This is a genomic window from Pseudomonas sp. JV241A (genome assembly GCF_900275665.1).
GTDB lineage: Bacteria > Pseudomonadota > Gammaproteobacteria > Pseudomonadales > Pseudomonadaceae > Aquipseudomonas > Aquipseudomonas wadenswilerensis.
This window is the reverse complement of record NZ_OPYO01000029.1, coordinates 1-108,463: the sequence shown is the minus strand read 5'-3', so window position 1 is coordinate 108,463 and position 108,463 is coordinate 1. Positions and strand designations below refer to the sequence as shown.

Genomic DNA, 108,463 nt, shown 5'->3' with positions numbered 1-108,463 from the left:
GGGGACAGGCTCCAGCGCTGCCAAGGATATAGGCGTCGCTTGAGTCTGAGTTCGAACTCAGCAAAGGACTATAACAATGGCTCTCAGTAAAGAAGTGCCGGAGTCTGACATCGACGATGATGTTCTCCTGATGGAGACCGGCATTGTTTTGGAAACGGATGATGAGATGTTAGGCGAACCTGCTGTATCTACGGTTCGGACCAGGGCCAAACAAGGCTCTACGCTCAAACAGCACAAGTACATCGACTACACTCGGGCACTTGATGCGACCCAGCTTTACCTCAATGAAATCGGCTTCTCGCCATTGCTCTCACCGGAAGAAGAAGTGCACTTTGCGCGCCTGTCGCAACGTGGCGATCCGGCCGGGCGCAAACGCATGATCGAAAGCAACCTGCGCCTGGTGGTTAAAATCGCCCGGCGTTACGTCAACCGCGGGCTTTCGCTGCTCGACCTGATCGAGGAGGGCAACCTCGGCCTGATTCGTGCGGTCGAGAAGTTCGACCCGGAACGCGGCTTCCGTTTCTCTACCTACGCCACCTGGTGGATCCGGCAGACCATCGAACGGGCGATCATGAACCAGACCCGGACCATCCGTCTGCCCATTCACGTGGTCAAGGAACTCAACGTCTACCTGCGCGCCGCCCGTGAACTGACCCAGAAGCTCGATCACGAACCGTCCCCGGAAGAGATCGCCAGCCTGCTGGAAAAACCGGTCGGCGAGGTCAAGCGCATGCTTGGGCTCAACGAGCGGGTATCGTCGGTGGACGTGTCCCTGGGGCCTGATTCGGATAAAACCCTGCTCGATACCCTGACCGATGACCGTCCTACTGATCCGTGCGAGCTGCTTCAGGATGACGATCTGTCCCAGAGCATCGACCAGTGGCTCAGCGAGCTGACCGACAAGCAGCGCGAGGTGGTGATCCGCCGTTTCGGCCTGCGCGGTCATGAAAGCAGTACGCTTGAAGATGTTGGCCTGGAAATCGGCCTGACCCGGGAACGGGTGCGGCAGATCCAGGTAGAGGGCCTCAAGCGCTTGCGCGAGATCCTCGAGAAGAACGGCCTGTCCAGCGAGTCGCTGTTTCAATAATACTGCGATATCGGTGTGAAGAGCGCCCCGACAAGTCGGGGCGTTTTTGCATCTGCAGAACACAGATTACCCGTGAACGGCTTCCCGATGGCGTTGTTGAAACATCCGGGTTTGGGCGCAATCCGACGGCGATGTTGGTACTGTTCTAGTTCATGTAAGCCATCGCTTACCCGTGATGTAAGTCATAGCTGTACGCTGTAGTAAATCGTTGTCGTTTTCAGTGTGCGCGTTTGTTTAAACTACTGATATATAACGAATATTTTGTTTATGACAATATGGTTACCGCAGCTTTTTGAGAGCTTTGTGCTGTTGTGGTAAATCTTGGAAGCGCTAATATTTGTCCTGTGTCTACGGACTGACACAGGCTCTCAAGGATGAAAGCCAAGGACATCGCAGGATGCGATTCATCAGGATGATGAAAGGGAACAGAGGGACTACGGAAAAAATGTGGGCGGGTCAAACCGCCCCTTTTTTTTGCCCGCAATAAACATGAAAAAAGGCCCTTGAAGGGCCTTTTTTGTTGATCCGCGCGCTTAGCGCTCCAGATCGGCGATCTTGCCGGTCTTGCCATCCCATTCGGCGGCATCTGGCAGCGAGTCTTTCTTTTCAGTGATGTTCGGCCAGATTTCCGCCAGCTCGGCATTGAGCTCGATGAAGTTTTCCATGCCGGCAGGCACTTCGTCTTCCGAGAAAATGGCGACGGCGGGGCATTCAGGCTCGCACAGTGCACAGTCGATGCACTCGTCCGGGTGAATGACCAGGAAGTTCGGGCCTTCGTAGAAGCAGTCCACCGGACAGACTTCTACGCAGTCGGTGTACTTGCACTTGATGCAGTTGTCGGTGACGACGAAGGTCATTTCTAATTCTCTCCTCAGGCGACGGCAGCGGTGCCCTTCCAGACAGGGCCGCTCGGTTTGGTTGTTCGGCTGCAGGCCAGGCTAGTAACCTGCAGCGCCGCCAAACCGCGCGGGATTCTATCAGCTTGTGCGGGCGCGCGTTATAACAGAGTCTTCAGTGTATAGAGCATTTCGATAGCTTGACGCGGCGTCATGTTGTCCAGGTCCAGCTTTCCGAGCTTCTCGATGGCCGGATGCGGCAGGCTGGCAAACAGGTCACTCTGGTGCGGTACAGCTGGCGCACCTTGCTGCAAGGCAGGTGTTTCGTGGGGCAGGCTGGCAGTTTCCAGCCGGCCGAGGTGTTCACGGGCACGCTGGATCACCGGCGACGGCACGCCAGCCAGTTGCGCCACGGCCAGGCCGTAGCTCTGGCTGGCAGGGCCGGGCAGCACGTGGTGCAGGAACACGATACGCTCGTTGTGCTCGGTGGCGTTCAGGTGCACGTTGGCCACCAGCGGCTCGCTCTCCGGCAGTACCGTCAGCTCGAAGTAGTGAGTGGCAAACAGGGTGTAGGCACGCAACTGGGCCAGGCGCTCGGCGGCGGCCCAGGCCAGCGACAGGCCGTCGAAGGTACTGGTACCGCGGCCGACTTCGTCCATCAGCACCAGGCTGCGCTCGGTGGCGTTGTGCAGGATGTTGGCGGTTTCGCTCATCTCGACCATGAAGGTCGAACGGCCGCCCGCCAGGTCATCGCTGGAGCCGATACGGGTGAAGATGCGGTCGACCAGTGATAGCTCGCAGGCAGCGGCCGGGACGAAGCTGCCGATATGCGCCATCAGCACGATCAGTGCAGTCTGGCGCATGTAGGTGGATTTACCGCCCATGTTCGGGCCGGTGATCACCAGCATCCGAGTGTTGTCATCCAGCGCCAGGTCGTTGGCCACGAACGGCGTGGTCAGCACCTGCTCGACCACCGGGTGACGGCCCTGGGTGATGCGCATGCACGGTTCGTCGACGAAGCGTGGGCAGTTCAGGTCCAGGTTCAGCGCCCGCTCGGCGAGGTTGCTCAGTACATCCAGCTCGGCCAGGGCCGCAGCGGTGTCCTGCAGCGGCGCCAGGTGACCGATCAGGTTCTCGAGCAAGGCGTCGTAGAGCATCTTCTCGCGGGCAAGTGCGCGGCTCTTGGCCGACAGCGCCTTGTCTTCGAAGGTTTTCAGCTCTGGCGTGATGAAACGCTCGGCGCCCTTGAGGGTCTGGCGACGGATGTAGTCAGCGGGCGCCTGCTCGGCCTGCTTGCTCGGCAGCTCGATGAAGTAGCCGTGCACGCGGTTGTAGCCGACCTTGAGGTTGGCAAGGCCGGTGCGGGCTTTCTCGCGGGCTTCCAGGTCGATCAGGAACTGCCCGGCGTTCTCGCTCATGGCCAGCAGCTCGTCCAGCTCGCTGTCGTAGCCGGTCTTGAGTACGCCGCCGTCACGGATTACCGCGGGCGGATTGTCGATGATGGCTTTTGCCAGCAGGTCGGCCAGTTCCGGGTAGGTTCCGGCGATGGCCGCCAGGCGCGCCAGATGCGGCGCCTCCAGCTCGGCCATGGCGTTTTGCAGTTCAGGCAGGGCGCCGAGGGCATCACGCAGGCGTGCCAGGTCCCGTGGCCGGGCGTTGCGCAAGCCGATACGGGCGAGGATCCGCTCGAGGTCGCCGATTTCCTTGAGCTGCGGTTGCAGTTTCTCGAAACGATAGCCATCGAGCAGGCAGCGAATCGAGCCCTGACGCGCCTGCAGCACCTTCAGGTCGCGCAGCGGGCGGTTCAGCCAGCGGGTCAGCAGGCGGCTGCCCATGGCGGTCTGGCAACGGTCAATGACCGATTGCAGGGTGTTGTCGCGGCCGCCGGCCAGGTTCACGTCCAGCTCGAGGTTGCGGCGGCTGGCGCCGTCGAGCACCACGGTGTCGTCCAGGCGTTCATGCTTGAGGCTGCGCAGGTGCGGCAGGGCGGTACGCTGGGTTTCCTTGGCGTAGCCGAGCAGGCAACCCGCGGCGCCGATGGCCAGGGTCAGCTTCTCGCAGCCAAACCCCTTGAGGTCCTGGGTGGCGAACTGCTGGCAAAGGCTTTTACGTGCCGAATCGCGGTCAAAATCCCACGGTGCACGGCGACGGGTGCCACGGCGTTTTTCTGCCGGCAGGCCCTGGGGCCAGTCGTCGGGAATCAGCAACTCGACCGGGTTGATGCGTTCGAGCTCGGCCAGCAGGTTTTCCCAGCCCTTGATTTCGAGCACGCTGAAGTTGCCGCTGGTGATGTCCAGCACGGCCAGGCCGAACAGGCGCTCGTCACCCAGCACGGCGGCGATCAGGTTGTCGCGACGCTCGTCGAGCAGCGCTTCGTCACTGACCGTACCGGGGGTGATGATGCGTACCACCTGGCGCTCGACCGGGCCCTTGCTGGTGGCCGGGTCGCCGATCTGCTCGCAGATCACCACCGATTCGCCCAGCTTCACCAGCTTGGCCAGGTAGCCCTCGGCCGCATGGAAGGGGATACCGCACATGGGAATCGACTGGCCCGCCGACTGGCCGCGGGCGGTCAGGGTGATGTCCAGGAGTTTGGCGGCCTTCTTCGCGTCTTCGTAGAAGATCTCGTAGAAGTCGCCCATGCGGTAGAACATCAGCTGGTCCGGGTGCTGGTTTTTCAGCTTCCAGTACTGCTGCATCATCGGGGTGTGTGCGGAAAGATCAGACATTCAAGGCCTTGGAGCGGTGTGTCTATTAGACAGTTGCGAATTGTCTAATACTACAGGCTTTTCTTTGGCAGTGCTGGAGGCTGGGCTATGTCAATTTCGCGCAGGCGGAGATGGCGTTGCGTCATCTTGGCGTCGGTGTGGCCACCCAGCTTCTGGGCATCGTTGCCCTGCTTGTCTGTGTCGGTTAGCGATTTGGCCCGAAGGTCGTGAATGATGGCTCCGGGGACTTTTGCCTTCTCGCATGCCGCCTTGAATGCCTGCTTCATTGTCTCGTAGGACACCGGCTTGCCGCCGGACCTGGCGCAGAACAGGGTCAGGCCGCGCACGCGGCGCGGCAGCGGCTTGACGCGTGCGAGCAGGTCTTCCAGGTCGGGGCTCATGCCGACGATCAGCTTTGCCCCGTTCTTCTGGGGTTCAAAGGCGATGCCAGTGGCGGAAATGTCAGCCAGCCGTATTGCCAGAACGTCGCTGATTCGCTGCCCGGTCAGGTAGCACATCTCGAATATGCACCGCATACAGTCGGATGAGCTGGCGTAAATCGCCGAGAACTCAGCGTCGGTGATGTACCGATCGCATTTCTTCTCGGTGTGTCGCCTGATCCCGGTGCACGGGTTCGAGTCGACAACCTGCTGTTCCAGCTTCGGCATTCCGCTCTTGCCGCTCCCGCCCACCAGCCTGGCATTGGCCAGCAGTGCGCCCTGATAGTCGCTATCCAGGCGCTCCCACTTTCTTTTGCGCACCAGATAGAAGGCGCCGTGCTTCATATACATGCACGGTGGCAGGTGCCCGCGTCGCCATGGTGTTTGCCGACGTGTTCGAGCGCGCTGATGAAAGAGCGGGCGATTTGGCAGCAGTTGCTGATCAAAGCCGGGGGAGATGAGTGATGAAGATTTGAAGACGGTTTTTGCTTGCTCAAAATACTGTACGTATGTACAGTATTTTGAGGTGGCAAACTCTCTGGCCAAGATGCCGAACGGAGCGGCCACTTTTGAAATTTTTCGTGTCAACTTACAAGGAAAGTCAGATGACAATTATCTACACCGCTTCAAACTCCCTTCCTTTTGCAGCGCTGCCCACCACCAACGGAGTGGTTCAGTATTTTCGCGCCACGATGACCAACCCGGCCGATGCTACCTATGCTCCTGACGGGCTCGCGGCAGCTCCGATTTATGGCTTGGGTGGTCTGTTGTTGCAGGGTGACGAGATCGTTGCTGGCGGCAACGTCACGTTGGTCTCGCATATCGGGCCTTTACTCAACGGCGGCGCATTGTGCTGGGTATTGATCAGTTGTGACGGCGGCGCACAGCAGGTAGCCAACGCAACACGTAGCCAGCACGCGGTAACGCTGGGTCAGATCTCCATCGCTTCAGGGGCTGCCCCAGGTGATGTGAAATATTCGGCTGCCAATACTGTTCCTGCCGGCTGGCTAAAGGCCGATGGGGCAGCGGTATCGCGTTGTACCTACGCGGCGCTCTTTGCCGCGATCGGCACGACTTACGGGAAAGGCGATGGCGCCTCTACCTTCACGCTGCCTGACTTGCGCGGTGAGTTCATCCGTGGCTTCGATGACGGTAGAGGTGTGGACGCTGGCCGCGTATTCGGTTCCCGGCAGAAAGGCACACTGCAGACCTACGACACTACGGAGTACAACAAAGCCAATGGCGTTTGGAGTGCATGCTCATCACTGAAAACGGGGGCTGCATCGCAGGTCGCGATGGGGGTAGACCCGTACGAGGTCACTGACTATGCGACCGTCACTATTGGCGGGGCCGATGCGATTAACAACTTTGAACTGCCTGGTCTTGGTCAGGATCGCGGTTACTCTGGTGTGACCCGACCGCGCAACATCTCGCTACTTGCGCTGATCAAGTACTGATAATCGGGTTGGCCCACCACCGAAGCAGTGAGCAATTGGCGCGGGGCATCTAACAAAAGATACCCCTCACTCCCGCCCCTCTGAGTCGAACTTGAACGGTGCTTCAGTAATGGGGCCTGTACTGCAGTGATCAAACAGCCGGAGCAGCAGTGGGAAGGACAGTGGCAGGAATTGTCGAAGCAGGTGAGCCACTGATGTAGCAGGCCATCGAGGCACACCGGCAGTATCACGCGGCACAAGATGCTGGCATGCCCGCCGAAGAAGTTGAGCACCTGCGACTACTTGCTGAGTCGCTGTTCCAAGCAGTCACGGAGTAGCACCTGCGATCGCCTGGTGGGCCTGCTCGCTCGCTGCACCGAGCTCGTTTCCGAAAACCGTCGAAAATGGCGAATGCATATTGGACACTTGCAATGCATACGCCGCGTAATTGAAGGGCTAGAGCCGATCTTTACCCATACTGCTGCACCATCGGGGGGGGTGCGGAAAGATCGCTCATTGCAAAAACTTGGCTCGCAGTGTCGTTGTAGACCAAAGGCAAGCGGGCAATGGTGCAGGGTTTTGCCTGGGCTGCCGAAGGCAAACGGGCGGGCGCGACCATTTGTCCGTGCATATCCGTGCATAACAGGGTTTGCATTCTATTGAAGGCCCCGGCATTATGCATTTTATGCAAAAACGCAACGTAGCATCCGTCTTAAGAGCATTGCTCGATCGCCACGGTCTCTCCCCCACGGAGCTGCACCGGCGTACCGGCGTGCCGCAATCCACCCTGTCGCGCATCCTCAGCGAGAAAATCGTCGATCCGTCCGACAAGCACGTGTCGAAGATCGCCGAGTATTTCGGTGTAAGCACCGACCAGCTGCGCGGTCGCGTCGAGCTCGGCGAAAGCCGTGAAGCCGCGCCGGCGCGTAGCCACGCCGAGTTGCACGACATCAGCCTGTGGGATGACGACACCCCCGTCGAGGACGACGAAGTGTCCATTCCGTTTCTTCGCGAGGTCGAGTTGGCAGCAGGATCAGGAAGATTCGTCATCGAAGAAAGCGAGAAGGCCAGCCTGCGTTTCGGCAAGCGCAGCCTGCGTCACAATGGTGTGCAGTTCGATCAGGCCAAGTGCGTGACGGTGCGCGGCAACAGCATGTTGCCGGTATTGCGTGATGGCGCCACGGTCGGCGTCAATGCCGGCAAGAGCGGCATCGGCGATATCGTCGACGGCGATCTGTATGCCATCAACCACAACGGCCAGTTGCGGGTGAAGCAGCTCTATCGCCTGCCTACCGGCATTCGCCTGCGTAGCTTCAACCGCGACGAGCACCCGGATGAAGACTACAGCTTCCAGCAGATGCAGGAAGAGCAGATCAGCATCCTTGGGCATGTGTTCTGGTGGGGCATGTACGCCCGCTGAGTAGGCTGTTTCTTTTGAAAACCCGCTTTGGCGGGTTTTTTTTCGCCTTCAGAAAAGCAATCCAGCCCAAGCAGATCAAGGCTTACATGCGTAGGTGCATTTTCTTATGCATAAATATTTCCACAAATGCATTGACTGCATATGCATCAATGCATAACCTTTGCCTCACGCCGGTCGACACCGGCAGTGACAAAGGCAGCGATGAACAGGCCTGAACTGTTCAGAGGGTTGGCAACTGGCCCGGGTGCGCAGCGTAAAGCACCAGAAGCAGTTATCCGGCGGGCAGGTGGCCGCGGCCGGAGGAACAATTTGAAGCGGAGTTGCCCAGCGCACCAGTCGTGGCGGGCGGTTCGACAACGCATTACTGAAAAGCCTGGGGAGGCCGGGCTTTTTGGAATGCCGAGTGATCGGTTCTACAACAAACGCCGCTGGCAAGCTGCCGAGCGGAACTACCAAGGAGACAGGACAGTGACAAACGAGCAACAGACGTTGCTGGAAATGCCGATCTGGCTGGTGATCGTCCTGGCCTTGCTGGGCGGCCTTTCCGGAGAGATGTGGCGCGCGGACAAGGCCGGCGCTCGGGGGTGGGCGCTTTTTCGGCGCCTGGTATTGCGCTCGGGGGCCTGCATGGTCTGCGGCGTGTCCACGGTGATGCTGCTGTACGCCAGCGGCATGTCGATCTGGAGCGCCAGCGCCTTCGGCTGCCTTACCGCCATGGCCGGCGCCGATGTCGCCATCGGCCTTTATGAACGATGGGCGGCGAAGCGCTTGGGGGTTGAACCTGCAAGTGGTGCAAAGGGGGAGAGTGAACACTGAGTTCAACACCCGGACAAGGTCTGGCGCTACGGCTGGCCAGTCAATACGGCCACTCATTCCAGGCCGTGTTGGCATACCTTCATTGCGGGGGGCTGGGCGAGGGAGATAATCGTGTCAGGAAAAATGGATATTTTCATTGGCGTGGTTGATAAACGAGCAGCCAGAGGTTCTATGTTAGGGTGACGGATGCCCATGGATGTTGGGCATCCTTTTTTGCAGCAAAAGCGAATGGTGCATGTCTGACTCTTGGCTGTCGTTGTTTCGTGGAAAAACAGTCTACGAGCAAATCAGGGTTCTGCTAGGGATGGCAGGTGTTTTTTTGTTGATGGGGCTTACCTTCCTGCTTTTTGTTCAATCATTTGACGAACTCGGGGATGAAGCACCGACTCTGTTCAAAGGGCAGATTGTCAGTGCCCCCACCGAGATGCGCCAAGACAGTTCGACCGTGTACTTTCAGGTTCGACTGACTGAAGCGAACCCGCGCCCCTCGTCCAAACAGATAGTCTATGTCTCGAAAGAACTCTACCAAGCCGTGGATCTGGCGCCTGGGGTGATGGTTGATGTTTTTGCGAGTGGTGGGGTGGACGAACTGAAGATTCGCGAAGTTCTGAATAGTGACGGGCACGTTGTCTTCGATGAGCGCTTTGATCGTCGGATCACTTCAGTCAAGAACCACGACCTGATTCGTTATTTTTCCTACTTTATGATGATGACGCTTATCTGCTGCAGCTTCGCCGGTGTGCTCTGGTTTCGCCAGACACTTTTGTTACGGGCTAGCCGATAACTAACGGGTGCTCATGGGTGCCTTTACAACAGCTTCGATGAACCCGCCTTATGGCGGGTTTATTTTTGCCTGTTTTTAGCCGCGAATAGCCTTTGCGAGCTCCACGACACAGGACTGATCATGAGCGAACTGAACCGCTTGCATGAGGCGATCAGCGCGACTATCAAGGCCGCCTTGCCTCAGTTTGAAACCGTCGACGCCTATGGGGCGGCGGACCAGCACACAGCGCTGCCAGCGTTGTTTCATTCCATTTCCAGCCTTAAACCGGCAAATGATCCAGGCGACGGTCGTTCGTGCGTCATCGCGACCGTTGAAGCGCGCATCGTGATTGACTCCGGTCGCCAACACGCGGCATTGGAAGCTGTCACTTTGGCTACCCAGCTGATCGTACTGTTGCGCAAACAATTCTGGGAGCTGGAGTTTGTTGAAGCGGCGATGAGTGTGCTGGCCGAGCCTGTTCAACCGGTTCCGGGGGCAACCCCTGCCGTTGGCTGGTTGGTGCAATGGCAGCAGATCCTGCACCTAGGAACCGTGCAGTGGCCATGGCCTGATCAACCGGGTCCACTCGCTTTTGCCTTCAGCCCCGACACCGGTCCGGGCTTTGAAGCGGATTACCAATCGCCGGAGGACATGCAATGAGCTACGCCAGTGCCATGCACGACCGCATGCTCGCCGGCCTGGTGATTCCTTGCCGGGTGGTCGCCGTTGACCTTGCCGCCGCCCGGGTGCGGGTGTCCGACGGCGCCGGCTGGACCAGCGCCTGGTTGCGCTGGCACAGCCAGGCCGCCGGCAAGGCCCGCCACTGGCGCGCACCCAGCCTTAACGAGCAAGGGGTGTTGATCAGCCCAAGTGGCGAGCCGGCCCAAGGCACCTTCGTGCCGGGCCTGTACGGTAACGCCGGCGCACCAGCGGACAACCGCGAGCATGTCGAGGTCTGGCGTTTCGACGATGGTGGTTCGCTGGTTTACGACTGGCAGGCCCGCAGTTACAGCATCGAGTTGCCCAGCGGTACCGTCAGCATCAAGGTCGGCGGCAGTTCGGCAGTGGTGACCGACCAGGCCATCGAGGCGAAAGCCGCCAGCATCACCCTGACCGGTGAGGTGCAGATCAACGGTCCGCTGCGGGTAACCGGCGACATCCTCGGTGGCGGCAAGATCATCGACACGGGCGGCAACACCGCCAATCACAAACACTGAAAACCAGCCCGCCCACTGCGGGCTTTTTTACGCCTGGAGAACATCAATGATCGGCATGGATCGCCGGAGCGGCCAGCCGTTATCCGGCATTGCACATTTGCGTCAGTCCATCGAAGACATCCTCACCACACCGCTCGGCAGCCGGCGCATGCGCCCGGAATACGGCAGCAAGCTGCGCCGCTTCGTCGATCTGCCGGTCAACGAAGGCTGGAAAAGCGCGGTGCAGGCAGAGGTGGCACGCGCACTGGGCCGTTGGGAGCCGCGTCTGAAGCTGGAGCGGGTCAGGGTAACGGGGGTGGTTGGCGGGCGGATCACTTTGCAACTGAGCGGACAGTACCTGGGAGCCAACCAGACTTTGGAGGTGACGGCATGAGTAGTGTGGATCTTTCGGCGCTGCCCGCGCCGCAGGTGCTGGAAGACCTCGATTTCGAGGCGCTCTTCCAGGCTGACCTGGCGACCTTCCGGTCGCATATGGGCGACAACTGGGACGCCGCAGTCGAAAGCGATCCGGTGACCAAGCTGCTGGAAGTCGGCGCCTATCGCAAGCTGCTCAACCGCGCGCGGGTCAACGATGCCGCCAAGGCGCTGTTGCTGGCTTATGCGCAGGGTTCCGACCTGGATCAACTGGCGGCCAATGTGCAACTGCAGCGGCTGGTGGTGCAGGCACAAGACCCCGGCACGGTACCGCCAACGCCACAGGTGCTCGAAGAAGACGACGCCCTGCGCGAGCGGGTGCAACTGGTCTATGAAGGGTTAACCACGGCGGGGCCGCGCAACAGCTATATCCTGCATGCCCGCAACGCTTCCGGGCAGGTGGCCGATGCCACGGCCGAAAGCCCGTTGCCGGCCCAGGTGGTGGTGACGGTGCTGGCGCTCGAGGGCGATGGCAGCGCCGCAGCCGAGCTACTGGACACCGTACGGCTCAAGCTCAATGACGATGACGTGCGTCCGGTTGGTGACCGCCTGACGGTGCAAGGCGCGCAGATTCTGCGCTACCGCATCGATGCGGTGGTGCACATGAGCGGCAACGGCCCGGAGATCGAAGCGACGCTTGCCGAGTGCAAACGCCGGCTGCAAGCCTGGATCAATCCGCGCCGGCGCCTGGGTGTCGAAGTGGCCCGTTCGGGCGTGGATGCCCAATTGCACATCAACGGCGTCAGCCGGGTCGACCTGAACAACTGGGCCGACCTCCGCCCGACCCGGGCGCAAGCGGCCTGGTGCGAAGGGATCACTGTGACGCGAGGAAGCTGACATGGACAGTCTGCTCCCGCTCAACGGTACCGATCTCGAACAGGCCATCGAGGCCGCTGGTTTTGAAACTACCGAAATACCCCTGCGTGCGCTGTACAACCCCGACACCTGCCCGGCGCACTTGCTGCACCAACTGGCCTGGGCCTGGTCGGTAGACCGCTGGGATGAAACCTGGCCAGAGGCAATCAAGCGCTCGGTGATCCGCTCGGCGTTCTATGTGCATGCGCACAAAGGGACTATCGGCGCGTTGCGCCGGGTGGTGGAGCCGCTGGGTTACCTGATCGAAGTGAAGGAGTGGTGGCAGACGGCACCGCAAGGCGTGCCGGGCACTTTTGCGCTTCAGGTCGGGGTACTGGAGAACGGAATCTCCGAGGAAATGTATCAGGAGCTGACCCGGCTGATCGATGACGCCAAGCCGGTCAGTCGCCACCTGACGGGGCTTGCGATCACGCTCGCCACTACCGGGCATCTTCGCTTGGCGATGAGCGTGTCCGAAGGTGATGAGATTGACGTTTTTCCTCCTGCGTCCCGCGACATTGAAGTCAAGGGCGGCTTCGGCCCTGTGGGTCGCACACACCACATCGAAACTCTGGACGTTTATTTATGACTGATCAAAACAGCCAGTTCTTTGCCATTCTCACGGCAATAGGTGAGGCCAAGCAGGCCAACGCCGATGCCCTGGGCGTGCCTTGGACCTTTGCGCAAATGGGTGTAGGTGATGCCAACGGCACCGATCCTACCCCGTCCCGAACCCAGACCCGACTGATCAACGAGCGCCGCCGTGCGCCGCTCAATCAGGTCAAGGTCGACCCCGCCAATGCAAGCATCGTGATCGCCGAACAGGTTATCCCTCCCGACGTTGGCGGCTGGTGGATCCGGGAAATAGGGCTTTACGATGCCGACGGTGATCTGGTGGCCGTAGCCAACTGTGCACCGAGCTTCAAACCGCTGCTCACCCAGGGCTCCGGCAAGACGCAAGTCGTGCGCATGAACTTCATCGTTACCAGCGCAGCCAACGTGACCTTGAAGATTGACCCCGCCGTAGTGCTGGCCACCCGTGAGTTTGTAGAGCTGCGGTTGTCCGAGGAAATCGGCAAGCTGGATAGCAAGAACAGCGTACGCGTAGCAACCACAGGTCCAATCGATCTGACTGGGCTACCGGTATTGGATGGTATTGCAATTAGCGCTGGGGACCGGGTGCTTGTCAAAGACCAGGTGCAAGCCAGGGAGAACGGCATCTATGTTGCGGGTGCTGGCGCGTGGGTACGAGCGCAGGACGCGAACGGCGGTGCGTACGTGACCCCTGGCCTGACTGTGATGGTCGAGCAAGGCCTCAAGCTTGCGGACACTCAGTGGGTACTCGCCACTGACGCCCCCATCGTACTGGGCTCCACTGCGTTACAGTTCCAAAATCTCACGGCTGGATACAATGGTGTCACCGCTCGAAATTCCAGCGGGCAAATCACCGCTGCCGATGCGGGCAAGATGTTCTACTTCTATGGCAATTTGGCTGATCAGGTCTTGACCTTGCCACGTGCGTCCGAGTTGCATCAAGGCGCAAAGCTGAACTTGCAGAATATGGGCTCTGTGCCGGTTGAACTGTTTCCAGCTGAAGGGGAGAAAATTTGGGTTGGCGGTAGCAATTCGCTCCCGTCGTTAACGATGCACCCGTGTACTGAACTCGAACTGGTCCGCGTTCATCCTATCGAGTGGTTTGCTCAAGGCACAGGCACGATGTACCGGATGAGAAGTTTGCCGACCGTGCCCACCGGAGCAAATGACGGGCGATTGGCGAGTACTGGTTTTGTACAGCAGGAGTTGTCTGCGGAGCGCGGCAGTGCGGTACCGTTGATGGATGGCGCAGCATCCGTTGGAGTATCGGCGAAAAAAGCCCGAGAGGATCATCGGCATCCTGTTGATACCAGCAGGGCTCCGGTGGACTCGCCTAACTTTACCGGCATGCCCAAGGCGCCTACGGCGGGAGCGACGGCCACTGGAAACCAGATTGCGACGCTGGACTTTGTTCGGCGGCAGTTGGCAGATCTGGTGGGTTCCTCGCCGGCTGCTCTCGATACGCTAAACGAGTTGGCTGCGGCACTGGGTAACGATCCGAATTTCGCTGCGACAATGACCAATAAGTTGTCGCTCAAGGCACCGCTTGAATCCCCGGCCCTGACAGGCACCCCAACGTGCAAGACCGCACCGGTTTTTGCTACTGATACGCATATTGCGAACACCGATTGGGTAACCCGTAGAGGCGTCCAGTACACCAACTTCTTTTCGTTTACTGGCGCTGTCAGTGGAGCCATTGCCCATGTAGGTGGTGTAGTGCACTTCTGGTACTCGGCTTCTGCGGCAACAACCAATGCGTATAGCCTGCCAAACTCAGCGACCAACAACATCCCGCCAGGGGCGACTATCAGGGTGCAGAACTGGGGCATGTACAACATGACGCTCGCCCGGCAGGGCGCCGATCAGATGCAGGAAAATATCGACGGTGCATGGTCTGCTACCACCCGCATCATTCCGCCTGATTCCTATGTGGACTGCTTGTATGTGGATAAAAATTGTTGGCTTCTTACCGGCACGGGGGTTATGGGTAAGACCAGGCCATACGCAAGTAGTTTGACTGGTGTGATCGGCTGGCAACGTCTGCCATCCGGTTTGATAATGCAGTGGACGCGCTACACATTTCCAGCCGCAGCAACAAGTGTTCAGATAGGACTTCCTATTGCGTATCCTTCTGCCCATATTGGAGTATGGGCATCCAATACAGACGATACTGCTCGCTACGCGACAGTGGGTACGCCATTTACATCGGCAGCAATCGCTAGTCTGTCGTCAGTGTATGTTCAGTCCAACTACACGCAAGGAATGTCATCCATTTTTGTTTTGTCTATCGGCTACTAACAGGAGTTGCCCATGCTAGGGGATTTTATGGAGTCTGGAGCTGTGGGGACTCCTCAGGATATGTATTACTCACCTTCGACCAATGGTTTCTATGCTCAATCGATTCATGGTGATTTCATGCCGGATGATGTTCGAACTATTGATTATGGGGCGTATCTGTCGCTGTTCGAAGAACAGGGCCGATCCGGCAAGCGAATCATGCCCGACGATTCAGGTAATCCGGTACTGATGGCTCAGGAACCACCTACTTTGGATCAACGCAAAGCGTCTGCATTGAGCTGGCGAGCGAATCAGTTGACTGAAACTGACGGTTTGGTCGCGCGTCATCGAGACGAGCTCGAGATTGGTGAAACGACCTTGGATATTGTGCAGTACCAGGCGGTTCAGATGTATCGCAAAGCCCTGCGCGACTGGCCACAAACCGAGCATTTTCCCGATAGTGAGCACCGGCCCACGCCACCCACCTGGCTCACCACCCAAACCCAATAAAGCCCCGCACCGCCGGGGCTTTTTCCTATCCGCAACAAACCCTCTGAAGGCCCCGCACCGCGGGGTCTTTGCATTTCTGGAGACTTACCCATGAGTGGATTCTTCCACGGCGTTACCGTTACCAACGTCGACACCGGCGCACGTACCATCGCGCTGCCTTCTTCCTCGATCATCGGCTTGGTCGACACCTTCACCGAAGGCCCGGGCGCAACCGCCAAGGCCAACGACCTGGTGCTGATTACCAGCGAGCGTGAAGCCATCGCCGCGTTCGGCGCCGATGCGGCAATCACCCGCGCCTGCCAGGCCATCTACAGCCGCGCCAAGGCGGTGATCGTCGCTTGCGGCGTGGCCAAGCTTGAAGAAGAGGCCGAGCAGACCTCGGCCATCATCGGCGGCGTGCTGGCCGACGGCAAACGTACCGGCCTGCAGGCGCTGCTGGACGGCAAAAGCCGTTTCAACGCCCAGCCACGCCTGCTGGTGACGCCAAAGCACAGCGCCACCCTGGCGGTCGGTACTGCCCTGGTGGCCCTGGCCGACAAGCTGCGCGGCCTGGCCATTATTGATGGCCCGAACACCACCGACGAGGCGGCCATTGCCTACGCCGAGAACTTCGGCGCCAAGCGTGCCTACCTGGTCGACCCGGGCGTGCAGTACTGGGACACCGGCAAGAGCGCGACCCTCGATGCCCCGGCGTCGGCCTGGGTTGCCGGTCTGTTCGCCTGGACCGACAGCGAGTACGGCTTCTGGGCCTCGCCATCGAACAAGGAGTTCGTCGGCATCACCGGCACCAGCCGCGCGATCGAATACCTGGATGGCGATGCCACCTGCCGGGCCAACCTGCTCAACAACGCCAACATCACCACCGTGATCCGCGATGACGGTTTCCGCCTGTGGGGCAACCGTACCCTGAGCAGCGATCCGAAGTGGGCCTTCGTCACCCGCGTGCGGACCATGGACATCGTCATGGACGCGATCCTCTACGGCCACAAGTGGGCAGTCGACCGCTCGATCACCGCAACCTACGTCAAGGATGTGACCGAAGGTCTGCAGGCGTTCATGCGTGATCTGAAAGCCCAGGGCGCAATCATCAATTTCGAAGTGTTCGCCGACCCCGAGCTGAACACCGCCAGCCAGCTGGAGCAAGGCAAGGTCTACTGGAACATCCGTTTCACCGACGTGCCGCCAGCCGAGAACCCGAACTTCCGTGTCGAGGTCACCAACCAGTGGTTGACCGAAGTCCTCGACCAAGCCGTTTAAGGAGCAATAACCATGGCAATGATTCCCGAAACCCTGGCGAACCTGAACCTGTTCGTCGATGGCGTCAGCTTTCAAGGTGACGTCCCCAGCCTGACCCTGCCAAAGCTCACCCTGAAGATGGAGGAGCACCGTGCCGGCGGCATGGACATGGCGATTGAAATCGACCAGGGCATGGAGAAGCAGGAAGCCGGCTTCGTCACCACCGGCGTGCGCCGCGAGTCGCTGAAGTTTTTCGGCCTGGCCGACGGCTCGGCCTTCAACGGCACCTTCCGCGGTGCCTTCAAAGGCCTCAAAGGCAAGATCACCCCGGTCATCGTCACCCTGCGCGGGGCGCTGAAGGAAGTCGACATGGGCGACTGGAAGCCGGGCGACAAGGCCGAGATCAAGCACAACGTGGCCGTGACCTACTACAAGCTCGAAGTCGATGGCCGCCTGGTCTACGAAATCGATCCGCTGGGCATGAAGCGCGTCATCAACGGCGTCGACCAACTCGCCGCCCAACGTTCGGCCCTGGGCCTGTAAGGAGATCACATGACTCAAGCAAACAAGACGCCGAGCTGGCTGGCCGTGAGCGCCGAGCGGGTTGTCGTGACGTTGACCAGGCCGTCCGAGGCCAATGGTGTTCACGTCGACAGCCTGTCCCTGCGGGCACCGACCGTACGTGACATTCGTTCCGCGCAATCGGTGGCGAACAGTGACGATGAGCAACGTGAGCTGAACCTTTTTGCCTCGCTGGCCGAGGTGGGGGTGAAGGACCTTGAAGGGCTTGCCCTGAAAGACTACAGCCGCTTGCAGGCCGGTTATTTTCGCCTGGTGCAAGACGACGAGGTTTGACCCCAGGGTGCAGAGGGCGGCGGCAAAGCGCCTGGCCAGGGAGCTGAACTTTACTGCCGCTGAAATCATGACCATGTCGTTCAGCGATATGGTCTGGTGGCTCTCGGATTAAGCCTGTGGCGTGGCTATAGGGGAATCAGATGACGAGCAATCCGCCATTGAAACTGGAGCTCGGTGCCACCGCCGCATTCACGGTAGGCATTGCGTTCAAGTCGGTCGAAGACCGAATCAAGAAAAACACCAGGGTTCTGGAGAGCATTTACGCTGGGCTCTTAAGCTTGCGCAACGGCGGGACGCCTGCGTCGCAAGGCAGCTTCGCCTGGTTGGGTGAGCTGCGGCCCTACCTGCAAGCAACGCTGAACCTGCTTGAGCAGCAAGTCGTCGCGCTGGGCCAGTTTCGTCAGCAGCAAGTATCGGTGGCTGTGGACAAGGCCGGGCCGCCGGCAACGGAGGTAGCACCCGAGAGAGACAACCTGAAAGTCATCGAGGACCTTCCGGTACTCGGCGAGGCATTGAAGATCTCTCGGGCGTTGCTGCTACCCACCCAGATCAGCGCACAGTTTCAAAAGATCACCCGCGACATTGCGATCAGCGCCGGGGGAGCCGACGGAGCGGACCCTTCGGCGCAGGAGCAGGCGATCATCGCCAAGGTGGCGGCGATCACCGAGGCAACCGGGATGGAGCGTAACCAGGCAGCCGAGCTGATCAAGCAGTTGTTCGACACGGGGATGGGCCTGGATAAAGCCCTGGACTTTGCCCCCGCGACGGCCAAGTTCTCGGTTGGCCAGGATGTGTCAGCCAAGGAGGCGGCACGCCTGGTCGGCGAGGTTCAGAAGAACCCTCGGGTGCGTGGACCGGATGAACTGGAAAAGGCGCTGGAGCACATTGTGTTTCAGCGCAAGGGTACCGGCGAAGGAGTTACCGACAGCCTGTCTGCGTCGCAGAACCAAGGATTGGACCAGGCCCTGGACAGTAAGGAACCCTCGAAGGCCAGGGGCGTGCTCGACAGGGATCTGGTCGCACGCCGGGGGACTTCCGATCAGCGTTTGACCGAAGCGTCCAACGCAGTTGACGAATCGCTGCGCAGCCTGGGTGATTCCATGCGGCCGTTGACGGATGGATTGGCCGAGACCGTGACTGGCACGGCCAAGGCATTCACTGGCGCTCCGGATGCGATCAAGTGGTTGATAGCGGGTGCCACGGTGCTCGGTACGACGTTCCTCGCACTCAAAGGCGGTGAAGCTGCCAAGGGTGTGTTGAGCAAAGGCCTTGAATGGCTCAAAGGCAAGCCGACGTCGGTGGGCGCAGCGGATGATCCGGGGCAGGGCAGTGATCTGTCGAACGTGAATGTGCTCAATGACCCGCTCAATGTGTTCGTCGTCAATGCCAGTGACATGGGTTGTTGCGTGAGAAAGCCGGGTCAGCGACGCAAGCCGTCCCGAAACGGACGAAAGGCGCCGCAAGGCCGGACGTCACAACGCAGGGCACCGCAACGCCAGCCTCGTTCAACGACTCGGCGGGCACCGTCGCCCAGAGCACCTGCGCCAGGTCCGTCCACACCACCGCCAGCGCCTCCCCCCAGCCCGGTGGGTACAGCTGGCAAGATTGGTGCGGCGATCAAGGGCGTTCGCGGCCCGGCGTTGCTGACGGCGGGTATCAATACTGTCGCCACGTTCATGACTGCCGACACCCCGGAAGAAAAAGCCGAGGGTTACGGTGCCGCCGCAGGCGGTCTGGTCGGGTCCGTCATCGGTGGAGTCGTCGGCTCGTTCGTCCCGGTAATCGGTACATCGATTGGCGCCGTGCTCGGTGGCATGGCCGGCGAGGCAATTGGTGGCTGGCTGGGCAAGCGCATGGTGTCTTCCGATCAAGAGGCAGAGCCTGCAGACAAGCAGGATCAGAGCAGCAAACCGGTGGCGGCACAGCCTGGCGATGTCGCGCGTTCGCTGGCGAGTGCCATGCCTGCAAGCGACGCTCTGCAAGCGCCCATCAAGCCAACGGGGGAGGGCATTGCCCAGCCGCAATCGGTCACCCAGCAATTCACCTTTACCCCCAGCATGCCCATCACGGTCCAGGGCAGTGTTACCGACCCTGCGCTGCTCGCCCAGAACCTGCAGGCCCTGGTCCGCCGTGAGTTCGAGGAGCTGATGCGCATGGCGACCTCTCGGCAGTTGTCCGACGTTCCACATGTGTATGTTTAAGGAGAGTCCATGACCTACATGCAGCAGTTACAGTCGGCGCTGAGCTCCGTGGTGGCGGCAGGGCAGGCGGGGCGGCGGAGCGCCGATGAAATGCTGGCGCCCATGAACGGTGCTGTCAGCGACATCAGCGGCGCAGTCGCCGAGCTTGAGGCCATCCCTTTTGTCGGGCCGATCATCGGGGCAAAGTTGCAACGTACGATGCGCGCCATTCATAGCGCACAAGCGACCGTCAACCGTGTCTCGGCCAAATACGACCAGGGATTGGCCGTGGTGGTGCAGGTGCAGGAGCGGGTTCAGGCGTTCGGCGAGCAGGCTGCAAAGGCCGCGGCGACGATCAACCGAATTGCCGGCAAGATCAGCCCGTCGCTGGGCAATATCCTGCCCACCGGCAGTTTTGCGCCCCAGGTGACACCGGCTGCGGAGGCAGTCAAACCGTTCCCGCACTTGTTGATCCTGCAACCGCTGGATGGCGAGTCGCCGGGTTACTACTTCAACCTCGATACGGCGGCCTTCGAAGAGCTGCGTCGCCAGACCAGCTTTCGCTGGGTCGGCCAGGAGCGCCTGACGCGCAGTGCTGCCCAGCAGGCGGTGGGCCTTGGCGAGGAAAAAATCAATATCAGGGGGGCGATATTCCCGACCTTCAAGGGTGGCCTTGGGCAGTTACAGACGTTGCGCAGCATCGGACGGCTGTTACGTCCCCTGAGCCTGATCACCGGTTACGGCGAGGTGCTGGGCAACTGGTGCCTGCTCGGCATCGATGAAGACCAGAGCAACTTACTGGCGGGTGGCATCCCGCGAAAACAGGGTTTCACATTGGAGTTTGTGAGTTATGGCGACGACCTGCAGAACCTCTGAAGGGGACGTGCTCGACACCCTTTGCCATCACTACTACGGGCATCTCAATGGCAGCGTCGAGACGGTGCTCAATGCCAATCAGGGGCTGGCCGACGAACCCCAGCCATTTCGTGCCGGGGTGCTGGTTCAATTGCCAGAGCTGATCAACGCTGCCAATGCCACGGTGCAGCTATGGGACTGACGCTCCGGACTTGCGTACAACCAGCAGACCCCGCTTCGTGCGGGGTCTGCTTTTCTGGAGCATGAGCCATGCAACCTGTTTTTCGTATCGTCGCCGATGGCAACGACATTACTGCGCTAATCAATGATCGCTTGTTGCTGCTGCGCACCTCGGACAAGCCTGGCATGGAGTCGGACGATTTCGAGTTGCGTATCGATGATCGCGATGGCGCGGTTACCTTGCCTGCACGCGGGGCACTCATCGAGGTTCATCTGGGGTACGCCGGTCAGACGTTGACCCGTCTGGGGCGCTACACGGTGGATGAAGTCGAGTTGTCCGGCCCGCCTGATAGCGTGGTCATTCGTGGCAAGGCCAGCGACATGCGGGGTACCGGCAAGAGCATCCGCAGCGGTAGCTGGGAGGATGTCCCGCTCTTGCAGATCGTGCGCGACATTGCCGCACGCAACGGCTGGCAGCCGGCGTGCCCGGTGTTGACCAGGGTGCTACGGGTCGATCAGCTCAACGAGTCGGACTTCAACTTCATCACCCGCCTGGCCAAGCAGTACGACTGCACCGCCAAGATTGGCGACGGCGTCCTGCTGGTGCTGCCGCGTCAGGGTGGGCAGAGCGCTAGCGGCAAGGCACTTGGCGTGGTTGGCCTGCGCCGTGCGGATGTCACGCGTTGGCAATTTCGCCTGGCCGACAAGGGGACTTACAAGGCGGTGCAGACCCGCCATCAGGACCAGCGCAGTGGTCAGCTCGTGGTGGTCGACCTGGCGAACGACTCGACGCCGCAGGGGATGGCGCCGGTTCACACTGACCGCCACCTTTACCCTGACAAGGCCTCCGCCGAGCAGGTGGCCAAAGCCAGGCTGGCGGCGCTCAACCGCAGTACCGCCAGTGTCCGTCTGGATATACCCGGGCGTACAGATGTGTTTACCGAACGGAGCGTGGAATTGAAGGGCTTCAAGATCGGACTCGATGGTGAGTACCTGGTGGAGTCGGTGGAGCAGGTGTTCACGGCTTCCGGCTGGACGACCACGGTCGAATGCAATGGTGGCAAGCAGGGCAAGGCCCGGGCCAAGGGCGCCAGACCGCGCAAGGGCGGTGATTCCCGTTGAATGGACTTAGCAATACGCGTGAGGAATCTATGGCGCTAACTGAAAAAACGCTGAAGTTGATTTTCCCCGACGCCCGCCAGCAAGCGGGCGTTTTCGTTCCTGTGTTGAATGCTGCCATGGCCCGTTGGGAAATCGACACCCCGCGGCGCAAAGCGGCTTTCCTCGCCCAGATCGGGCATGAGTCCGGCCAGTTGCGCTATGTGAAAGAGCTGGGCAACGATCGCTATCTGGCGCGCTACGACACCGGCACCCTGGCCCTGCGCCTGGGCAATACCCCCGAAGCTGATGGCGACGGCCAGCTGTATTGCGGCCGCGGCCTGATCCAGGTCACCGGGCGCAACAACTATCGGGCCTGCAGCATGGCCCTGTTCAGTGACGAGCGCCTGCTCAAGCAACCGCAACTGCTTGAACAGCCGCAATGGGCGGCTGAGTCGGCGGGCTGGTTCTGGCACTCGCGCGGCCTCAATCAACTGGCAGACCGCAGCGAATTCAACCGTATCACCCGGCATATCAATGGCGGGCTCAACGGCCTGGAGGATCGCCTGAGACTCTGGGCGCGGGCCCGTGAGGTGCTGTGTTGAACCGCCTGCAGCTCGGAGGATTGCTGCTGCTGACGCTGCTGGCCTGTGCGCTGACCTGGCAGGTTCAGGGCTGGCGCATGGGCCGGCAACTGGCGGAGCAAGCCGAACAGCATGGGCGGGAGTGGCAAGCACAGGCCGAATCCGCTGCCGCGCAACTGGTCGCCGAACGCCTGCAACGTCAGGGGCTGGCGCAACGGTTGGAGGTCAGTGAGCAACACCATTATCAGGAGCTACTCGATGCCCAACAGACTCAGGCACGCCTGCGTGATCGCCTGGCTACTGCTGACCTGCGGCTGTCGGTCCTGGTCGAGCGCGACGCCGCCGGTTGCGCCGGCCTGCCTGCCACCGCCGGCACCGGCAGCGTGGATTATGACCCCGTACGCGCCCGACTTGACCCGGCGCATGCTCGACGAATTATCGCCATCACCGAAGACGGTGACCGCGGACTGATCGCCTTGCGCGCTTGCCAGGCGTACGTGCGCGGGCTGGTGCGCTGAGCGCACATTTGTTTAATGACGTTTCAACGAAAAGGACTTTGTAATGGGTGAAAAGAATATTGTTGTCGATCGCGGCATTCCGCCGGGCAACAGCGGCAACGGCAGTGGTGGTGCCGGTAGTGGCGGGATACTCGGCGGATTCTGGGGCGCTGGTGATATCAGCTCCGTGGTCGGTTCCGTGTCGGTATCGATCGACGGCGTCAGCAAAACCGCCGGCCCGGCGTTCAATGGCGCGGTGGTGTTCAACGCCACCATTGTCGAATCGGTGTTGTCCGGGGACGGCTGGCCCAGTATCGACGCCTACTACGATGTTGGCGTCGGGGTCTGGGGCATTCTTCCCTACCAGATCCTGGAAGTGCGCGATGAGATTCGCGGCAGCTTCGTGGTCAAGGAGCGCAACCTGCCGGCAAGCCTCGACGCCGAGCAGAGAGCTGCCGAAGCCGCGGCAGGCAGTGATGCTGCCCTGAGCCCGGCACAAAAGCTCGAACGCTCCGTCAGTGCGGTGAAAGGGATGATGGCCAAGCGCGATGAACTGATCAAATTCAACCGCCTGCGCCTGTCCACCTCGCCCGGCAGCGAGCTGCTCGAGCGCAACATCGACAAGATGGTCGCTGAGTTGAAAACCCTCGACGATGAGCACATCCCGCCTGCCATCGACCAGGTACTGGACGTGCTGAGCGCTGGCTTGAGCCTGCATGTCGACTTGAGTGCCAATGCCATGCTTCAGGAAAAGCTCGACAAGCTGCAGGCGCAAGCGCGCGAGGCCGCGGAGCAGGAGGCGTACAAAAGTGCGTTGGCCTTTGCCAGTGATGTCGGCAAGGAAGTCTCCAGCCGCTTCGGCACACAGATGGGCAAGGCGGCAGAGGAACTGAAGCAAGGCATCGCCGGCAAGACGGTCAAAAGCTACGATCAAGCCATGCAGGCGTTTGAAAAACTCACGCGCAACCCGGGCTTCAAGATGAACCAGAAGGACACCGCCGCCATCGCCCAGGCCCTCAACGCCCTGGATGCGGCAACCTATGCCAACAACTTGCAACGCTTGGGCAAGGCCTTTGGCGTCACCGGTAAAGTGGTCCAGGCAACGACCCTGGCGCAGAAGGCGGCAAGCGGTTTCAGCAGCGGTGAATGGAAACCGTTTTTTCTCGAGCTTGAAAGCATTGCCGTGGGTACGCTGGTGGGGGCTGCCGCCGGTGCAGTGCTGGGGGCGGGCCTGGCGCTGGTGCTGGCACCCGGCTTGGCCGCTGGTGCGGGTATCATTGCCACGGGGGTGATTCTGGCTGCCGTTTCGTCTTATATCGATGCGCAGGCAATGGAGTCATTCAATCAGATGGTGCTCAATGCAGTAGCACCCTGACGAGCAAATGAAAGGGCGGATTGAAGGATGAATGTGCTGAAAGGGAGCGAACAGCAGGGGGCCTACCTGCATATCCCGTACCTGCTGATTGCCGTCAGCCTGCTACCGATCTTGCTGTTGGCCTGGCGGGTACCTGCCGAGGCACATGAGGGCTTCTACTTCGAGCTTGACCGATTTCTCGATGGCTGTTTGTTTGGCCAGGTGGGTGTCTGGTCGTCGCTCTTCCCGCTGACGGCCAAGGCAATCGGCAACTACATTGCCGTGGCGGCTCCGGTTTTCTCCTTGTGGATCACGGTAGGTATCATGAGGCGATCGCGGCTGCAGCCGGCTGCGCCTCCTCAGGTCTCTATCGGCAAATATGCCGTGATCGCCTTGGGTTGTGTGCTGCTGGATGCTTTTCTGATCTACCAGAACTATTTTACGTTCACCGACTTTGCCACTCACTCGAGGAAATTTCGCTTTTTCGGGTTGAGCGTGGCGTTCTTTCCATTTGTCGCGATGCTGTCACTGTTGGCGTTCTATGTGATGGCATTCTTCAGTTACAACCTGCTGTTTCGCTTCCCTCGTGAGGTACTGGCGCGGCGCAAGCATCTGCACTGAACAAGGAGCTTGTCATGGACCCGATCACTGCACTGTCCGCCCGCCTGGGGGAACATCTGCGCCGCTTCAATGCCCAGGTGACTACGGCCGAATCCTGCACCGGTGGTGGCATTGCCGAGGCCATTACCCGCATTCCGGGCAGCTCGGCCTGGTTCGAGGCCGGTTACGTGACTTATTCCAACAGCCAGAAGACCCGCCAGCTGGCGGTGCCCGAGGCGCTGTTCGCTCAAGTAGGGGCGGTCAGCCAGGAAGTGGTCGAGGCCATGGTCCGTGGCGCCCAGGCCGCCAGTGGCGCGCGTTTTGCCGTGGCGGTCAGCGGCGTGGCCGGGCCTGATGGCGGCTCGCCGACGAAACCGGTGGGTACGGTATGGCTGGCCTGGGCCGATGGCAGCGATGTCAGCAGCGAGCGCAGGCACTTCGACGGCGACCGTGACGCGGTTCGCCGACAAACGGTAATCGCCGCGCTAGAGGGCTTGTTACAGCTTGGTGCAGAGTAAATCGCACATCGGGGGTAGGCGGGAAGAAAACCCTGTGGAATAATACTGGCTACTTATACAGGTGTTCTGGCCGTCAGGCCCTATCGATTACGTGAGGACTTCAATGGACGACAACAAGAAGCGCGCCTTGGCTGCGGCCCTGGGGCAAATCGAGCGTCAATTCGGTAAAGGCGCGGTCATGCGCATGGGCGATCACGAGCGCCAGGCGATTCCGGCCATTTCCACCGGCTCCCTGGGCCTGGACATTGCCCTGGGCATTGGCGGTCTGCCAAAAGGTCGTATCGTCGAAATCTACGGCCCTGAGTCGTCCGGTAAAACCACCCTGACCCTGTCGGTGATTGCCCAGGCACAGAAAGCTGGCGCTACCTGTGCCTTCGTCGACGCCGAGCACGCCCTGGACCCGGAATACGCCGGCAAGCTGGGCGTCAACGTCGACGACCTGCTGGTCTCGCAGCCGGACACCGGCGAACAGGCCCTGGAAATCACCGACATGCTGGTGCGCTCCAACGCTGTTGACGTGATCATCGTCGACTCCGTGGCAGCCCTGGTACCCAAGGCCGAGATCGAAGGCGAAATGGGCGACATGCACGTGGGCCTGCAGGCTCGTCTGATGTCCCAGGCGCTGCGTAAAATCACCGGTAACATCAAGAATGCCAACTGCCTGGTGATCTTCATCAACCAGATCCGCATGAAAATCGGCGTGATGTTCGGCAGCCCGGAAACCACCACCGGTGGTAACGCGCTGAAGTTCTATGCTTCGGTCCGTCTCGACATCCGCCGTACCGGCGCGGTGAAGGAAGGCGACGAAGTGGTCGGCAGCGAAACCCGGGTCAAAATCGTCAAGAACAAGGTGGCACCGCCATTCCGTCAGGCTGAGTTCCAGATCCTCTACGGCAAGGGCATCTACCGCAACGGCGAAATCATCGACCTCGGCGTGCTGCACGGCTTCCTGGAAAAAGCCGGTGCCTGGTACAGCTACCAGGGCAGCAAGATCGGTCAGGGCAAGGCCAACTCGGCCAAGTTCCTCCAGGAGAACCCGGAAATCGCCGCGACTCTCGAGAAGCAGATCCGCGACAAGCTGCTGAATGCCGGTGCCGTTGAAGCGGCTGGCAAAGCTGCTGCGGTTACTGCTGAGCCTGAAGACGATGTGGCCGAAGCTGACGCCTACTGATCGCCCCCATGTCCGCCGTACTCGATACCCCCGTCGCCGTAAGGCGGACAGCCATGGACCTGCTCGCACGTCGCGAGCACGGTCGAGTCGAGCTGACGCGCAAGTTGCGTCAGCGCGGCGCTCCCCCCGAATTGATTGATCAGGAGCTCGACCGTCTGACGGAAGAGGGCCTGCTCAGTGAAGCCCGTTACCTGGAAAGCTTCATCAGCTACCGTTCACGCTCGGGCTATGGCCCTGCGCGTATTCGTGAAGAGCTGGGCCAGCGCGGGCTGCACCGTGGTGATATCGACCAGGCCCTGCGTGAATGCGGGGTGGACTGGTCGGCCCGGTTACTGGATGTCTGGCAGCGCAAGTTTGCCGGCCAGTTACCTGTCGATCCGCGCAGCCGCGCACAGCAAACCCGTTTTCTGGTTTACCGTGGCTTCTCCATGGAGTCGGTCGGCCGCCTGTTGAGCGGCCGAGGGCTGGACGACTGACGGCTCAGGTGACTTTCAGCGCTTCACGTGCCCGTTGGGTGGTGTGCATGGGCTCCGGCTTGGCCCAGTTTTCCGACAGGTTGATGAAGTCCACCAGTTCGCGCAGGCGTCCCTGATCGCGCCCGTTAAAGGCAAAGGCCAGGCGTGTCAAATGACTGAAGCGGGCTTCGTCATGCTGCTCGCCTCCGTAGGCGTGCTGATGAAAGTTGCCGCTCAGGCGCAAATCGGCAAACCCTTCCTGCAAATCAAACAATGCCGCTTCACTGAGCGGATGCTGCATGCGGATCACAAACTGGTTCTTCAGCCAGCGGCTGGAGTGGTAGTTACTGTAGAACTGGTTGATTTCTTCCACCGCTTCGTCGGCGGTGTACACCAGGCGCAGCAGTTTCATGTCGCTGGGCAGGATGTAGCGGTTCTCTTCCAGTTGGCGGGTGATGAAATTCAGGGCTTCCTGCCAGAAGGTGCCGCCTGGCGAATCCAGCAGCACCACCGGCACCAGCGGACTTTTGCCGGTCTGGATCAGGGTCAGTACTTCCAGGGCTTCATCCAGGGTACCGAACCCGCCTGGGCACAGGACCAGGGCGTCGGCCTCCTTGACGAAGAACAGCTTGCGAATGAAGAAGAAATGAAACGGCAGCAACTTGTCGGTGCCGTCCACCGTGGCGTTGGCATGTTGCTCGAAGGGTAGGGTGATGTTGAAGCCCAGGCTGTGTTCCACCCCTGCGCCTTCATGGGCGGCGGCCATGATGCCGCCACCGGCGCCGGTAATCACCATCAGGTCGGAGCGTGCCAGGGTTGCGCCAAGTTCTCGGGCCAGGGCATACATCGGGTGTTCAATGGGCGTTCGAGCCGAGCCAAACACCGTGACCTTGCGGCGCCCCTTGTACTGTTCAAGGGTGCGAAAAGCGTGATCAAGCTCGCGCAGGGCTTGCAGGGTGATCTTGGCGTTCCAGCGGTTGCGGTCGTCATGGGCCATGCGCAGGACGGTCAGCATCATGTCGCGGTACAGCGGCAGGTTGGGGCTGTTGGGCGCGACCAGGTTCAGTTGTTCTTCAATTTTGCTCAGGTCGATTCCGTTGTTCCTGAAGTGACTCGATAGCAGTTCGTTCGGTTGGTAAGGCATTCAAACGTCTCCTTCTGCAGCAAAACCTCTGACCGGGTGGCAATGGGCTGCCCGGCCGCGACACTGCATGTGTCGCTGGCTGCCGTGGCTCGAGTGTGGCCCCCGAGCATTGCAGTAGACCTGCAAGGTCTCAGTGCAGTGGTAATGGGTCCATACAACTTATTGTTCTTCATGTCTTCAAGTGCAACGCATAGCAGCAATGGGCAACCCCCTTTGCTTGCCCGAAAAATACAGGGTGGTTGCTATCAATCTAGACCCTGGCGCGTGTTTATGCAGGATGATCCGCTCTGAACCGGGCATGAGCAGGGACCGCTCGTCAGCCAGGATCCAATCATTGCGTGGGTCTGGTTAACTGAAAGTCCAGAGCGACAGTCGCGGTGCAGGGAGGCTGCAGCATGCAACGGCTTAACCTAGAGCTCGACGAGCAGCTGTACCGGATGCTTGAGCGTGCGGCGCAGGCCAATAACCTGAGCCTTGAACAGGAGTGCCTGCGACGGCTGGGGGGAGGGGAGCGGCACTCGCGGTATATCCAGGCGCTGGTGGCCGAACTGCGCGCCGATGAAAAACAGCGGCGCGACAGGGAGCGAGTGGCCTAAAACAGTTACTTCTGGATTTTCAGGCCACAGCTGGCGGCATTGAATGCCTGTTCGCTAACCGGGCGGTTGGTTTTGTACTCGGTGAAGCGGTAGGTCAGCACCGCGCCTTTGGCGAGCAACTGGCGAAAGCCGGAGTTCTTGCACACGCTGTCACCCAACTGGCTGCGCACCCTGTTCGGGTCGGCCTGCATTTTTTGCGCATGGCTGGGGAGCACACTCAGGTGATTGATCAGCTGTTTGCCTTCGACGGTGTAGCCCTGGTCGAGGATGTCTTCGTTGATCGCCCGCGGCGTGCCCACGCTGCTCTGCTTGGCAACTTTTTGCAGCATCTGGCTCAGCTCGTATTCCTGCTTGGACGCAGCATTTGCCGCCAGTGGCAGGGCGAGCAACAGGCTCAAGGACGGGGCGATGAAACGCAGCATGAATCTCTCCTGGTTCAGTAACTGGCAATTGGACCAACAACGGCGCACGGTGTTCCGTCACGGGCGCAACGGCAATGCCAGCGGGTAGCGACAGGTTGAGGATTATAGGGAGTCGGCGCTAGAGCTGCACGGCAAATCCCGTCAACCAGTAGGCAGGCTCTGATAAACTGTGCGGGTTTCCTGTCTTGCCGAGTCCGAGCAGTGCCATCCCTTTCTTGCCCACGTTGTGCCCAGTCATGAGTCATGCCGTATCGCGCCTGCGCGCCGAGCGCCTGGCGCGCAGTGTCAAACCCTTCGTTGCCCGCGGCTCCCGGGCGCCGCGCTGTCCTCAATGCCGGGTGATTTTCAGCTATTGCCTGTGTGCCTGGCGCCCGCAAGTGCCGGCCGATTCAGGCATGTGCCTGCTGATGCATGACACCGAGCCACTCAAACCGACCAATACCGGCTGGCTGATCGCCGACCTGATTGCCGACACCTCGGCATTCGGCTGGCAGCGTACGGCCGTCGACGAGTCCTTGCTGGCCTTGCTCGAGCAGCCGCACTGGCAGCCTTACATTGTCTTCCCCGGCGAGTTTGTCGAGCCTGGGCGGGTGGTCAACGAGGTGGCGCGCGTACCGGGCAAGCGTCCGCTGTTCATCCTGCTGGACGCCACCTGGACCGAAGCCCGCAAGATGTTTCGCAAGAGCCCGTACCTGAACCGTTTTCCGGTACTGAGCCTGCAACCGGAGCAGATTTCGCGCTATCGCCTGCGCCGCTCCAAGCGTGACGATCACTTTTGCACCGCCGAAGTGGCGGCCATGTGCCTGGAACTGGCGGGTGATCAACGCGCTGCCGAGGCGCTGGACGCCTACCTGGACGTGTTCACCACCCATTACCTGAGTGCCAAGCATCAATTGCCGCTGGATGAACAGGACACCGTGCACCAGCGTTTGCATACCTTCCTATAGTACAAGGGGCAGGCGCGGCACTTTGCGGCATAATGCTCGGATTGGTGGCCAGGGGGGCGAGCAGGGGCGGGTATTGAACTTGACCACCCGATCCAGGCTCGGCATCCTTGGCGCCGATTCGGGCACGACGAAGGCTTGAAACGCTGTTTTTCCTGGCCTCGATGTGCCTTTTGGGCTTACGGCGTTGCCGTAGCCTCGAGTTGCCCGCCAGGCGCCTATTCTTCCTTCCTGCGCCTGCACAGAACAGGATCATTAGATCGATGGCCACATACGAAATCCTGATTGCCGACGACCACCCGCTGTTTCGCAGTGCGTTGCGCCAGGCCGTCACCCTGGGCCTGGGCCCGGATGTACGTCTGGTTGAAGTGGCAAGCATCGCCGAACTGGAAACCCGCCTGACTGAAAAGTCCGACTGGGACCTGGTGCTGCTGGACCTGAACATGCCTGGAGCCTACGGGTTCTCTGGGCTGGTCCTGTTGCGCGGGCAGTATCCGCAGATTCCGGTGGTGATGGTCTCGGCGCAGGAAGAAGCCGCAGTCGTGGTCAAGTCGCGTGAATTCGGCGCCAGTGGTTTCATCCCCAAATCGAGCCCGCTGGAAGTGATTCAGGACGCCGTGCAGAAGGTCCTCGATGGCGAGGTCTGGTGGCCGCCGCAGGCCTTCGAGAAAGTCGACGTGTCCGCCGAGGCCAAGGCCGCCAGTGAAGGCCTTGCGAGCCTGACGCCGCAACAGTTCCGGGTGCTGACCATGGTCTGTGAGGGCTTGCTGAACAAGCAGATCGCTTACGAGCTTAACGTGTCGGAAGCGACTATCAAGGCCCATGTCACGGCGATCTTCCGCAAGCTCGGCGTTCGTACCCGTACCCAGGCCGCCTTGCTGCTGCAACAACTGGAATCGGTTTCAGCCAGTTAAGGCCATTGGCCTTCACGCTTTTTTAACCCGATCTACACTAGGCTGCAGCGCTTTCAGTGGAATAAGTGATCTTCTATGTCGTCGCCTTTCAAGGGCCAGACCGGCCTTAAACGTATTTTCAATGCCGCGGGCTATTCGTTTGACGGCCTGCGCGCCGCTTTCACTGGCGAGGCTGCGTTCCGGCAGCTGGTGCTGCTCAACGTCTTGCTGATCCCGGTGGCGTTCTGGCTGGATGTCAGCCGCGCCGAGCGGGCGATCCTGATCGCGGTGTGCTTGCTGGGCCTGATTGTCGAACTGCTGAATTCGGCGGTGGAGGCAGCGATCGATCGTATTTCCCTCGATCGCCACCCGTTGTCGAAAAATGCCAAGGACATGGGCAGTGCTGCCCAGTTCGTCGCCCTGAGCATGGTCGGCCTGGTCTGGGCGGTGATCCTGCTTTAAGCAATGGTCGGCAGGACGATCTCGTCGCTGCGGCTGACGCCTGCGGTAAAGCTTCTGCACAGTTCAAGAAACTCGCGCATGGCGGAAGTCTGGTACTTCTGCTTGTGCCAGATGAAGAAGAACTGCCGGGCCAGGTCCAGTTCGGGGGTTTCCACCGGCACCAGGCTGCCGCGACGAAATGCGTCGCGCAGGGCCAGGCGCGAGATGCAGCCAATGCCCAGGCCCGACTCGACCGCCCGTTTGATCGCCTCGGTGTGTTCCAGCTCCAGGCGGATGTTGAGGTTCGAGCGGTGGTGACGCATGGCCTGATCAAAGGTCAGGCGCGTGCCGGAGCCTTGTTCGCGCAGGATCCAGGCCTCGTGGGTCAACTCTTCCATGCTTGCCTGGCCGCGTTTGGCCAGCGGGTGCTGGGGTGCGCAGAACACCACCAGTTCATCTTCGACCCAGGGCTGGACTTCCAGATCCGGATGGTTGCAGTCGCCTTCGATTAGACCCAGATCAATTTCGTAATGGGCAACCTGTTGCACGATATGCGCAGTGTTCTGTACATGCAGCTTGACCTGGCTTTCCGGGTGAATCTGCATGAAGCTGCCGATCAACAGGGTGGCCAGGTAATTGCCGATGGTCAGGGTCGCGCCCACCGCCAGCGAGCCGAAACCCGACTTGCCGTTGAGCAGGTCCTCGATTTCCTTGGCCTGGTCGAGCAGGGCCACCGCCTGGGGCAGCAGTTGATGGCCCAAGGCGTTGAGGCTCAGGCGTTTACCGGCGCGGTCGAACAGCTGGCAGCTGGACTGGCGCTCAAGTTCAGTGATCGATGTACTGGCGGCCGACTGCGATAACGCCAGTATCCCAGCGGCCCGCGAGACGCTTTGGTACTGGGCCACGGCAACGAACACCTGGAGCTGACGAAGGGTAAATCGCATATCTATATAACCGATAAGACATATCTTGATAATTCATTTAACAGATATTGTCGCTGGCACTAAACTATTGCGCAATCGCGCTCTCGCTTAGCGCCGCGTTTTTCTTCAGGAGCCCGTACATGAGCAACATGAACCACGAACGTGTCCTCAGTGTTCACCACTGGAACGACACCCTGTTCAGCTTCAAGTGCACCCGCGACCCGGGCCTGCGCTTCGAGAACGGTCAGTTCGTGATGATCGGCCTGCAACAGCCAAATGGCCGCCCGCTCATGCGCGCCTACTCGATTGCCAGCCCGAACTGGGAAGAGCATCTGGAGTTCTTCAGCATCAAGGTGCCGGACGGCCCGCTGACCTCCCAGCTGCAGCACCTGAAGGAAGGCGATGAGATCATCATCAGCAAGAAGCCTACCGGTACCTTGGTACTCGACGACCTGAACCCGGGCAAGCACCTGTACCTGCTCAGCACCGGCACTGGCCTGGCGCCGTTCATGAGCGTCATCCAGGACCCGGAAACCTACGAGCGTTTCGAGAAAGTGATCCTGGTCCACGGCGTACGCTACGTCAACGAAGTCGCCTACCGCGAATTCATCACCGAGCACCTGCCGCAGAACGAATTCTTCGGCGAGGCGCTGCGTGACAAGCTGATCTACTACCCGACCGTAACCCGCGAGCCGTTCGAAAACCAGGGCCGCCTGACCGACCTGATGCGCAGTGGCAAGCTGTTCAGCGACATCGGCCTGCCACCGATCAACCCGCAGGACGACCGTGCGATGATCTGCGGTAGCCCGAGCATGCTCGACGAGACCAGCGAAGTGCTCGACAGCTTCGGCCTGAAGATCTCGGCGCGTATGCGCGAGCCGGGTGATTACCTGATCGAGCGTGCATTCGTCGAGAAGTAAGCGGCGCTGAAAACAAAAAAAGCAGGCTTCGGCCTGCTTTTTTTGTGCCCTACTGGTCCATCACCACTTCCAGCAGCCGGATCTGATCCGGCTGCGGGTAGTGCCAGCGCACCTGTACATCCCAGAACTTGACCCCGTACACGCGCTCGGGTGGCGGTACCTGGTAGGCCGGGCGCGGGTCCTGGGCCAGGCATTGTTCAATCAGCTCCACCAGTGGCTCGGCGAGGCGCAGGGCGTGCTCGCGTGCCTGGCACAGGGCAGTATCGCTCCAGCTCACCGCAATCGGCGCAGGCGGCGCATCAGCCATGCGGTTGACCGCTCCGGCCACCGAATCGGCGTAGGGCACGTAGGGTTTGATATCGAGCACCGGCGTGCCATCGAGCAGGTCGATACCAGACAACCACAAGCGACCGGCCTCGACCTTCTCCAGCCTGACCACCGACTGACCAATACCGTTGGGCCGGTGGGTAGCCCGGGTGGCGAACACGCCCATGGACTTGTTGCCGCCCAGCCGTGGCGGGCGCACCTTCAGCCGTGGCTTGTCTTCCAGGGCCTGGTGGAACAGGAACAGCAGCCAGACATGGCTGACCTGCTCCAGCCCGGCCACGGCCTCGCCGTTGTCGTAGGGCGGCAGCAACTCCAATACCCCACGGGCAGCCGGTGCCAGTTGTGGCTGGCGCGGAATGGCGAACTTTTCCTTGAAGCAGGAGCGAACGTGGCCGATTGGAGCAACGCTGTAGTTCATCGGGGAATCAGCCACGAACCCGCAGGGTCAGGCCCTTGAGGAAGTTGCGCAGCAACTGGTCGCCGCATGGGCGGTAGTTGTTATGGCCGACTTTGCGGAACAGGGCGCTGAGCTCCGGTTTCGATACAGGGAAGTCGGCGGCCTTGAGGATCGCATGCAGGTCGTCTTCCTTCAGCTCGAAAGCCACGCGCAGCTTCTTCATGACGATGTTGTTAGTCACCGGCAGTTCGATGGGCAGTGGCGGGCGGCTGTCGTCCTTGCCGCGCTTGAAGATCACCAGGCCGTCGAGAAAGTAAGCGATGACTTCGTCCGGGCAGCGCACGAAGCCTTCTTCGTCTTCCTTCTTGAGGTAGGAGGCGATGTCGGCGAGGGACACCTCGAAGCCGGTCAGCTTGATGATATCGGTGAGCTTGGCGTCGTTGACGTCCAGCAGGTAGCGCAGGCTGCGCAGTACATCGTTGTGAATCATGGGGACAATCCTGTTCAGGGGCGCCGTCTGGGTGACGGCGCCGTGTTGCTTAGAATCTTTCGCTGGTTGCCAGGTAGCGCCACTGGCCCAGTGGCAGCTTGCTCATGGCGACCCCGCCCAGGCGAATCCGGCGCATGCTCACCGGCGTGACCCCAACACTGCTGCAGAGCAGGTTGATGAGCCCGGCTGGCGGGTTTTTCAGGACCATGCGCAGGCGCGTTTCGTTCTGCCAGCTGGCCTTGATCTTCGGCAGTTCGTTGCCTTTCCAGTTGAAGCCACGGTTCAGGCGCTCCAGGCCGTGGGCAATCATTTCGCCGCTGACTTCGACGATGTATTCCTGTTCGAGCTTGGCCAGGTCGGCATCAAGCTTGCGGGTCACGCGCCAGTCCTGGGTGAACACCTGCAGGCCGCTGGCACCTTGCTGCAAGGGGGCGGCGCAGCTCAGGCGGGCGAAGTGGCCCTTGAGCGGGCGACGGCTGTAGCTGTGCTCTTGCGAGAGGCTATCGGCGCTGATACTGGCACAGGCGCTGTCGAGGTCGAGCTCGGCGGGCTGGTTGAGCAGCAGGGTGACCGGCTCCAGGGCTTCGGCCTTGGCGCCCTGGCGCAATTCGACCTTGTGCTCGGTGACCTTGAACTGCGGCTCGTCGATCACGGTGCCGTTCACCGTGACCCAGCCGCCCTCGATGTACAGCTCGGCCTCCCGTCGGGAGCAACCGACCAGTTCGATAAGGCGTTTGGAAAGGCGAATGGGTTCAGACATGACGACAGCCGTAGACACAGGGAAAGGTGCCCATTGTAACTGCCCCGGCGGGGTTGGGGCCGGGAACATTCGTTGATCCGGCCATTAATCTGCAGTTTCGTCATTTTTCAGAGAGGGATTACACAGACCTTCAGCCGGTGCGGGCAGACTGCGTACGAATCAGCCTCATGTGAAGTAGGGGATAGGGCTGGCCCATGCCGTCCGTTTCTGAGCGGCCCACCACCTCGAAGCCCTGGCGCAGGTAGAAGCCCAGGGCCTGGGCGTTCTGCTCGTTGACGTCCAGTTGCTCGGCGTGCAGTTCATCGATGGCCACCCGCAGCAGTCGCGAGCCCAGGCCCTGGCCGCGCATCTCGGGGTCGATGAAGAGCATCTCCACGCGCCCGCCGGCGACCCCGGCAAAGCCATGGACACGCTGCCTGGCATCTTTACAGCAGATCAGCATCACCGCGTCCAGGTACTGGCTGAGCAGCAGCTCGCGCAGCAGGCAGATGTAACTGTCGGGGAGAAAGTCATGGGTGGCACGCACGGACGCTTCCCACACCCGCGCCAGCTCCGGGTAGTCGCGCAGACCAGGGGTCTGCACGGTCATATGCCTGCGCATTGCGGTGGTCTCCTCGGGGCAACTGAAGAAACCATAGTTGCAAAAAAAAGCCCCGCCATTGCTGGCAGGGCTTTTTTTATCGGCGCCGAATCAGATCGGTTCGGCCCACATGTCGTACTCGTCGGCGTCGGTCACCCGGCAGCGTACCGTGTCGCCCGGCTTGAAGCCGTGGTTGCCGTCGATGAACACGTTGCCGTCGATTTCCGGGGCATCGAAGAAGCTGCGGCCAACCGAGCCTTCTTCTTCAACTTCATCGATCAGCACGTCGATTTCCTTGCCAATGCGCAGTTGCAGTCGCGCGGTGCTGATGGCCTGCTGGTGGGCCATGAAGCGGTCCCAGCGCTCCTGCTTGATGTCGTCCGGGACTTCATCCAGGCCCAGGTCGTTGGCCGGGGCGCCTTCAACTGGCGAGTACTGGAAGCAGCCGACGCGATCAAGTTGGGCTTCGGTCAGCCAGTCGAGCAGATACTGGAAGTCTTCTTCGGTTTCACCCGGGAAGCCGACGATGAAAGTCGAACGGATGACCAGCTCAGGGCACTGCTCGCGCCAGTTCTTGATGCGCGCCAGAGTGCGGTCTTCGAAGGCCGGACGCTTCATCGACTTGAGCACTTTGGGGCTTGCGTGCTGGAACGGGATGTCCAGGTACGGCAGGATCTTGCCGGCAGCCATCAGCGGGATCACGTCGTCGACGTTCGGGTACGGGTACACATAGTGCAGGCGCACCCAGGCGCCCAGGCTGCTCAGCGCTTCGCACAGCTCGAGCATGCGCGTCTTGACCGGACGGCCGTTCCAGAAGTCGGTCTTGTACTTGACGTCGACGCCGTAGGCGCTGGTGTCCTGGGAGATCACCAGGATTTCCTTGACCCCGGCCTTGACCAGGCGCTCGGCCTCGCTCAGCACTTCGCCGACCGGGCGGCTGACCAGCTTGCCGCGCATCGAGGGGATGATGCAGAAGCTGCAGCTGTGGTTGCAGCCTTCGGAAATCTTCAGGTAAGCGTAGTGGCGCGGGGTCAGCTTGACGCCCTGTGGTGGCACCAGGTCGATCAGCGGGTTGTGGTCCTGGCGCGGCGGCACGACTTCATGCACGGCATTGACCACTTGCTCGTACTGCTGCGGACCGGTCACCGAGAGCACGCTCGGGTGCACGTCACGGATGCTGCCTTCCTCGACACCCATGCAGCCGGTGACGATGACCTTGCCGTTTTCCTTGATGGCTTCGCCAATCACTTCCAGGGATTCGGCCTTGGCGCTGTCGATGAAGCCGCAGGTGTTGACCACCACCACGTCGGCGTCCTGGTAGGTGGGCACGACTTCATAGCCTTCCATGCGCAGCTGGGTCAGGATGCGCTCGGAATCGACCAGGGCCTTGGGGCAACCCAGGGAAACGAAGCCGACCTTGGGCGTGGTGGGCGTAGGGGTGGTGGACATGACTAACCTCGGTGTTGAAGGGCTTGCCTGGCCGGACAGGCGGGCAAACCTGATGGGCGCTTTGGGCGCCTCTGATCAAAAAGTGCGCAATTCTAGCGAGCGCAAAGTCACTTGACCAGCAGAAATACGACGAACGCTCAGCTATGCTTCGCGGCGATATGCCTGCGTTTGCATCGGGCCCTGACAGTGCCGGCGGCGCGATAGCAGAAATCATAGCGTCTGGCGCGAATCTTACCGGCCTCAAGGGTCTTGGTTGCGGGAGTGGTGGATGGTTCAGGCAAGCAGTCAGACCGATAGCGGGCATTCGTCGGCAAAGCCGCTGAGCCTGTTGGTGGCAGCCGTAGGGGTGGTGTACGGCGATATCGGCACCAGCCCCCTGTATACCCTCAAGGAAGTTTTTTCCGGCGGTTATGGCGTGCCGGTCAACCATGACGGCGTGCTGGGCATCCTGGCGTTGATCCTCTGGTCGCTGATCTGGGTGGTGTCGGTCAAGTACGTGCTGTTCATCCTGCGCGCCGACAACCAGGGTGAAGGTGGCATCATGGCCCTTACCGCCCTGGCCCGGCGGGCCTCGGCGCCCTACCCGAAACTCAAGGTGCTGATGGTCGGCTGTGGGCTGATCGGCGCGGCGCTGTTCTACGGCGACAGCATGATCACTCCGGCGATTTCGGTACTGTCGGCGGTGGAGGGCCTGGAACTGGCCTTCGACGGCATCGATCACTGGGTCATTCCGGTGGCGTTGATCGTGCTGGTGGCGTTGTTCCTGATCCAGAAGCACGGTACGGCGCGCATCGGCATCCTCTTCGGGCCGGTGATGGTCACCTGGTTCGTGGTGCTCGGCGCCTTGGGTGTGCATGGCATCATCCAGAGCCCTGAGGTGCTCAAGGCTTTCAACCCGGTCTGGGCGGTGCGCTTCTTTATCGTCCACCCAGGCATGGGCGTGGCGATTCTCGGCGCCGTGGTGCTGGCACTGACTGGCGCCGAAGCACTGTACGCCGACATGGGCCACTTCGGCCGTAAACCCATTGCCCGCGCCTGGTTCGCCCTGGTGCTGCCGGCGCTGGTGCTCAACTACTTCGGCCAGGGTGCCTTGCTGCTACAGAACCCGGAGGCGGCGCGCAACCCGTTCTACTTGCTGGCGCCGAACTGGGCGCTGATACCGTTGGTCGGTTTGTCCACCCTGGCCACGGTGATCGCCTCCCAGGCGGTGATTTCCGGGGCCTTCTCCCTGACCCGCCAGGCGATCCAGCTTGGCTATGTGCCGCGCATGCAGATCCAGCACACCTCCAGTGACGAGCAGGGGCAAATCTACATCGGGGCAGTGAACTGGTCGCTGATGATCGGGGTGATTCTTCTGGTGCTTGGGTTCGAATCCTCCGGGGCGCTGGCCTCGGCCTACGGCGTGGCGGTGACCGGGACCATGTTGATGACCACCTTGCTGGTGTCCACGGTGATGTTGCTGCTGTGGAAGTGGCCGCCGCTGCTGGCGGTACCGATCCTGTTGGGCTTTCTCTTTGTCGATGGCCTGTTCTTCGCCGCCAACGTGCCGAAAGTGGTGCAGGGCGGGGCCTTTCCGGTGCTGGCGGGGATTGTCCTGTTCGTCCTGATGACCACCTGGAAGCGCGGCAAGCAGATCCTGGTCGAGCGCCTGGACGAAGGCAGCCTGCCGTTGCCGCTGTTCATCGGCAGCATTCGCGTGCAGCCGCCGCATCGGGTCGAGGGAACTGCGGTGTTCCTCACTGCGCGCCCGGATGCGGTGCCACATGCCTTGCTGCACAACATGCTGCACAACCAGGTGCTGCATTCGCAGGTGGTGCTGCTGACCGTGGTCAGTGAGGATACGCCGCGGGTACCGGCGCAGGAACGCTTTGAAGTCGAGGCATATGGCGAGGGTTTCTACCGGGTGCTGTTGCACTTTGGCTTCATGGACGAGCCGGATGTGCCAGCGGCGTTGAAGCTCTGCCATCTTGAGGGGTTGGATTTCAGCCCGATGCGTACCACCTACTTCCTCAGCCGCGAGACGGTGATTGCGTCGCGGCTGGTGGGCATGGCGCGTTGGCGGGGGCTGTTGTTTGCCTTTTTGCTGAAGAATGCCAACGGCAATCTGAGGTTCTTCAATTTGCCGTTGAACCGGGTGATCGAGCTGGGTACACAGGTAGAGATATAGGTAGCTGCAAGCTACAAGCCTCAAGCTGCAAGCAAGAGCCGTGCGCGATTGGCTCTAGCTTGCAGCTTGAGGCTGACAGCTTGCAGCTGCGCGCCGGGGCGCGCTTCAATCCTGCTCGGCGACGCGGGTCTTGCCCTGGCGGTTCTCGATGTCGCCAATCAAGCGCTTGGCCAGCGCCGGGTAGTTCTCGTCGAAGTGATGCCCGCCGGGTAGCTTCAGGCGCTCGCCGACGGCAGTGTGGTCGGTACAGCCGCTCTCGTCTGCCTCTTCCTCGCCATACACACAGACCACCTTGGCGGCTGGCAGCCTGGCCATTTCCGGGCCGGTCGGCGCTTCTTTACCGGCATTGCCCAGCCAGCCCTCGACCTCGATCTCGAAGCTGCCACTGCGGGCAAAGGCCAGCAGGATCACTGCATCGATGCGCTTCTGGTCTTCGGCCGGCAAGCGGTTGTAGATCGCCGGCAGCACGTCGGCGCCGAATGAGTAGCCTGTCAGCACGAAGCGTTTGGTCCCCCATTTCTGCCGGTAGTGCTGCATCAGTTCCGAAAGGTCGATAGCGCTCTGTTCCGGGCTCTTGTGCTGCCAGTAGTAACGCAGGGTGTCGATGCCGACCACCGGGTAGCCGAGCTTGGCCATCTCACCGGCCACGTCGCGGTCCAGGTCACGCCAGCCGCCATCGCCGGAGAGGAACAGGGTCACGGTATCGGTGGTTTGCCCGGCCGGCACCTCGACCACCGGGATGCTCATGGCGTTGCCATCGTCGCCGACCAGCGCCTGGGTCAACTGGGCCTTGAGCACCTGCGGCAGGTGGATGTCGTAGTCGCTGATGCTGGTCTCGGCATTCGGCTGATCACGCACGAAGGCCGCGCTGGCGTCATCCGGGTTGTCGTTCCAGGCCACGCTCCAGTGGCCGTGGGCGGCAGACTTGGGCAGTGGCGTGGCGCAGCCGGGTTGCTCCAGATTGAAGTCCACCGAGATTGCCTGGGCCTTGTCATCGCTTTGGCTGGCCAGCCAGCTCCAGGCCTGGGCCGCGCCTGGGCCGATACCGGCAACCAGCGTCGGAGCGCCCTTGAGTTGTTGCAGGGCCTGCTGCATGGCCTGTTGCTGCTTGCTGCAATCGGCGGGTGGGAGGATCAGCTGGACCAGCTGCGCTTCGCCGCTCTGGCTCAGGTCAAGCAGTTGTTTCTCGCTCAGGGCCTGGTCCTGGGGCACGGCGATGGCGACTCGCGCCTTGGCACGGGTACCTGGGTTGACCCGGATCAGGCTGCTGCCATCAGTCAGGCTCAGGTGCTCCAGGGTCGCCTCGGGTGCCGGGCGGGTCCATAGCCAGAAGCCAAGGGCTGTGGCCAGCAGGGCCAGCAGCAAGGGGATCAGTACATACAGCCAGTAGCGTCGAATCATCAGCGTTTCACCAATCCAGTCAGGCCGCCTGCGATCAGGGCGGCAGTGTCAGCCAGTGCCACCAGTGGATCGAGTCCGGCCGGCACGGCCATGTAGCGGGGTTCCCAGTCCGGCTGGAACTTGTCCTTGAAGCGACGCAGGCCCTGGAAGTTGTAAAGCTGCTCGCCGCGCTGGAACACCATCGAGCCCAGGCGCTGGGTCAGTGGCGCGCCGCGACGTGGTTGCAGGCCGGAAAGCGGCACCATGCCGAGGCTGAAGCGCCCATAGCCGTGCTGCTTATAGTGTTGGATCAGGCCGATCATCATGAATTCCATGGTCAACTTCGGCGCTTCGGGGTGGGCGCGCATCAGGTCGAGGCTGGCCAGTTCCAGGCTGCGGGTCTCCAGCAGGTTGGCAAAGGCCACCGGGCGGCCCTCGAAGCGGATCAGGGCAATCCGGAAGTGCTGCAGGTACTCTGGGCTGAAGCGACCGAGGGAGAAGCCTTTCTCGCGCACGTTCTTGCCGCTGAGCCAGGCATCGGAAATGAGTTTGAGCTCATCCATCGGCGCCTGGCCTGGCTCGTGCACCTCAAGGCTGAGCCCGTCGCGGCCACCGCGGTTCCAGGTGTAGCGCAGGTCTTTCATTTCCTTGCCCTTGGCTTCGAGGTCAAAGCGCTTGAGATCGACCCGGGCTTCTTCGCCCAGTTTGATCGCGGTCAGGCCGATGTCCATATAGAAGGGCAGGTTCTCGGCCCGGACCTGGTAGAACACCGGGCGGGCGTGATGTACGTCGCACAGGTCGCGGAACTGCCAGATCATTTCTGCACGCTCGTGGGCCGGCCCGATGGGGTCGTATAGCGCCACCAGGCTGCGCCCGCGCCGGGCGTACATAAGGAAGGCATCGTCGTTGGGGTGGAACAGCAGCGCCTTGTCGCCGGTCAGTGCCAGGCCGCCGTCGGGTTGGTCGGAGGCCTGCAGGATAGTGCTGGCCCGTTGCAGTTCTTCGGCCGACGGTAAGTGGATCACCGGACGTGCGGTGCGCAGCAACCAGGTCAGGGCGACGATCACCAGCAATACCGCGCTGCCCAGGGCCGAGCGCAAACCGCGCGGGGCATCGGCGTCGAGGGTGAACTGCCACCACAGCTGATGGCTGTAGGGCACGTCCTGGTACGCGAACAGCAGCAGCCACACCGACGCACCCAGGACGCAGGCGCTGGCCGCCAGGTAGACCGGCGAGAACGGTAGCTCGAGCAAGCGGCTGGGTCGGTAGAAAGAGCGCCGGAAGACGGCCAGCAGGCACGCGGTCAAGGTCAGGATGCTGGCCTCTTCCCAGTCAAAGCCTTTGAGCAGCGAGAGCAGGGCGCCGACCAGTAGCAGGATGGTGGTCAGGATCCAGGCGGCCGACAGGCGCCGCCGCAGGCCCTGGGCCAGCAGCAGGCACAGCACGCCAATCAGGCTGGCGCCGAAGTGCGAGGCGTCGATCAGTCGGTGCGGTACGAGAAAGCCCAGGTGTTCCAGGCGTCCGTCGATTTCCGGGGTGGCGCCAGAAAACAGCAGCACCACGCCGGACAAAAATACCAGTACCGCCAGCACCGGTGCCGCCAGCCCGGAAGCAGCCCTGATCGCCTGTTGGGCAAACAACAGGCGCCGGGCTTCGCTGGCGAGCAGCAGAATGCAGGCCAGCAGCAGCGGCAACACCACATAGATCAAGCGATAGAGTAGCAGTGCGGCGGCCAGTGGCGCAGCGCCGAGCTTGTCGGCAAAGGCCGCCAGCAGGATCGCTTCGAACACCCCGACACCGCCGGGCACATGGCTGAGTACCCCGGCTGCCAGCGCCAGCAGGTAGACCAGCAGGAAGGCACCAAACGGCGGTGCTTGCGGCAGCAGCAGGTAAAGCACGGTGGCGGCAGCGGCAACGTCCAGGGCGGTAATGAACAGTTGTAGTAGGGTCAGGCGCGTGCCTGGCAAGCGCAGGGTGCGCCGGCCTGCCTGCACCAGCAGATTGTCCGCCAGTGGTTGTTCGGGCAGCCGTCGGCGATAAAGTCCGTAGACCAGCGCCGCACTCAAGCCAAGCACGGCCAGGGCAATCGTAGCCAGCAGCGCAGGCGAGAGGTGCAAGGCTGAAGCGGCAGCCGGCAGGTTGCTCAAGGTCGCCAGGGCCGCGAGAGGCGGTAGGGCACAACCGAGGGAAAGGCTGGCGAACAGGGTCATCCGGGCGACTTCGGCGGCGCCTATGCCGTGACGGGCGTATAGGCGATAGCGCACGGAACCACCAGACAGTAGCGACAGGCCGATAGCGTTGCCGATGGCAAAGGCGCTGAAGCCGCCCATCACCAGAGTACGCGGCGGTAACTGGACGCCGGCGTAACGGCTGGCTGACCACTCGTAACCAAGCAGGATGACGAAGCCGACGACCGTGGCCATGACCGCACCCATCAGCGAAGTCGGGGGCACGCTGAGCAGTGAGTCATGCAGGGCATAGATGTCCAGCTCGCTGAGCAGATGGCGGCAGGCGATCAACGCCACGGCAAACAGCAACAAGGTCACGCCCAGGCCGATCGGCTGGCGGTATTTGCTCAGCCGTTCGAGCCAGCGCAGGCGATGCTCGGCATTGGGCAGTGCGGCAGTAACAGGAGCTTGTGTTTCGGGCGTCTGGGCGCGCATCAACCACCTCGTGGCTTGCGCGCGGCAGGAAGGTTGTATCCGGTCAAAGTACCAATCCCTTTGGAAGCGTAATGTCCGATATGATCGGGCCGCTGAGTGCCTTGAGGATAGTTAAAGAAGTTTCATATTGCCCCGGGTGGGAAGGGGGCAGGCGAGGAGGGCGAATGGTCGAACGAGCAGATGCAAAAAAGGCCACTTTTTTCAAAGTGGCCTTTTCTGTTGTTTGGTTGCGGGAGCCGGATTTGAACCGACGACCTTCGGGTTATGAGCCCGACGAGCTACCAGACTGCTCCATCCCGCGTCTGTGGGGCGGATTCTACAGCGTTGAGCTTGGCTGTCAACGCTTAATTGTTGATTTACAATAAAAAATTACCTGGCACTTTATTCCGGGCAAAGAAAAAGGCCACTCGTGAGAGTGGCCTTTCCTGAATCTGGTTGCGGGAGCCGGATTTGAACCGACGACCTTCGGGTTATGAGCCCGACGAGCTACCAGGCTGCTCCATCCCGCGCCTGTGGAATGAGATTCTACAGTTTTGCCCGGAGCTGTCAATAGCCTGTTTACAGAAATCCTTTCTCCTTCAATCGCTTAGCGCACCTGAAAAGGGCTGCAGGGCAGCAAGGGCGGGCCTCGCAGGGGATCCGGGGGTGAATGAATTAGTTGTGATGCGTGGGGCGCTATCGGGTGAGATACTGCTTACATCACTTTAAACCTGTTCTTACGCTCCCTATGTCTCAACGCAAGATCATCCATATCGACTGCGATTGTTTCTACGCCGCCATCGAAATGCGCGACGATCCGCGCCTGGTCGGACGGCCACTGGCGGTGGGCGGCTCGGCGGAGCGGCGTGGGGTGATCGCTACCTGCAACTATGAGGCGCGGGCGTTCGGGGTGCGCTCGGCGATGTCCTCGCGTCATGCCCTCAAGCTGTGCCCGGACCTGTTGATCGTCAAACCGCGCATGGATGCCTATAAAGAAGCCTCGCGGGAAATTCACGGGATCTTTCGCGAGTACACCGATCTGATCGAGCCACTGTCGCTGGATGAGGCTTACCTGGATGTGTCGGACAGTTCCTGGTTCGCCGGCAGCGCCACGCGGATTGCTGCAGATATTCGCCGGCGGGTTGCCCAACAGCTGCATATCACCGTGTCGGCCGGTGTCGCGCCGAACAAGTTCCTGGCCAAGATCGCCAGTGACTGGCGCAAGCCCAATGGCCTGTTTGTGGTTACCCCGAATGAAGTCGAAGACTTCGTTGCCGCTTTGCCGGTCAGCAAGCTGCACGGGGTAGGCAAGGTCACCGCCGACAAGATGGGGCGCCTGGGCATTATCAATTGCCTGGAACTGCGCGACTGGAGCCGCCTGGCCCTGGCCCGTGAGTTCGGTAGCTTTGGCGAGCGGCTGTGGGGGCTGGCGCGGGGCATCGATGACCGTCCGGTACAGAATGACAGCCGTCGTCAGTCGGTCAGCGTGGAAAATACCTACGACACCGATCTACCGGACCTGGCCAGTTGCCTGGAAAAACTCCCAGAGCTGATGGAAACCCTGGCCGGGCGCATGGCACGTATCGACGACAGTTATCGCCCGGGCAAGCCGTTCGTCAAAGTGAAGTTCCATGATTTCAGCCAGACCACCCTTGAGCAGTCGGGGGCGGGGCGTGACCTTGGTGGCTATCAGCAATTGCTCAGCCAGGCCTTTGCCCGTGGTGGCAAGCCGGTGAGACTGTTGGGGATCGGCGTGCGCTTGCAGGATTTGCGCGGTGCCCATGAGCAGCTGGAGCTGTTCACTCAGGAGTGAGGAGGGCAGCGCCAGCAGGCTGGCGCTATCCGGGTGTAGCGAAGGTCAGTGCGCGCCGGGGTCGGCAACCAGGCGGCCAGCGTCCTTGGTCAGTGACTTGAGGAACTCCTGTTGCAGCTCCGGATCGTTGCGGGTCAGCTCAATCAGGCTCTGCTCCAGTTCACTGGCTTCTTCTTCCAGGCCCAGCTCCGACAGGCGCTTGACCCGATGCACCCACTGGCTGACTTCATCGTCTTCCAGGTCGTCAAAAATCAGTTCGTGGGCTTCCACCAGTTTGCCGCGCAGGCTGGCGCTGATCAGCAGGCTGGCATCGCCACGCACGTTGTTGTCTTCATCGACTACCTGCAGATGCAGGGTGCCGATGTGGGTCAGGTTCTGCTCGCTGAACGGGCTGTCGAGCAGGTTCAGGTGCAGCACGCCATTTCGGTCGGTGGTCAGCTCATGGTCCATCTTGCCGGCCTTGACCGATACCGGCCGCTCGCTCCAGGGCACACTGGTGTATTCCTGTCGCTTGTCCTTTTGCACTTCGGTGATGCCCGCCAGGTTCTGCTGGGCACGGCCGTTGGACTGGGCGTTCATGAACGGGTTGAGGCCGTCGAAGCCATAGCTCAACCAGTCGTGGGTAACGCTGTCGGGCAAGTTGCCCAGGGCAAAGACGTTGACCACGTTGGCGCCGACACCGGCCACCACCGCCACCGCGCCCAGCGGAATCTCATAGACTTCGCGCCAGGGCTGGTAAGGCGTGTAGCGATCATAACGACGGGTGACTTCAAACTCGGTGACTTCGAAGTTCTTCTGTTCGTGGATGCGCACACGCCGTTGCGGCAGCTCGAGTACCTTGGGGTCCCCGGCATCGATCTGCAGGCTGTGTTCGAGCAGCTTGCGCTCGATGCGTTCCTCATGTTCGCTGCGCTGTGACATCTGGTTGGCGCAACCGCTGAGGAACAGGGCGCCGCACAGTGCGGCGCCCCCCAGGTTGATGGTACTTCGCTTGAACATGATTACTCTTGCGTTGGCTTAGCGACGAATGCGGGCTTGCAGGAACGACAGCACCTCGGCCACTGGCAGCGGCTGTGCGTCACGCTCGGTGCGGTGCTTGTATTCCAGGTTGCCGTCGGCCAGGCCGCGATCGCTGACCACGATGCGGTGTGGAATGCCGATCAGTTCCATGTCGGCGAACTTGATCCCCGGGCTGGTTTTCTTGTCGCGGTCATCCAGCAGCACTTCGAAACCGGCGGCGGTCAGTTCGGCATACAGCTTGTCGGTGGCTTCGCGAACCTGCTCGGTTTCGTAGCGCAGCGGTACCAGGGCGATCTGGAACGGTGCCAGGGTATCGCTCCAGATAATGCCGTTGTCGTCGTAGTTCTGCTCAATGGCCGCGGCAACTACGCGCGATACGCCAATACCGTAGCAACCCATGCTCAGGGTCACCGGCTTGCCGTTCTCTCCCAGGACCTGGCACTTGAGGGCTTCGCTGTACTTGGTGCCGAGCTGGAAGATGTGCCCGACTTCAATACCGCGCTTGATCACCAGGGTGCCCTGGCCATCCGGGCTCGGGTCGCCTGCAACGACGTTACGCAGGTCGGCCACTTGCGGAACCGGCAGGTCGCGCTCCCAGTTGACGCCGAAGTAGTGCTTGTCGTCGATGTTGGCGCCGATGCCGAAATCGCTCATCAGGGCGACCGAACGGTCGATGATGCACGGCAGCGGCAGGTTCAGCGGGCCAAGGGAGCCGGCGCCGGCGCCAATGGCGTTGCGCAGTTCTTCATCGGTGGCCATGACCAGCGGGCTGGCAACCTCTGGCAGGTTGGCGGCCTTGATTTCGTTCAGTTCGTGGTCGCCACGGACGATCAGGGCAATCAGCTTGCCCTCTTCGGCGGCGTGGACGATCAGGGTCTTGACGGTCTTTTCGATCGCCAGGCCATAGTTCTCGACCAGTTGGGTGATGGTCTTGGCGTCCGGGGTGTCGACCAGGCGCAGCTCTTCGGTCGGCGCCAGGCGCGCGGTTTCCCGCGGGATGGCCTCGGCCTTCTCGATGTTGGCGGCGTAGTCGGAGCTGTCGCTGAAGATCACATCGTCTTCACCGGACTCGGCCAGCACGTGGAATTCGTGGGAGTAGCTGCCACCGATCGAGCCGGTGTCGGCCTGCACCGGGCGGAAGTCCAGGCCCAGGCGGGTAAAGATGTTGCTGTAGGCCAGGTGCATGCGATCGTAGGTTTCCTGCAGGGAAGCCGGATCGGCATGGAAGGAGTAGGCGTCCTTCATGATGAACTCGCGACCACGCATCAGGCCGAAGCGCGGACGGATCTCGTCACGGAACTTGGTCTGGATCTGGTACATGTTCAGCGGCAGCTGTTTATAGCTGTTGAGCTCGTTACGGGCCAGGTCGGTGATGACCTCTTCGTGGGTCGGGCCCACGCAGAACTCGCGACCGTGACGGTCCTTGAGGCGCAGCAGCTCGGGGCCGTACTGTTCCCAGCGGCCGGACTCCTGCCACAGCTCGGCAGGCTGGATGGCCGGCATCAGCACTTCAAGGGCGCCAGCGGCGTTCATTTCCTCGCGGACCACGGCTTCGACCTTGCGCATTACCCGCAGGCCCATCGGCAGCCAGGTATACAGGCCGGATGCGAGCTTGCGGATCATGCCGGCACGCAGCATCAGCTGGTGGCTGATGACGACCGCGTCGGAAGGGGTTTCTTTCTGGGTAGCGAGCAAATATTGACTGGTGCGCATGGTAGGCCGTTGTCGGTTGCTTAAGACTTTAAATGACCCCGCATTGTACGGGGGCGATTCGGTGGCGTACAGGATGCCGGAGCACGAAGGCGTTGTCAGCCCGAATTCAGACAAGAAAAAGCCCGGCAGTGCCGGGCTCTTTCGTACTGGGAATACTGAAAGCCCGAGGCTTACAGGATGCTCAGCGGGTACTCGACGATCAGACGCAGTTCGTCGATGGAGTCCGAACCGTAGTAAACGCCATCGCTGGAGCGATAAGTCGCTTGACGAATGCGGAAGCTCAGGTCTTTGGCCGGGCCTTCCTGCAGGACGTACTTGGCCTCGATGTCGCGTTCCCATTCCTTGCCGTTGTCGGTGGAGGCAACATTGGCGCCGGTACCTTTGACATAACGGGTCATGAAGCTCAGGCCTGGTACGCCGAAGGTGGCCATGTTCAGGTCGTAGCGAGCTTGCCAGGACTTCTCGTCTTCAGCGTTGAAGTCGGAACGGGCGATGGAGTTGGCCAGGAAGATGGTGCCGCCACCGTCAACGCCGTAGCCGTAGTCGCCGTCACCGCTGACTTTCTGATAGGCCAGGGTGAAGGTGTGCGCGCCAATGTTGTAGGCGCCCGACAGGCTGTACGCACGGTTATCAAGTTTGTCGCCATCGTAGGCGGCATAGTTGGTCGTGCCGTCGCTCTTGGTGTCATAGATGTTGAAGTCGAACACCAGGCCCTGATCGTCGCTGATCGGCAGCGCCCAGTTGACGTTGGCGTAATATTTGCGCCAGTAGTCTTCGACCTTGGAGTAGTAGAGGCTGGTGCTCAGGGAGTCGGTAAAGGCATAAGTGCCGCCGACCACGTCGGCCTGGGTCAGGTGCAGGCTGTCGCGGTTGGTCTGTTCTTGCCCGGTGAGGCTGGTGAAGTGGCCAGCGTGCAGGGTCAGGCCCTTGATTTCGTTGCTGGTGATCAGGGTGCCTTGGGCCATCTCAGGCAGCAGGCGGCTGTCGTCAGTGGCGAAGACTGGCAATGCGGTGAATTGGTCACCAACTTTCAGGACTGTGTCGGAAATGCGGAACTTGACCGCGCCACCGCCCTTGGAATAGTCGTCTTGCGAACGACCGTCGGAGCCGGTTGGGAACAAGCCGGTGCCGGAGGTGCCTTTACCGCCGTCCAGCTTGAGGCCCAGCAGGCCGATGGCGTCAACGCCTACGCCTACGGTGCCTTGGGTAAAACCGGACTCGAAGGTGCCGATGAAACCCTGACCCCATTCGCGGGCATAGCTTTTGGTCTTGCCCAGCGGATTGTTTTCACGGTTACGGAAGTCGCGGCTGAAATAGAGGTTGCGAAGTTTGACGTTCAGCTTGCTGTCTTCAACAAAACCCTTGGACTCATCCTGAGAAGAGGCCACTGCCAATTGCGAGGTGCCGGCTGCAACAGCCAGGGCGATTATGCTCCACTTCATCACGCGCATCGTGATTTGCTCCTTTGGTTTTTAGGAAGAGTACTGCCGTCGCTGTTTGGTTTTTTTATACAGCGCGGCTCTTTCTTTTTGTGTCGGCGAAAATGTATATCACGCTGACCATCGTTGGCGATATGGGCGTTGAGAACCTTTCGGTAACTTTACGGTCATGTCGCTAACAGTTATGTCCTTGTCGCAAATCACGCCCCGGGTTTTCGCGGGCCGTACAACTCCAGCGCTGTTTCAAGTGGATTAAGGATAGGTAAAAATAATCTAGCCCCTGCCCCCGAAACTCCCTGGTTACCCCATGCGGCTGTTGTTATTTGTCGCCGCTCACCGCATCAATGCAGGTGGCGTGCCGACTGTGGCGGATGACAATGCAACAAGCGTGCACAAAATCGAACAGGGTTCACGAAATTTTCACTTTTCTGCGCTCAAGGGCGGTTTGGTGCCGATAAACCGGGGGTCAAAGAACCTTTGGTTAGCCGTCAGCGATCCCGCTGGAATAAGTATAAAAGTTGGCCGTAAAGTCAAAGCGTTACCGCTGAAGGCTAAAGCTGAGTAGTTTGTGGATGTTCGGTGGGCACAGACCGGACGGACGGCTTCATTTTGGTGCGAAAAGTAGCGTTTCACCGTTCGGGCGGCGTAACACCTGCTCGCCCAAGGACCTTTCGCGGCGAGGCGCGGGGGCAAAGTGGTGCATCTCTTCATTTTATAGGGTAGCAACCAATGCCCTTGAGGCTGAGGAGGAGTATCCTGCTGGCTGTGGCTCACGGTGGTTGCGTGGGCGAGGTTCTGTGCGGTTGTAGGAGATTTCGCTGTGTTTGTTCTGGATCAACGCCTTCAACAAGACACCTTGTGCCTGGGTGACTTTCCTCTTTGTCGTCTGTTGTTGAGCAAGGATGCCAACTATCCCTGGTTTATCCTGGTCCCGCGCCGTGCGGATATCAGCGAATTGTTTCAACTTGATGACAGTGATCAGCAGCAGCTCTGGAAAGAAACTACAGCCTTGGCTCAACTGCTCAAGGACAGCTTTGCTGCGGATAAAATGAATGTGGCGACCCTGGGCAATGTAGTTAGCCAGCTACATATGCACGTCATTGTTCGTCGTCGCACTGATCCGGCCTGGCCGGCGCCAGTATGGGGCAATAAACCTGCGATTGAATATTCGCCGCAACAGTTGGCGGATGTCCGTTTGCGTCTTGCCGAGATATTGGTTGACGACTTTCAGTTCATGGAGGCTTGAATCATGACCCTTGAAGCGCGAGTGACCGAGTTGGAAAGCCGGTTGGCCTTTCAGGACGATACCTTGCTGGCCTTGAACGATGTGCTGGTCGAGCAGCAGCGCGTTGTTGAGCGTCTGCAGTTGCAGATGGCCGCGCTACTAAAGCGCTACGAAGAGATGGTCGGTCAGTACGAAGCCAGCGAAGAAGAAGCACCGCCGCCGCATTACTGATTTCGGGGCGTAAAAAAACCGCGATGGGCAGTGATGCCGTCGCGGTTTTTTGTTTCAGCCGATCAGCGCCGTGGGGCGGCGATCACATCCTCGGCCTGCAGGCCCTTGTCGCGGTTCATTACCGAGAACTCGACGCGCTGGCCTTCGACCAGAACCCGGTGGCCTTCGCCACGAATGGCGCGAAAGTGGACGAAGATATCATCGCCCGAATCGCGGGAGATAAAGCCGAAACCCTTGGAGGTGTTGAACCACTTCACCGTACCGGTATCACGATTGGACATGTCGTACTGGGTGTTCTGGCTACGGTTTGCAGCGCTTTTGGCAAAGCCGGCAATCAGGTGCAGGACGGTGGCCAGCAGGGCGCAGGCCAGGGCCGGCAGGTTACCGAGCTCGGGACGGGCCAGCAGGGTCACGGTCTGCAGGATCACGGCAACGACCAGCAAAACACTGGCGGCGCGTTGCAGTTGCTGGCGGGCGCCCCGATAGTGCTGCGGGAGCACGGGAGCGATGACCAGGTTGAGCAGGCCGAAGAGCGCGAGGAAAATCGCCTCCGGTTGCTGCAGGAAGGGAATGGCTTCGGTTCTGAGGCTGGGTATGAAGGACAGCAGCAAGGCTGCAACGCCCGTCAACAGGTGGACGATCTTGAACATGTTGGTTGGCTCACATTGATAAGGCGGATCACAGGAAGAGCTGACTTCACGGCGCGCACGGGTAAAAAAGCGCAAAAACGTGAAATGGGTCAGCCTATGCGCCCGCGTAATGACAATCGGCGCGGGCGGCACGCTGCCTATTTAACAGCAAAGCCCCGGGGTTCTCAAATCAGCGGCCAACCGTGTGTCGCGTGGGCTGCAGCCCTGTGTCGCAGGCACGAGGCTGCAGCCGGTGAAAACTCTTGGTACAGTGGTTTGTAGCCGCTTGATCAGCAAGCGCCAAGGAAAGGGGAACTGCATGGCTATCGATATCGGTATCAGTGAAGAAGATCGCAAGTCCATCGTGGATGGTTTGTCGCGTCTGTTATCGGATACTTATGTTCTTTATCTGAAGACCCACAACTTTCACTGGAACGTCACCGGCCCGGCGTTCCGTACCTTGCACCTGATGTTCGAGGAGCAGTACAACGAACTGGCCCTGGCGGTCGATTCGATTGCCGAGCGTATTCGCGCCCTGGGCTTCCCGGCGCCGGGAGCGTATTCCATCTATGCGCGGCTTTCCTCTATTAAAGAAGAGGAGGGCGTGCCCGCCGCCGATGAGATGATCAAGCAGCTGGTCGAAGGCCAGGAGGCGGTCACCCGTACGGCGCGCAGCATTTTCCCGCTGCTCGACAAGGTCAGCGACGAGCCGACCGCCGACCTGCTTACCCAGCGCATGCAGGTGCATGAAAAAACTGCCTGGATGCTGCGTTCGCTACTTGAAGGCAAGTGACCGGCTGATTTAACGCGCGTTGTTTGAATGCCCGAGCTTCTATATGAGGTTCGGGCATTTTAGTTGGCACGGAAGCACTTTCCGGTGTTTTCAAGTACCGGGTCCAGCGCCGAGTATTCCTACATTCAGAATAACTGCGTCTGCTGGTGCCGGCGCGAGTCACGGCGCTTTATTAAGGGCAAGTTCCCGTGCGTGCCAAACGTCCGGGTTTGTTTCCCTGTTAAACAGTGGCGTGGTACGACTATGTCGGCATGGATGAATCGCACGGGGCGCGCAGCCAGCGTGCCGCACAAGGATGGCATCGATCCTTTCGAGGCAAATTTCAACATGGGCCTGGCCCAGCCGTTATCGCGTTCGGTACGGCTGAACGGTTTTGCCACCTGTCTGCGCCTGGAGGAGATTTACTGGACCATCCTCGAGCGCATTGCCGAGGCGAACAAATGCTCGGTCAATGCGGTGCTGTCGTACGTTGACCGCGAAGTGCACCTGCGCCATGGCGGGGTGAAAAATTTCAGCGGGCTGATCCGCGTGGTCTGCGTGGTCTATCTGCTGGGGGCAAAGGTGGCACGCTAGTCGGTTGCCGGGCTGCACAGCACTCCTTAACCATATATAATCCCGCGCTTTACTGCCTGAACCAGCCCGCGCTGTGGTTAACGAGACACGCCTATGCCCATGTACGACTATCAATGTGCTTCCTGCAATCATCAGTTGGAAGTCCTCCAGAAGCTCAGCGCCGCGCCGCTGACCGATTGCCCGGCGTGTGAGCAGCCCGCATTGAAAAAGCTGATCTCGGCCCCGGGGTTCCGCCTGGGCGGTACGGGCTGGTACGAAACCGACTTCAAGACCGGTGCGAAAAAGAACCTGGCAGGCGGCGACAAGGCCGACTGAGTTGATTGCACCGGCAGGGTCTTGCACTATTAGCCCTTTGGGGCATCAAGGCCTCCACTGAACATACGAATGACGAGAAGCGAAACCACCATCATGATGCGCAGCCATTATTGCGGCCAACTGAACGAGAGCCTGGAAGGTCAGGAAATTACCCTTTGCGGATGGGTCCATCGTCGCCGCGACCACGGCGGGGTGATTTTCCTCGATATCCGTGATCGCGAAGGCATGGCCCAGGTCGTCTTCGACCCGGATCGCGCAGAAAGCTTCGCCGCCGCCGATCGCGTGCGCAGCGAGTACGTGGTACAGATCACCGGCAAGGTGCGTCCGCGTCCGGCTGGCGCGGTCAACGCCAACATGGCGTCCGGCGCCATCGAAGTGCTGGGTTACGAGCTGACCGTCCTGAACGAAGCGGAAACCCCGCCGTTCCCGCTCAACGAATACTCCGATGTTGGTGAAGAAACCCGCCTGCGCTATCGCTTCATCGACTTGCGTCGCCCGGAAATGGCCGAGAAGCTGCGCCTGCGCTCGCGCATCACCACCAGCATCCGCCGCTTCCTTGATGAAAACGGCTTCCTCGATGTCGAAACGCCGATCCTCACCCGTGCCACCCCTGAAGGCGCGCGTGACTACCTGGTGCCGAGCCGTACCCACGCAGGCAGCTTCTTCGCCCTGCCGCAATCGCCGCAGCTGTTCAAGCAGTTGCTGATGGTTGCCGGTTTCGACCGCTACTATCAGATCGCCAAGTGCTTCCGCGACGAAGACCTGCGCGCCGACCGTCAGCCGGAATTCACCCAGATCGACATCGAGACCAGCTTCCTCGATGAGTCCGAGATCATGGGCCTGACCGAAAGCATGATCCGCAAGCTGTTCAAGGAAGTCCTGGACCTGGAGTTCGGCGAATTCCCACACATGACCTTCGAAGAAGCCATGCGCCGCTACGGTTCCGACAAGCCGGACCTGCGTAACCCGCTGGAACTGGTTGACGTTGCCGATCAGCTCAAGGAAGTCGAATTCAAGGTGTTCAGCGGCCCGGCCAACGATCCGAAGAGCCGTGTTGCCGCCCTGCGCGTGCCAGGTGGCGCGAGCATGCCGCGCAGCCGCATCGACGACTACACCAAGTTCGTCGGCATCTACGGTGCCAAGGGCCTGGCCTACATCAAGGTCAACGAGCGCGCCAAGGGCGTTGAAGGCCTGCAGTCGCCGATCGTCAAGAACATCCCTGAGGCCAACCTCAACGTGATCCTCGATCGCGTTGGCGCGGTCGACGGCGATATCGTGTTCTTCGGCGCCGACAAGGCCAAGATCGTCAGCGAGGCGCTGGGCGCCCTGCGGATCAAGGTCGGTAACGATTTCAACCTGCACACCTGCGAGTGGGCACCGATGTGGGTTGTCGACTTCCCGATGTTCGAAGAGAACGACGACGGCAGCTTCACTGCGCTGCACCACCCGTTCACCGCGCCAAAATGCAGCCCCGAAGAGCTGGAGGCCAACCCGGCCACCGCGCTGTCGCGTGCTTACGACATGGTCCTCAACGGTACCGAGCTGGGTGGCGGTTCGATCCGTATCCACCGCAAAGAAATGCAACAGGCGGTCTTCCGTCTGCTGGGTATCGAAGCGGCTGAACAGGAAGAGAAATTCGGCTTCCTGCTCGACGCCCTGAAGTTCGGCGCACCGCCGCATGGCGGCCTGGCCTTCGGTCTGGACCGTCTGGTGATGCTGATGACTGGCGCCCAGTCGATTCGCGAAGTCATTGCCTTCCCGAAAACCCAGAGCGCTGCGTGCGTCATGACCCAGGCCCCTGGCCTGGTCGATGCCAAGGCCCTGCGTGAGTTGCATATCCGTCTGCGCGAACAGCCCAAGGCTGAGTAAGCAGACCCCGGGCGCATCCATATGGATGCGCCTTTGCGTTAAGGCGCATGAATTTCAAGGTCTCGGTCGGGCATGAGCGCGGCCGGGGCGTGGCATTGTTACAAAGGATTCGGAGTGCGTTATGGCTGGTCATTCCAAGTGGGCAAACATCAAGCACCGCAAAGAGCGCCAAGATGCCAAGCGAGGCAAGATCTTCACCAAGTGGATTCGTGAGCTGACCGTTGCCGCCAAGCAGGGCGGCGGCGATCCAGCCTCCAACCCGCGCTTGCGCCTGGCCCTGGACAAGGCGCTGGGGGCGAACATGAGCCGCGACATCATCGACCGGGCGGTTGCCCGCGGTGCTGGCACGGCCGAAGCCGACAACGTCGAAGAGCTCAGCTACGAAGGTTACGGCCCGGGTGGCGTGGCGGTGATGGTCGAAGCCATGACCGACAACCGCAACCGGACCGCAGCGGCTGTGCGCCATGCGTTCAGCAAGTGCGGTGGCAACCTGGGGACTGACGGCTCGGTGGCCTATCTGTTCGAGCGCAAGGGCCAGATCAGCTTTGCCGCCGGTGTCGACGAAGACGCGCTGATGGAAGCGGCGATGGAGGCCGATGCCGACGACGTGGTCAGCAACGAAGATGGCTCGTTCGAGGTCTTCACCTCGTTCAACAGCTTCTATGCCGTGCGCAATGCCCTGGAAGAGGCCGGTTTCAAGGCAGCGGACGCGGAAATCGTCATGCAGCCGACCACCAGTGCCGAACTTGACCTGGACGGCGCGCAGAAGGTGCTCAAGCTGATCGACATGCTTGAAGACCTGGACGACGTGCAGAACGTCTACTCCAACGCCGAGATTCCTGACGAAGTCATGGAACAGCTCGGCTAGTCTCAAGTTGTTCATTCAGGTGGGAGCGAGCTTGCCTCTCGATGCGATTGGGCGGTAGTGCGCAATCGCGGGGCAAGCCCGCTCCTGCCGGCCCGAGGCCGGATCTGCCTGCAGTTGCATTGCACCTGCGAGCCGGTCCGGCTTCTGTTTTTACTATGGCGCAAAGACGTATGACTCTGATTCTTGGCATCGACCCCGGCTCGCGCATCACCGGTTATGGCGTGGTGCGCCATAGCGGTCGTGGCTGCGAGTATGTGGCTTCCGGATGCATCCGTACTGGCGCGGGCGAGCTGCCGGAGCGTCTGCAGATCGTGTTTCGCGGGGTGCGCGAGATCATTCGCCAGCACGGCCCGGTTACCATGGGCATCGAGCGGGTGTTCATGGCGCGCAACGCCGATTCGGCGCTCAAGCTCGGTCAGGCGCGCGGCGCGGCTATTGTCGCCGCCATCGAAGAAGGCCTGGAGATTGCCGAGTACAGCGCCACCCAGGTCAAGCAGGCAGTTGCCGGCACCGGTGGGGCCAATAAGGAGCAGGTGCAGATGATGGTCATGCACCTGCTCAAGCTGACCCAGAAGCCGCAGATTGACGCTTCCGACGCCCTGGCCATCGCCTTGTGCCATGCCCACACCCGCTCAAGCTTGGTGCCCCATGGCCTGGGCACGGCGCGTAGTCGCAGCGGGCGCTTGCGGCTCTGATAGCATCATCCGCTGAAACAAATTTTGCCCGGGCAATGCCTTCGGCCATTGCATTTGCTGTTAGGGTTGACCGGTCGCTTGCCGGTGCCCATGAGGAAGGATCGGAACGTGATTGGACGTTTGCGCGGCACCCTGGCTGAAAAACAGCCGCCGCACCTGATTGTCGACGTCAACGGCCTGGGCTACGAGCTCGAAGTGCCGATGACCACCCTGTACCGCTTGCCCAAGGTTGGCGAAGTGGTGACCTTGCACACCCACCTGGTGGTGCGCGAGGACGCTCATCTGCTGTATGGCTTTCATGAAAAGCGCGAACGCGAGCTGTTTCGCGAGCTGATCCGCCTCAACGGCGTGGGGCCCAAGCTGGCCCTGGCATTGATGTCGGGCCTGGATGTCGACGAACTGGTACGCTGTGTCCAGGCCCAGGATGCCTCGGCCCTGGTCAAGGTGCCCGGGGTCGGTAAAAAGACCGCCGAGCGCCTGCTGGTTGAACTCAAGGATCGCTTCAAGGCCTGGGAAACCTCACCGGCCATGTTTGCCCTTGTGCCCAATGGTCCACTGCCGATTGCCAGCGTCTCCAGCGCCGAGGCCGATGCCGTCAGCGCGCTGATTTCCCTGGGCTATAAGCCCCAGGAAGCCAGCAAGGCGGTGGCCGCCGTGGATGCCAAGGGCCTGAGCAGTGAAGAGCTGATCCGTCGCAGCCTTAAGGGAATGATCTAAGTGATTGAAGCCGATCGACTGATAGCCGCCACCGGGCGCGACCGAGAAGAGGTCCAGGACCGGGCGATCCGTCCATTGCGCCTGGCCGAATACATCGGCCAGCCGGTGGTGCGCGAACAGATGGCCTTGTTCATCCAGGCCGCCCGCGGGCGCAACGAATCCCTCGACCACACGCTGATCTTCGGCCCGCCGGGGCTGGGCAAGACCACCCTGGCCAATATCATTGCCCAGGAGATGGGCGTGTCGATCAAGAGCACTTCGGGGCCGATCCTCGAACGCCCGGGTGACCTGGCTGCCTTGCTGACCAACCTCGAACCCCATGACGTGCTGTTCATCGACGAAATCCATCGCCTGTCGCCCATCGTCGAAGAAGTGCTGTACCCGGCCATGGAAGACTTCCAGCTCGACATCATGATCGGCGAAGGGCCGGCGGCGCGCTCGATCAAGCTCGATTTGCCTCCGTTCACCCTGGTCGGTGCCACCACCCGTGCCGGCATGCTGACCAACCCGCTGCGTGACCGCTTCGGCATCGTCCAGCGCCTGGAGTTCTACAACACCGAGGACCTGGCGACCATCGTCAGCCGTTCCGGTGGCATTCTTGGCTTGCCCATCGAGGACGAAGGCGCCTTCGAGATCGCCCGCCGGGCCCGCGGTACGCCACGGATCGCCAACCGCCTGCTGCGGCGGGTGCGCGACTACGCCGAAGTGCGCGGAAAGGGCCATATCACCAAACCGGTTGCCGACATGGCGCTGAACCTGCTGGATGTCGACGAGCGCGGGTTCGATCACCAGGACCGGCGCTTGCTGCTGACCATGATCGAGAAGTTCGACGGTGGTCCGGTGGGGGTCGACAGCCTGGCTGCGGCCATCAGCGAAGAGCGTCACACCATCGAGGACGTGCTCGAGCCGTACCTGATCCAGCAGGGCTACATCATGCGCACGCCACGGGGCAGGGTGGTGACCCGGCACGCGTACCTGCATTTCGGTCTGAATATTCCCAATCGGATGGGGGAATCGATCACCGGTGAGGGTTTTTCCGCCCAGGCCGATGAGTGACAGATTTATCCAGCGTTTCTGTGGTCCTATCCGCGGGCATGGCTCAGTCACGCTGGCAATACGACATAATCGATGAAAAACAGTTGCCGGGGCGGATTGGCAAGCTGAGGAGTTAGCACTAGAGTATGCGCGCGCAAATTGAGCTAGAGCCGTTCGCACATCGTTGTCGTGTCTATTACGAAGATACCGATGCCGGCGGCGTGGTGTATTACGTCAATTACCTGAAATTCATGGAACGTGCCCGCACCGAGCGGTTGCGTGCCCTGGGCTTTGCCCAGTCGGCAATGGCGCAGGAAAACCTGCTGTTCGTGGTCCATTCCAGCGAGGCGCGCTATCACGCGCCAGCGCGGCTGGACGACGAATTGCGGGTCACCGCGCAAGTGCTTGAATTGAACCGCGCCAGCCTGCGCTTCGTGCAGCAGGTATGGCGCGAAAAAGATGCAACGCTGCTCTGCGAAGGGCAGTTCCTGGTGGCCTGTGTGCGCGCCGATACTTTCAAACCCCGGGCCATTCCCCCAGCGCTGCGCGCGGCCTTTGCCGAGGCGGGCGATCCGGGTACTCATTCAAATGCAGGAGATTAAGCGTGGAAGCTAACGTCGTCGACCATACCTCCATGTGGAGCCTGGTCAGCAATGCCAGCATCGTGGTACAGCTGGTCATGCTGATTCTGGTTGCCGCATCGGTAACGTCATGGATCATGATTTTTCAGCGCAGCACCATGCTGCGCGCCGGTCGTCGTGCGCTGGACAGCTTTGAAGAGCGCTTCTGGTCGGGCATCGACCTGTCCAAGCTGTACCGTCAGGCTGGCAGCAACCCGGACCCGGATTCGGGCGTAGAACAGGTGTTCCGCGCCGGCTTCAAGGAATTCTCGCGTCTGCGCCAGCAGCCGGGCGTCGACCCTGATGCGGTCATGGAGGGCGTTGGCCGGGCCATGCGCGTCGCCATCTCCCGTGAAGAAGAGAAGCTCGAGCAGAGCCTGCCGTTCCTCGCCACCGTTGGTTCCACCAGCCCGTACATCGGCCTGTTCGGTACCGTCTGGGGCATCATGAACTCCTTCCGCGGCCTGGCCTCGGCGCAGCAAGCGACCCTGGCCACCGTGGCCCCGGGTATCGCCGAAGCCCTGATCGCCACCGCGATCGGCCTGTTCGCCGCGATCCCTGCGGTTATTGCCTACAACCGTTTCGCTGCCCGCAGTGAAGTCTTGATCGGCCGTTACTACACGTTCGCCGACGAGTTCCAGGCCATCCTGCACCGTAAAGTGCACACCAGCGAAGAGTGATCAGGTAAAAGCCCATGGCCCGAGTTCGCCACAAACGCAAGCCGGTCGCCGAAATGAACGTGGTGCCATACATCGACGTGATGCTGGTACTGCTGGTGATTTTCATGGTGACCGCACCCATGCTCAACCAGGGCGTGAAGGTCGACTTGCCCAAGGTTTCCAGTGAAGCCTTGCCGCAGGACAACAACACCCAGGTCCTGACCATTTCGATCAAGGCTGACAAGACCTACTTCTGGAACCTTGGCAGCGAGGTCGACACCGACAAGCAGATGGACAAGGCCATGACCTTGCCGCAAATGACCGACGCCGTGACCAAGATCATCAGCGCCGGCCGTGACCAGGGCAAGCAGACCCAGGTCTTCATCCGTGGTGACAAGTCCGTCGACTATGGCGCGGTCATGGGTGCCATGGGCGGGTTGCAGAAGGCAGGTGTCGGTAACGTTGGCCTGATTACCGAGGCGCCCTGATGCAACAGCGAGAGCCATCCGCCTCGGAAAGCTATTTCTGGCCCAGTGTCTGGGCCATTGCGCTGCACGTTCTGGTGTTCGGCATGCTGTTCGTCAGTTTTGCCATGACCCCGGAACTGCCGCCGGCCAAGCCTATTGTCCAGGCAACCCTGTACCAGCTGAAATCCAAGAGTCAGGCGACCACCCAGACCAATCAGAAGATTGCCGGTGAAGCCAAGAAGACTGCTTCGCGTCAAACCGAAGAAGAGCAGATGGAACAGAAGAAGGTCGAGCAGCAGGCAGTGAAGGCTGCGGAACAAAAGAAAGAAGAAGCTGCTCAAAAGGCCGAAGAGGCGCGAGCCGAAGCCGAAGCGAAGAAAGCCGAGCAGGCCGAGAAGGCCGAGGAAGCGAAGAAAACCGCCGAAGCCAAGAAAGCCGAAGAGGCGAAGAAGGCCACCGAGAAGCAACAGGCTGACATCGCCAAGAAGAAGGCCGAAGAGGAAGCCAAGAAAAAGGCTGACGAAGAGGCCAAGAAGCAGGCGGCTGAAGAAGCCAAGAAAAAAGCAGCCGAGGACGCCAAGAAGAAGGCGGCCGAGGACGCGAAGAAAAAAGCAACGGCTGAAGAGGCGAAGAAAAAAGCCGCCGAAGACGCCAAGAAGAAAGCTGCAGCTGATGCAGCCAAGAAGAAGGCACAGGATGCAGCCCGCAAGGCGGCGGAAGACAAGAAAGCCCAGGCCCTGGCCGAGCTTCTGTCCGACACCACCGAACGGCAGCAAGCCCTGGCTGACGAGCAGGGTGATCAGGTAGCCGGCGATTTCGACGACCTGATTCGTGCACGTGCGGCCGAGGGCTGGGCACGTCCGCCTTCTGCGCGCAAGAACATGACGGTGGTCCTGCAGATCGGCATGTTGCCCGATGGCACCATTACCTCGGTGAGCGTAGCCCGCTCCAGTGGTGACGGTCCGTTTGACAGCTCGGCTGTGGCAGCGGTCAAGAACATTGGTCGTTTAACCGAGATGCAGGGCTTGAAACCGAGCGAATTCAATCCCTATCGTTCATTCAAGATGACATTCACACCTGAGGATCTAGCCTTGTGATTAACCTTCTTCGAGGACTGCTGGTTGTTCTCTGCTGTGCAGCAGGGTTGGCCGTAGCAGATGAAAAGAACATCCTGGTCACCAGCGGCAGCGATCGCGCGACGCCGATCGCCGTCGTGCCGTTCGGTCTGCAGGGCGGTAGCGTGCTGCCTGAAGACATGGCTGACATCATTGGTAATGACCTGCGCAACTCCGGTTATTACTCGCCGATCCCGCGGCAGAACATGATCAGCCAGCCGAGCCAGGCCAGCGAAGTGATCTTCCGTGACTGGAAAGCCCTGGGCGCCCAGTACATCATGGTCGGCAGCATCGTCCCTGCGGGCGGTCGCCTGCAGGTGCAGTACGCGCTGTTCAACGTCGCCACCGAGCAGCAAGTGCTGACCGGCAGCGTCTCGGGCAGTGTCGACCAACTTCGCGACATGTCGCACTACATCGCCGACCAGTCGTTCGAAAAGCTCACCGGCATCAAGGGTGCGTTCTCTACCCGCATGCTGTACGTGACTGCCGAGCGCTTCTCGACCAACAACACCCGTTACACCCTGCAGCGTTCCGACTACGACGGTGCGCGGGCAGTAACCCTGCTGCAATCGCGTGAGCCGATCCTGTCGCCGCGCTTTGCCCCGGATGGCAAGCGCATTGCCTATGTGTCGTTCGAGCAGAAGCGTCCGCGCATCTTCGTTCAGCACATCGACACCGGTCGCCGTGAGCAGATCACCAACTTCGAAGGCCTCAATGGTGCGCCAGCCTGGTCTCCGGATGGTTCGCGCCTGGCGTTCGTGCTGTCCAAGGACGGCAACCCGGACATCTATGTGATGAACATGGGTTCGCGCCAACTGTCGCGCGTGACTGCAGGTCCTGGTATCAACACCGAACCGTTCTGGGGTAAAGATGGCTCGACCATCTACTTCACCTCCGACCGCGGTGGTAAACCACAGATCTACAAAACCAATGTTTCCGGTGGTGGTGCAGAGCGGGTAACTTTCGTGGGTAACTACAACGCCAACCCTAAACTGTCGGCGGATGAAAAGACCCTGGTGATGATTCATCGCCAACAAGGTTTCACCAACTTCAAAGTGGCTGCACAAGATTTGCAACGCGGCAGTGTAAAGATTCTCTCGGAAACAAGTCTTGATGAGTCACCCACTGTTGCGCCCAACGGCACCATGCTAATCTACGCCACCCGCCAGCAGGGCCGGGGAGTCTTGATGCTCGTCTCTCTCAACGGACGCGTGAGGCTCCCGCTTCCTACCGCTCAAGGCGAAGTCAGAGAACCGTCCTGGTCCCCTTACCTGAACTGACGCGGCGCTTTACGTTTTACTTAACACACTGGGGTTCATTAGGAGTTTCACGATGGAAATGCTGAAGTTTGGTAAGTTTGCTGCGCTGGCTCTGGCCATGGCCGTAGCTGTAGGTTGCTCCTCGAAAGGCGGTGACGACGCAGGTCAAGGCCAAGTCGATCCTAACGCTGGCTACGGTGCCAACACTGGCGCTGTTGACGGCAGCCTGAGCGAAGAAGCTGCTCTGCGCGCAATCACCACCTTCTACTTCGAATACGACAGCTCGGACCTGAAGCCAGAAGCCATGCGCGCTCTGGACGTTCATGCCAAGGACCTGAAAGGCAACGGCGCTCGCGTCGTGCTGGAAGGTAACACCGACGAGCGTGGTACTCGCGAATACAACATGGCTCTGGGCGAGCGTCGTGCGAAAGCCGTTCAACGCTACCTGGTACTGCAAGGCGTTTCTCCTGCCCAGCTGGAACTGGTTTCCTACGGCGAAGAGCGTCCAGTTGCTACCGGTAACGACGAGCAGTCCTGGGCTCAGAACCGTCGCGTCGAACTGCGTAAGTAATTCGATATGCGAACGTGCCGTCGTGCTGTAACCGTCCTGGCTCTCACCCTGCCTCTCATGGCCTGGGCTGAGGTTCCTGTTGTTGATGACAACGCAGGCTATAGCGGCGCAAGCAGCTATCCGCCTGCGGGTTATGGTACGAACGGCGCCTATGCCGGGGGAGGGGTTACGGCCCCTGCCTCGGCACAGGGCCAGCTGTTCATGCAACTGCAGCAAATGCAGGAGCAGATCGCGCGTCAACAAGGCATCATTGAAGAGCTGCAAAATGATGTGTCACGCATGAAACAGGAGAGCCTGGAGCGTTACCAGGACCTGGATCGGCGTATTGGAAGCGGTGTTGCACCTGCCGCCACTCCTGATAATTCCTCCACCGGTGGCGAAGCCGCCGGTGCCGCTGCAGGCGCTGCCGCTGGTGCTGCCACCGGCCAGCCAGCAGCCAGTAGCGAACCTGGCGATCCGGCGAAAGAAAAGCTCTACTACGATGCTGCTTTCGACCTGATCAAAGCCAAGGATTTCGACAAGGCCAGCCAGGCGTTCAACGCCTTCCTGCGCAAGTACCCGAACAGCCAGTACGCCGGCAACGCGCAGTACTGGCTCGGTGAAGTGAACCTGGCCAAGGGCGACCTGCAAGCTGCAGGGCAAGCCTTCGCCAAGGTCAGCCAGCTGTATCCCAAGCACAACAAGGTGCCGGATTCGCTGTACAAGCTGGCCGATGTTGAGCGCCGCCTGGGTCACACCGACCGGGTCAAGGGCATTCTCCAGCAGGTGGTCACCCAGTACCCGGGGACCTCGGCTGCACAACTGGCCCAGCGCGACTTGCAGAAGCTCTGAGTCGGTCGCTTTAAAAGAAACCCGCGCTAGTCGCGGGTTTTTTCGTTAGAATCACTGCCCTTTTATGAAACACGCTGCTGCGAACTACGCGATGTCGAGTTCTCAGTGGTGCCTGACGGAGGCGGACAGCCTGTTTAGCTGTTACGCCCGTGGCGACTATGCAAGACACATTACGTATCACCGAAGTTTTTTACTCTTTGCAGGGTGAAACGCGTACCGCTGGGCTGCCCACGGTATTCGTTCGCCTCACCGGCTGCCCGCTGCGTTGCCAGTACTGCGACAGCGAGTACGCGTTCAGCGGCGGCAGTATCCGCTCCCTTGATTCGATCCTCGAACAGGTCGCTGGCTTCAAGCCGCGTTATGTCTGCGTAACCGGTGGCGAACCGCTGGCCCAGCCCAACGCTATCCCTTTGCTCAAGCAACTGTGTGACGCCGGTTACGACGTTTCGCTGGAGACCAGTGGTGCCCTGGATATTTCCAGGGTCGATACCCGGGTCAGCCGCGTCGTCGACCTCAAGACCCCAGGCTCGGAAGAAGTGCACCGCAACCGTTACGAGAACATCGAACTGCTGACCCGCAACGATCAGGTCAAGTTCGTCATCTGCTCTCGTGAAGACTATGACTGGGCGGTGTCCAAGCTCATTCAGTACGGCCTGGAAAAACGTGCCGGCGAAGTGCTGTTCTCGCCAAGCCACCATCAGGTGAGCGCAACTGACCTGGCCGACTGGATCGTGGCCGATAATTTGCCGGTTCGCTTCCAGATGCAGCTGCACAAGCTGCTATGGAACGACGAGCCGGGACGCTGACAGGAGCGATGCTATGACTGAGAAACGTGCGGTAATTCTGCTTTCCGGTGGTCTGGACTCGGCCACCGTGGTCGCCATGGCCAAGGCTGAAGGCTACAGTTGCTACACCATGAGCTTCGACTACGGCCAGCGCCATCGCGCTGAGCTGAACGCCGCAGCGCGGGTAGCCCGCGACCTGGGCGTGGTCGAGCACAAGGTCATCGGCTTGAGCCTGGACGGCATCGGTGGCTCGGCCCTGACCGACAGCAGCATCGATGTGCCCGAAGCACCGAGTGAAGGCATCCCGGTCACCTACGTGCCGGCGCGCAACACCGTGTTCCTGTCCCTGGCCCTGGGCTGGGCAGAAGTGCTGGAGGCCCGCGATATCTTCATCGGCGTCAATGCCGTGGACTATTCCGGTTACCCGGATTGCCGTCCGGAGTTCGTCGAGGCTTTCGAGCGCATGGCTAACCTGGCGACCAAGGCCGGTGTCGAAGGGCAGGGCTTCCGTATCCAGGCGCCGCTGCAGAACCTGAGCAAGGCGCAGATCGTCCAGGCCGGCATGGCCCGCGGGGTTGACTACAGCCTTACCGTTTCTTGCTATCAGGCCGACGATGAAGGCCGCGCCTGTGGTAAATGCGACAGCTGCCGCCTGCGCGCCGACGGCTTCAAAGCTGCCGGTGTAGAGGACCCGACCAGATATTTTTAAATTATTTTGCGATGGGGTGTTGATTTCCTGTTAGAAATCAGTATTATACGCGCCATCCAACGGGTCGTTAGCTCAGTTGGTAGAGCAGTTGGCTTTTAACCAATTGGTCGTAGGTTCGAATCCTACACGACCCACCATACGCTGTAAGAAAAAGCCCGCGTCCTGCAAAGGTCGCGGGCTTTTTCGTTTCTGTGGGAGCGGGCTTGCCCCGCGATTGCGATATGAAGGACATACGCAATCGCGAGGCAGGTTGCACCCTCGCTCCTACAAATCAGAACGCATAGGTCGCCGAGAGAATCGCCGAACGCGCATCGCCATACTCGATGGCCGAAGAACGCGCATCGGTGCCGTTCTGCTGGCGTACACGCTCGACATAGTCCTTGTTGAACAGGTTGTTGACGTTCAGCTGCAGGTCGAGGTCTTCGTTGACCCGGTACGCCACCATGGCATTGTGCAGCCAGTAGGCGTCGAGCTTGGCGCTGGTGCTGGAGGTCACGTTGCGTTCGCTGACATAGCGCGCGCCATAGCCGAGGGTCCAGCCAGCCGGCAGCTCGTAGGTGGTCCACAGGTTGAGCGAGCGTGGTGGGGTGTTGCCCAGCGCCTGGCCTTCACGGGCGATACCGGCTGCGGTGTTGGCGGCCTTGAGGGTTTCACTGTCGAGGAAGGTGTAGTTGGCGAACACGTCCCACTGCTCGGTGATGTGCCCGGTCACGCCGACTTCCACACCCTGCACGCGTTGCTTGCCGGCCAACTGGGTCGAGCCGTCGGCCATGGTTTCGCGGGCGTTGGTCTTCTCTACGCGAAACACGGCCGCGTCCAGTTCCAGGCGCTTGTCGAGCAACTCCCACTTGGTCCCCAGTTCCCAGGTCTCGTTTTTCTCCGGGGCCAGGTTTTCGGTGGTAGCACTCAGGCCGCCGCCGGTAGAGGCCAGGCTCTCGGCGGAGGGGTTGAAGGAGTTGCCCCAGGCCAGGTAGATACGGCCGTTCTCGGTGGGTTTGTAGACCAGCCCGGCACGCCCGCTGAGCTTCTCGTCGGTGGACTCGAAGTCGGAGGTGCGCACATGTGCAGCGTCGTAGCCTTGGGCTTCGCCCTTGAACTTGTCATAGCGCAGGCCCAGGTTCAGGTCCCATTGCTCATGCAGGGCGATGGTGTCGAACACATACAGCGCCTGGTTGGTCAGTTCGGTGTCGGTGTAGCCGCTGGTGGCCTTGTTGGCGGGCCCCGACCAGTGTCCTGGCGGGTTGCTCAGGTCGTAACCGTTGGCTGGATACAGGGCGTTGCTGAGCCCGTAGCCGTAGGTTTTCAGGTCCATGGTTTCGCGTGACACTTCCATGCCGCTGACCAGGTCGTGACGCATGCCCAGCAGGTTGAAGTTGCTGATCAGGTTGGTCTGGTTGATCCACATTTCGGTGGTTGCGTCGCGGCCATAGCCTTGCGGGCCTGCGGGGCGGTAACGGCCCGGGGGGACGCCGGTGGTGTTGACGTGGGAAGCGGACACCGTGGTATCGCGGGCGATGTGGCTGTAGCGCGTGAGGTTTTGCAGGCGCAGGTTATCGTTGAAGTCGTGCTCGAAGTTGGCGGTGAATGAGCTTTGCTCGATCTCTTCCTTGTCGAGGTTCTTCCAGCCGAAGTAGTCCTCGCGGTTTACCCCCGCCAGGCGTTTGCCATCCAGGGCCGGCACACCGTAGTCGGGCAGATTGTCATCGACCTGGTGGAAGGCGCTCAGGGTCAGGCGCGTGGATTCGCTCAGGCCCAGGCGCAGGGAAGGGGCGATACCCCAACGCTCGCGGTCGATCTGTTCGCGGCCGGCCACGTCGTTCTGGTGGCCCATGAGGTTGATGCGAAACGCGCTGTCTTGCCCCGCGCCTTCCAGTGGCTGGTTGCTGTCCAGGGTCATGCGGTAGTAGTTGTCGGTGCCGACGCTGCCGCCCAGGCGGGTGAAGGCCTGGTCCTGGGGCTGCTTGCTGATGATGTTGATGCTGCCGCCGGTGGTGCCGGCGCCGCCGAACACCGAGTTGGGGCCTTTGATGACTTCGACCTGCTCGACATTGAACGTATCGGTACGGTTGGTCTGGGCGCTGTCGCGCAGGCCGTCGATCTGGATGTTGCTGTTGGCCGAGAAGCCGCGGATGTTGATGCTGTCGCCCGAACCGCCACCGCCTTCACCGGCGTTGAAGGTGATGCCGGAGACGTTGGACAGTACCTGGCGCAGGCTCAGCGCCTGCTGCTCCTTGATCACCTGGGAGGGCACCACGGTAATGGTCTGCGGGGTGTCGAGCAGCGGTGTGGCGTATTTGCTCGAGGCCGAGCGTTCGGTCTTGTAGTCGCCGCTGGCCTGGGCATCAATGTTGATGTTACCCAGCTCAAGAGGCGGGCTGGAAGTCTGCTCTGCGAGCGAACAGCTCGATGCCGAAGCGACGGCCAGGCCCAGTGCTGAAGCCATGAAGGAGTGTGAAGAACGGCTACGGGCAATTTCGCAAGTCATGTAAGGTGTCACCCAGGGATAAATAAATGCAAGTGTTTATGAGAATTATTAGCAGTTGCAATTTAATGATAATCTCTCCGGCTGTATTCTTTTCAGTATTTAGATGTTTCTGAATATTTCTGGCTGCGGGCGCATCGGCTGACACCGAGGTGCCGCCGCATCATGACAATGGCGACGAGTTCCAGCATGATGGTGGCCACTTTTTGATTCAGACGATCAGCAACAGCCTCCACAGGGAGGCCGGCGCGAGGCATTACCCGCAATGACCACCGAGCATCTGCAGCCGCTCTCCCAGCCACTGGCATCGCAGCTGCTGGTTTCCATCGTTGCTCCTTGCTACAACGCCGAGAAGTACCTTGAGGCTGCGCTGCAAAGCATCTTTGCCCAGGACTACTCCAACTTCGAAGTCATCATTGTTGACGATGGCTCGACGGACAACAGCCTGGCGATGCTCCGGGCGCTGCAGGATACTTACGATTTCAAGCTCCTGACCCAGCAGAACCAGGGCGTCAGCGCTACGCTGAACAACGGCCTCAAGCATGCCAGGGGTGTGTATGTTTCCACCCCGGATCTGGACGACATCATGCTTCCCCATTCGCTCAGCGTCAGGGCCAGGTATCTGGATGAGCACCCGAAAGTGGGCTGCGTAGGTGCCCTGGTCGCTTATATGGACAGCGACGGTGCCGAGATCAAGGCCCAGCACCGTACCAAGGTGAAGAAGTTCAGCTTCGATCAGATCATCAGCGAAGCGGTGGTCATTGGCGCCCCCGGCGCGTTGTACCGCATGGAGGCTTTGCAGGCGGCGCAGTTTTACGACCCGAACATCAAAGTCCAGGATTTCCAGATAACGCTCAGAATTGCCAGCAAGGGTTACGAGATTCACGAGTTGCCCATCTGTGTCACCCGTTACCGTCGACACCCCAATAACCTGTCTCGAAGGTTCAAGGTGTTGCTCGATGCCGATATGCTGGCAATGGCGCCTTATCAGGCGCATCCCGGTTACCAGAAGGGCAGGACGGTGCTGGTCAACAAGGCATTGAAGTATGCGGTGGTTGCCGACAAGAAGTTCGCCTGGAGCCTGTTACGCACGATTCCGTTGCGCAATTACAACCGTACAACGCTCAAACGCTTGAAACGCCTCGTACTGCACCGTTGATCAGCAAGGACCCCTTTGTGAAGTTATTCGACCTCTTGAAACAGCGTCGGGAGCGCAAGCGATTGCGCTCGATGGACAAGCTCGAGCGCGCTGCAGAAAAAATCAGGCTGCGCTATCCCCGATACAGTGTCGGGGTAGGCACCTATGGCATTCCGGAAGTCGTCGAATTTGGCGATGACACTGTACTGAAAATTGGCTCCTACACCTCGATCGCGGCGGGGGTACAGATTCTGCTGGGCGGTGAGCACCGTACCGACTGGCTGACCACCTACCCGTTTCCGGCCATGGTCGATGCCGTCAAGGACATCAAGGACTATGCGCCCAGCAAAGGCGATGTGGTGATCGGCAGTGATTGCTGGATCTGCACCAACGCGGTGATCCTCTCGGGCGTGACCATCGGCCACGGCGCAATTGTCGCCGCCGGAGCGATGGTCTCCCGCGATGTGCCCCCTTTTGCGGTGGTAGGTGGCAACCCTTGCAAGCAGATCAGGTGGCGGTTTGACGAAGACGTTCGCAACATCCTGCTGGAATCTGCCTGGTGGGACTGGCCTATGGACGAAGTCAAGGCGGTATCGAGGATGCTCAGCAGTTCGGACCTTGACAGCTTTCTTGCCTACATCAAAGCCCGCAACGGCTGACAGTCGTCCTCAGGTGAACAGGCGCTGGCGCAGCGTGTCGATACGCTCGGCTTCGGCCAGGTAGTCAACGGCGCTGCGATTGCTGAACAGCTTGCCGGCCTTGATCCGTTTGGCGTCGCGTCGCTGCTGCTCGGCGCGCTCCAGTAGCGCTTCGCGCAAGGCGCTGGCACTGGCCGGCGAAGCTTCGAGCAGCGGGCGGGTCATGACCTCGGCGCTTGCCATGTGGTCCTGGGCAACGGCGCTCAGCACGGCGCCAGGTTCGCTCAAGGCGCCCATGCCCAGCAAGCGGGCAGCCAATGCCGGGGTGATCTGGGCTGCGCCCACCAGGAGGGTGTCTGCTTGCACGGGGACCCCCTGGTCGAGTAACCAGCTGGCAGCCTCCAGGTGCCCGTGCTGCAGGCAAGATTCCAGGCTTGCACCGCGACCGCGCAGTGTTTCGGTCAGATCGCAGCCCGCGTCGCGCAGCGTCTGCAAGCGCGGGATGTCGCCCTGTTCGGCGGCATCGAGCATCGCCAGCTGGCGAAGGCGCGGCTGATGGGCGAGGCTGCCGTCAGCCAGGGCCGGGCGCCAGTCGAGCAGGCGCTGACGCAGCAACGCCTCAAGCCTTGCCTTGAGCGCCACGCCCACCTCACCGGCCCCCTCCAGTTCATCCAGCGCTTCAAGCAGTTCGCTGGCGCTGCTGTACTCGGCCTGCGGGTCGAACGGGTCTTCTTCATAGGCCAGCAGGCGAAACAGTCCACCGACGTCATCAGCGATGCGCGCGAGGCTGTCCTGGTGCAGGCTGCCGGCCCAGGCCGGCGGCAACCCGCGGCTCCAGGCAATCACCGCGCCATGGTCCGGGCCCGGGGTGACGCAGACGTAAAGGCGCTCCAGGTACTCGAAACCTGCGAAAGGCAGGTAGTCCAGTTTACCGCTCCATGGGCGACCCTGTTCCCGGGCGGCTTCTTCGGCCTGTTCCAGTTCGTGTTCGATCCAGCCCCAGAGGTCGCGGTAGCCGTCGCTGTCCGGATAGAACAGTTCACTGAAGGAGAATGGGTGGCGATGGCCATCGTAGACCACCTCCAGGTCGTAGCCGACGCGACCGCCAAAGCAGGTCTGCCATAGCTGCAACAGACCGGCAGGCACCGGGCCGGCCAGGTGGGCTTCGACCCGGGCCAGAGCTTGTGCGTCGATGGGCGGTTGAGTGTCGAAGACCACGCAGCCTTCAAACAGAGCCAGGTGATGGGCTTGCAGCAGCTGATGTTCGGCGGGGGAGAGTTCCATTCGTGGTCCACCTTCAGATTGGGCCGCAGACTCTAGCACGGTACGAAATCGTCATTGTATTGCTCGCGACCCTCACGCCGAATCGATCTAAACGCCAGGGAGGAGCGGCGTAAAATGGTCTGTACGCTGTCGCGCAGGAGTCATGGCAATGAAATCCTTCAGCATATTGGCGTTTTCCACTGCATTGGCCGTTGTACTGCTGGCCTGGCCGGCGCAGCGCTTGCAGGCTTCGCAGTACCAGGAGCCTGTCGATATGTCCGGGGTGCAGCTGCAATCCCAGGAGCAGAATGGCGTAAGTTATGTCACCGGCGGTATCGGCATCGATGAGTCGCGGGCCATTCAGCAAGTCCAGGGCTACAACTTGCACCTGACGTTCTCCACCGGCCCGGAAAACAAGTACGTGCCGGATGTCGACCTGACGATCCAGGGGCCGCAAGGTCAAACCGTGCTGCAACTCAACCAGGTCGGCCCGATGGTCTACGTCAAGCTGCCGCCGGGCAAATACAACCTGGTTGCCTCGCGCAATGGCGAACAACAGCTGGGTGCGGTCACTCTCGTTCCGGGCGAGACAGGCAAGGTGAACCTGCATTGGAAGCAGGACAACTGAGCGCCGCAGGCACCCGGTTGACCAGCAGTATGCCGGTGATCACCAACGTCCCGCCGGCCAGCATGGCGCCGGTCAGTTGCTCGCCCAGCAGCAAGGCGCCGGCCATTACGGCGGTCAGCGGATTCAGGGCGATGAAGCTGCCGGCGCGGGTCGCTCCGATACGGGCGATGGCGTCGTAGTACATCACGTACGCCAGCGCCGAACCCACAGCCCCGAGATACGCCAGGCTGATCAGGTCGCGCGCCGACAGCAAGCGTATTGAGGCGATGCTCATGCTGGTGTTGACCACCGCGTGCAAGCTGAGCATCGCCGCCCCGGCGAACACCGCATAGGTCACGGTGTGCAGCGCGCCGATCTGCGTTACCACGCGGGTGCAGAACACACTGAAGATCACCCAGCTCAGCACGCAGCCGAAGATCGACGCATCACCGATCCAGTTGCCCTGGCCGATCGCCCCAGGCGCCCTGGCCAGCACCACGCAGCCGGCGCCCAACAGGCAGAGGGCGACGCCGAGCAGTTGGGCCCGGCCAAGGCGCTGCCTGAAACACAGGTAGGTCACGATCGCCATGACCGCAGGATTGCTCGCAACGATCAGTGAGGCCCTTGAGGCATCCGTGTACTGCAAGCCGTGGAAGAAGAACAGGGTGTAGGCATAGATCCCGAAAAAGCCCAAGCCCAGGATCTGCACGAGCTGGGACCCGTTAACCCGCACGAAACCTTTTTTCGAGACCAGCAGGATGATTATCAGCACCACGCTGGCCAGGATAAAGCGCAGGCTGCCGAGCAACAGTGGATCGATACCGCTGGCCAGGGCGCGGCCGGCGACAAAAGTGCCGCCCCAGATCATCGAAACCAGCGCGAGTTTCAGGTAGGTGCAATAGTGAGACGGCATGGGCGGACCTGGCTGACGAGGTAAAGTCGATGCGCCATACTGCTACGAATGCAAACTCATATGGAAATGAGCAATCGCTCATGGGATGTCGCTGCCGATGACCTTGACCCAGCTGGAAATCTTCGCCGTGGTGGCGGCGCGTAAAGGCTTCACCCTGGCGGCTTCGCAACTGAAAATCTCGCAATCGGGTGTTTCCCACGCCATTCGTGCCCTGGAGCAGGAGCTTGGCGTGGCCTTGTTCGAGCGTCAGCAGGGGGATATCGAACTGACGGATATCGGCAGCCGCCTGCTGCAACGGGCGCAAGCGATGCTCGGCCTGGCCGAAACCATGCGCCAGGAGGCTCTGGATGCCCTCGGGATGAAGCGGGGGACGCTGCGCATCGGCTCATTCGGGCCGACGGCCTCGGTGCGTTTGCTGCCGGCCATCCTTGCCGCCTATCGCCAGGCTTATCCCGGCATCGAGGTGCATGTCGACGAAGGCCCGGATCGCCAGGTGCTGCAATGGCTGCAGGAGCGGCGCATTGATGTCGGCTTTGTGGTGCTGCCCGAGGAGCAGTTCGATACCTGCCCGTTGCTGGAGGACCAGATGGTCGTGCTCATGCCCACCGACCATGCACTGGCGCAGCACCCCGCCGTGACCCTCAAGCAGCTCTGCCTCGACCCTTTCGTGTTGACCGAAGCCGGTTCCGCCGAGATCGTCTCGCGGCTGTTTCTCGCCGCCAGGCTGCAGCCACGGATTCGCTACCGCACCTCGCAACTGCTCAGCACCCTGGAGGTGGTCGCCCGCGGTGACGGGTTGAGCATCGTTGCCCAATCGTCCTTGCCGTTGCGCACGACCCTGGATTATGTGCAGCGCCCGCTCGATCCGCCGGTCATGCGTACGGTGGGGCTGGCGGTGGTCGATGAGCGAATCATCTCGCCAGCGACCCGCGCCTTTATCGAACTTGCACGGACTTTGCCGCGAAATGTCGCCGACTGATTTATAGTAGCGCCCTCGTCAATGGCGTCTCCGGGAAAAGGAAGTGGTGTGTTTTTCAGGTTTGTTCTGATCGCCGTAATGCTGGCGATGTCCGCATGCAGTTCGCATTCCCCAAGCCCCGGTACCTCTGCCAACAAAGTCGTGGCCGGCACCTACAAGGTCAAGCGCGGCGATACCCTGTATTCGATCGCCTCGCGCCATGGCTGGAGCTTCAAGGAGCTTGCGCGTTACAACGGCATCAGCGCGCCCTATGCGGTGAATGTCGGCCAGACCATTCGTTTCGGTGGTTCGAAAACCACCACGCGCACCACCACCACCCGTAGCACCAGCAGTGCCAGCAAGGCCAGGCCCGTGGCGCCGGCCACCAAGGTCACCCTGCGCGGGTGGGCGTGGCCGCTGCAGGGCACGGTGATCCGCCGCTACTCGTCCGCCGACAAGCTCAACAAGGGCATTCGCATCGCCGCCACTCCGGGGCAGCCGGTGTACGCCAGCCTCGGCGGCAAGGTGGCGTTCGCGACGAACATCCGTGGTTACGGCAACCTGATCATCCTCCAGCACGGCACCTCCCATGCCAGCGTCTACGGTCACAACAGCAAGTTGCTGGTCAAGGAAGGCCAGACCGTCAGCAAGGGCCAGAAGATCGCCGAAGCCGGCGACCTGGACACCGACCGGGTGCAGCTGTACTTCGAAATCCGCCAGAGCGGCAAGCCGATCGACCCGCTGAGCGTGTTGCCGGCGGCCGGCTGAGTTAGCCCAGCACCTCACGCAGGCGGTACCAGAACATCCCCAGGGCCAGCAGTGGCGAGCGCAGGGCCTTGCCACCCGGGAAGGTCAGGTGCGGCACGGCGCTGAACACATCCAGGCCCTGGCTGTGCCCGGCATGAATGGCCTCGGCCAATAGCCGCGCGGTCCAATGGGTGACGTTCAGGCCATGGCCGCTGTAGCCCTGGGCATAGAACACGTTCGGGTGCTGCTGCAGGCGGCCGACCTGGGGGAAGCGATTGGCGGTGATGCCGATCTTGCCGCCCCACTGAAAGTCGATGCGGGTGTCCGCCAGTTGCGGGAATACCTTGAGCATCTTCGGCTTCATGTAGGCGGCGATGTCCGCAGGATCGCGCCCGGAGTAGTGGCAGGCGCCACCGAACAGCAGGCGCCGGTCGGCAGACAGCCGATAATAGTCCAGACCGACCTTCTGGTCGCACAGCGACAGGTTCTGCGGAATCAATTGCTCGGCCTGCGTCTGTGACAACGGCTCGGTGGCGATGATGTAGCTGCCGGCGGGCAGTACCTTGCCGCTCAAGCGCGGCTCGAGTTCATCCAGGTGGGCGTTGCAGGCCAGCACCAGGCTGCCGGCGCGAACCGTGCCGTGGCGGGTGCGTAGCTGCACGGTGGCGCCATGGCTGATCTCCAGCACCGCGCTCTGTTCGAAGATACGTACGCCGAGGGACTCGGCCACGCGCGCCTCGCCAAGCACCAGGTTGAGCGGATGCAGATGGCCCGAACCGCGGTCGATCAGGCCGCCGGCATAGACGTCGGAGGCGACCACCTGATGCATCTGCCCGGGCCCGACCAATTGTGTTTCATGGCGATAGTCCAGCTCGGCCAGACTCTGCTGCTCGGCACGGAAGGCGGCAAACTGCGCCGGGGTGTTGGCCAGTTCGCAAAAACCCCAGCGCAGGTCGCAATCGATGCCGTGCGCGCGGATGCGCTCGGCCACTACTTCGACCGATTCGATGCCGGCGCGTTGCAGGTACTTCACCCCGTCCTGGCCGACGTAGCGGGCAAAGCCCTCGACCTCGTGGCCGATACCGCGAATCAACTGGCCGCCGTTGCGACCGCTGGCGCCCCAGCCGATGCGCCGGGCTTCCAGGAGGATCACCGAGAGCCCGCGCTGAGCCAGTTCGATGGCGCAGTTGACCCCGGTAAAGCCGCCGCCGATCACGCAGACATCAGCCTGCAGGTCGGCGCTCAGGGCAGAGTAGGGCGCCAGCTTGTGGGCCGTGGCGCTGTAGTAGGAGCGGGCGTGTTCAGAGGTGTACTGGTTCATTTGTTCGACTTCACTTTGCTCCAGGAGCGGGTCATCAGGCGCATGATCGCCGGCGTCGGGGTATTGGAGACATACAGCTTGTCCAGCACCTCTTGCGGCGGGTACACCTCGGGGTTGTTGACCAGTTCGGCATCCATGTACTGCTTGGCCGGCGGGTTGGCGTTGGCATAGCCGACCACGCCGCTGACCTTGGCGATCACCTTCGGGTCGAGCAGGTAGTTGATGAAGGCATAGGCCTCCTTAGGGTTGCTGGCGTCGGAGGGGATGGCCAGCAGGTCGAACCACAGGTTGCTGCCTTCCTTGGGAATGGCGTAGGCGATGTTGACGCCGTTGTTGGCTTCCTTGGCGCGGTTGGCGGCCTGGAACACGTCGCCCGAATAGCCGAAGGCTACGCAGATATCGCCGTTGGCCAGGTCCGAGACGTACTTGGACGAGTGGAAGTAGGTGATGTAGGGGCGCAGGGTCAGCAGTTTGGCCTCGGCCTTCTTGTAGTCTTCAGGCTTGTTGCTGCGTGGGTCCATGCCCATGTAGTTGAGGATTGCCGGGAACAGCTCGTCGGCCGAATCCATGAATGACACGCCGCACTGGCTGAGTTTTTTCAGGTTCTCGGGCTCGAACATCACCGCCCAGGAGTCGATGTGATCAATGCCCAACACCTGCTTGACCTTGTCGACGTTGTAGCCGATGCCGTTGGTACCCCACAGGTAGGGCACCGAGTGCTGGTTGTCGGCGTCGTTCTCCTGCAGGGCCTTGAGCAGCACCGGGTCGAGGTTCTTCCAGTTCGGTAGCTGCTCGCGGTCCAGTTTCAGAAAGGCCCCGGCTTCGACCTGACGGGCCAGGAAGTGGTTGGAAGGCACGACCACGTCGTAGCCGGTGCGGCCGGCCAGCAACTTGCCTTCCAGGGTTTCGTTGGAGTCGAACACGTCGTAGATGACCTTGATACCGGTGCTGCCCTGGAAATCCGCCAGGGTCGTTTCACCGATGTAGTCGGTCCAGTTGTACACGCTGACACTGGGCTGGGCCTGGGCCGCGGCGCTGACCAGCAGCGCCAGGGTTGCAGTAACGACTGTTTTCATGGGACGCATATCGACACCTTTTCGAATTGTTGTTTTCGATACTTGTTACAAGGTCGGGCTCAAACGCTGAGCAGCAGGAACTCGCGCTCCCAGGAACTGATCACCCGTTTGAAGTTCTCGTGCTCGGCGCGCTTGACCGCCACATAGCCGCGCACGAACTTGCTGCCCAGGTACTGCTCGATGGTCGGGCAGTCCTCCATGTGCGCCAGTGCGTCTTCGATGGTGATCGGCAGGCGCAGGTTGCGCCGTTCGTAGGCGCGGCCCTGCACCGGGGCGCTGGGGTTGATCTTCTCGACCATGCCCAGGTAGCCGCACAGCAGGCTGGCGGCAATCGCCAGGTAGGGGTTGGCATCGGCGCCCGGCAGGCGGTTTTCCACGCGCATGGCCTCGGGGCTGGAAGTCGGCACGCGCAAGCCCACGGTGCGGTTCTCTTCACCCCATTCGACGTTGACCGGCGCCGACGTGTCGGGCAGGAAGCGCCGGAACGAGTTGACGTTGGGGGCGAACATCGGCAGCACTTTGGGGATGTACTTCTGCAGGCCGCCGATGTGATGCAAAAACAGCTCGCTCATCTGCCCGTTGTCGTCGACGAAGATCGGCTTGCCGGTGGCGATGTCGATCACGCTCTGGTGCAGGTGCATGGCGCTGCCCGGCTCGTCACCCACCGGTTTGGCCATGAAGGTGGCGGTGACGTTGTGCTTGAGCGCGGCCTCGCGCATGGTGCGCTTGAACACCGTGATCTGATCGGCAAGGTCAAGGGCGTCGCCGTGACGGAAGTTGATTTCCATCTGCGCCGGGCCGTCTTCGTGAATCAGCGTGTCGAGGTCCAGGCCCTGGGCTTCGCACCAATCGTAGACGTCTTCGAACAGCGGGTCGAATTCGTTGGCGGCATCGATCGAGAACGACTGCCGGCCGCTTTCGGCGCGGCCCGAGCGGCCCAGTGGCGCTTGTAGCGGCAAGTCCGGGTCTTCGCAGCGCTGGGTCAGGTAGAACTCCATCTCCGGGGCGACGATCGGCTGCCAGCCCTTGTCGGTGTAGAGCTTGAGGACTTTCTTGAGCACGTTGCGTGGCGACAGTTCGATCGGGTTGCCCTGTTTGTCGAAGGTGTCGTGAATGACCACGGCGGTCGGCTCGATGGCCCATGGCACCACATACACCGCCGCTGAATCCGGGCGGCAGACCATGTCGATATCGGCAGGATCGAGCAGGTCGTAGTAGATGTCGTCGTCGACAAAGTCCCCGGTTACCGTTTGCAGAAGCACACTTTCCGGCAGGCGCATGCCTCGTTCATGCAGGAACTTGTTGGTCGGTGCGATCTTGCCGCGGGCGATACCGGTCAGATCACTGACCACGCACTCGACTTCGGTAATCTTGTGTTCTTTCAGCCACGCAGACAGCTGATCGAAAGGGGCATTCATAAAGACCTCGTTGTTGGTTTTATCCACGCCAGGACCGGCAGTTGCGACCGGCTTGCCACCCAAGCGGCTTCCCCTGTAGCGCGTTGAGGTCTATCTTGGGTGACGCGTGCGCATTCGATCTATCCACTTTCAGCAAGACTAAAATGCACCAAAAGAGTGCATAAAGAGCAGCTCATGACAGCGTCAACGCCTTTGCGGGTCCAAGCTTTCAACACCGCCGATGTCACCGAACAGGTCCGTGCCACCCCGGGCTGGACCCAGCACTACCAACAGATGTCTCCCGGGCATTTCGCCGGTCAGCTGCGCTGCCTCGACCTGCACGGCGTGGAGATCTACGAGGAGTGCATGAACACCCGGGTCGAGCAGAACTTCAGTGCGCCGGCCGGCTCCCTGGCGTTCTGTTTCGACCGCAGCGACCACAGCCTCTACGTGCTCAATGGCGAAAGCCGCAACATCTGGATCACTCCGGAGAACTACCAGGAAGTGGCCGTGGTGTTCGGCCCGGAATTCGTCCAGCGCCACGGCCTGGACATCGCCCGCCTCGACGGGCTGTTCATGGCGCCGCTGAACTCGATGCAGAACGAGCTGTTCAGCCGCTGGTTGAGCGGGACGCTCACGCGCATCTCGCAGACCATCGACCCGCCAAGCCAGGATGCACTGGCCGAACAGCTGCTCGAAGACTGCCTGTTCATCCTCGATAACGCGTGCATCTGCCTCGATCGCGGGGCGTTATGGCGGCGTACCGAGGAACGGGCGATCATGCGTAAAGTCGGTGAATGGGCGGCGGACTGTCCTGAAGAAACGCTTAACCTGATGGAGCTTTCGCAGGTCGCCGGGGTGTCCTTGCGCCAGTTGCAGCATGCCTTCAAGACTTTCACCGGCATGGCCCCGGCGCAGTGGTTGCGCCTGCGCCGGCTCAACAGTGCACGGCGAGAACTGCTCAGTTGCGGGCCCAGCGACACCACCGTCGCCGAGGTGGCCATGCACTGGTCGTTCTGGCACCTGGGGCGGTTTTCCGACAGCTACCGCAAGCTGTTCAAGGAACTGCCCAGCGAGACCCTCAAACGCGCGGCGCTGTCAGTCAGATAGCCACCAGTGGTAATGTTCGACCTACTAAATGAAGTCGATAGCCTGGAAAGACCATGCCAAGAGCCTCCCACCAAGACCTGCGTCGCGCGTTCCGTCAACTGCTTGCCTCCCCTGCCTGCTACCACACCGCCTCCGTGTTCGACCCGATGTCGGCGCGTATCGCCGCCGATCTGGGCTTCGAGGTGGGTATCCTCGGGGGCTCGGTAGCCTCCCTGCAGGTGCTGGCCGCCCCTGACTTTGCCTTGATCAGCCTCAGCGAATTCGCCGAGCAGGCGACGCGGATCGGCCGGGTGGCCCAGTTGCCGGTGATCGCCGACGCCGACCACGGCTATGGCAACGCGCTCAACGTGATGCGTACGGTGACCGAACTTGAGCGTGCCGGGATTGCCGCGCTGACCATCGAGGACACCCTGCTGCCGGCCCAGTTCGGGCGCAAGTCCACCGACTTGATCAGCATCGCCGAAGGCGTCGGCAAGATCCGTGCAGCGCTGGAGGCGCGGGTTGACCCTGAGCTGTCGATCATTGCCCGCACCAACGCGGCGCTGATTCCTACCGAAGAAGTCATCGCCCGCACCGTGGCCTACCAGAACGCTGGCGCTGACGCCTTGTGCATTGTCGGCATCCGCGACTTCGAGCACCTGGAACAGATCGCCGCACACCTGAGCGTGCCGCTGATGCTGGTGACCTACGGCAACCCGCAATTGCATGATGATGCGCGCCTGGCCGAGCTGGGTGTGCGCATTGCCGTCGATGGTCATGGCGCCTACTTTGCCGCGATCAAGGCCACCTACGACTGCCTGCGCGAGCAGCGCGGCATCACCTGCAGCACCTCGGACCTGAGCGCCACCGAACTCACCCATACCTACACGCAGCCGGACGACTACATCGTCTGGGCCCGCGAGTACATGGACGTCAACGAATAGGCCGCAAGGCTTAGCCAAAGCAACAACTCTCTACAAATGGAAGCGAAACAATTCATGAAGAAATCTACAGGCGTACTCGGCCTCGCAGTGGTAGTGGCAGCGGCATGCACCGCGGGTGCCTGGTACACCGGCAAGCAATTGCCCGGCGTGCTCGAAACCACCATCGCCGAATCCAATGCCCAGACCAAGCAGGCGCTGCTGGGCATGGAAACCACTATGGAGCTGCAACTGGTATCGCTGGACAGCCGTCTGTTCAGCAGTACCGCCAAATACCGCCTCAAGGTGCAGAACCTGCAGGTTGGTGAAGAAAGCAAAAGTTTCGAGCTGAATTTTGTCGACCAGATCGAACACGGGCCGTTTCCGCTGTCGCGGGTCAAGGCACTGAAACTGATGCCGGTCATGGCTGCCAGCCACTACGCCCTGGAAAAAGACGCTGCCACTGCTGACTGGTTCGCCCTGACCAAGGACGTTTCGCCGCTGCAAGGCCAGGTTGCCTACGGCTACGATCGCTCGATGGACAGTGCTTTCCAGGTGGCGCCGATCGAGTGGAGCAAGGACGGCTCGTCGCTGAAGTTCTCCGGGTTTGAAGTCAGTGGCCACGGCAACGAAGGCGCCGAACATGTGCAACTCACCGGCCAGTCGGCCGGCCTGAGCCTGAACCTGGTCGACCCCGACAGCAAAGTGCTGAAAGTCGAGATCAAGGGCCTGAGCCTGACCGGCGACATGACCAAGACGCCGTTCGGCTTCTATGTCGGCAAGATGGACATGGCCGTGGCTGACACGGTCGCGACCTTCGGCGACGAGCAGAAGGTCCTGGCGCTCAAGGGCCTGGCGCAGAACAACGAGTACAAGAACGACGGTGACAAGCTCTCGGTGCGCATGGAATACAAGGTTGCCGACATCAACTTCGACGGCAAGGCCATCGGTGCCGGCGAGATGGTCTGGAGCCTCAAGCGTCTCGACATCCCGGCCATGCAGGCGCTGATCGGCTGGTACCAGAGCCGCCTGCCGGAGTTCCAAAAGGCCGCTGCCGAAGGTGAAGGCATGCCGGACCTGGCGATGACCGAGGCCGAAACGGCCCAGGTGCGCAGCGATGTGCAGCGTCTGCTGGCGGCCAAGCCGCAGATCGCCCTGGAGAACCTGTCGTTCAAGACTGCCAATGGCGAAAGCCGTTTCAACTTCAGCGTTGACCTGGCCAACCCGAGTTCTCTGGAGTTGCCACCGCAGGAGCTGTACAAGCAGTTGATCACCCAGCTGCAGAGCAAGCTGTCGCTGTCCAAGCCGATGATCGGTGACCTGGCGACCCTGCAGGCGCAGTTCGAAGGCCAGACCGATGCTGCCATCGTCTCCCAGCAAGCGGCCCAGGCCGGGGAAATGGTCAGCATGATGGCGGTGCAAAGCCAGATGGCCAAGGTCGAGGGCAACGACATCGTTACCACGCTGCACTATGCCGATGGCATGGTCGACTTCAACGGCCAGAAGATGACCGTCGAGCAGTTCGCCAGCGTGATCATGGCCAATGCCAGCGCCATGCAGGCGACAGGCGGTTGATGTTCAGGCCCGGGGCGCCCGCCCCGGGCTTGTTTCACTAAAAAAACCTTTTGAATTCATCCGATTATCTGTAGCCTTCGGCATCCTATAAAAACCCGAGGCCGCAGCTGGTCCGTGGTTCTGTGTGCAAGGCTGTTTCGCCCTGCCTGCGGAGCCTGTAGCCGATTTGCCAGGGCTCGGTGATACACTCGACTTACGCGCTCAAGCGCCTGCAGGTCCAGCGATCATGACCCAGATTTCCGAACGCCTTCTCGTCCAGGCTCACCTCGATGCCAAGCAGCCCAAGCCGCTGACGCCCGAGCAAGAGGCCGACTACCGTGCCGCCATCGCCGCCGAGCTCAAGGCGCAAAATGCGGTGCTGGTTGCCCATTACTATTGCGACCCGGTGATCCAGGCCCTGGCCGAGGAAACCGGCGGCTGTGTGTCCGACTCGCTGGAAATGGCCCGCTTTGGCAAGAACCACGCAGCCACGACCGTGGTGGTGGCCGGTGTGCGCTTCATGGGCGAGACGGCCAAGATCCTCACTCCGGAAAAGCGCGTGCTGATGCCGACCCTCGAGGCGACTTGCTCGCTCGACCTCGGCTGCCCGGTTGAAGAGTTCTCGGCGTTCTGCGACAAGCACCCCGAACGCACCGTGGTGGTGTATGCCAACACCTCGGCGGCGGTCAAGGCCCGAGCTGACTGGGTAGTGACTTCCAGCTGCGCGCTGGAAATCGTCGAAAGCCTGATGGATAACGGCGAGACCATCATCTGGGGCCCGGACCAGCACCTGGGCCGCTATATCCAGAAACAGACCGGTGCCGACATGCTGCTGTGGGACGGTGCCTGCATCGTTCACGAAGAGTTCAAGTCGCGCCAGTTGGCCGACATGAAGGCGCTGTACCCGGATGCGGCGATTCTGGTGCACCCGGAATCGCCTGAGGCGGTGATTGACCTGGCCGATGCGGTCGGTTCCACCAGCCAGCTGATTGCCGCGGCGCAAACCCTGCCGAACAAGACCTTCATCGTCGCCACCGACCGCGGCATCTTCTACAAGATGCAGCAGCTGTGCCCGGACAAGATCTTCATCGAAGCGCCCACCGCCGGTAACGGCGCGGCCTGCCGCAGTTGCGCGCATTGCCCGTGGATGGCGATGAATACCCTGGAGCGTACCTTGCAGTGCCTGCGTGAAGGCAGCAACGAGATCTTCGTCGAGCCGGCGCTGATCCCTCAGGCGATCAAGCCGCTCAAGCGCATGCTCGACTTTACCCAGGCGGCGCGGATGAAGCTGTCCGGTAACGCCTGACGGCCCCATCGCTGGCAAGCCAGCTCTCACAGGTTCGGTGCATGCAAATCTACTGTGGGAGCCGGCCTTGCCGGCGATAGGCTGCGAAGCAGCCTCATGCGGTCTTAGCGCATCATGTCCTTGACCATCCGCTGCTGCTCCATCAGCTCGCGCTGACGCGCATCGATCTTCGACGCCAGGACAAAATTGTTGCCGGCCCGCTGCTTGGCGTAGTCGAGCTGCTGCAAGGCCTGGTCAAAGTCGCCCACCAGGGCGAAGTACTCGGCGCGGGCCTGGTGCAGGCCGATGGTGTTGCCCGACAATCCGCGCACTTCCGCCACGTCATACCAGACATCCGGGTCTTGCGGACGATTCTTGAGCAAGGCATCCAGCGCCTTCTCCGCCTCGGCGGGGCGGTTCTGCTTGAGCAGCAGGTCGATGCGCGCCTGTTGCAGCGGGTAGTTGCCCGGGTACAGGCCACGCATCCGCTCGACCCGTTGCTGGGCATCGGGCAAGCGGTTGTTGGTGATGTCGAGGTCGATCTGCGCCAGGTTGTAGGTGATGTCGTTGGGTGCCTTGGCCAGCAGCGGCTTGAGGTTCTCGCGCGCCTCGTTCAGGCGTCCGCCCTTGATCTGCGCCAGCGCCAGGCCGTAACGGGCGGCGTCCTGCTGCGGGTTTTCATCGAGCTGCGCCTGGAAGCGCTTGGCCGCAAGGCCGGGGGTGCCTTCATAGATCAGCGCCACCCGGGCACGAATCAGCTGATAGCGCTTGCTGTCTTCGGTGCCGCCCTTGGGCGCCTGTTCGGCGCGGTTTCGGGTGTCGGCGATCCGCGATTCGGTGACCGGGTGAGTCAGGAGGAATTCCGGCGGCTTGGCGTCATAGCGGTACTGGCGCATCAGGCGCTCGAACATGGTCGGCATGTTGCGCGGATCGTAACCGGCCTTCTCAAGGTTGAGGATACCGATGCGGTCGGCTTCCTGTTCGTTCTGCCGGGAGAAGCGCCGCTGTTCCTGGATGGCTGCCGCCTGGGTGCCGGCAATCGCGGCAATACCGGCATCGCCGGCACCCGCCGCCGCGGCGACGATACCGATCAGCAGCGCGCCCATCATCGGCAACTGCATGCGTTGCTGGGCCTCGACGCCGCGGGCGAAGTGGCGTTGCGACAAGTGCGCCAGTTCGTGGGCCAGTACCGAGGCGTACTCGCCCTCGGTCTGGGCATTGAGGAACAGCCCGCCGTTGACCCCGACGATCCCGCCAGGGGCGGCGAAGGCGTTGAGTTCACGGCTGTCGATGAGAATGAACTCCAGGCGCCGGTCCTGCAGCTGGCTGGTTTCGGCCAGACGGTAGACGCTGGTTTCGACGTAATCCTTGAGCTGGGGATCGTTCAGTTGATTGACATTGCCCCGCAGCAGGCTGAGCCAGGCGCGGCCCAACTGGTGTTCCTGTTGTGGGGAGACAATGGCAGAACTGGCGTCGCCGAGTGACGGCAGGTCGTCGGCATGGCTGGGGAGCGCCATCAAACAGGCCAGCGTCAGCAGGGTAGGGCGCAGAAAATTCATGCACGAAGCTCTGGTCGACAAAGAACCTTACTGTAGCCCGCTCACACGTTGGCGACCAGTGGCGGTATCCTACCGGGCTTGTTCAAAATGCTACCTGTGCCCGTATTTCTGCCTGGAGAACCCCATGAGCGCTATCCCGACCCATGACGCCGAACTCGACGCCAGCGGGCTGAACTGCCCGCTGCCGCTGCTCAAGGCGAAGATGGAGCTCAATCGCCTGGCCAGTGGCGCAGTGCTCAAGGTGATTGCCACCGACGCCGGTTCCCAGCGCGACTTTCGCACTTTTGCCAAATTGGCCGGTCATACGCTGCTGCTCGAAGAGGTCGAGGCCGGTGTGTACCGCTACTGGTTGAAGAAGGCCTGAGTTTTCTCTGTTAAAGGATCGTCAATGTTCAAGGTGCTTCGCGACTGGATGCAGCGCTACTTCTCCGATGAAGAAGCGGTGGTGTTGGCGGTCTTGCTGTTTCTGGCGTTCACCGCCGTCCTGACCCTGGGCGGCATGCTTGCGCCGGTGCTGGCGGGGATGGTCCTGGCATTTTTGATGCAGGGCCTGGTCAACGCCCTGGAGCGCCTGCGGGTGCCCACGCCTTATGCCGTGGCGCTGGTGTTCATGCTGTTCATGGGCGCCCTGGCGGTGTTCCTGCTGGTGTTGGTGCCGCTGCTCTGGCATCAGCTGATCACCCTGTTCAACGAACTGCCGGGCATGCTCGGCAAGTGGCAGTCGCTGTTGCTGCTGTTGCCCGAGCGCTACCCGCACCTGGTCTCTGACGAGCAGGTGCTGCAGGCCATCGAGGTGATGCGCGGCGAGATCGGCAAGTTCGGCCAGTGGGCGCTGACCTTCTCGTTGTCGAGCCTGCCGCTGCTGGTCAACATCATGATCTACCTGGTGCTGGTGCCGATCCTGGTGTTCTTCTTTCTCAAGGACCGCGAGCAGATCGCCCACTGGGTCAGTGGTTACCTGCCCAAGGAGCGGGCGCTGATGACCCGGGTGGCCGAAGAGATGAACCGGCAGATCGCCAACTACATCCGCGGCAAGGGCATCGAGATCCTGATCTGTGGCGTGGCCACCTACATCGCCTTCATCAGCCTGGGGCTCAACTATGCGGCGTTGCTGGCCCTGCTGGTCGGCCTGTCGGTGGTGGTGCCCTATGTCGGCGCGGTGGTGGTGACCGTGCCGGTGACCCTGATTGCACTGTTCCAGTGGGGCTGGGGCGATCAGTTCATCTACCTGATGGTGGTGTACGCGATCATCCAGGCCCTGGATGGCAACGTGCTGGTGCCGTTGCTGTTCTCCGAGGCGGTGAGCCTGCACCCGGTGGCGATCATCTGCGCGGTGCTGCTGTTTGGCGGGTTGTGGGGGTTCTGGGGGATCTTCTTTGCCATCCCGCTGGCGACCTTGTTCAAGGCCGTGCTGGATGCCTGGCCGCGGCGCGAGCCAATGGTGGCGCCGCTGCTTTGAGCTTTTGTGGGAGCTGGCTTGCCAGCGATACAGGCGCATTGGCCCTTGCGGCTAGCGCGGTGATGCAATCGCTGGCAAGCCAGCTCCCACAGGTAAAGCGCTATCAGGCCTTGTTCAGCGCCTGCGCCTCAGCCAGTACGGCATCCACATGCCCTGGCACCTTGACCCCACGCCAGGCCTTGCGCAGCACGCCATCCTTGTCGATCAGGAAGGTGCTGCGGTCCACGCCCATATACTCCTTGCCATAGAGCTTCTTCAGCTTGATCACGTCGAACAGCTGGCACAGGGCCTCGTCCTTGTCGCTGATCAGCTCGAAAGGGAAGGCCTGCTTGGCCTTGAAGTTCTCGTGGGACTTGATGCCATCGCGCGAAACGCCAAACACCAGGGTGTTGGCTGCTTCGAAGGCCGCATGCTGGTCACGGAAACCCTGGCCTTCGGTGGTGCAGCCCGGGGTGCTGTCCTTGGGATAGAAGTACAGCACCACCTGCTTGCCCTTGAGCTCAGCCAGGCTGACGCTCTGGCCACTGGTGGCCTGGGCCTGGAATTCGGCGACGGGTTGGTCGAGTTCAACGGCCATGTAAAGCTTCCTTACATCGGGTTCTGTGGGCGCCACGGTTCGATCAGCGCATCCAGGTTCAGGGCATCGGAGAAGTCCAGGAACTGGTCGCGCAGCCAGCTGATCTGGGTACCGGCCGGCAGGGTCACGGTAAAGGTGGCGTTGAGCATGGTGCCGCCGGTCTGCGGGGCCTGGTAGGTATCGCAGGTCAGGTTCTCCAGCTCCACGTGGTGGTCGATGAAGAACTGGCACAGTTCGTTGATGATGTCCGGGCGATAGGCGGCGCTGACATAGGCCACGTACGGCAGCGACAGCGGGCGCACTTCCAGTTCGGCGCTGCGCACCACGTTGACGGTGAAGGTGTGCTTCTTGGCCAGGCCCGGTAGGGCCGTTTCAAAGCGCGCCAGGGCGTCCCAGCTGCCGGCGACCTGCAGCACCAGGGCACTGCACTCGCCGTGGCGGGTCAGGCGCGAGGTGACGACCGAGCAGCGATTGTCGTTGCTGGCCCGGCACAGGATGTTGGTCAGCTCCATGGGATTGGCACCCAGGGCGCTGATGACAAGGAATTGTTCGCGAACGGTGGGGGTGGACATGCAGCATTCCTAAAGCGATGAGCGGTCGGTACCAGACGTGGCACAAAGGCCGGTAGGCAGGACCCGGGGCTCAGGATCGAGCCTTGGGGCGCTGGCTACGCGCATTGTCGGCAGCCCGGCGGGCCACTATGTACCGATCAAAGACAGAAGGGTAGCGAAAATGGCCGCGGAGGGGAATGCTCCGCCCGCCTGCTTCGCTTGTGCAAGGCCGATGGCGCCAGTACCATTACCGCTCTCTTTTTCCGGCAGGAGCAGTTTCATGATTGCGGGCAGTATGGTGGCATTGGTCACACCCATGGATGCACAAGGGCGTCTTGATTGGGACAGCCTCAGCAAACTCGTGGACTTCCACCTGGAAAACGGCACCCACGCCATCGTTGCCGTCGGTACTACCGGCGAGTCGGCGACCCTGGATGTCAATGAGCACATTGAAGTCATCAAGGCGGTGGTCAAGCAGGTCAATGGCCGTATCCCGGTGATCGCCGGCACCGGCGCCAACTCCACCAGCGAAGCCGTGCACTTGACCCGCAACGCCAAGGAAGCCGGTGCCGATGCCTGCCTGCTGGTGGTGCCGTACTATAACAAGCCGACCCAGGAAGGCCTGTACCAGCACTTCAAACACATTGCCGAAGCCGTCGACATCCCGCAGATCCTCTATAACGTACCCGGCCGCACCTCCTGCGACATGCAGGCCGAGACCGTGATCCGCCTGTCGACCGTGCCGAACATCATCGGCATCAAGGAAGCCACCGGCGACCTGAAGCGCGCCAAAGCCATCCTTGACGGCGTGAGCAAGGACTTCATCGTCCTGTCCGGCGACGATCCGACCGCCGTCGAACTGATCCTGCTGGGCGGCAAGGGCAACATTTCCGTGACCGCCAACGTCGCCCCGCGGGAAATGGCCGACCTGTGCGAAGCCGCCCTTGCGGGCAATGCCGAGAAGGCTCGCGCGATCAACGAACAACTCATGCCCTTGCACAAGGACCTGTTCATCGAAGCCAACCCGATTCCGGTGAAGTGGGCTTTGGTTGAAATGGGCCTGATGCACAAGGGCATCCGCCTGCCACTGACCTGGCTGAGCGAATCCTGTCACGATACGGTACGCCAGGCGATGCGCCAGTGCGGCCTGAAGTTTTAATTGAGGACGTACACCGCATGAAGCGATTGGCTGGTCTTTCCGCCCTTGCCTTGATCATCTCCAGCACCAGCGGTTGTGGCTGGCTCTGGGGCGAAGAGGGTTACTTCCGTGACCGTGGCAGCGATTATCTGGAGGCCACCCAGAAGCCGCCGATGCAGCTGCCACCGGACGTCAGCAGTGCCAAGCGGCTCGATCCGCTGCTGCCGATTCCGCGCAACGTCGCCGACGACAACGTCAAGGGCGAGTTCGAAGTGCCGCGTCCGCAACCGCTGACTGCCGGTGCCGACATCAGCGATTTCAGCCTGCAGAAGAGCGGCAGCTCGCGTTGGGTCCTGGCCCAGCGTTCGCCGGCTGAAGTCTGGCCGGTGGCGCGTCAGTTCTTCGAAGACAACGGCTTCCGGATCGCCGAAGAGCGTCCGCAAACTGGCGAATTCAACACCACCTGGCAGCGTTTCGACGAGCTCTCGGCGTCCATGGCCAAGCGCCTGGGCAGTGCCTCGAGCAGCAGCGACAACGAAGTCCGTGCGCGCATCCGCATCGAGCCGGGCGTGCAGCGCAACACCAGTGAGGTTTACATCGTCACCGTCGAACGTCCGGCCGGCAGCACTGCCGAGCAAGACTTCCCGGCGCGTTCGAACAACACCGGTGTCGACGCCATCCTGGTCGACGAAATGCTCGCCAGCATGACCCGCAGTGCCGAGAAGGGCGGTTCGGTGTCGTTGCTCGCAGCCCGCGATTTCGATGCCCCGAGCCGCGTCAGCCTGAGCGAAGACGGCAGCGGCAACCCGGTGCTGAACCTGGGCGCCGACCTCGATCGCGCCTGGTCCAGCGTTGGCCGTGCCCTGGAACAGGGTGAATGGCGCGTTGAAGACATCAACCGCAGCCTGGGCCTGTACTACATCAACCTCGCCGAGAAGGCCGAGACCAAGGAGCAACCAGGCTTCTTCAGTCGCCTGTTCGGCAGCGCGCCGAGCAAGGAAGAGCGTGAAGCCCGTGCCGAGCGTTATCAGGTTCGCTTGAGCAAGGTGGGCGAAAGCGTTCAGGTGACCGTCGAGAAGAACATCAACACCGTGGCCCCGGCAGACGTCGCCCGCCGCGTGCTGAGCGTGATTCAGGACAACCTGGGTTAAGTGCGCTTCGCCGTACTTGGAAGTGGAAGCCAGGGAAATGGCACGCTGATCGCCAGTGGCAATACGTTGCTACTGGTCGATTGCGGCTTTTCCCTGCGTGAAACCGAGCGGCGCCTGGCGCTGCTCGGCGTTTCTGCGGCGCAATTGAGCGCGGTGCTGGTCACCCACGAACATGCCGACCACGTGCATGGGGTCGGGTTGCTGTCACGGCGCTACAATGTACCGGTCTACCTCAGCCGCGGCACCTTGCGCGGCATGCGCAAGCCGGTCGAAGCCGCAGGCTTCCTGGCCGCCAACGACACCTTGCAGTTGGGCGACTTGAGCGTTACCGCCGTCGGCGTCACTCACGACGCGCTGGAGCCGCTGCAGTACGTATTTGGCGATGGCAGCCGGCGCTTCGGTGTGCTGACCGACCTGGGCTCGTATGATGCGGCCCTGCTCAGCAGCTACCAGGGCCTGGACGCCCTGCTGATCGAGGCCAACCACTGTCGCGACCTGCTCGGACGCGGGCCTTATCCGATGTTTCTCAAGCAGCGGGTGGGCGGCGACTACGGACATTTGAACAACCATCAGGCCGCGCGCCTGGTGTCGGAGCTGGACTGGCAGAACCTGCAACACCTGGTGCTGGCCCATCTCAGCAGCAAGAACAACCAGCCACAGCTGGCCCGGCAATGCTTCGTCGATACCCTCGGCTGCGACCCGGACTGGCTACAAGTGGCCAATCAGGATTCCGGGCTCGACTGGCGTGAAATCGCCTAGCCCATCATTTAGCAAGCGGAGCCCATCATGGAAAAACGTGAAGAACTCTACCGCGGCAAAGCCAAGTCGGTTTACAAGACCGACGACGCTGACCGCTTGATCCTGCTGTTTCGCAACGACACCTCGGCGTTCGACGGCAAGCGCATCGAACAGCTCGACCGCAAGGGCATGGTGAACAACAAGTTCAACGCCTTCATCATGCAAAAGCTTGAAGAAGCCGGCATCCCGACCCAGTTCGACAAACTGCTGGGCGACAACGAGTGCTTGGTCAAGAAGCTCGACATGATCCCGGTCGAATGCGTCGTGCGTAACTACGCTGCCGGCAGCCTGGTCAAGCGCCTGGGCGTCGAAGAAGGCATCAAGCTCGAGCCTTCGACCTTCGAACTGTTCCTCAAGAACGACGAGAAGGGTGATCCGTTCATCAACGAATCCCACGTTGTTGCCTTCGGCTGGGGCACCGCCGAGCAACTGGTGAAGATGAAAGCCCTGTCGCTCAAGGTCAACGAAGTGCTGAACAAGCTGTTCGACGACGCCGGCCTGCTGCTGGTCGACTTCAAGCTCGAGTTCGGCGTATTCCACGGTGAGATCGTCCTTGGTGACGAGTTCAGCCCGGACGGCTGCCGCCTGTGGGACAAAGAGACCCGCAAGAAGATGGACAAGGACCGCTTCCGCCAGGGTCTGGGCGACGTTATCGAAGCCTACGAAGAAGTTGCCAAACGCCTGGGCGTGCCGCTGTAACCGGCAAGTTCACGCAAGCGCCTGATACCACGCGAATTTTTTTCGCAAACAGGCTTTGCCTTTCGGCAAACTGCTGGTATCATGCGCGCCACTGGAGAGATGCCGGAGTGGCCGAACGGGACGGATTCGAAATCCGTTGTACTGGCAACAGTACCTAGGGTTCAAATCCCTATCTCTCCGCCATATTAAAGGCCCCGAGCGCTTATAGCCCTCGGGGCTTTTTTCATTTGGGGGAATTTTGGTGCAATCAAATTCCCCCAAGGTCCCCCAGCACTGCCTCTGCATACTCGCCATGATGGATATCACGAGCTATGGCGTAGGCAGCCTTTGCCTCTTCCAGGGTCGCAAACAGGCCTAGCTCGATCCTTTTGCCGTTCGCCCTGATCCTCGCTCGGTACTTGCCGCTGGCCTTGTGGAGATCCACTCCGCGCACGCCGGTCGCCGATGTAGACAGGGCGCCCACATTGCAAAGGTTCTGCGACCTACTGGCCTCGCGCAGATTCACGAACCGGTTATCGCCAGGACTCCGATTGATGTGATCGATATCGCCCTGGGGCCACTGTCCGGTCACGTACAGCCATGCCAGGCGGTGCGCTTGATAGCTGACCAGGTCGATACGAATTTCCACGTAGCCAGACTTTTTCACCTTTCCGGCGACCGAGCCGAGCTTCACTTTCTGTTTGCGGACCGCCCACCTGAACTCTCCGGTTTCGGGGTCATATGTCAGCTGCTCACGTAATCTTTCTCGGGTCAGCAAGATGGTTCGAGCCTCTTGGCGGAAGTGGTCGACATATTTTACCGCTTGACGCTCCCCCATGCTCCCCCATAAATTCGCGGCCATGGCCTACTACGAAAAACGCGGGGACGCCTGGCGCGCCCAGATCCGCCGCAAAGGATACCCAACCCTTTCTGCTACCTTCGACACCAAGGCAGAAGCCCAGCGCTGGGCGGCTGAGGTTGAAGGCGATATGTCGCGTGCGCGCTTCGTCGACATGCGCGAGGCCGAGAGCACCACCCTGGCCGAGGCGCTGGACCGATACCTGTCCGAGGTGACCTCGACCAAGAAGGGCGCCAAGCAGGAGGAGGTCCGCATCAAGAAGTGGAAGGAGCACAAGCTGGCCAGTAAGGGGCTTGCCGCCATCCGCTCAAGCGACATGGCTGCGTACCGCGATGCCGAGCTCAAAGAAGGGAAGTCGACTGCGACGGTTCGACTCAACTTGGCGGTGATCAGCCACCTCTACACGGTGGCCACCAAGGAGTGGGGTATCGAAGGACTGACCAACCCTTGCCGGGCGATCCGGATGCCGAAGGGTAGCAAGGAGCGGGATAGGCGGCCGACGCCGGCGGAGCTCACGGCTCTCTACAAAGCGGCAGGCCAGATCAATGCTCAGTTACCGGTATTCATCGAGTTGGCGGTTGAGACGGCAATGCGTCGTTCTGAATTGCTGCTCCTGCGCCGCGACCAGGTGCGAGGCAAGGTTGCCTATCTGGAAGACACCAAGAACGGCGAGCGCCGCGCGGTGCCGCTTTCTTCCCGGGCAATCGCCCTGCTCGAGGGGCTGCCCACACCGATCAATGGCGGGCGGTACTTCAGCCTGGCACTCAACACGATCAGCAATTACTTCCCGAGGGCCTGCGTGGCTGCTGGGATTGAAGGCCTGCGCCTTCACGACCTTCGCCATGAGGCGACGAGTCGATTCTTCGAGCGGGGGTTCACCATGATGGAGGCGGCCTCTATTACCGGGCACAAGACCCTCGCGATGCTCAAGCGCTACACGCACCTCAGTCCTCAGGATCTAGCAGAGAAACTTGGTTAATAGTGACCAAAGTGGCATTCTGTCCTATCGCAATCACCTTAAAGAATCTCACCTCAACCTCGGAAAGGAGAGCCAATGAAGCTCGAAACCATTAAGGTCAAGCGTTTTAAGGCGCTTTATGATGTAGAGCTGAAGAACCTTCCGAAGTTTGCTGTGTTCATTGGGGCGAATGGAAGCGGCAAGACAACACTGTTTGATGTGTTTGGCTTTCTGAGGGACTGTCTAAATACAAACGTCCGAGCTGCGCTTCAACGTAGGGGCGGGTATAAGGAAGTCGTTTCTAGGGGGTGCGAGGATGATGGGATCTATATCGAACTTCAATTTCGAATGCCAATTGCCACGGTAGAGCGTCTTGTTACTTATAGCGTCTCTATCAAGCTGGATGATGGCAAACCCATAGTTGCCGAAGAGCGACTGAAGTATAAGCGTGCAGCTTATGGGTCTCCTTTCAACTTTTTGAATTTCAAAAATGGCAGTGGATTCGCCATTGAAAACGAGGAAGATTTTGATCGCCCTGACGAAGAATTGTCTCGCGAGCAACAAACCTTGGAAAGTGCTGATATTTTAGCGATTAAGGGGCTTGGGCAGTTCCAAAGGTTCAAAGCAGCTAGTGCATTTAGGCAGCTTATCGAAAAATGGCATCTCTCTGATTTTCATATACATGAAGCGCGCAGAACTCAAGAGGCAGGCTACGCGGAACATTTGTCGCCTAATGGGGAAAATCTAGCGTTAGTCGCTCAGTTTATGTATGAAAATCACCGGGACAAGTTTGACTTTGTACTGGAGAAAATGAAGCAGAGAGTTCCCGGGGTTAAGGAAGTTGAAGCAGTAGAAACTGAAGATGGTCGCATTGTGCTGCGCTTTCAGGATGGCAGCTTCAAAGATCCGTTCATTTCTAGATATGTTTCCGACGGAACTATCAAGATGTTTGCCTATCTTTTGTTGCTTCATGATCCCGTACCGCACCCGTTACTTTGTATTGAAGAGCCTGAGAACCAGCTGTATCCCAGCCTTATGATCGAATTGGCCGAGGAATTCAGAGCGTATGCTGAGCGAGGTGGCCAAGTCATTGTGTCGACCCACTCGCCAGACTTGCTGAATCGTATCCAGCTTGATGAAATTTATTGGTTGTCTAAGCGCGAAGGTCGAACTGTTATTCGTCGAGGTAGCGAGAACCCGCAGCTGGTGGCTCTAGTTGCAGAGGGCGACCTTCCGGGTTCGTTGTGGAAGCAAGGAGCGTTTCCAGAGGTCGATCCGTCATGAACATAGTTTTCATGCTCGAAGAGCCCTCAATGAAGCATTTTTTGGCTGGCTTCATAGGGCGACTGTTTCCTGAACACTTCACTGTCACCTACTTGGTGCACGAAGGGAAGCAAGATCTCGAAAAGTCAATTCCTAGAAAGCTCAGGGGGTGGCAGGTACCAAACAGTTACTTCATAATTGTTCGCGATAAAGATGGTGAAGACCCCTTGGTTCTGAAAGCTCGGTTGAGGGAGTTGTGCGCGGATCGGCCAGAGTCACTTATCAGGATTCCAGTGCATCATCTAGAAAGTTGGATTCTGGGCGACCTCCCGGCGTTAGCAATTGCATTCAATAAACCAAGCTTGGTAGCTCTGGCCGGGAACAGGAAGTTCAGAAGTCCCGATAGTTTGGCTAACGCTTCTCAGGAGCTCGCAAAACTTATACCTGGCTATCAAAAGGTCGGAGGGGCGCGAAGCGTGTCCCCCCATGTAAATATAGAAAACAACCTTTCGCGAAGCTTCAATCTATTTATCCGAGATGTGAAACGGCTGGCTGGCATAGAGCCAGTTTAGTCATGCTACTCCCCGAAGCGACGGGGGTGTCTGACGCTTGCGTCCGACACCTGGTTTCTGGTGCACTCCATCTCGAAACTCGCGCAGAAACTTGCGCACATCTTCCTTTAGCCAGCAGTGCCGGTTGCCCATCTTGAAGCTCTTGGGCAGCCACGGCACTCCGCGGCGAATCCCTTCTCTGATCGACGCCTCGGTCCGACCAAGCAGCTTGGCCAGACCTTCGACCGTGAGCACTTCCGTTTCTTCGCTCATTCCTTCCTCCCGGCCTGACACGTCAGGTTCTCGCCTTCTCGCCAACCTGTCGCGTCAGTTGCCTGTAGTTCCGCGATCACCGACTTGATGCCTGCCACATAACTGCCAGGGCGATCGACCGCCGCACCGGTCAGACGCTCGATCACGACCTCCACCGGCGACCCTCGGAGCAAGCCGACCAGGTCAATCGCCCAGTTGCGCCCCTCCAGGAACATGAAGTGGTTAATCGGGCCATCCACCACGATCTCGGCGCTGGTCTTCGTAGCGCTGGCGGAAGTGATCTTCGCAGACGCCTTGGCGGAAGCTCTGGACTGCACTGAGTTAATCCGCCCACGAGCGCGGCAGAGAGCCATATCAGCGAGGGTGCGCATGGCTGGCATCCTCCAGCTCGGCGATGGCGCGCAGGCGCAGCGTGATGCCGCATTCCCTAGCCAGTTGATCGAGCCTTCCCACGCTGGTAGTGCTGTCCTGCAGTGCCTGGCCGAAACGCACCAGCCGCCTGCCCAGGTCGTCAAACTCATTGCGAGGCTTGCTGGCTTGATTCATGGCTGCTGCACCTGCAGTTGTTCCAGGCGTATGGCTGTGTCGATCTCCTGATCCAGCTCCGCGCTGGTGAGTAGGGTGTCGCCGCGCAGGACTAGCAGATCGGTTTCGGTGTCCTCGATGCACTCCCGGTCGCGCAGCCACCGGTACCGCCTGGCATCGGCCATCAGCTTGACGTGCTCATCAATGTCGAACTCGGAAGTGTTCGCTGGCGCCAATCTGCCAGCCAGCACCAGCGCGCCGAGCAGCACCTGCTTCTGCTGCTGACCGTGCAAGTACTCGCGCATGCCCTTGATGAAAACGCTGTTCATCGAGCGGTCATCGGCATCAGCTGCAGCTTGAATGTCGTCACGCATACCGTCGGGCAGGCGTACAACGAATTTGTCAGCAGTTCTTGAATCGTAACTGTTCATCGATTTTCTCCAGGCAAGCCGATACCCGGCCGCGTTGTTGGCTTTCGCAAAAATCAGGGATGGTTCAGATCAGGCAGGTCGTGTCACGCTGCTGCCAGCGCGCACTCGGCGCGCCTGGTTGCTACACGGTTTTCAATCTTCCGCTCTGCGCCGTTACCACCTCGGCGCACACGCAGCAACTGGTCGTCACTCACAACCCCATGCACCGCCATGATCGCGGCGAGTACAGCGGCAGGACTGATGATGCCTCGTTTGAAGGCCTCTGCTACGAGAGCTGCTCGGCGAGTTACACCCCATTTCGTACCAAGGGCGATCAGACGTTTTTTAACGCCATCCTCACTGATTCCTAAGACACGAGCAGCTTCTTTGCCCGATGCACCACCTGCGATCGCCAGCAAGCACTCCAACTCGCGCGGAGCTGCGCCGCACCCCAGGAGGCCTTGCCAGTTGCCGAGTGTGATTGATGCAGGTGGTGCGGTCATGACAGTGCTCCTTGCCGTAAGTGATGTGGCAAAGAGTACCAATTGGATAATTTTGGTCAATCATTTTGGTAAATATTTTTTCCAAAAAAAAGCCCGCGTCTAAGCGGGCTCTTTTCCAACAGGTTCAGATCCTTGATCCGCCCCAAGCATATACCACTCTCCCGAGCACCTGAACGCGCTCTTCCAGGTCAGCCGGTACCATAATCTCTTTGTACTGTGGATTGTCAGACACGATGCGAATCCCATCCAGTTCACGCTGAATTCGCTTGACCAGCAACGACGTACTCATAGCGATCAGATACACGGCGTCATACGTGACGGATTTCACTCCGGTATCAATCAGAAGTAAGTCGCCATGCTTGATGGTGGGCGCCATGGACTCGCCCATCCCTGTGATGATTCTCAAATTCGAAAGGTCAGTCATGGTGATGGTGCGGCGTAGCCATTCGACCTCTAGAGACATGCAGCTAGCTACAACTTCAATATCGGGCGGGTGACAGCCAGGCCCCATAGAGGCCTCGACATCCATCACCGGTATATCCACGTGGCCCTTGTACCTCTCTATCTTCTGAGCAAGCCGAACAGGGATATCCATGTTCACTGGCGATAGCTTGTCTGGATTAGTGGCTGGGTCCCACGCGCCGCCTGCTTCAAGCTTGGTGAGGGGGGTGTCAAGGTACCCGGTATCGATCCCTAGCGAGCGCTCGATCTCACGAGCCATGGATTCTCCAATGTTCCTTGAATGCGCGGGGTTATCAGAGAACAGCCTCGACACGTAGGAGGCAGGCTTGCCAATAGCCTCGGCCAGGGACGACTTGCGCCCGCTGAACATTGTGAGAAGGAGCTTGTGAAGGCGGTGGCGCCGAACGTCTTTGATTTCCATACCTGAAATGTACCTTTTATTTCCCATGAGGGAAATTACCTTGAATTGGTACATTTTCTGGGTAAGCTAGGCTGAAAATGCACCATTAGGTAAATTCCATGAACCTGGCCGAATACCTTGAATCCCTACCCAGGGGCGGGAAGAAAATCATCGCCCTGCGGCTGGGTGTGACCGCTTCTTACTTGTCTCGCCTTGTCTCGGGTGATCGATCGGTCACTGCCGAAAGGGCTATTCAGATTGAGGAGGCTACCGACGGGGCTGTCACTCGTTCAGAGCTTCGTCCTGACATCCGGTGGACCTCGCCAAAGCGCCCAAAGCGCGCCCCGAAGATCGCTCCCCCAACCATGAATGAAACTCTACAGGCAACCCGCCACCAACACAGCTCCACTCGCGTGGCTGTGAATTCATCCAGTATGACACGTGGTGCTGTATGAATTCACAGGTGTATTTCCCCCCTTACGGGAATTGTCTGGATCGCAGACCATCGAGCACTGATGCCAAACCACAATATGACTCCGGTGCAAGTAGTAACTCGCACGAGTTGAGTGGAATCGTAATGCGGTTTTGTAGATCCTCATTGCAAGCAGGTCCTGTTGAGGGCCTTCCAATGGCGAGCTGTCGCCGCTTGAATGATTTGAAACCTAACTCGAGCGCAGGTTGCGCTTTCAAGGATGCGTGATATGCGCCCGCGATCTTTTATTCCGCCGACCCGTCCAGGGTAGGCAACAGCAACCCCAATGGCCGGGGTTGCATATCTGAGATTTGTGGGATGGTGGATTGAAAAACCTTCGCCCACAAAAAACCCGGCTTGCCGGCCGGGTTCCTTAACCAGCTCCCTGCAAGGAGCTTTCGTGAATCTTCGTCATTTGGAGACGATTTCATGCACCCAAAAAATACCACCGGTTATGACCCGGCGCAACTCCCGCCCTTGCGCAAGCTTGAGTTTGGTAGCCTCGACATGGTCGGCGAACACCTGTTCTGCATTCGTGAAGGCCAAAGCGTCGTGGATGGTTTGGCGCTCGCCGCGGAGCTCGCTGACGGGGTTCATCAGCTTGGTAACCGTCTCGCAGCAGAGATCAATAACGGCGAAATCGCTTACCTCAGCGAGATGCGCAGCCTCGCGTTCTTGGCTGAGGTTGCTGGAGCTATCACTCGCGCAGCCCAGTACTCACTGAAAACGGGAGGTGCCGAATGATCCAGGCAATCCCTACCGTTGCAGACGTGGCGGCAGAAGCTGAGTTTCAGCTTCTGGCTGCCAGGGACCACCTTGTATGGCTGGCAGGCCTGGCTAGCGCTATTCAACTGAGCCATGTGCATGAAGGTGGGCGCAACGCTGAAGCGCTCGCCGGGCTGGCGAAATTCCTCGATGACACCGGATTCTCTGGCGTCGACAGTGCGATCGATATGTTCAGGCAGATTTCGGAAGATCATGCCGCGCCACGAAATTCGCCACCACCGAAACGTGGCGCGCCAGAAGCTAACGGACCACATCAGACCCTTGGCGAGAGACTGCTTTTAGCTCGCGAGGCAGCTTCACTCAGCCAGGCGGACCTGGCTATTCGCGCCGGCATGGAGCAGACCAGTATTTCGCAGATCGAATCTGGAAAGACCAAGCGCTCAAGCTTTCTCCCTGAGCTGGCTCGTGCCTGCGGCGTCAGTGCTGAGTGGCTCGCATTCGGCACGGAGGTGGCGGCATGAGCCTTGTCAGCATTCGCAGGGGATCCCTACACATTGAGGGGCATCTGCTGCATCCCGCCATCCTCGACGCGCAAGCGATGGCCTATATGAATTTCGCCCGCGCGGAGCATCGGAAGCTTGAGAGCCTGGTCCGTACCATCATCATTCCGATGTTGGGCGGCTACCAGAACGAATTAGCCAAGGAGCTCGAGCGACATCTTGAGCAGGCGCGGACCTTCAGCGGCAACTTTTGCTGGCAGCATCGCCACCTTGGCGCCTCGCATGGGGTGGTGGGCGAGGGGGAAGGCGTATGAACCTGATCACCAGCAACGTGCTGACTATGTCTTCGCGAGAGATCGCAGATCTGGTCGGGTCTCGCCATGACAACGTGAAAACCGCAATCGAGCGCCTAGTTGCCAAGGGCGTAATTTCCCAACCTGCGTTGCAGGATGGGGCGAGGGCGGCTAATGGTGTCGTCGTCACTGAGTACCTGGTCAACAAGCGCGACAGCTTCGTCGTGGTCGCACAGCTCTCGCCAGAGTTCACCGCAGCTCTTGTGGACCGCTGGCAAGAGTTGGAGAGCCAAGCCGGTCGCCCGATGACGCAGGCCGAGATCACCGCAGCCAACGCTAACCACTTAGTGGCGGTCGAGCGTCAGCAGCGGGAGCAGCAGGTGGCGCTGGAGCGGATCGAGCAGAAGGTCGAGGACTTGGGCCGGTTCCACGTTTGGGACTACTGCCCACAAAACTGCCTGTCGCTGACTGGCGTTAAAGCCGTGATGAGCGACCGCTATGGGCTATCCGGCCCTGTTGTTGACTACGTCTTGAAACTTTGGCCGCACCAACCAAACCCAGCCGGAATGGTCCGCAACGGTCACGAGGACGCCATGGGCAGCCAGTACATGGTATGGGCCAAGACCTTGGTTACCGCGGCCTTCAAGCGCTTTGTCTCCGAATCCACGATGGTCACTACCACCCAGGCAACCCACCCATATTTTGAGGGTCGGTTCCGCCTGGTCCAGAAGGTCAAGCCATGAAGAATCTCACCAAGTGGCAGCTCGTCGAGCGTGTGGCGGAACTGGCCGTAGAGCACTGCAAGGCCCACCACGCAGTTACTTGCCTGCGCGAAGAGTACAAGGACGAGTGCTTCCGTTACTTCCGTAACCACGGCGAGCCTTACCCAGATCGTCATGGCATCGACTACTCAGACCCTGCCTATGACGGCGTTATTCGCTACACCGAGCAGAGCTACGAGCGGATGACCAAAGCCAAGCGACACCGTTACAACGTCAAGCGCCGCTTTGACACCGCCGTGCGGAATCTGATGATCGAGACCGGTGAACTGCTCACGCGCCCGAGACCAGCCGCTGTGAAGCGCACAACGATCAATGGGGAGGCTCTGCATTGAACAGGCTTTCTATCCCCCGCCAGACGCAACAGCAGCGCGCTGGCGCTACGACCATTGCCGGGCCCTGGCCGAGCTATTCCCAGTTCAAAAGTTTTCCAGAGCGCGAGCGCTGGGTGCTTTACGGCTCCACCAAAGCGTACCGGGCGACGCTGGAAGACCAGGGGTTAGCCATGAGTGAGAGCTACGAAGCCTTTGTGCGCAGAGTTACAGAGGGGCTTGACCTGTGAGCATCATTCGCGCCCCTCGCCCAGAGGGAAACTTCTACCTGCTGAACAAGGCAATCAGCGAGGACTGGCGATTGAGCTGGGGTGCTCGAGGAATGCTTGTGTTCCTGCTTGGCAAGCCTGATCACTGGAAGGTGTCTCCCGCGCACCTGCGAGGCGAGACGGCGGGCTCAGCGAAGCCGACCGGCCGAGACGGTATTTACGGGCTACTGGACGAACTGATCAGCGCCGGATACGTGCGTCGTGAGCAGCCTCGGAGTGAGTCGGGCGTGCTCGGCGAAGTCACTTACCTGGTGTCTGAATCACCGCTTCCGGATTCACCGTATACGGCTGAACCGCTTCCGGCTGGACCGCATACGGCAAATCCGACACTAGTAAGTATTGAAGGTAAGCAAGGACTGAAAAAGCCAGCAAGTATTGAAAACCCTGCGGGTGCTGGAAGGGTGAAGGCTGGGAAGTTCGACCCACTGACCGCCAAACCCGCAAACGCGTCGGAAAAGGCCTGGGCCGACTTCTGTGAAATGCGGAAGGAAAAGCGCGCACCGTTGACCCCGAGGGCTTGCGAGTTGATTGCCAAGAAGCTGGCCAGCCATCCAGATCCCGATGCGGTGCTGGATAAGTCCACCACCAGCAGCTGGAGCGACGTGTACCCGGATTCAGTGTTACCGGGTGCTGGCGCCAAGAATGGTAAGCCGTCGGCCTTCAGCAACCTGCCTCAGCACACCCCCGATATGTACCAGGAGAGCCAAGATGGCCGTTCGAATTTCTGATCTGTTCCACCGTCGCCCAGCCATGCGCATCTTCTCCGGCGAGTGTGCCATTCACGGCCAGGTCGACATGAGCGAAGTTGAGCAACTGGACGGCTCGATGCTGGCGCGCGACTGCAAGCGCTGTGCCTGGGAGACTCTGCATGCCTCGCCGCGGGATTCGGTGGAGCATGCCTTGGCCAGCGCCCAGCGCAAGGCTGAGGAAACCATGGCCGCGCTGATCGGCGCCGGGATCACCCCGCGATTCGCTGGCGCGACCTTCGACTCATTCAGCACTGGGGCTGGTAGTTCCCAGGTCCACGCGCTGGAAGCCTGCCGTGACTACGCTGAGCAATTTCCCCAGAACTTCCGCGCCGGTCGCTCCCTGCTGCTGACCGGTAACGTCGGCTGCGGCAAGACCCACCTGGCAAGCGCAATTGTGCGCACAGTGGTTGCCGACCACTGCCGTGCGCTGATCATCCCGACCGGCGATATCGTCAGCATCGCCCGAGCTTCGATGGTGCCGGGTTCGGGGTACACCGACCGCGACGTGGTGCTGCACCTGGGCGGCCTTGATCTGCTGGTCGTTGATGAGGTCGGGTGCCAGAAGGGCAGCGAGTACGAGCTGGGCCTGTTGCATAACATCATCGACCGCCGGTATCAGGCTGTACTGCCCACCGTCCTGATCAGCAACCTCGGCCCCGATGGCCTGAAGGCCTACATCGGCGATCGCGCGCTTGACCGGCTACGGCAAAACGGCGGTGAGCTCGTTGGCTTTACCTGGTCCTCGATGAGGGCCTGCGCATGAGGGAGCTGTTCAGCATCGAGGCTGAGCACGGCGTCTTGGGGGCGGTCATGCAGGCCTCCCTGCAACAGGACGCCGGCTTGGTTGAGGACATTCTCGGCCAAATGGAATCGGGCGACTTCTACCACGCCGACAACGCGGCGCTGTTTGAGGTGATCCTGGGTATCCATGACCAGGGTGTGCCGGTTGACCCAGTCACCATAGGCTCGATTCAGCGCTCTCTGCCCAGCGGCCAGTTCACCATGGCCTACGCGGCCGAGATCACGAACAACGTGCCGTCGATAGCCAACTGGCGGACCTACGCCAAGCATGTCAAGGAGTGGGGGGTGATCCGCCGCATTCTGGACATCGCGGGCCAGGCGCAGGAGCTGGTGCAGAGCGGTGCGCCAACCGCGGAGGTGATCGCCGCCTCGCAGCAGGCCATGGCCGATCTGCGTAGCCTCGACGGAGAGGCGAAAGGCTTCAAGAGACTGGATCAGTGGATGGGTGATGCCGCTGATCTCGTGGATGAGAAGCATCGCGGTGTTGCACCCAAGTGGCCATCGACAGGGCTTGCTGATCTGGACGACCTGATGCAGGGCATTCGGCCGAAGAAGGTCACGGTCGTTGCCGGCCTGCCTGGTAGTGGCAAGACCACGCTGGCGCTGCAAATTGCTCAGCACAACGCGATCAAGGAGCGTAAGCCCTGGCTGGTGTTTTCCATTGAGATGCCGGGCGAGGAGCTTGGTCTGCGGGCTATCGCGTCGTTGGGCGGTGTGGATCTGCGCAAGCTGGACGATCCGGTGAAAATGCGGGATGACGACTGGTCAAGGATGTCTGGCGCCGTGGCCATTGCGCTTGAGGCGCCGCTGTTCGTCTGCGATGAGCCAGTTCAGACCCCGGCCAGCATCCGCGCGACCGCTAGGCGCTGCCAGCGTGAGCACGGGCTCGCCGGCGTCGTGGTCGATTACTTGGGGCTGGTGCGAAGCGAGCGTCAAGGCCGCACCCGGAGCGAGGAAGTCGGAAAGATCAGCAAAGCGCTCCTGCAGCTGGCCAAGGAAATGGGCATTCCCGTCATAGAGCTGGCGCAGCTCAATCGCGACTCGACCAAGCGCCCCGGGAAGAAGCCCCAGTCGAGCGACCTGCGCGATTCAGGGGAGATCGAGGCCGACGCCAGCTGCATCCTGATGGTTCACCGCGACATGGACACGGAGGAGGGGCAGAACGGCCTGACCGAGATCCTGATGACCAAATGCCGACATGCCCGCGTGGGGAGCTGTGTTCTCCAGCAGGAGGGCCAGTTTGGTCGATTCGCGAATTTCGCAGGCAACCGCTTGCCCACCGACGATGAAGTTGAGATGGCGCGAGGTAGCTATGCCAGCCGCTACAAGGGAGGTGCCCATGAGCGGTTCTAAAACTTTGACCGTCACCATCAGCGATGCAGAGATCCGCCGGCACGCTGCGGGAACTGCTCGCCAGCTACGGGACACCCGCCACCGCGAGCTACGGTTCCGTTATTCGACCACCGATCGCTCCCGGGGCGCTTGGCACGTCGTGTTCCGCCAGCGCTGGGGGAAGGCTGGCGATTACCCAGGGATCAACGCCAAGACCATGCTGGCAACGCTGCCGGCGATCCTGGCGCGGCGGGCTGCCGACGCGCACGCCAAGTCCACCACCACCAGTTGGACGACGGTAGGCGATGTGTTGGCGTGGTACCGAGACCGGATGAACCGTGACCGCGGGCTTTCGGCCAAACGCAAGGCTAGCGCCAAGTCTGCCTTGGATCGCCACCTGGTGCCGCGCCTGGGCGAACTACTGCTGGGCGAGGTCAGCAAGCAGATGATCGACCAGCACCTGATGTGGCCGATGCAGGAGCGCTATGCCTTGTCGTTTGTGCGGTCGGTTTATGGCGTGCTCTCCGTGTCGTTCCGTCAGGCCTTGCGCCTGGAACTGCTGCCGACCAACCCGATGGCAGCCTTGAAGTTCACCGACTTTGTGCGGACCCGGATCAGGCCTAAGCCTGCCCGCCTGCGCGGAGACGACGTACCAGGTCTGCTCGGGTTGCTGGCCGAACGCTTCGAAGTCGAGCCGGCGGGCTGCATGCTGGCCTTGATGATGCTGTGCCACGGCTCGCGACTGGGTGAGACCCGGCTGGCGCGCTGGCGTAACGTAAACCTCGAGGCGGGGCGCTGGTTCATCCCCGCGGGCGATACCAAGACCAAGGCCGAGCACACGCTGCCACTGACCAACCAGGCCTGCGCTCTGCTGCGCCGATACCAGTGCTTGCAGGCCGCTCGGGGCTATACCGGCCCACTACTATTCCCCGGCAGCCACAGCGCGCCGCTGAGCCCGAGCAAAGCCAACACCCTGTTCACCGATCTGGCCAAGGGTGAATGGTCGAGCCATGACCTGCGCAAGGTAGCCCGCACGGCGTGGACCGATCTTGGGGTCGACTACATGGTGGGCGAGCTGCTGCTGAACCACGCCATGAAGGATCTGGATGCCACCTACATTCATACCACCGCCGAGGGCCTGAAGCGTCGCGCCCTGGAGGCCTGGCATCAGCAGCTCGATCAGCAAGGTTTCAACGCTCTTCACGCCGGGACATTCACGGGACAGAAAAACCATCCTGCGATCGTTGGCGCCAGTAACAACGCTGGTTTCAGCACCTCACAGCATCCATCCCAAGGGAGGATGCAAATTCACGAAAACAAGCCAGGAGCTGGCCATGAGTAACGTCACAGCGGCCATGCCGCGCAAGAATCTGACCCCAATCGAGCGAGAGTTCCTGAAGAAGGGCAACCGCCTACTGCTAGACCAAACCAATGGCCGTATCGGATCGGCCGCACTGATGGACATCGTCGCCGACTGGCACGCCTCTCGAGCCAACCAAGGCTTCGAGCAGTTCGCCAAAGCCTGGATCATCCAAGGCGGCGCCAAGAACAAGCACGCCTTCAAGCTCCTCTGCGAGCTGTTTGGCCTGGACACCGACCCAACGCCTCGGAGGGCTGCATGAAGAAACGCACTTACCTGGACAAACCCCTGGGCGACACTGAGTACCTGCTGGAGCAATGGGGCTGGTGGCGGATGGATGGAATGGGCGTGCCTCGGTACGTCTCTCCGCTGTTCGCCTTGATGCGCGACAACGTGCCGTCTGAAGGTGGTACTAAGCAGTACATGGTGACCGATGACCTAGCACTGATAGTCGACGGCGCCGTGGCCCGCCTGACGAAGCGAAACCAGCAGATGGGCGACTTCATTTGGTTCTACTTCGGGGCAAAGCAGCCGGCAATGCGCGTTGGAAGCGGCGCGGGGATGTCGGAGCGGAAAGCCCGCGAGATCATCAAGGCGGGTGTCGCCTGGATCGATTGCGCACTGGAAGAAATTCGAGAGGCTGCGTGAAAAACTCTATGCGGGCGGATAAACACCTGTTTTCATAGCAGCGTGTCCAGCTTGCAACGCATCACGACACTGAGAAACCCCGACAATTTAGTCGGGGTTTTCCTTTCTGAGGTCAGTCTTGAATCTCAACCTCAGTGATGGTCGCTGACTGTCGGGCCGCATAAAAACCTCGCTCATCCAAGGACTGCTTCACCTGGGCGCTATTGAGCCCAGTTGGTAGCTTGGTGAAATCCACTTGGCGTTCAAACGCCAAGCCATCCAAGAATTCGGACCCTGCTCCCGATATCCTCGGGATTCCTTCACCATCTTTCACTATCAGCACTCGATCAAGAGCTCGGAAAATATCAACTCGCATCTGAAGCCCTTTAGCGTCGATTGATCGCTGATAGTAGCTTTATGCCATTTAGTCTCATAGCTGGCTATTTATCCAGAGCCCGGCCCTTGAGTCAGGCTTTTTCATTTTGCCCGCTTATGGCATCGTGCCAGTCTCTTCAAAGGAGCTGGATATGAGCATTTATACGGATCTTCAAAATCGATATGAGAACCGAGAAGCAGCGCTGGCTAAGCAGGTTTACCTTCTTTCCAAGGCGGCAGCGGGATTGTCGGACAGCTTCGGGAGTTACCTAGGGCTGCCATCGCCTCGCTGGAATAATCCTGAAGGGAAGCCAGGCGATTATTACGTTCGTTTAGGTGTAGGTGAGCGCAATGCGTTCGAGGAAAAACCCTGGACGCAAATGTCTTCACTCGGTGGTGTTGTTTCGTTCTCAATTGCGCTGACACTCGTCTCTGAGGACTGTTACTCCCGGACGACCTATGTTTTCCCCGTAAGCGTAGAGTTTGTCGAAGGTGGGTATCTGTTCAAGCTCAATGAAGGAGATCAGGTACTTTTGAGCGTTGCAGAAGTGACGTCTGGTGCTTTTAGCGAAGTGCATTCCAAGATGGTAGAGCGTCTGACTCAGATCCTGGACCCTTCAAAAGTCCTAATCAAAAACTGACCCACCCCCCATTTCAGTAGCCCCGCACTTGCGGGGCTTTTTTTATTCTGCTCCCAATAAGGGAGGAATCGAGATGCCGAACATGCCCGAGAAGGACCCTGGCCTGTGGGCCGCACTGATTGCCTGGGTGATTGCCCACCAGCCGCAGCTTTATGCTGCTGGCCTGTCCGTTGGTATCGCCGCGTTGCGCGTTGTGTACGGCGGCGGTACTCGCCGACAGATGTTCCTGGAGGGCGCCCTGTGCGGCCTCATCACCCTGGCCCTGGTGCCGCTGCTCGAATGGATGGGCTTGCCGCAGGGCATGGCAACCTTCGCCGGTGGTGCTGTTGGCTTCATGGGTGTGGAGAAGCTGCGGGGATACTCCGATCTGTTCCTGTCCCGCAAGGCGCAGGGCTAACGCATGTCTCTCCCAGACGCAGGCAAAAAGCCGAAGCCATACGGTTATCGCTGGCAGCAGGCTCGCGAAGGTTGGTTACGCAGCCATCCATTGTGTATCCGATGCCATAAAGATGGTTTCGTGAAGCCTGCCACCGTCGTTGACCACATCAAGCCACACCGCGGTGACATGTCCCTGTTCTGGGATCGCAGCAACTGGCAATCGCTATGCACCAACTGCCACAGCTCCTACAAGCAGCGCTTGGAGAAGTCAGGGCGCGAGGTTGGCTGCGACGTCAGCGGCAGGCCTCTGGACCCACGGCACCACTGGAATCGGCCCTCCTGAGCCCTCACAGGCCCAGTCAAGCGGTCTTCCCAGGGGTAGGGGGGGTAAAAAGTTTTTTGCGAAGCCTTTCCTGACCGTTCGCCCCCCTCTTTGTGCAAAGCCGCGAAATGAAATGTTTTTTTTTGGGAGCAAATAATGGCCGGGAGACGACCCACTCCGACGGAGCTGAAGCTTGTCAGAGGGAATCCTGGTAAGCGTCCGATCAACAAGAACGAACCCAAGCCTGCGAAGCGTATCCCCAGCGCGCCAGGGCATTTGAGCAGTGAAGGCCAGGTCGCATGGGGGCGACTCACGGTCTTGCTGGATCGCATGGGTGTGCTGACCGAAGCCGATGGCTTCGCGCTCGAACGACTCTGTGATTGCTACTGTAGTGGTCAACTAATCCCGGACACTGCGTTAAGTTTTTCTTCGGCAACAGCGGGCGCCAGACCGCTGTTGAACTGATGCGGTCGCTGCCAGTTGTAGCGCTGCATCAGAAACCGACCAATATCCTGCTGTGCCAGCGAAGCACTCATATAACCCACGGTCGGTACCCATTCCGTTTTCAGGCTGCGAAACAACCGTTCCATCGGTGCATTATCGTGGCAGTTTCCACGCCGACTCATGCTCTGCTTGAAGCGATAACGCCACAGCCGCTGACGGAAGCTTCGGCTGCTGTATTGGCTTCCTTGGTCGCTGTGAAACAGTACATTCTGAGGCCGGCCACGCTGTTCATAGGCCATGTCCAAGGCCTTGATCACCAGGTCGGCATCTGGCTTCGATGAAAACGCCCAGCCCACCACGCGGCGGGTGAACAGATCGATCACGGCCGCCACATAGTGCCAGCGACCCTGAGCCCAGACATACGTGATGTCCCCGCACCAGACCTCATTTGGTGCCGACACGGCGAACTCTCTATCCAGCACGTTCGGGATATCAGGCCGCTCCACCGTCGCCTTTTTGTAGGCATGTGAGCCGGGTTGCTTGCTGATCAACTTCATCTCGCTCATCAGCTTGCGCACCTTGAATCGCCCAATCGCTATGCCGTCCTCGCGCATCATGAACATGATGCTTCGGCTGCCCGCCGCGCTGCGGCTTTGGGTGAACAGCTCATTCACGCGGCTGCGCAAAATCAGCCGCTTAACGTCTGGAGATCGGTGCTTGCGACAGTGCGCGTAATAGCAGGATCGGGTGACTTCGAATACCGAGCACAACAGATCAACAGGCTCTTCAGAACGAAGCTGATCAATTAACGCGAACGCTCGTGTTCCTCGGCCATCAAGAGCGCGGTGGCCTTTTTTAATATACTTTTTTCCCGTTCCAGGCGATTGATCCGAGCTTCCAGCTCCTGGATTTTCTGCTGTTCGGGCGTCAGCGCTTTACTGGTCGGAGTCACACCGTTTCGCTCTTCCTGAAGCTGGTTAACCCATCGACGCAGGGCCGACTCCACCAGCCCAAGCGAACGGGCTGCTTCGATATGGCTGTAGCCCTGGTCGAGCACCAGACTGGCAGCTTCGCGTTTGAACTCGGGCGTAAAGGAACGACGTTGCTTGGTCATCGGACACCTCTCTCTGGCGAGCATTCTCGCCTAAATGGGTGTCCGGTTTCATTAGACCACTACA

At 60.5% G+C, this 108,463-nt stretch carries 121 protein-coding genes and 4 tRNA genes; 89 read left to right on the top strand and 36 right to left on the bottom strand.

Annotated features, from left to right (window positions below):
- Positions 1-76 precede the first annotated feature (76 nt).
- Positions 77-1,087, top strand: coding sequence for an RNA polymerase sigma factor RpoS (gene rpoS / locus JV241A_RS18940; RefSeq protein WP_115088360.1), 1,011 nt, complete (start codon positions 77-79; stop codon positions 1,085-1,087).
- A 533-nt stretch (positions 1,088-1,620) separates the two neighbouring features.
- On the opposite strand, the gene fdxA is transcribed toward rpoS, so the two are convergent.
- The 3 genes from fdxA to JV241A_RS18925 all read right to left on the bottom strand — a co-directional run bounded on the left by fdxA (position 1,621) and on the right by JV241A_RS18925 (position 5,422).
- Complete coding sequence (gene fdxA / locus JV241A_RS18935) at positions 1,621-1,944, bottom strand: ferredoxin FdxA (RefSeq protein WP_038996711.1); 324 nt, start codon at positions 1,942-1,944, stop codon at positions 1,621-1,623.
- Positions 1,945-2,084: 140 nt separating this feature from the next.
- Positions 2,085-4,652, bottom strand: coding sequence for a DNA mismatch repair protein MutS (mutS, locus tag JV241A_RS18930; protein WP_115088359.1), 2,568 nt, complete (start codon positions 4,650-4,652; stop codon positions 2,085-2,087).
- Positions 4,653-4,702: 50 nt separating this feature from the next.
- Positions 4,703-5,422 carry a tyrosine-type recombinase/integrase gene (locus JV241A_RS18925; RefSeq protein WP_134063996.1) on the bottom strand — a complete coding sequence of 240 codons (720 nt, stop codon included), beginning with the start codon at positions 5,420-5,422 and terminating at the stop codon, positions 4,703-4,705.
- A 254-nt stretch (positions 5,423-5,676) separates the two neighbouring features.
- Between JV241A_RS18925 and JV241A_RS18915 the strand changes: the two genes are divergently transcribed.
- The 25 genes from JV241A_RS18915 (at position 5,677) to recX (ending at position 26,977) form a co-directional block, all read left to right on the top strand.
- Positions 5,677-6,528 carry a tail fiber protein gene (locus JV241A_RS18915; RefSeq protein ID WP_240047890.1) on the top strand — a complete coding sequence of 284 codons (852 nt, stop codon included), beginning with the start codon at positions 5,677-5,679 and terminating at the stop codon, positions 6,526-6,528.
- 655 nt (positions 6,529-7,183) lie between these two features.
- Positions 7,184-7,927: an XRE family transcriptional regulator gene (locus JV241A_RS18910; protein WP_115088356.1), complete on the top strand. Its 744-nt coding sequence runs from the start codon at positions 7,184-7,186 to the stop codon at positions 7,925-7,927.
- Positions 7,928-8,395: 468 nt separating this feature from the next.
- Positions 8,396-8,743: a phage holin family protein gene (locus tag JV241A_RS18905; RefSeq protein ID WP_115088354.1), complete on the top strand. Its 348-nt coding sequence runs from the start codon at positions 8,396-8,398 to the stop codon at positions 8,741-8,743.
- A 235-nt stretch (positions 8,744-8,978) separates the two neighbouring features.
- Positions 8,979-9,527 (top strand): hypothetical protein, encoded by a 549-nt coding sequence (locus JV241A_RS18900; RefSeq protein ID WP_134063992.1) that lies wholly within the window; start codon positions 8,979-8,981, stop codon positions 9,525-9,527.
- Positions 9,528-9,647: 120 nt separating this feature from the next.
- Entirely contained in the window at positions 9,648-10,166 is a 519-nt protein-coding gene (locus JV241A_RS18895) for a hypothetical protein (protein ID WP_115088352.1), read from the top strand.
- Positions 10,163-10,723, top strand: coding sequence for a phage baseplate assembly protein V (locus JV241A_RS18890; RefSeq protein ID WP_134063990.1), 561 nt, complete (start codon positions 10,163-10,165; stop codon positions 10,721-10,723). Before JV241A_RS18895 ends, JV241A_RS18890 begins: the two co-directional genes overlap by 4 nt.
- 46 nt (positions 10,724-10,769) lie before the next feature.
- Positions 10,770-11,096, top strand: coding sequence for a GPW/gp25 family protein (locus tag JV241A_RS18885; protein WP_134063988.1), 327 nt, complete (start codon positions 10,770-10,772; stop codon positions 11,094-11,096).
- Complete coding sequence (locus tag JV241A_RS18880; RefSeq protein WP_115088349.1) at positions 11,093-11,974, top strand: baseplate J/gp47 family protein; 882 nt, start codon at positions 11,093-11,095, stop codon at positions 11,972-11,974. The genes JV241A_RS18885 and JV241A_RS18880 overlap by 4 nt, the downstream gene beginning before the upstream one ends.
- Before the next feature lies 1 nt (position 11,975).
- Positions 11,976-12,581, top strand: coding sequence for a phage tail protein I (locus JV241A_RS18875; protein WP_134063986.1), 606 nt, complete (start codon positions 11,976-11,978; stop codon positions 12,579-12,581).
- Entirely contained in the window at positions 12,578-14,884 is a 2,307-nt protein-coding gene (locus JV241A_RS27735; protein ID WP_240047889.1) for a phage tail protein, read from the top strand. Before JV241A_RS18875 ends, JV241A_RS27735 begins: the two co-directional genes overlap by 4 nt.
- Before the next feature lie 12 nt (positions 14,885-14,896).
- Entirely contained in the window at positions 14,897-15,373 is a 477-nt protein-coding gene (locus JV241A_RS18865) for a phage tail assembly chaperone (protein ID WP_134063984.1), read from the top strand.
- A gap of 90 nt (positions 15,374-15,463) precedes the next feature.
- Positions 15,464-16,630, top strand: a complete 1,167-nt coding sequence (locus JV241A_RS18860) for a phage tail sheath family protein (protein WP_134063982.1) — start codon at positions 15,464-15,466, stop codon at positions 16,628-16,630.
- 12 nt (positions 16,631-16,642) lie between these two features.
- Complete coding sequence (locus JV241A_RS18855; RefSeq protein WP_038996697.1) at positions 16,643-17,152, top strand: phage major tail tube protein; 510 nt, start codon at positions 16,643-16,645, stop codon at positions 17,150-17,152.
- Between the two features lie 9 nt (positions 17,153-17,161).
- Positions 17,162-17,464, top strand: coding sequence for a phage tail assembly protein (locus tag JV241A_RS18850; RefSeq protein ID WP_134063980.1), 303 nt, complete (start codon positions 17,162-17,164; stop codon positions 17,462-17,464).
- Between the two features lie 140 nt (positions 17,465-17,604).
- Positions 17,605-19,665 carry a hypothetical protein gene (locus tag JV241A_RS18845; RefSeq protein ID WP_134063978.1) on the top strand — a complete coding sequence of 687 codons (2,061 nt, stop codon included), beginning with the start codon at positions 17,605-17,607 and terminating at the stop codon, positions 19,663-19,665.
- Positions 19,666-19,674: 9 nt separating this feature from the next.
- Positions 19,675-20,520, top strand: a complete 846-nt coding sequence (locus tag JV241A_RS18840; RefSeq protein ID WP_115088342.1) for a phage tail protein — start codon at positions 19,675-19,677, stop codon at positions 20,518-20,520.
- Complete coding sequence (locus JV241A_RS18835; protein ID WP_115088341.1) at positions 20,495-20,701, top strand: tail protein X; 207 nt, start codon at positions 20,495-20,497, stop codon at positions 20,699-20,701. Before JV241A_RS18840 ends, JV241A_RS18835 begins: the two co-directional genes overlap by 26 nt.
- A gap of 68 nt (positions 20,702-20,769) precedes the next feature.
- Positions 20,770-21,801, top strand: a complete 1,032-nt coding sequence (locus JV241A_RS18830; protein WP_134063975.1) for a contractile injection system protein, VgrG/Pvc8 family — start codon at positions 20,770-20,772, stop codon at positions 21,799-21,801.
- Between the two features lie 29 nt (positions 21,802-21,830).
- Entirely contained in the window at positions 21,831-22,382 is a 552-nt protein-coding gene (locus JV241A_RS18825) for a glycoside hydrolase family 19 protein (protein WP_134063974.1), read from the top strand.
- Positions 22,379-22,879, top strand: a complete 501-nt coding sequence (locus JV241A_RS18820; protein WP_134063972.1) for a lysis system i-spanin subunit Rz — start codon at positions 22,379-22,381, stop codon at positions 22,877-22,879. The genes JV241A_RS18825 and JV241A_RS18820 overlap by 4 nt, the downstream gene beginning before the upstream one ends.
- A gap of 43 nt (positions 22,880-22,922) precedes the next feature.
- On the top strand, positions 22,923-24,233 hold the full coding sequence (locus tag JV241A_RS18815) for a colicin-like pore-forming protein (protein ID WP_134063970.1): 1,311 nt from the start codon (positions 22,923-22,925) through the stop codon (positions 24,231-24,233).
- A 27-nt stretch (positions 24,234-24,260) separates the two neighbouring features.
- The gene (locus tag JV241A_RS18810; RefSeq protein ID WP_134063968.1) at positions 24,261-24,833 is read left to right on the top strand and encodes a hypothetical protein; all 573 of its coding nucleotides are present in this window, start codon (positions 24,261-24,263) and stop codon (positions 24,831-24,833) included.
- 14 nt (positions 24,834-24,847) lie between these two features.
- Entirely contained in the window at positions 24,848-25,330 is a 483-nt protein-coding gene (locus JV241A_RS18805; RefSeq protein ID WP_115088335.1) for a nicotinamide-nucleotide amidohydrolase family protein, read from the top strand.
- Positions 25,331-25,433: 103 nt separating this feature from the next.
- Positions 25,434-26,501, top strand: coding sequence for a recombinase RecA (recA, locus tag JV241A_RS18800; RefSeq protein ID WP_115088334.1), 1,068 nt, complete (start codon positions 25,434-25,436; stop codon positions 26,499-26,501).
- An 8-nt stretch (positions 26,502-26,509) separates the two neighbouring features.
- Complete coding sequence (recX, locus tag JV241A_RS18795; protein ID WP_038996683.1) at positions 26,510-26,977, top strand: recombination regulator RecX; 468 nt, start codon at positions 26,510-26,512, stop codon at positions 26,975-26,977.
- Between the two features lie 4 nt (positions 26,978-26,981).
- Here the strand turns inward: recX and JV241A_RS18790 are convergent, their stop codons facing one another.
- Positions 26,982-28,100, bottom strand: coding sequence for an LOG family protein (locus JV241A_RS18790; protein WP_115088333.1), 1,119 nt, complete (start codon positions 28,098-28,100; stop codon positions 26,982-26,984).
- Positions 28,101-28,495: 395 nt separating this feature from the next.
- Here JV241A_RS18790 and JV241A_RS18785 point away from each other — a divergent pair, with 395 nt between their 5' ends.
- Complete coding sequence (locus JV241A_RS18785) at positions 28,496-28,696, top strand: hypothetical protein (protein WP_115088332.1); 201 nt, start codon at positions 28,496-28,498, stop codon at positions 28,694-28,696.
- A 5-nt stretch (positions 28,697-28,701) separates the two neighbouring features.
- Here JV241A_RS18785 and JV241A_RS18780 read toward each other — a convergent pair whose 3' ends face one another.
- Entirely contained in the window at positions 28,702-29,118 is a 417-nt protein-coding gene (locus JV241A_RS18780; protein WP_115088331.1) for a quorum-sensing-regulated virulence factor family protein, read from the bottom strand.
- Positions 29,119-29,354: 236 nt separating this feature from the next.
- Here JV241A_RS18780 and JV241A_RS18775 point away from each other — a divergent pair, with 236 nt between their 5' ends.
- The 3 genes from JV241A_RS18775 (at position 29,355) to JV241A_RS18765 (ending at position 31,417) form a co-directional block, all read left to right on the top strand.
- Positions 29,355-30,065, top strand: a complete 711-nt coding sequence (locus tag JV241A_RS18775; RefSeq protein WP_115088330.1) for a tRNA-uridine aminocarboxypropyltransferase — start codon at positions 29,355-29,357, stop codon at positions 30,063-30,065.
- A gap of 260 nt (positions 30,066-30,325) precedes the next feature.
- Positions 30,326-30,976: a response regulator transcription factor ErdR gene (erdR, locus tag JV241A_RS18770; RefSeq protein WP_115088329.1), complete on the top strand. Its 651-nt coding sequence runs from the start codon at positions 30,326-30,328 to the stop codon at positions 30,974-30,976.
- A 75-nt stretch (positions 30,977-31,051) separates the two neighbouring features.
- Complete coding sequence (locus tag JV241A_RS18765) at positions 31,052-31,417, top strand: diacylglycerol kinase (RefSeq protein ID WP_115088328.1); 366 nt, start codon at positions 31,052-31,054, stop codon at positions 31,415-31,417.
- Here the strand turns inward: JV241A_RS18765 and JV241A_RS18760 are convergent.
- Positions 31,414-32,340, bottom strand: coding sequence for a LysR family transcriptional regulator (locus JV241A_RS18760; RefSeq protein ID WP_010224761.1), 927 nt, complete (start codon positions 32,338-32,340; stop codon positions 31,414-31,416). The two genes, JV241A_RS18765 and JV241A_RS18760, sit on opposite strands and share 4 nt — an antisense overlap.
- A gap of 119 nt (positions 32,341-32,459) precedes the next feature.
- Between JV241A_RS18760 and fpr the strand changes: the two genes are divergently transcribed.
- Complete coding sequence (fpr, locus tag JV241A_RS18755) at positions 32,460-33,239, top strand: ferredoxin-NADP reductase (protein ID WP_003222277.1); 780 nt, start codon at positions 32,460-32,462, stop codon at positions 33,237-33,239.
- Between the two features lie 49 nt (positions 33,240-33,288).
- On the opposite strand, the gene tsaA is transcribed toward fpr, so the two are convergent.
- From tsaA to rimO, 5 genes are all read right to left on the bottom strand, one after another.
- Positions 33,289-33,984: a tRNA (N6-threonylcarbamoyladenosine(37)-N6)-methyltransferase TrmO gene (tsaA, locus tag JV241A_RS18750; RefSeq protein ID WP_134063966.1), complete on the bottom strand. Its 696-nt coding sequence runs from the start codon at positions 33,982-33,984 to the stop codon at positions 33,289-33,291.
- A gap of 7 nt (positions 33,985-33,991) precedes the next feature.
- On the bottom strand, positions 33,992-34,453 hold the full coding sequence (locus JV241A_RS18745) for a DUF1456 family protein (protein ID WP_115088326.1): 462 nt from the start codon (positions 34,451-34,453) through the stop codon (positions 33,992-33,994).
- A 49-nt stretch (positions 34,454-34,502) separates the two neighbouring features.
- Complete coding sequence (locus tag JV241A_RS18740) at positions 34,503-35,213, bottom strand: rRNA pseudouridine synthase (RefSeq protein ID WP_115088325.1); 711 nt, start codon at positions 35,211-35,213, stop codon at positions 34,503-34,505.
- Positions 35,214-35,343: 130 nt separating this feature from the next.
- Positions 35,344-35,814, bottom strand: a complete 471-nt coding sequence (locus JV241A_RS18735) for a GNAT family N-acetyltransferase (RefSeq protein ID WP_134063964.1) — start codon at positions 35,812-35,814, stop codon at positions 35,344-35,346.
- Positions 35,815-35,904: 90 nt separating this feature from the next.
- Entirely contained in the window at positions 35,905-37,242 is a 1,338-nt protein-coding gene (gene rimO, locus JV241A_RS18730) for a 30S ribosomal protein S12 methylthiotransferase RimO (RefSeq protein ID WP_115088323.1), read from the bottom strand.
- A 268-nt stretch (positions 37,243-37,510) separates the two neighbouring features.
- On the opposite strand from rimO, the gene JV241A_RS18725 reads away from it, so the two are divergent.
- A complete protein-coding gene (locus tag JV241A_RS18725) occupies positions 37,511-39,409 on the top strand; it encodes a potassium transporter Kup (RefSeq protein WP_115088321.1) in 1,899 nt (632 codons plus the stop codon).
- A gap of 105 nt (positions 39,410-39,514) precedes the next feature.
- On the opposite strand, the gene JV241A_RS18720 is transcribed toward JV241A_RS18725, so the two are convergent.
- The 4 genes from JV241A_RS18720 to JV241A_RS18705 all read right to left on the bottom strand — a co-directional run bounded on the left by JV241A_RS18720 (position 39,515) and on the right by JV241A_RS18705 (position 43,961).
- A complete protein-coding gene (locus tag JV241A_RS18720) occupies positions 39,515-40,810 on the bottom strand; it encodes an AcvB/VirJ family lysyl-phosphatidylglycerol hydrolase (RefSeq protein WP_134063962.1) in 1,296 nt (431 codons plus the stop codon).
- Positions 40,810-43,452: a bifunctional lysylphosphatidylglycerol flippase/synthetase MprF gene (gene mprF, locus JV241A_RS18715; RefSeq protein WP_134063960.1), complete on the bottom strand. Its 2,643-nt coding sequence runs from the start codon at positions 43,450-43,452 to the stop codon at positions 40,810-40,812. The genes JV241A_RS18720 and mprF overlap by 1 nt, the downstream gene beginning before the upstream one ends.
- A 224-nt stretch (positions 43,453-43,676) precedes the next feature.
- A tRNA-Met gene (locus JV241A_RS18710) sits at positions 43,677-43,753 on the bottom strand.
- A gap of 131 nt (positions 43,754-43,884) precedes the next feature.
- Positions 43,885-43,961: transfer RNA gene (locus JV241A_RS18705), tRNA-Met, on the bottom strand.
- Between the two features lie 218 nt (positions 43,962-44,179).
- Here JV241A_RS18705 and dinB point away from each other — a divergent pair.
- Complete coding sequence (gene dinB / locus JV241A_RS18700; protein ID WP_115088318.1) at positions 44,180-45,244, top strand: DNA polymerase IV; 1,065 nt, start codon at positions 44,180-44,182, stop codon at positions 45,242-45,244.
- Positions 45,245-45,289: 45 nt separating this feature from the next.
- On the opposite strand, the gene JV241A_RS18695 is transcribed toward dinB, so the two are convergent.
- The 3 genes from JV241A_RS18695 to JV241A_RS18685 all read right to left on the bottom strand — a co-directional run bounded on the left by JV241A_RS18695 (position 45,290) and on the right by JV241A_RS18685 (position 49,428).
- A complete protein-coding gene (locus JV241A_RS18695) occupies positions 45,290-46,243 on the bottom strand; it encodes a hypothetical protein (protein ID WP_115088317.1) in 954 nt (317 codons plus the stop codon).
- Positions 46,244-46,261: 18 nt separating this feature from the next.
- The gene (locus JV241A_RS18690) at positions 46,262-47,977 is read right to left on the bottom strand and encodes a proline--tRNA ligase (RefSeq protein ID WP_115088316.1); all 1,716 of its coding nucleotides are present in this window, start codon (positions 47,975-47,977) and stop codon (positions 46,262-46,264) included.
- 170 nt (positions 47,978-48,147) lie between these two features.
- Positions 48,148-49,428, bottom strand: a complete 1,281-nt coding sequence (locus JV241A_RS18685; protein ID WP_115088315.1) for an OprD family porin — start codon at positions 49,426-49,428, stop codon at positions 48,148-48,150.
- 295 nt (positions 49,429-49,723) lie between these two features.
- Here JV241A_RS18685 and JV241A_RS18680 point away from each other — a divergent pair, with 295 nt between their 5' ends.
- The 3 genes from JV241A_RS18680 to JV241A_RS18670 all read left to right on the top strand — a co-directional run bounded on the left by JV241A_RS18680 (position 49,724) and on the right by JV241A_RS18670 (position 50,872).
- Entirely contained in the window at positions 49,724-49,981 is a 258-nt protein-coding gene (locus JV241A_RS18680) for a hypothetical protein (RefSeq protein ID WP_134063958.1), read from the top strand.
- 255 nt (positions 49,982-50,236) lie between these two features.
- Positions 50,237-50,662, top strand: coding sequence for an HIT domain-containing protein (locus tag JV241A_RS18675; RefSeq protein ID WP_115088314.1), 426 nt, complete (start codon positions 50,237-50,239; stop codon positions 50,660-50,662).
- Between the two features lie 3 nt (positions 50,663-50,665).
- The gene (locus JV241A_RS18670; RefSeq protein WP_038996659.1) at positions 50,666-50,872 is read left to right on the top strand and encodes a SlyX family protein; all 207 of its coding nucleotides are present in this window, start codon (positions 50,666-50,668) and stop codon (positions 50,870-50,872) included.
- A gap of 62 nt (positions 50,873-50,934) precedes the next feature.
- On the opposite strand, the gene JV241A_RS27840 is transcribed toward JV241A_RS18670, so the two are convergent.
- Complete coding sequence (locus JV241A_RS27840) at positions 50,935-51,522, bottom strand: cold-shock protein (protein ID WP_115088312.1); 588 nt, start codon at positions 51,520-51,522, stop codon at positions 50,935-50,937.
- Positions 51,523-51,820: 298 nt separating this feature from the next.
- Here JV241A_RS27840 and JV241A_RS18660 point away from each other — a divergent pair, with 298 nt between their 5' ends.
- The 18 genes from JV241A_RS18660 to JV241A_RS18575 all read left to right on the top strand — a co-directional run bounded on the left by JV241A_RS18660 (position 51,821) and on the right by JV241A_RS18575 (position 65,519).
- Entirely contained in the window at positions 51,821-52,294 is a 474-nt protein-coding gene (locus JV241A_RS18660; protein ID WP_115088311.1) for a Dps family protein, read from the top strand.
- A 243-nt stretch (positions 52,295-52,537) separates the two neighbouring features.
- A complete protein-coding gene (locus tag JV241A_RS18655) occupies positions 52,538-52,867 on the top strand; it encodes a ribbon-helix-helix domain-containing protein (RefSeq protein WP_115088310.1) in 330 nt (109 codons plus the stop codon).
- A 93-nt stretch (positions 52,868-52,960) separates the two neighbouring features.
- Positions 52,961-53,182 (top strand): zinc ribbon domain-containing protein, encoded by a 222-nt coding sequence (locus JV241A_RS18650; protein WP_045193542.1) that lies wholly within the window; start codon positions 52,961-52,963, stop codon positions 53,180-53,182.
- A gap of 93 nt (positions 53,183-53,275) precedes the next feature.
- Complete coding sequence (gene aspS, locus JV241A_RS18645; protein ID WP_115088516.1) at positions 53,276-55,051, top strand: aspartate--tRNA ligase; 1,776 nt, start codon at positions 53,276-53,278, stop codon at positions 55,049-55,051.
- Positions 55,052-55,172: 121 nt separating this feature from the next.
- Positions 55,173-55,919 carry a YebC/PmpR family DNA-binding transcriptional regulator gene (locus tag JV241A_RS18640; protein WP_115088309.1) on the top strand — a complete coding sequence of 249 codons (747 nt, stop codon included), beginning with the start codon at positions 55,173-55,175 and terminating at the stop codon, positions 55,917-55,919.
- Between the two features lie 170 nt (positions 55,920-56,089).
- Positions 56,090-56,614: a crossover junction endodeoxyribonuclease RuvC gene (gene ruvC, locus JV241A_RS18635; protein WP_045193540.1), complete on the top strand. Its 525-nt coding sequence runs from the start codon at positions 56,090-56,092 to the stop codon at positions 56,612-56,614.
- Between the two features lie 108 nt (positions 56,615-56,722).
- The gene (gene ruvA / locus JV241A_RS18630) at positions 56,723-57,331 is read left to right on the top strand and encodes a Holliday junction branch migration protein RuvA (RefSeq protein WP_115088308.1); all 609 of its coding nucleotides are present in this window, start codon (positions 56,723-56,725) and stop codon (positions 57,329-57,331) included.
- A complete protein-coding gene (ruvB, locus tag JV241A_RS18625) occupies positions 57,332-58,387 on the top strand; it encodes a Holliday junction branch migration DNA helicase RuvB (protein ID WP_115088307.1) in 1,056 nt (351 codons plus the stop codon).
- A 125-nt stretch (positions 58,388-58,512) separates the two neighbouring features.
- Positions 58,513-58,968, top strand: coding sequence for a tol-pal system-associated acyl-CoA thioesterase (gene ybgC, locus JV241A_RS18620; RefSeq protein ID WP_134063956.1), 456 nt, complete (start codon positions 58,513-58,515; stop codon positions 58,966-58,968).
- 2 nt (positions 58,969-58,970) lie between these two features.
- Positions 58,971-59,666: a protein TolQ gene (gene tolQ, locus JV241A_RS18615; RefSeq protein ID WP_010223192.1), complete on the top strand. Its 696-nt coding sequence runs from the start codon at positions 58,971-58,973 to the stop codon at positions 59,664-59,666.
- Positions 59,667-59,680: 14 nt separating this feature from the next.
- Positions 59,681-60,133: a protein TolR gene (gene tolR, locus JV241A_RS18610; RefSeq protein ID WP_115088305.1), complete on the top strand. Its 453-nt coding sequence runs from the start codon at positions 59,681-59,683 to the stop codon at positions 60,131-60,133.
- The gene (gene tolA / locus JV241A_RS18605; protein ID WP_115088304.1) at positions 60,133-61,209 is read left to right on the top strand and encodes a cell envelope integrity protein TolA; all 1,077 of its coding nucleotides are present in this window, start codon (positions 60,133-60,135) and stop codon (positions 61,207-61,209) included. The genes tolR and tolA overlap by 1 nt, the downstream gene beginning before the upstream one ends.
- A gap of 17 nt (positions 61,210-61,226) precedes the next feature.
- On the top strand, positions 61,227-62,507 hold the full coding sequence (tolB, locus tag JV241A_RS18600; protein WP_233673389.1) for a Tol-Pal system beta propeller repeat protein TolB: 1,281 nt from the start codon (positions 61,227-61,229) through the stop codon (positions 62,505-62,507).
- 52 nt (positions 62,508-62,559) lie between these two features.
- Positions 62,560-63,057 (top strand): peptidoglycan-associated lipoprotein Pal, encoded by a 498-nt coding sequence (gene pal, locus JV241A_RS18595; RefSeq protein ID WP_010223188.1) that lies wholly within the window; start codon positions 62,560-62,562, stop codon positions 63,055-63,057.
- Between the two features lie 6 nt (positions 63,058-63,063).
- The gene (gene ybgF, locus JV241A_RS18590; protein WP_115088302.1) at positions 63,064-63,888 is read left to right on the top strand and encodes a tol-pal system protein YbgF; all 825 of its coding nucleotides are present in this window, start codon (positions 63,064-63,066) and stop codon (positions 63,886-63,888) included.
- 158 nt (positions 63,889-64,046) lie between these two features.
- Complete coding sequence (gene queE, locus JV241A_RS18585; RefSeq protein WP_134063954.1) at positions 64,047-64,694, top strand: 7-carboxy-7-deazaguanine synthase QueE; 648 nt, start codon at positions 64,047-64,049, stop codon at positions 64,692-64,694.
- Between the two features lie 13 nt (positions 64,695-64,707).
- On the top strand, positions 64,708-65,382 hold the full coding sequence (gene queC / locus JV241A_RS18580; RefSeq protein ID WP_115088300.1) for a 7-cyano-7-deazaguanine synthase QueC: 675 nt from the start codon (positions 64,708-64,710) through the stop codon (positions 65,380-65,382).
- A 61-nt stretch (positions 65,383-65,443) separates the two neighbouring features.
- Positions 65,444-65,519, top strand: a tRNA-Lys gene (locus tag JV241A_RS18575).
- 134 nt (positions 65,520-65,653) lie between these two features.
- On the opposite strand, the gene JV241A_RS18570 is transcribed toward JV241A_RS18575, so the two are convergent.
- The gene (locus JV241A_RS18570) at positions 65,654-67,867 is read right to left on the bottom strand and encodes a TonB-dependent siderophore receptor (protein WP_134063952.1); all 2,214 of its coding nucleotides are present in this window, start codon (positions 67,865-67,867) and stop codon (positions 65,654-65,656) included.
- Between the two features lie 262 nt (positions 67,868-68,129).
- Here JV241A_RS18570 and JV241A_RS18565 point away from each other — a divergent pair, with 262 nt between their 5' ends.
- Positions 68,130-69,023 (top strand): glycosyltransferase family 2 protein, encoded by an 894-nt coding sequence (locus tag JV241A_RS18565; RefSeq protein WP_134063950.1) that lies wholly within the window; start codon positions 68,130-68,132, stop codon positions 69,021-69,023.
- A gap of 17 nt (positions 69,024-69,040) precedes the next feature.
- Entirely contained in the window at positions 69,041-69,661 is a 621-nt protein-coding gene (locus JV241A_RS18560; RefSeq protein ID WP_115088515.1) for a CatB-related O-acetyltransferase, read from the top strand.
- 9 nt (positions 69,662-69,670) lie between these two features.
- On the opposite strand, the gene JV241A_RS18555 is transcribed toward JV241A_RS18560, so the two are convergent.
- A complete protein-coding gene (locus JV241A_RS18555) occupies positions 69,671-70,924 on the bottom strand; it encodes an SMI1/KNR4 family protein (protein ID WP_134063948.1) in 1,254 nt (417 codons plus the stop codon).
- Positions 70,925-71,072: 148 nt separating this feature from the next.
- On the opposite strand from JV241A_RS18555, the gene JV241A_RS18550 reads away from it, so the two are divergent.
- Positions 71,073-71,531 carry a carboxypeptidase regulatory-like domain-containing protein gene (locus tag JV241A_RS18550; protein WP_115088296.1) on the top strand — a complete coding sequence of 153 codons (459 nt, stop codon included), beginning with the start codon at positions 71,073-71,075 and terminating at the stop codon, positions 71,529-71,531.
- Here JV241A_RS18550 and JV241A_RS18545 read toward each other — a convergent pair.
- Entirely contained in the window at positions 71,473-72,423 is a 951-nt protein-coding gene (locus JV241A_RS18545) for a DMT family transporter (protein ID WP_134063946.1), read from the bottom strand. The two genes, JV241A_RS18550 and JV241A_RS18545, sit on opposite strands and share 59 nt — an antisense overlap.
- A 97-nt stretch (positions 72,424-72,520) precedes the next feature.
- Here JV241A_RS18545 and JV241A_RS18540 point away from each other — a divergent pair, with 97 nt between their 5' ends.
- Positions 72,521-73,402 carry a LysR substrate-binding domain-containing protein gene (locus JV241A_RS18540; RefSeq protein ID WP_115088514.1) on the top strand — a complete coding sequence of 294 codons (882 nt, stop codon included), beginning with the start codon at positions 72,521-72,523 and terminating at the stop codon, positions 73,400-73,402.
- A gap of 48 nt (positions 73,403-73,450) precedes the next feature.
- Positions 73,451-74,149, top strand: coding sequence for a peptidoglycan DD-metalloendopeptidase family protein (locus JV241A_RS18535; RefSeq protein ID WP_115088294.1), 699 nt, complete (start codon positions 73,451-73,453; stop codon positions 74,147-74,149).
- Between the two features lies 1 nt (position 74,150).
- Here the strand turns inward: JV241A_RS18535 and JV241A_RS18530 are convergent, their stop codons facing one another.
- The 3 genes from JV241A_RS18530 to JV241A_RS18520 are packed head-to-tail and all read right to left on the bottom strand — an operon-like array spanning position 74,151 to position 77,943.
- Positions 74,151-75,449 (bottom strand): FAD-binding oxidoreductase, encoded by a 1,299-nt coding sequence (locus JV241A_RS18530; protein WP_134063944.1) that lies wholly within the window; start codon positions 75,447-75,449, stop codon positions 74,151-74,153.
- Entirely contained in the window at positions 75,446-76,534 is a 1,089-nt protein-coding gene (locus tag JV241A_RS18525; RefSeq protein WP_134063942.1) for a polyamine ABC transporter substrate-binding protein, read from the bottom strand. The genes JV241A_RS18530 and JV241A_RS18525 overlap by 4 nt, the downstream gene beginning before the upstream one ends.
- Positions 76,535-76,584: 50 nt before the next feature.
- Positions 76,585-77,943, bottom strand: coding sequence for a glutamine synthetase family protein (locus JV241A_RS18520; protein ID WP_115088513.1), 1,359 nt, complete (start codon positions 77,941-77,943; stop codon positions 76,585-76,587).
- Between the two features lie 174 nt (positions 77,944-78,117).
- Here JV241A_RS18520 and JV241A_RS18515 point away from each other — a divergent pair, with 174 nt between their 5' ends.
- From JV241A_RS18515 to nadA, 4 genes are all read left to right on the top strand, one after another.
- Positions 78,118-79,032, top strand: coding sequence for a helix-turn-helix domain-containing protein (locus JV241A_RS18515; protein WP_115088291.1), 915 nt, complete (start codon positions 78,118-78,120; stop codon positions 79,030-79,032).
- A 53-nt stretch (positions 79,033-79,085) separates the two neighbouring features.
- Entirely contained in the window at positions 79,086-79,955 is an 870-nt protein-coding gene (locus tag JV241A_RS18510; protein WP_115088290.1) for an oxaloacetate decarboxylase, read from the top strand.
- A gap of 54 nt (positions 79,956-80,009) precedes the next feature.
- Positions 80,010-81,506 (top strand): YdgA family protein, encoded by a 1,497-nt coding sequence (locus tag JV241A_RS18505; protein WP_166675721.1) that lies wholly within the window; start codon positions 80,010-80,012, stop codon positions 81,504-81,506.
- 226 nt (positions 81,507-81,732) lie between these two features.
- Positions 81,733-82,791 (top strand): quinolinate synthase NadA, encoded by a 1,059-nt coding sequence (nadA, locus tag JV241A_RS18500; protein ID WP_115088288.1) that lies wholly within the window; start codon positions 81,733-81,735, stop codon positions 82,789-82,791.
- 104 nt (positions 82,792-82,895) lie between these two features.
- Here the strand turns inward: nadA and JV241A_RS18495 are convergent, their stop codons facing one another.
- The gene (locus tag JV241A_RS18495) at positions 82,896-84,329 is read right to left on the bottom strand and encodes a M48 family metalloprotease (RefSeq protein ID WP_115088287.1); all 1,434 of its coding nucleotides are present in this window, start codon (positions 84,327-84,329) and stop codon (positions 82,896-82,898) included.
- A 124-nt stretch (positions 84,330-84,453) separates the two neighbouring features.
- On the opposite strand from JV241A_RS18495, the gene JV241A_RS18490 reads away from it, so the two are divergent.
- The gene (locus JV241A_RS18490; RefSeq protein ID WP_115088286.1) at positions 84,454-84,693 is read left to right on the top strand and encodes a sulfurtransferase TusA family protein; all 240 of its coding nucleotides are present in this window, start codon (positions 84,454-84,456) and stop codon (positions 84,691-84,693) included.
- A gap of 24 nt (positions 84,694-84,717) precedes the next feature.
- Complete coding sequence (locus tag JV241A_RS18485) at positions 84,718-85,788, top strand: AI-2E family transporter (RefSeq protein ID WP_134063940.1); 1,071 nt, start codon at positions 84,718-84,720, stop codon at positions 85,786-85,788.
- Positions 85,789-85,891: 103 nt separating this feature from the next.
- Here JV241A_RS18485 and JV241A_RS18480 read toward each other — a convergent pair whose 3' ends face one another.
- On the bottom strand, positions 85,892-86,365 hold the full coding sequence (locus tag JV241A_RS18480) for a peroxiredoxin (protein ID WP_134063938.1): 474 nt from the start codon (positions 86,363-86,365) through the stop codon (positions 85,892-85,894).
- Positions 86,366-86,376: 11 nt separating this feature from the next.
- Entirely contained in the window at positions 86,377-86,937 is a 561-nt protein-coding gene (locus JV241A_RS18475) for a glycine cleavage system protein R (RefSeq protein WP_115088283.1), read from the bottom strand.
- A gap of 259 nt (positions 86,938-87,196) precedes the next feature.
- Between JV241A_RS18475 and dapA the strand changes: the two genes are divergently transcribed.
- From dapA to JV241A_RS18450, 5 genes are all read left to right on the top strand, one after another.
- Positions 87,197-88,075, top strand: a complete 879-nt coding sequence (dapA, locus tag JV241A_RS18470; protein WP_038996627.1) for a 4-hydroxy-tetrahydrodipicolinate synthase — start codon at positions 87,197-87,199, stop codon at positions 88,073-88,075.
- A 17-nt stretch (positions 88,076-88,092) separates the two neighbouring features.
- Entirely contained in the window at positions 88,093-89,205 is a 1,113-nt protein-coding gene (gene bamC, locus JV241A_RS18465) for an outer membrane protein assembly factor BamC (protein WP_115088282.1), read from the top strand.
- Positions 89,206-89,964 (top strand): MBL fold metallo-hydrolase, encoded by a 759-nt coding sequence (locus tag JV241A_RS18460; protein WP_093386320.1) that lies wholly within the window; start codon positions 89,206-89,208, stop codon positions 89,962-89,964.
- A gap of 27 nt (positions 89,965-89,991) precedes the next feature.
- Positions 89,992-90,702 (top strand): phosphoribosylaminoimidazolesuccinocarboxamide synthase, encoded by a 711-nt coding sequence (gene purC / locus JV241A_RS18455; RefSeq protein WP_038613804.1) that lies wholly within the window; start codon positions 89,992-89,994, stop codon positions 90,700-90,702.
- A gap of 93 nt (positions 90,703-90,795) precedes the next feature.
- Positions 90,796-90,885, top strand: a tRNA-Ser gene (locus tag JV241A_RS18450).
- 64 nt (positions 90,886-90,949) lie between these two features.
- On the opposite strand, the gene JV241A_RS18445 is transcribed toward JV241A_RS18450, so the two are convergent.
- Positions 90,950-91,519 (bottom strand): HNH endonuclease, encoded by a 570-nt coding sequence (locus tag JV241A_RS18445; protein ID WP_166675720.1) that lies wholly within the window; start codon positions 91,517-91,519, stop codon positions 90,950-90,952.
- A gap of 22 nt (positions 91,520-91,541) precedes the next feature.
- Here JV241A_RS18445 and JV241A_RS18440 point away from each other — a divergent pair, with 22 nt between their 5' ends.
- The 3 genes from JV241A_RS18440 (at position 91,542) to JV241A_RS18430 (ending at position 94,333) form a co-directional block, all read left to right on the top strand.
- On the top strand, positions 91,542-92,519 hold the full coding sequence (locus JV241A_RS18440; protein WP_134063936.1) for a site-specific integrase: 978 nt from the start codon (positions 91,542-91,544) through the stop codon (positions 92,517-92,519).
- 75 nt (positions 92,520-92,594) lie between these two features.
- Positions 92,595-93,782 carry an AAA family ATPase gene (locus JV241A_RS18435; protein WP_134063934.1) on the top strand — a complete coding sequence of 396 codons (1,188 nt, stop codon included), beginning with the start codon at positions 92,595-92,597 and terminating at the stop codon, positions 93,780-93,782.
- Entirely contained in the window at positions 93,779-94,333 is a 555-nt protein-coding gene (locus JV241A_RS18430) for a DUF4276 family protein (RefSeq protein ID WP_134063932.1), read from the top strand. Before JV241A_RS18435 ends, JV241A_RS18430 begins: the two co-directional genes overlap by 4 nt.
- Here JV241A_RS18430 and JV241A_RS18425 read toward each other — a convergent pair whose 3' ends face one another.
- From JV241A_RS18425 to JV241A_RS18400, 6 genes are all read right to left on the bottom strand, one after another.
- On the bottom strand, positions 94,334-94,585 hold the full coding sequence (locus JV241A_RS18425; RefSeq protein WP_134063930.1) for a hypothetical protein: 252 nt from the start codon (positions 94,583-94,585) through the stop codon (positions 94,334-94,336). It abuts the gene before it with no gap.
- A complete protein-coding gene (locus tag JV241A_RS18420; RefSeq protein WP_240047888.1) occupies positions 94,582-94,956 on the bottom strand; it encodes a hypothetical protein in 375 nt (124 codons plus the stop codon). The genes JV241A_RS18425 and JV241A_RS18420 overlap by 4 nt, the downstream gene beginning before the upstream one ends.
- A complete protein-coding gene (locus JV241A_RS18415; protein WP_134063927.1) occupies positions 94,940-95,131 on the bottom strand; it encodes a hypothetical protein in 192 nt (63 codons plus the stop codon). Before JV241A_RS18415 ends, JV241A_RS18420 begins: the two co-directional genes overlap by 17 nt.
- On the bottom strand, positions 95,128-95,541 hold the full coding sequence (locus JV241A_RS18410; RefSeq protein ID WP_134063924.1) for an Arc family DNA-binding protein: 414 nt from the start codon (positions 95,539-95,541) through the stop codon (positions 95,128-95,130). The genes JV241A_RS18415 and JV241A_RS18410 overlap by 4 nt, the downstream gene beginning before the upstream one ends.
- A gap of 83 nt (positions 95,542-95,624) precedes the next feature.
- Complete coding sequence (locus JV241A_RS18405) at positions 95,625-96,023, bottom strand: LuxR C-terminal-related transcriptional regulator (RefSeq protein WP_134063922.1); 399 nt, start codon at positions 96,021-96,023, stop codon at positions 95,625-95,627.
- A 124-nt stretch (positions 96,024-96,147) separates the two neighbouring features.
- Positions 96,148-96,906 (bottom strand): S24 family peptidase, encoded by a 759-nt coding sequence (locus JV241A_RS18400; protein ID WP_166675719.1) that lies wholly within the window; start codon positions 96,904-96,906, stop codon positions 96,148-96,150.
- Positions 96,907-97,004: 98 nt separating this feature from the next.
- On the opposite strand from JV241A_RS18400, the gene JV241A_RS18395 reads away from it, so the two are divergent.
- The 16 genes from JV241A_RS18395 to JV241A_RS18315 all read left to right on the top strand — a co-directional run bounded on the left by JV241A_RS18395 (position 97,005) and on the right by JV241A_RS18315 (position 106,862).
- On the top strand, positions 97,005-97,340 hold the full coding sequence (locus JV241A_RS18395; protein ID WP_134063918.1) for a YdaS family helix-turn-helix protein: 336 nt from the start codon (positions 97,005-97,007) through the stop codon (positions 97,338-97,340).
- A 446-nt stretch (positions 97,341-97,786) separates the two neighbouring features.
- Complete coding sequence (locus JV241A_RS18390; RefSeq protein ID WP_134063916.1) at positions 97,787-98,101, top strand: hypothetical protein; 315 nt, start codon at positions 97,787-97,789, stop codon at positions 98,099-98,101.
- Positions 98,098-98,604 carry a helix-turn-helix transcriptional regulator gene (locus JV241A_RS18385; protein ID WP_134063914.1) on the top strand — a complete coding sequence of 169 codons (507 nt, stop codon included), beginning with the start codon at positions 98,098-98,100 and terminating at the stop codon, positions 98,602-98,604. Before JV241A_RS18390 ends, JV241A_RS18385 begins: the two co-directional genes overlap by 4 nt.
- Positions 98,601-98,897 (top strand): hypothetical protein, encoded by a 297-nt coding sequence (locus JV241A_RS18380; protein WP_134063912.1) that lies wholly within the window; start codon positions 98,601-98,603, stop codon positions 98,895-98,897. Before JV241A_RS18385 ends, JV241A_RS18380 begins: the two co-directional genes overlap by 4 nt.
- Entirely contained in the window at positions 98,894-99,619 is a 726-nt protein-coding gene (locus tag JV241A_RS18375) for a Rha family transcriptional regulator (RefSeq protein ID WP_134063910.1), read from the top strand. The genes JV241A_RS18380 and JV241A_RS18375 overlap by 4 nt, the downstream gene beginning before the upstream one ends.
- The gene (locus JV241A_RS18370; RefSeq protein ID WP_134063908.1) at positions 99,616-99,990 is read left to right on the top strand and encodes a hypothetical protein; all 375 of its coding nucleotides are present in this window, start codon (positions 99,616-99,618) and stop codon (positions 99,988-99,990) included. Before JV241A_RS18375 ends, JV241A_RS18370 begins: the two co-directional genes overlap by 4 nt.
- Complete coding sequence (locus tag JV241A_RS27730; protein ID WP_134063906.1) at positions 99,987-100,217, top strand: hypothetical protein; 231 nt, start codon at positions 99,987-99,989, stop codon at positions 100,215-100,217. The genes JV241A_RS18370 and JV241A_RS27730 overlap by 4 nt, the downstream gene beginning before the upstream one ends.
- Positions 100,214-100,984: a hypothetical protein gene (locus JV241A_RS27725; RefSeq protein ID WP_240047887.1), complete on the top strand. Its 771-nt coding sequence runs from the start codon at positions 100,214-100,216 to the stop codon at positions 100,982-100,984. The genes JV241A_RS27730 and JV241A_RS27725 overlap by 4 nt, the downstream gene beginning before the upstream one ends.
- Positions 100,965-101,768: an ATP-binding protein gene (locus tag JV241A_RS18350; RefSeq protein WP_134063904.1), complete on the top strand. Its 804-nt coding sequence runs from the start codon at positions 100,965-100,967 to the stop codon at positions 101,766-101,768. Before JV241A_RS27725 ends, JV241A_RS18350 begins: the two co-directional genes overlap by 20 nt.
- Positions 101,765-103,159, top strand: coding sequence for a DnaB-like helicase C-terminal domain-containing protein (locus tag JV241A_RS18345; RefSeq protein ID WP_134063902.1), 1,395 nt, complete (start codon positions 101,765-101,767; stop codon positions 103,157-103,159). Before JV241A_RS18350 ends, JV241A_RS18345 begins: the two co-directional genes overlap by 4 nt.
- The gene (locus tag JV241A_RS18340; RefSeq protein WP_134063900.1) at positions 103,146-104,480 is read left to right on the top strand and encodes a site-specific integrase; all 1,335 of its coding nucleotides are present in this window, start codon (positions 103,146-103,148) and stop codon (positions 104,478-104,480) included. The genes JV241A_RS18345 and JV241A_RS18340 overlap by 14 nt, the downstream gene beginning before the upstream one ends.
- Entirely contained in the window at positions 104,473-104,760 is a 288-nt protein-coding gene (locus JV241A_RS18335) for a hypothetical protein (RefSeq protein WP_134063898.1), read from the top strand. Before JV241A_RS18340 ends, JV241A_RS18335 begins: the two co-directional genes overlap by 8 nt.
- Positions 104,757-105,146 carry an antiterminator Q family protein gene (locus JV241A_RS18330; protein ID WP_134063896.1) on the top strand — a complete coding sequence of 130 codons (390 nt, stop codon included), beginning with the start codon at positions 104,757-104,759 and terminating at the stop codon, positions 105,144-105,146. Before JV241A_RS18335 ends, JV241A_RS18330 begins: the two co-directional genes overlap by 4 nt.
- A gap of 506 nt (positions 105,147-105,652) precedes the next feature.
- The gene (locus JV241A_RS18325) at positions 105,653-106,141 is read left to right on the top strand and encodes a hypothetical protein (RefSeq protein ID WP_134063894.1); all 489 of its coding nucleotides are present in this window, start codon (positions 105,653-105,655) and stop codon (positions 106,139-106,141) included.
- A 73-nt stretch (positions 106,142-106,214) separates the two neighbouring features.
- Positions 106,215-106,538, top strand: coding sequence for a phage holin, lambda family (locus JV241A_RS18320; protein WP_134063892.1), 324 nt, complete (start codon positions 106,215-106,217; stop codon positions 106,536-106,538).
- 3 nt (positions 106,539-106,541) lie between these two features.
- Positions 106,542-106,862 carry an HNH endonuclease signature motif containing protein gene (locus JV241A_RS18315; protein ID WP_134063890.1) on the top strand — a complete coding sequence of 107 codons (321 nt, stop codon included), beginning with the start codon at positions 106,542-106,544 and terminating at the stop codon, positions 106,860-106,862.
- A gap of 374 nt (positions 106,863-107,236) precedes the next feature.
- Here JV241A_RS18315 and JV241A_RS18305 read toward each other — a convergent pair.
- Positions 107,237-108,399 (bottom strand): IS3 family transposase gene (locus JV241A_RS18305; protein ID WP_134063887.1). Its coding sequence is split into 2 segments (ribosomal slippage): positions 107,237-108,144 and positions 108,144-108,399, totalling 1,164 coding nucleotides; the frame shifts between segments, so codons are not numbered across the junction.
- Between the last annotated feature and the right edge of the window lie 64 nt (positions 108,400-108,463).

What these genes read in the sequence shown, in the direction of transcription:
- queC (WP_115088300.1), top strand. Translation starts at nt 64,708, where the DNA reads ATGACTGAGAAACGTGCGGTAATTCTGCTTTCCGGTGGTCTGGACTCG.
- bamC (WP_115088282.1), top strand. Translation starts at nt 88,093, where the DNA reads ATGAAGCGATTGGCTGGTCTTTCCGCCCTTGCCTTGATCATCTCCAGC.
- rpoS (WP_115088360.1), top strand. Translation starts at nt 77, where the DNA reads ATGGCTCTCAGTAAAGAAGTGCCGGAGTCTGACATCGACGATGATGTT.
- JV241A_RS18345 (WP_134063902.1), top strand. Translation starts at nt 101,765, where the DNA reads ATGAGGGAGCTGTTCAGCATCGAGGCTGAGCACGGCGTCTTGGGGGCG.
- tsaA (WP_134063966.1), bottom strand. Translation starts at nt 33,984, where the DNA reads ATGAACTACAGCGTTGCTCCAATCGGCCACGTTCGCTCCTGCTTCAAG.
- JV241A_RS18490 (WP_115088286.1), top strand. Translation starts at nt 84,454, where the DNA reads ATGAGCGCTATCCCGACCCATGACGCCGAACTCGACGCCAGCGGGCTG.
- JV241A_RS18550 (WP_115088296.1), top strand. Translation starts at nt 71,073, where the DNA reads ATGAAATCCTTCAGCATATTGGCGTTTTCCACTGCATTGGCCGTTGTA.
- JV241A_RS18925 (WP_134063996.1), bottom strand. Translation starts at nt 5,422, where the DNA reads ATGTATATGAAGCACGGCGCCTTCTATCTGGTGCGCAAAAGAAAGTGG.
- JV241A_RS18475 (WP_115088283.1), bottom strand. Translation starts at nt 86,937, where the DNA reads ATGTCCACCCCCACCGTTCGCGAACAATTCCTTGTCATCAGCGCCCTG.
- JV241A_RS18690 (WP_115088316.1), bottom strand. Translation starts at nt 47,977, where the DNA reads ATGCGCACCAGTCAATATTTGCTCGCTACCCAGAAAGAAACCCCTTCC.
- JV241A_RS18445 (WP_166675720.1), bottom strand. Translation starts at nt 91,519, where the DNA reads ATGGGGGAGCGTCAAGCGGTAAAATATGTCGACCACTTCCGCCAAGAG.
- JV241A_RS18760 (WP_010224761.1), bottom strand. Translation starts at nt 32,340, where the DNA reads ATGCGATTTACCCTTCGTCAGCTCCAGGTGTTCGTTGCCGTGGCCCAG.
- rimO (WP_115088323.1), bottom strand. Translation starts at nt 37,242, where the DNA reads ATGTCCACCACCCCTACGCCCACCACGCCCAAGGTCGGCTTCGTTTCC.
- JV241A_RS18525 (WP_134063942.1), bottom strand. Translation starts at nt 76,534, where the DNA reads ATGCGTCCCATGAAAACAGTCGTTACTGCAACCCTGGCGCTGCTGGTC.
- fpr (WP_003222277.1), top strand. Translation starts at nt 32,460, where the DNA reads ATGAGCAACATGAACCACGAACGTGTCCTCAGTGTTCACCACTGGAAC.
- JV241A_RS18740 (WP_115088325.1), bottom strand. Translation starts at nt 35,213, where the DNA reads ATGTCTGAACCCATTCGCCTTTCCAAACGCCTTATCGAACTGGTCGGT.
- JV241A_RS18335 (WP_134063898.1), top strand. Translation starts at nt 104,473, where the DNA reads ATGAGTAACGTCACAGCGGCCATGCCGCGCAAGAATCTGACCCCAATC.
- ybgF (WP_115088302.1), top strand. Translation starts at nt 63,064, where the DNA reads ATGCGAACGTGCCGTCGTGCTGTAACCGTCCTGGCTCTCACCCTGCCT.
- queE (WP_134063954.1), top strand. Translation starts at nt 64,047, where the DNA reads ATGCAAGACACATTACGTATCACCGAAGTTTTTTACTCTTTGCAGGGT.
- JV241A_RS18385 (WP_134063914.1), top strand. Translation starts at nt 98,098, where the DNA reads ATGATCCAGGCAATCCCTACCGTTGCAGACGTGGCGGCAGAAGCTGAG.
- JV241A_RS18555 (WP_134063948.1), bottom strand. Translation starts at nt 70,924, where the DNA reads ATGGAACTCTCCCCCGCCGAACATCAGCTGCTGCAAGCCCATCACCTG.
- JV241A_RS18895 (WP_115088352.1), top strand. Translation starts at nt 9,648, where the DNA reads ATGAGCGAACTGAACCGCTTGCATGAGGCGATCAGCGCGACTATCAAG.
- pal (WP_010223188.1), top strand. Translation starts at nt 62,560, where the DNA reads ATGGAAATGCTGAAGTTTGGTAAGTTTGCTGCGCTGGCTCTGGCCATG.
- JV241A_RS18330 (WP_134063896.1), top strand. Translation starts at nt 104,757, where the DNA reads ATGAAGAAACGCACTTACCTGGACAAACCCCTGGGCGACACTGAGTAC.
- JV241A_RS18875 (WP_134063986.1), top strand. Translation starts at nt 11,976, where the DNA reads ATGGACAGTCTGCTCCCGCTCAACGGTACCGATCTCGAACAGGCCATC.
- JV241A_RS18375 (WP_134063910.1), top strand. Translation starts at nt 98,894, where the DNA reads ATGAACCTGATCACCAGCAACGTGCTGACTATGTCTTCGCGAGAGATC.
- JV241A_RS18815 (WP_134063970.1), top strand. Translation starts at nt 22,923, where the DNA reads ATGGGTGAAAAGAATATTGTTGTCGATCGCGGCATTCCGCCGGGCAAC.
- JV241A_RS18325 (WP_134063894.1), top strand. Translation starts at nt 105,653, where the DNA reads ATGAGCATTTATACGGATCTTCAAAATCGATATGAGAACCGAGAAGCA.
- JV241A_RS18570 (WP_134063952.1), bottom strand. Translation starts at nt 67,867, where the DNA reads ATGACTTGCGAAATTGCCCGTAGCCGTTCTTCACACTCCTTCATGGCT.
- JV241A_RS18805 (WP_115088335.1), top strand. Translation starts at nt 24,848, where the DNA reads ATGGACCCGATCACTGCACTGTCCGCCCGCCTGGGGGAACATCTGCGC.
- purC (WP_038613804.1), top strand. Translation starts at nt 89,992, where the DNA reads ATGGAAAAACGTGAAGAACTCTACCGCGGCAAAGCCAAGTCGGTTTAC.
- JV241A_RS18685 (WP_115088315.1), bottom strand. Translation starts at nt 49,428, where the DNA reads ATGCGCGTGATGAAGTGGAGCATAATCGCCCTGGCTGTTGCAGCCGGC.
- JV241A_RS18810 (WP_134063968.1), top strand. Translation starts at nt 24,261, where the DNA reads ATGAATGTGCTGAAAGGGAGCGAACAGCAGGGGGCCTACCTGCATATC.
- erdR (WP_115088329.1), top strand. Translation starts at nt 30,326, where the DNA reads ATGGCCACATACGAAATCCTGATTGCCGACGACCACCCGCTGTTTCGC.
- JV241A_RS18315 (WP_134063890.1), top strand. Translation starts at nt 106,542, where the DNA reads ATGTCTCTCCCAGACGCAGGCAAAAAGCCGAAGCCATACGGTTATCGC.
- tolR (WP_115088305.1), top strand. Translation starts at nt 59,681, where the DNA reads ATGGCCCGAGTTCGCCACAAACGCAAGCCGGTCGCCGAAATGAACGTG.
- fdxA (WP_038996711.1), bottom strand. Translation starts at nt 1,944, where the DNA reads ATGACCTTCGTCGTCACCGACAACTGCATCAAGTGCAAGTACACCGAC.
- JV241A_RS18405 (WP_134063922.1), bottom strand. Translation starts at nt 96,023, where the DNA reads ATGACCGCACCACCTGCATCAATCACACTCGGCAACTGGCAAGGCCTC.
- JV241A_RS18765 (WP_115088328.1), top strand. Translation starts at nt 31,052, where the DNA reads ATGTCGTCGCCTTTCAAGGGCCAGACCGGCCTTAAACGTATTTTCAAT.
- JV241A_RS18370 (WP_134063908.1), top strand. Translation starts at nt 99,616, where the DNA reads ATGAAGAATCTCACCAAGTGGCAGCTCGTCGAGCGTGTGGCGGAACTG.
- JV241A_RS18790 (WP_115088333.1), bottom strand. Translation starts at nt 28,100, where the DNA reads ATGCCTTACCAACCGAACGAACTGCTATCGAGTCACTTCAGGAACAAC.
- JV241A_RS18880 (WP_115088349.1), top strand. Translation starts at nt 11,093, where the DNA reads ATGAGTAGTGTGGATCTTTCGGCGCTGCCCGCGCCGCAGGTGCTGGAA.
- JV241A_RS18410 (WP_134063924.1), bottom strand. Translation starts at nt 95,541, where the DNA reads ATGAACAGTTACGATTCAAGAACTGCTGACAAATTCGTTGTACGCCTG.
- JV241A_RS18390 (WP_134063916.1), top strand. Translation starts at nt 97,787, where the DNA reads ATGCACCCAAAAAATACCACCGGTTATGACCCGGCGCAACTCCCGCCC.
- recX (WP_038996683.1), top strand. Translation starts at nt 26,510, where the DNA reads ATGTCCGCCGTACTCGATACCCCCGTCGCCGTAAGGCGGACAGCCATG.
- JV241A_RS18505 (WP_166675721.1), top strand. Translation starts at nt 80,010, where the DNA reads ATGAAGAAATCTACAGGCGTACTCGGCCTCGCAGTGGTAGTGGCAGCG.
- JV241A_RS18915 (WP_240047890.1), top strand. Translation starts at nt 5,677, where the DNA reads ATGACAATTATCTACACCGCTTCAAACTCCCTTCCTTTTGCAGCGCTG.
- JV241A_RS18720 (WP_134063962.1), bottom strand. Translation starts at nt 40,810, where the DNA reads ATGATTCGACGCTACTGGCTGTATGTACTGATCCCCTTGCTGCTGGCC.
- JV241A_RS18415 (WP_134063927.1), bottom strand. Translation starts at nt 95,131, where the DNA reads ATGAATCAAGCCAGCAAGCCTCGCAATGAGTTTGACGACCTGGGCAGG.
- JV241A_RS27735 (WP_240047889.1), top strand. Translation starts at nt 12,578, where the DNA reads ATGACTGATCAAAACAGCCAGTTCTTTGCCATTCTCACGGCAATAGGT.
- JV241A_RS18495 (WP_115088287.1), bottom strand. Translation starts at nt 84,329, where the DNA reads ATGAATTTTCTGCGCCCTACCCTGCTGACGCTGGCCTGTTTGATGGCG.
- dinB (WP_115088318.1), top strand. Translation starts at nt 44,180, where the DNA reads ATGTCTCAACGCAAGATCATCCATATCGACTGCGATTGTTTCTACGCC.
- JV241A_RS18395 (WP_134063918.1), top strand. Translation starts at nt 97,005, where the DNA reads ATGAACCTGGCCGAATACCTTGAATCCCTACCCAGGGGCGGGAAGAAA.
- JV241A_RS18785 (WP_115088332.1), top strand. Translation starts at nt 28,496, where the DNA reads ATGCAACGGCTTAACCTAGAGCTCGACGAGCAGCTGTACCGGATGCTT.
- JV241A_RS18745 (WP_115088326.1), bottom strand. Translation starts at nt 34,453, where the DNA reads ATGATTCACAACGATGTACTGCGCAGCCTGCGCTACCTGCTGGACGTC.
- JV241A_RS18695 (WP_115088317.1), bottom strand. Translation starts at nt 46,243, where the DNA reads ATGTTCAAGCGAAGTACCATCAACCTGGGGGGCGCCGCACTGTGCGGC.
- JV241A_RS18440 (WP_134063936.1), top strand. Translation starts at nt 91,542, where the DNA reads ATGGCCTACTACGAAAAACGCGGGGACGCCTGGCGCGCCCAGATCCGC.
- JV241A_RS18515 (WP_115088291.1), top strand. Translation starts at nt 78,118, where the DNA reads ATGACAGCGTCAACGCCTTTGCGGGTCCAAGCTTTCAACACCGCCGAT.
- recA (WP_115088334.1), top strand. Translation starts at nt 25,434, where the DNA reads ATGGACGACAACAAGAAGCGCGCCTTGGCTGCGGCCCTGGGGCAAATC.
- JV241A_RS18885 (WP_134063988.1), top strand. Translation starts at nt 10,770, where the DNA reads ATGATCGGCATGGATCGCCGGAGCGGCCAGCCGTTATCCGGCATTGCA.
- JV241A_RS18850 (WP_134063980.1), top strand. Translation starts at nt 17,162, where the DNA reads ATGACTCAAGCAAACAAGACGCCGAGCTGGCTGGCCGTGAGCGCCGAG.
- JV241A_RS18725 (WP_115088321.1), top strand. Translation starts at nt 37,511, where the DNA reads ATGGTTCAGGCAAGCAGTCAGACCGATAGCGGGCATTCGTCGGCAAAG.
- JV241A_RS18480 (WP_134063938.1), bottom strand. Translation starts at nt 86,365, where the DNA reads ATGGCCGTTGAACTCGACCAACCCGTCGCCGAATTCCAGGCCCAGGCC.
- JV241A_RS18565 (WP_134063950.1), top strand. Translation starts at nt 68,130, where the DNA reads ATGACCACCGAGCATCTGCAGCCGCTCTCCCAGCCACTGGCATCGCAG.
- JV241A_RS18775 (WP_115088330.1), top strand. Translation starts at nt 29,355, where the DNA reads ATGAGTCATGCCGTATCGCGCCTGCGCGCCGAGCGCCTGGCGCGCAGT.
- JV241A_RS18520 (WP_115088513.1), bottom strand. Translation starts at nt 77,943, where the DNA reads ATGAATGCCCCTTTCGATCAGCTGTCTGCGTGGCTGAAAGAACACAAG.
- aspS (WP_115088516.1), top strand. Translation starts at nt 53,276, where the DNA reads ATGATGCGCAGCCATTATTGCGGCCAACTGAACGAGAGCCTGGAAGGT.
- JV241A_RS18530 (WP_134063944.1), bottom strand. Translation starts at nt 75,449, where the DNA reads ATGAACCAGTACACCTCTGAACACGCCCGCTCCTACTACAGCGCCACG.
- JV241A_RS18900 (WP_134063992.1), top strand. Translation starts at nt 8,979, where the DNA reads ATGTCTGACTCTTGGCTGTCGTTGTTTCGTGGAAAAACAGTCTACGAG.
- ruvC (WP_045193540.1), top strand. Translation starts at nt 56,090, where the DNA reads ATGACTCTGATTCTTGGCATCGACCCCGGCTCGCGCATCACCGGTTAT.
- JV241A_RS18435 (WP_134063934.1), top strand. Translation starts at nt 92,595, where the DNA reads ATGAAGCTCGAAACCATTAAGGTCAAGCGTTTTAAGGCGCTTTATGAT.
- JV241A_RS18890 (WP_134063990.1), top strand. Translation starts at nt 10,163, where the DNA reads ATGAGCTACGCCAGTGCCATGCACGACCGCATGCTCGCCGGCCTGGTG.
- JV241A_RS18430 (WP_134063932.1), top strand. Translation starts at nt 93,779, where the DNA reads ATGAACATAGTTTTCATGCTCGAAGAGCCCTCAATGAAGCATTTTTTG.
- JV241A_RS18350 (WP_134063904.1), top strand. Translation starts at nt 100,965, where the DNA reads ATGGCCGTTCGAATTTCTGATCTGTTCCACCGTCGCCCAGCCATGCGC.
- JV241A_RS18670 (WP_038996659.1), top strand. Translation starts at nt 50,666, where the DNA reads ATGACCCTTGAAGCGCGAGTGACCGAGTTGGAAAGCCGGTTGGCCTTT.
- JV241A_RS18320 (WP_134063892.1), top strand. Translation starts at nt 106,215, where the DNA reads ATGCCGAACATGCCCGAGAAGGACCCTGGCCTGTGGGCCGCACTGATT.
- JV241A_RS18510 (WP_115088290.1), top strand. Translation starts at nt 79,086, where the DNA reads ATGCCAAGAGCCTCCCACCAAGACCTGCGTCGCGCGTTCCGTCAACTG.
- JV241A_RS18380 (WP_134063912.1), top strand. Translation starts at nt 98,601, where the DNA reads ATGAGCCTTGTCAGCATTCGCAGGGGATCCCTACACATTGAGGGGCAT.
- JV241A_RS18825 (WP_134063974.1), top strand. Translation starts at nt 21,831, where the DNA reads ATGGCGCTAACTGAAAAAACGCTGAAGTTGATTTTCCCCGACGCCCGC.
- JV241A_RS18735 (WP_134063964.1), bottom strand. Translation starts at nt 35,814, where the DNA reads ATGCGCAGGCATATGACCGTGCAGACCCCTGGTCTGCGCGACTACCCG.
- mutS (WP_115088359.1), bottom strand. Translation starts at nt 4,652, where the DNA reads ATGTCTGATCTTTCCGCACACACCCCGATGATGCAGCAGTACTGGAAG.
- JV241A_RS27840 (WP_115088312.1), bottom strand. Translation starts at nt 51,522, where the DNA reads ATGTTCAAGATCGTCCACCTGTTGACGGGCGTTGCAGCCTTGCTGCTG.
- JV241A_RS18400 (WP_166675719.1), bottom strand. Translation starts at nt 96,906, where the DNA reads ATGGAAATCAAAGACGTTCGGCGCCACCGCCTTCACAAGCTCCTTCTC.
- JV241A_RS18860 (WP_134063982.1), top strand. Translation starts at nt 15,464, where the DNA reads ATGAGTGGATTCTTCCACGGCGTTACCGTTACCAACGTCGACACCGGC.
- tolA (WP_115088304.1), top strand. Translation starts at nt 60,133, where the DNA reads ATGCAACAGCGAGAGCCATCCGCCTCGGAAAGCTATTTCTGGCCCAGT.
- dapA (WP_038996627.1), top strand. Translation starts at nt 87,197, where the DNA reads ATGATTGCGGGCAGTATGGTGGCATTGGTCACACCCATGGATGCACAA.
- JV241A_RS18845 (WP_134063978.1), top strand. Translation starts at nt 17,605, where the DNA reads ATGACGAGCAATCCGCCATTGAAACTGGAGCTCGGTGCCACCGCCGCA.
- JV241A_RS18680 (WP_134063958.1), top strand. Translation starts at nt 49,724, where the DNA reads ATGCGGCTGTTGTTATTTGTCGCCGCTCACCGCATCAATGCAGGTGGC.
- JV241A_RS18655 (WP_115088310.1), top strand. Translation starts at nt 52,538, where the DNA reads ATGTCGGCATGGATGAATCGCACGGGGCGCGCAGCCAGCGTGCCGCAC.
- JV241A_RS18830 (WP_134063975.1), top strand. Translation starts at nt 20,770, where the DNA reads ATGCAACCTGTTTTTCGTATCGTCGCCGATGGCAACGACATTACTGCG.
- JV241A_RS18910 (WP_115088356.1), top strand. Translation starts at nt 7,184, where the DNA reads ATGCATTTTATGCAAAAACGCAACGTAGCATCCGTCTTAAGAGCATTG.
- JV241A_RS18855 (WP_038996697.1), top strand. Translation starts at nt 16,643, where the DNA reads ATGGCAATGATTCCCGAAACCCTGGCGAACCTGAACCTGTTCGTCGAT.
- JV241A_RS18660 (WP_115088311.1), top strand. Translation starts at nt 51,821, where the DNA reads ATGGCTATCGATATCGGTATCAGTGAAGAAGATCGCAAGTCCATCGTG.
- JV241A_RS18340 (WP_134063900.1), top strand. Translation starts at nt 103,146, where the DNA reads ATGAGCGGTTCTAAAACTTTGACCGTCACCATCAGCGATGCAGAGATC.
- JV241A_RS18835 (WP_115088341.1), top strand. Translation starts at nt 20,495, where the DNA reads ATGGCGACGACCTGCAGAACCTCTGAAGGGGACGTGCTCGACACCCTT.
- JV241A_RS18640 (WP_115088309.1), top strand. Translation starts at nt 55,173, where the DNA reads ATGGCTGGTCATTCCAAGTGGGCAAACATCAAGCACCGCAAAGAGCGC.
- JV241A_RS18425 (WP_134063930.1), bottom strand. Translation starts at nt 94,585, where the DNA reads ATGAGCGAAGAAACGGAAGTGCTCACGGTCGAAGGTCTGGCCAAGCTG.
- JV241A_RS18420 (WP_240047888.1), bottom strand. Translation starts at nt 94,956, where the DNA reads ATGCGCACCCTCGCTGATATGGCTCTCTGCCGCGCTCGTGGGCGGATT.
- JV241A_RS18780 (WP_115088331.1), bottom strand. Translation starts at nt 29,118, where the DNA reads ATGCTGCGTTTCATCGCCCCGTCCTTGAGCCTGTTGCTCGCCCTGCCA.
- JV241A_RS18865 (WP_134063984.1), top strand. Translation starts at nt 14,897, where the DNA reads ATGCTAGGGGATTTTATGGAGTCTGGAGCTGTGGGGACTCCTCAGGAT.
- JV241A_RS18840 (WP_115088342.1), top strand. Translation starts at nt 19,675, where the DNA reads ATGACCTACATGCAGCAGTTACAGTCGGCGCTGAGCTCCGTGGTGGCG.
- JV241A_RS18650 (WP_045193542.1), top strand. Translation starts at nt 52,961, where the DNA reads ATGCCCATGTACGACTATCAATGTGCTTCCTGCAATCATCAGTTGGAA.
- mprF (WP_134063960.1), bottom strand. Translation starts at nt 43,452, where the DNA reads ATGCGCGCCCAGACGCCCGAAACACAAGCTCCTGTTACTGCCGCACTG.
- nadA (WP_115088288.1), top strand. Translation starts at nt 81,733, where the DNA reads ATGACCCAGATTTCCGAACGCCTTCTCGTCCAGGCTCACCTCGATGCC.
- JV241A_RS18545 (WP_134063946.1), bottom strand. Translation starts at nt 72,423, where the DNA reads ATGCCGTCTCACTATTGCACCTACCTGAAACTCGCGCTGGTTTCGATG.
- ybgC (WP_134063956.1), top strand. Translation starts at nt 58,513, where the DNA reads ATGCGCGCGCAAATTGAGCTAGAGCCGTTCGCACATCGTTGTCGTGTC.
- JV241A_RS18485 (WP_134063940.1), top strand. Translation starts at nt 84,718, where the DNA reads ATGTTCAAGGTGCTTCGCGACTGGATGCAGCGCTACTTCTCCGATGAA.
- JV241A_RS18540 (WP_115088514.1), top strand. Translation starts at nt 72,521, where the DNA reads ATGACCTTGACCCAGCTGGAAATCTTCGCCGTGGTGGCGGCGCGTAAA.